Here is a 115,343-nt window from a genome sequence, read left to right as displayed (position 1 = left end):
CGCCAACGGCGTGGCGCCGCTGGAGACGGTCGGGCCGGTCCAGCGGCGGACGCGCGATCGGCTGGAGGGGCTGTCCGGCCCGGCGTTCGACCGGGAATACATCATGTCGCAGGTGATCCATCATTACGAATGGTTCTATCGCTACGAGCATGCGTCGATCCACGGACGCGATCCCGCGGTGCGCGAGCTGGCGGCGAAGGGTGCCAAGTCGGGGAAGGCCCATCACGACTCGGTCCTGGCGATCGTCTCGGACTGGGGAGACGGGGAAATCGGCGCCGCCGCCGGGCATGGGGACGCAGAGGCGCGCCGGTGACGGGGTATGCGCCGGTGCGGTCCACGGCTGTCCGGCACATTTGTTGCGTACTGCTCACAAGCCTGAACTCAAGGCAGAACCACCCCTTTTTCATCCTGGCCGGACTTGATCCGGCCATCGTCTCACAGGTCTCACCGGGGCTCCGTGGCTGGAGATGCCCGGATCAAGTCCGGGCATGATGATGAAGGGAAGATGAAGTGTCCCGAGCATCAGCTTGGGGTTGATGAGCAATCGCCGTGCCGGACAGCCGTGGATCAAGTCCGGGCATGAAGGCTGGCCTGTCCTGATGCGCTTGACTCCCGAGTGCTTCGAGGCGTTCGTCGCGGCTATCTCGGCTCCGAGCGAGCCGGTTCCGGCAATGGTCGAGGTGCTGTCGAGAAAGGCGCCGTAGGATGAAGCCGGCGGGTCCGATGATCCTGTCGGTTTCGGAGCGAGTCGTGGGATTCGGGAGCGTGCGCGTCCCGCGCACCTTGGGCGGCGGGACGCCGCCCCTCCGCAGGGGATTGCGGTTATCTGCCGTAGGCGACCAGTTCGTCGATCGCGCGGATGATCCGCCTGCTGTCGTGGTCGAGGCTGGCGATCGCGGAACCGAGATCCCGGACCGGGACGCTGGCGAGCGCGAGGGGGTCCATGACCACGTCGAGGCCCTCGACAATGAAGGCGGGGTTCAGGTCGCGGTCGGTGTGCCCTGCATACTCCCGCCGGACGAGCGGGACGACCACGCGGCGCGGCATCCCGTCGTAGCGGTCCCGCTGGATGACCAGCAGGTACGGCGTCGCCTCCCGGGAGCGGCCGGGATTGCGGTGGACGTCGAACTGCGGCATCAGGGGGTGGCGTCCCCGGGCCGGAAGTCGGCGTTGTACTCGTCCGCCACGCAGCCGTGCTTCTCGTGGAACTCGGCCCATGAGGCGCAGACCCGGTCCCAATGTTCCTGATCGGCCAGCCTCTTCCGCCGTTCCTCGGCGATGGCCGCCGCCAGCAGCTTCTCGACATAGTCGGACAGGTTGTCGGTGTAGCCGCGCGCGACGCGGACCAGATCCTCGTTGAGGGTCATGTTGATCCGCGATTTCGGCGCGGAGGGGTCGTAGATCTGCCCGGTTCCGATATGCATGGGAACGTCCCTCCGCCGCGTCCAAGAGTGTGTATTTTAGTGTGTATGCTCGGGAACGGCAAGCGGGCTTGACGCGGCGGGCCGGGTCGCGTACCTTCCGTTTACGTAAACGTCATATCCCGGTTCCGGGTTCTCCAGCGCGGTGTCCTCCTATGCTCAGCATGATCGATCCGCCGAACGGCTCCACCAACGCCCGGACCTTCTCGATCAGCGAGCTGGCGGAGGAGTTCAGGGTGACGCCGCGGACGATCCGGTTCTATGAGGACCAGGGGCTGCTGGCGCCGACGCGGGACGGGTTGAACCGGATCTACAGCCACCGCGACCGGGCGCGGCTGACGCTGATCTGCCGGGGCAAGCGGCTGGGCTTCAGCCTGGCGGAGATCAAGGACTTCCTGGACCTGTACGACACGGACGACAGGCAGATCGAGCAGATGCGCTACGCGCTGGGCCGCGGGCGGGAGCGGATCCGGTCGCTGGAGACCCAGCTGGAAGACGTCAAGCAGACGCTGCACGAGCTGCGCGCGCTGGAGCGCCAGATCCTGGACCATCTGGACGCCGCCGGCGTCGAGCCGGACAAGAAGCCTGAGAAATAAACGCCAAACCAGAATCCGAACAGTCGGTGAGGAGCTAGCACCATGAAGAACGTGGTCATTGCCGGATTTGCCCGGTCGCCGTTCCACTTCGCCAGCAAGGGCAAGCTGGCCCGCATCCGGCCGGACGATCTGGCGTCCCAGGTGGTCAACGGCCTGCTGAAGAAGACCGGCGTCGATCCGAACGAGATCGAGGACATCATCCTGGGCTGCGCCTTCCCGGAGGGCGAGCAGGGCTTCAACATCGCCAAGCTGGTCGGCATGCTGTCCGAACTGCCCCAGAGCGTCGCGGGCACCACGATCAACCGTTTCTGCGGCTCGTCCATGCAGGCGATCCACATGGCGGCCGGCGCCATCCAGATGGATGCCGGGCACGCCTTCATCGCCGGCGGCATCGAGAGCATGAGCCGGGTGCCCATGCTGGGCTTCAACCCGATGCCCAACCCGAAGCTGGCCGAGAGCAACCCTGGCGCCTTCATGCCCATGGGCATCACCGCCGAGAACCTGGCGATGAAGTTCCAGTTCACCCGCGAGGCCCAGGAGGCCTTCGCCGTGGAGAGCCACCGCAAGGCGGCGGCGGCGCAGGAGTCCGGCCGGTTCGACGACGAGATCGTGGCGATCGAGACGCCCGACGGCGTCGTGGACAAGGACGGCTGCATCCGCGCCGACACCAGCGCCGAGAGCCTGAAATCGCTGAAGGCCGCCTTCCTGGCGGAGGGGACGGTCACGGCGGGCACCGCGAGCCCGCTGACCGACGGCTCGTCCGCCACCCTGGTCACGTCGGAGGAATTCGCCCGCGCCCATGGGCTGCCGGTGCTGGCCCGGATCAAGTCGATCGCCGTGTCCGGCTGCGACCCGACCATCATGGGCTACGGCCCGGTGCCGTCCACCGAGAAGGCGCTGAAGCGGGCCGGGATCACCGTGAAGGACCTGGACATCGTGGAGAGCAACGAGGCCTTCGCGGTCCAGGCCATGTCGGTGGCGCAGGCGCTGGGCTTCGACGGGGCCAAGGTGAACCTGGACGGCGGCGCGCTGGCGCTGGGCCATCCGCTGGGCGCCACGGGGGCGCGGATCACCGGCAAGGCGGCGCAACTCCTGAAGCGCGAGGGCGGGCAGTTCGCGCTGTCCACCCAGTGCATCGGCGGCGGCCAGGGCATCGCCACCGTCCTGGAAGCGGTCTGAGTCCCGAGCGGAAACGGAGGAGAGCCCCATGGAAATCCGCAGCGCCGCCGTGATCGGCGCCGGCGTGATGGGCAGCGGCATCGCCGCGCACATCGCCAATGCCGGCATTCCGGTCTTCCTGCTCGACATCGTGCCGCAGGACGTGAAAGACGGGCGGGGTAACGACCGCAGCGTCGTCGCTCGCACCGCGATCGACAGGATGCTGAAGACCGAGCCGGCGCCCTTCATGCACAAGCGCAACGCCCGGCTGGTGACGCCCGGCAACATCGAGGACGACCTGGAGAAGCTGGCCGGGGTGGACTGGATCGTCGAGGCCGTGGTCGAGAACCCGGCGGTCAAGGCGGACCTCTATGCCCGGCTGGACGCGGTGCGGAAGCCGGGGTCGATCGTCTCCTCCAACACCTCGACCATCCCGCTGAAGAACCTGGTCGAGGGGCGGGGCGACGGGTTCGCCCGGGACTTCATGATCACCCACTTCTTCAACCCGCCGCGCTATATGCGGCTGCTGGAAGTGGTCGCCGGGCCGGACACGCGGCCCGGGGCGGTCGAGGCCCTGAGCCGCTTCGCCGACACGCGGCTGGGCAAGGGCGTGGTCCGGTGCAAGGACCGGCCGGGCTTCATCGCCAACCGGATCGGGACCTACTGGATCCAGGCCGCGATAAACCAGGCGATGGACCTGGGGCTGACCGTGGAGGAGGCCGACGCCGTCGTGGGGCGGCCCATGGGCATTCCCAAGACCGGCGTGTTCGGGCTGGTGGACCTGGTCGGGCTGGACCTGATGCCCTATGTCAGCCGGTCGCTGCTGAACACCCTGCCGGCGGACGACCCGTACCGGGCGATCCACCGGGAGCCGGAGCTGTTCACCCGCATGATCGCCGAAGGCTATACCGGGCGGAAGGGCAAGGGCGGCTTCTACCGGCTGAACAAATCGGGCGGCGGCCGGGTGAAGGAGGCGATCGACCTGGCGACGGGGCAGTACCGCCCGTCGGAGAAGGCTTCGCTGGAGAGCGTGGGTGCGGCGAAGCAGGGGCTTCGGGCGCTGGTCGAGCATCCGGACCGGGGCGGCATCTATGCCCGCCGGGTGCTGGTGGACCTGCTGGCCTACGCCGCGTCGCTGGTGCCGGAGATCGCGGACGACATGACGGCGGTCGATCAGGCGATGCGGCTGGGCTACAACTGGAGGTTCGGGCCGTTCGAGCTGATCGACCAGCTGGGGGCGGACTGGCTGGCCGGGGCGCTGAGGGACGAGGGCAAGCCGGTGCCGGCGCTGCTGGAGAAAGCGGCGGGGAAAGGATTCTACCGGACCGAGGGCGGCCGGCTGGAGTTCCTGACGGTGGACGGGAGCTATGCCGAGGTGGCGCGGCCCGAGGGCGTGCTGCTGCTGTCCGACATCAAGCGCGGGTCGAAGCCGATCAAGCGGAACGGCTCGGCCGCCCTGTGGGACATCGGCGACGGGGTCGCGTGCCTGGAGTTCACCGGCAAGATGAACGCCCTGGACGGCGACGTGATGGCGCTGATCCAGAAGGCGATCGGCATGATCGGCGACGGCAAGGGCGAGTGGAAGGCGCTGGTCGTCCATAACGAGGGCGACAATTTCTCGGTCGGCGTCAATCTCGGGCTGGCGCTGTTCGCGGTCAACATCGCCCTGTGGCCCCAGGTGGAGCAGTCGGTCCAGGAGGGACAGGAGACCTACAAGGCGCTGAAATACGCCCCCTTCCCCGTGGTCGCGGCGCCGTCGGGGATGGCGCTGGGCGGCGGCTGCGAGATCCTGCTGCATTGCGACGCGGTCCAGGCCCATGCCGAGACCTACATGGGGCTGGTCGAGGTCGGCGTCGGGGTGATCCCCGGCTGGGGCGGCTGCAAGGAGATGCTGACCCGGGCGACCCTGAACAGGAAGCGGCCGGGCGGGCCGATGCCGCCGATCGCCCAGGTGTTCGAGACGATCAGCCTGGCCAAGGTGGCGAAGTCGGCGGACGAGGCGCGCGACCTGATGTTCCTGCGCCCGACCGACGGCATCACCATGAACCGCGACCGGCTGCTGGCCGACGCCAAGGCGAAGGCGCTGGAACTGGCGGAGAACTATGTTCCGCCGGAGCCGGCGACGCTGCGGCTGCCGGGGCCGACGGCGCGGGCGGCCTTGCGGATGGCGGTGGACGGGTTCCACCAGCAGGGCAAGGCGACCGACCACGACGTGGTGGTATCGGGCGCGCTGGCCGAGGTGCTGAGCGGCGGCGACACCGACATCACGGCTGAGATGGACGAGGACCGGCTGCTGGAGCTGGAGCGCGAGAGCTTCATGAAGCTGGTCCGCAGCCGCGCCACGGTCGCCCGCATCGAACACATGCTGACCACCGGCAAGCCGCTGCGGAATTGAGGGAAACCGGGGTCAGACCACCATCGAGATACCAAGGGACTTGAACCATGCCGACCTACAAGGCGCCTCTGGACGATGTCCGTTTCGTGCTCAACGAAGTCTTCGCGGTCGGCAGGCTCGCCGAGCTGCCGGGCCACGAGGAACACACGCCCGACCTGATCGAGGCGGTGCTGGAGGAAGGGGCGAAGTTCGCCGAGAACGAGCTCCAGCCGCTCAACCGCTCCGGCGACGAGGAGGGCTGCCACTACGAGAACGGCGTGGTGCGCACGCCCAAGGGCTTCAAGGAAGCCTACGCCAAGTTCATCGAGGGCGGCTGGACGGGGGTTTCCTGCGACCCGGACTATGGCGGCCAGGGGCTGCCGCACGTGGTGAACTTCGTGCTGGAGGAGTTCCTCTGCTCGGCCAACCTGTCCTTCGGCATGTATCCCGGCCTCAGCCACGGCGCCTACAACGCGCTGTCGCTGCACGGGACGGACGAGCTGAAGCGGGCCTACCTGCCGAAGCTGGTGGACGGCACCTGGTCGGGCACCATGTGCCTGACGGAGCCCCATTGCGGCACCGACTTAGGCATGATCCGCACCCGGGCGGTGCCGGACGGGTCGGGCGACGGCAGCTATGCGGTGACAGGGACGAAGATCTTCATCTCGGCCGGTGAGCATGACCTGACCGAGAACATCCTGCACCTGGTGCTGGCCAAGCTGCCGGACGCGCCGGCCGGGACGCGCGGCATCAGCCTGTTCCTGGTGCCCAAGTTCCTGCCGCGCGAGGACGGGACGCCGGGCATGCGGAACGGCGTGATGTGCGGCTCGATCGAGCACAAGATGGGCATCAAGGCGTCCAGCACCTGCGTGATGAATTTCGAGGGCGCCAAGGGCTGGCTGGTCGGGCAGCCGCACAAGGGCATGCGCGCCATGTTCACCATGATGAACGCGGCCCGGCTGGGCGTCGGCATCCAGGGGCTGGGACTGGCCGAGGTCAGCTACCAGAACGCCGTGACCTATGCCCGCGAACGGCTCCAGGGGCGATCGCTGACGGGGGCCAAGGCGCCGGACAAGCCGGCGGACCCGATCATCGTCCATCCCGACGTGCGCAAGACCCTGCTGACCATGCGGGCCCACACCGAGGGATGCAGGGCGCTGGCCGCCTGGGTCGGCATGAACATCGACGTGTCCCTCAAGCATCCCGACCCGGAGGTTCGGCGCGAGGCCGACGACCTGGTGGCGCTGATGACCCCGATCGTGAAGGCCTTCTTCACCGACCACGGGTTCGACGCGACCAACATGGGCATGCAGCTCTATGGCGGGCATGGCTATATCCGGGAATACGGGATGGAGCAGTTCGTCCGGGACGCCCGGATCGCCCAGATCTACGAGGGAACCAACGCGATCCAGGCGCTGGACCTGGTCGGGCGCAAGCTGCCCCAGGACATGGGACGGCTGCTGCGCCGCTTCTTCCACCCCGTCTCGGAATTCCTGGAGGAGACCCAGGAGGACCCGGAGCTGCTGGAATTCGTGATCCCCCTGGCCAAGGCGTTCGGCAAGCTCCAGCAGGCGACCGCGCTGGTGGCCCAGAGGGGCATGAGGAACGCGGACGAGGCGGGGGCGGCCTCCACCGACTATCTGCGGATGTTCGCCCTGGTGGCGCTGGGCTACATGTGGCTTCGCATGGTCAAGGCGGCGAAGGAGAGGCTGCCCGAGGCGGACGGCCGGGCCGGATTCTACGACAGCAAGGTCAAGACCGGCCGGTTCTACATGACCAAGCTGCTGCCCCAGGTCAACGGCCTGTTCCTGACCATCATGGCCGGCTCCCAGGTGCTGATGGACATGGACGCCGACGCTTTCTGAGGGCGGCGCCGAGATGAACCTGGTCTTCCGCATGGTCAAGGTCCTGCTGGCCGCCCTGTTCGGGCGGCGGCTGGACCTGATGGACGAGTCGGTCCTGACGTTCCGGGTGTGGCCCAACGACCTGGACGTCAACCTGCACATGAACAACGGCCGCTACCTGACGGTCATGGACCTCGGCCGGACCGACCTGATGATCCGCTGCGGGCTGGCGCGGCCGATCCTGAGGAACCGCTGGATGCCGGTGCTGGGCGAGGCCAGCGTCCGGTTCCGGCGGTCGCTGAAGCCGTTCCAGCGGTTCAGGCTGCATACCCGCGTCCTGGGCTGGGACGCCAAGTGGGTCTACATGGAGCACCGCATCGAGTCGATGGACGGCCGAGTCGCGGCGGCCGCGACGGTGCGCGGGCTGTTCAAGAGCCCGGCCGGAACCGTGGAACCGGCCGAAATACTGCGACTCCTGGGCCGGGACACCGAGTCGCCGCCTATTCCCCTGCCCGTCCCCCTGCATCCTCATATGACAGAAGAGATATGATGGTCGGAAAAATTTAGCTTTTTCCGATCCTCCCCTGACTACGGACATATGAGGTTGGACCCATGAAGCTGTGATCAATCGGCAACATTAACCAACCCTCCTATGAGCAAATTGCACCACGGCCGTTAACAGGGTTTATTAACGAACAAAATAGTATGCTTGCGAATGAGCATACCCCATAATTGCGTATGCGATGAGTGGGCCATAAAGGGAAAGGGGCAAGAGATGCGTATTCTGATCGGTGACGACCACGCGCTGTTCCGCGAAGGCATCAATAGGCTGCTGGAGCAGATTTTTTCCGATGCCGACTATGTCCAGGCGGCGACCTACCAGGAAGTCATGGCGCAGTGCTCCGGGAGCGAGCCGCCCGACCTGATCCTGACCGACCTCCAGATGCCGGGCTGGCCCGGTTTCGAAGGCATCCGCCAGATCAAGGCGCTGCTGCCCAAGACCGCGCTGGTGGTGGTGTCCGCGTCGGAGAACGGCACCGACGCCCGTCAGGCGATCGAGCACGGCGCCGGCGGCTTCATTCCCAAGTCGTCGAGCGTGCAGATCATGGTCAGCGCGCTGCGGCTGGTGCTGGCCGGCGGCGTCTACATGCCGCACGCCCTGATGAACTCCTCCGGGACCAGCGGCCTGACCAGCGTGCCGCGCGACCATGCCGTGGTGGCCGAGCCCGCCTCCGGCGTCAGCCTGACCCAGCGCCAGCGCGATGTCCTGGCCTGCCTGCGCGAGGGCAAGTCGAACAAGCAGATCGCCTACGAGCTGGGCCTGTCCGAAGGCACGGTGAAGATCCACGTGACGGCGATCTTCAAGTCGCTGGGCGTCAAGAACCGCACCCAGGCGGTGATCAGCGCGTCCCGCTACGCGATGCGCTGACCCCCGTCCCCGCCCCTTTCCGGTCCGGCCGTCAGTCCTGGGTGGACTGGCGGCCGGAGCGGCGGGCTTCCTCCTCCTCCAGCAGCGCCTTGCGGGACAGCTTGCCGATCATGGTCTTCGGCAGCTCGTCGCGGAGTTCCAGGTGCTTGGGGATCTCGATGGGCGACAGCTTGTCGCGCAAGAACTCCGCCAGGTCCTCCCGCGTCAGCCCGTGACCCTCGGCCAGCTTGACATAGGCCTTGACGGTCTGCCCCCGGTACGGGTCCGGCACGCCAGCGACCACGCATTCCGCCACGGCGGGATGCAGGTAGATCGCCTCCTCCACGTTGCGCGGATAGACGTTGTAGCCGCCGCACAGGATCATGTCCTTGATCCGGTCGACGATGAAGGTATAGCCGTCCTCGTCCATGTACCCGACGTCGCCGGTATGCAGGCGGCCGTCGGCCAGCGCCTCCGCGGTCTCGCCCGGGCGCTTCCAGTACCCTTTCATCACCTGCGGGCCGCGGATGCAGACCTCGCCCTTCTCGCCCGGGGGAACCAGGCGGGAACGGTCGTCCAGGCTGACGATCTCGATCACGGTGCCGGGCAGCGGGATTCCGATCGAGCCGGCCTTGTTGACCCCGTACATGGGGTTGGCCGTGGCGACCGGCGAGCTTTCCGACAGGCCGTATCCCTCGACTAGCTTGCAGCCGGTCTTGGTCTCGAACGCGTGCTTCACCTCGACCGGCAGGGGCGCCCCGCCCGACAGGCAGAAGCGGATCGACGACAGGTCGTAGGAGCCGATGTCCTTGTGGTTGACGATCGCGGTGTAGATCGTCGGCACCGCGGGGAACAGCGTCGGCTTCTTGGACTGGATCAGCCGGATCACGTTGTCCAGCTCGAAGCGGGGGACCAGTACCATCTCGGCGCCGAGCACCAGCGGCAGGTTCATCACGCCGGTCATGGCGAAGACGTGGAACAGCGGCAGCACGCCCAGCATGCGCTCGTGCCCCGGCCTGGCGTCGGTGCACCACAGGCGCGACTGGATGGCATTGGCGTAGATGTTGGCGTGGGTCAGCATGGCGCCCTTGGGCACGCCCGTGGTCCCGCCGGTGTACTGGAGCACGGCCACATCCTCGTCCGGGTCGATCTCCACCGGGGCCGGCCGGCCGGCATTGGCGACCAGCCGGGAGAAGGCCAGGTGCCGGTCGTCTGACGGGATGCGGGCGACGTCCTTGCGCTTGACGATCGGGAACAGCCAGTTCTTCGGGAAGGGCAGGATGTCGGCCATGCGGGCGACGACGATCCGCTTCAGCCGCGTCTGGCTGAGCATCTTGGCGATCTTGCCGTAGAGCACCGCCAGGTCGAGGGTGACCATGATGTCGGTGTCGCTGTCCTCGATCTGCTTGGCGATCTCCCGCTCGGCGTAGAGCGGGTTGAAGTTGACCACGGTGCCGCCGGCCTTCAGCACGCCGTAATAGCAGATCACGAAATAGGGCGTGTTGGGCAGGAACAGCCCGACCTTGCTGCCCTTGCCCACGCCCATGTCCTGGAAGCCCCGGGCCGCCTTGTCGACCAGGGCGCCGATCTGGGCGTAGGTGTAGCGCTTGTCCATGAAGTCGATGCACGGCCTGTCGCCGAATCGGGCGACCGCATCGTCCATGAGGCGGTGGAGCGGCGCCGTCGGGATGTCGGCGTGCCAGTCGATATCGGTGGGATAGGAACGCGCCCACGGGAATTCTGCGAGATTCGCTGCCGGATCGGCCATTGCATCTGTCTCCCTGCTGCCCATCGTCGCCGCGGCCTTATATATGCGCTCTCGCGATCGCTGCCGCTTGCCGTTCCCGGCCCGGAAGCGGGCTCGCCGCCGTCCGCACCGGATGAGGTAGAGGCAGGCTACTTGCCGTTTACGTAAAGGTCAAGACCGACCCGACCTGTCGATTTTTCGCGGAATTCGGCCAAAATGATACGCACCGGTCTGTCTAAAGAAGAAAAGATCCGGTCGATAGAGTAGGGTGAACAAAAAATTACACTGGAGACTCAAATTTTTCTGTGCATAAAATCATCACGGGGGCAAGCGAGGGGGAACAACCGGTGCTGCCCTCGAAGGTGTTAACCGCGCGCGGCGCTGGATTCGAAGGTTCTGCACACTTGTCTCGCTTCAGTCAGCACAACGCCATGTCGTTCGACGATGGCGCCCAGGCTCGGGCCCTGGTGAAATGGTTCAATGTAACCAAGGGCTTTGGTTTCGTCGCTCCGGTTGACGGATCTCCGGACGCATTCCTCCACATCTCGGTATTGAACAGGGCGGGCCTGCAGGAGCTGAGCGACGGCACCGAAATCCTGTGCACGATCAGCCAGGGGCCGAAGGGTCCCCAGGTCACGCGCATCGTCGAGGTGGTCGGCGGCGCGCCGGCCTCCGCCCGGCCCGCCGGCGGCGACCGTTACGGCGATCGCGGCGGCTACGGCGGCGGCGACCGCTACGGCGACCGTGACAGCTATGGCGGCGGCGACCGCTACGGCAGCGACCGCGGCGGCTATGGCGGCGGTTACGGCGGCGACCGCTACGGCGACAGCGACTACGGCGCGTCCTCGGGCGGCCCCGAGGTCGAGATGTCGGGCACGGTCAAGTGGTTCAAGCCGGACAAGGGCTTCGGCTTCGTCACCGCCGACGACGCGAGCAAGGACGTCTTCGTCCACAAGAGCGTGCTGCGCCGCTGCGGCCTGATGCAGCTGGAAGCCGGCCAGCGCGTGCAGATGCGCGTGCAGGACGCCGCCAAGGGCCGCGAAGCGACCTGGATCATGCCGCTCTGATGCAGTCCGCCCGTGACCGCGGCCGGACCTGCCGAGGTCCGGCCGCGGTCACGGGATTCGGGACGGTACCCGTACGCGGGCCTCGGTGAAGCCGTCGGCCTCGTAGCTCAAGCTTCCCCCGACCTGATCCACCAGCGCGGCGACGATCCTCAGACCGGCCCTGCCGGACGCCCGCGGGTCGAAATCCGCCGGCAGCCCTCCCCCCGAATCCCGCACCGACAGGGAGAGGCCGCCGTCCGTTCCCGCGTCCAGCCGGATCGCGACGTCGCAGCCGGCATCCTTCCGGCAGCCGTGGAGCACGGCGTTGGTCGTCAGTTCGGTCATGATGATGGCCATGGCGATGGCCACCTCGACCGGAACGACGGCCGGATCGGCGGTGACCGAGACCCGCTCCTCGGCCCCCAGGCTCCGCGCGAGTTCGTCGGCGAGGCCGGGCAGCAGGGTCGAAAGGTCCAGGGCCGTGACGGCTTCCGCCTGGAGCAGCCGGCGATGGACCTGGCCCAGCGCCATGATGCGGTTCTGGGCCTCCCGGAATGTCCCGAGCAGCCGGGGATCGCTGATCTGCGCCGCCTGGAGCTGGAGGAACGCGACGGCGGTCGCCAGGCTGTTGCCGACCCTGTGGTTCAGTTCCCGCAGCAGGACCGCCCGCTCCCCGACCATGTCCGCCTCCCGCCGAGCCATGCGGGCCGCCTGCCCGAGCAGCACGCCCAGGATCAGGACCTTCGCGCAGCCGAGCGCCCCTCCCCCGTACAGGGCGCAGTCGCCCAGGCGGTCGATCCAGGCGATCCGCTCCTTCAGGTCAGCCTCCTGGCCGGCCTGGAGCGCCTCGATCCGCCGGTCGACCTCGGCGGCGTCGCCGGGACCGTCGGGCTCGTCCAGCCTCTCCCGGACGAAGCCGACGAGCCGCTCCAGTTCCGCGCGGTTCGCACCGTCCCCGGCTGCCACCCGGGAGAGGGTCGAAAGCGCCTCCCCGACCTCGGCGATGCGCTCGCGGAGGAGGTCGGGCCGCTCCGCTCCGGGAGCCGCCGCCCGGTCGAAGGCGCCCCGCAGGGTCTCCAGGGCAAAGCGCGTCTCGTAAGTGGTGCGGACCGCCTGTTCCCGGGATTCGACCTCGCGGAACAGCAGCAGGAAGACCGCCGTGAGCCCGGCGACGAAGACCACCGTCAGGACGGCCACGAACCGCAGCCGCCGGGTCAGGGAGCGCGCCAGCAACAGGGACCGGTCCGGCTCCCGGGATGCCGCGCCCAGGACGAACGGGTCCAGTCCTACCGCCACCGGACACCTTCAACTTTATTGAAAAACCCGAGCAAAAAGACGTCCCGCCGTACCAGTAAAACCTGTATCGAACGGGACATAGATCATGAAGGACCGAAAAACCCTTCCCCGAATGGATAATCCTCGGAAATTCGGCAAGGAAATCTCGTCCCGCCGCACAGGGGATCATGCCGAAGGTTCGAGATTTCCTTGGTATTCCGGGACCGAACGCTTGGGAATTCCTGTCATCAGGTCGCATGCAGCGGCACCGGCCCTTGGCCTTCCGGCCGGCGGGCGCCGCTGCGTCTTGCAAGCGGCCCGGGCCGCCTATTCGGCCGCTTCGGCCGGCTCCGTCTTCTGGTGCGGAAATCCGGTCAGCGGACCCATGGCGTGGCGGTCGCGCTCGAAGGTGACATCGCTCTGCATGTAGAGCGCCACCAGTTCGGCCAGGGAGCGCAGCGCATGGACATGGGTACGCTCGTAGCCGTGGGAGCTGTCCACGCCGAAGCAGACCAGGGCCGTGCGGATGTCGTTGCCGGCCTCGATCGCGGCGGCGCTGTCGCACCGGTAGAAGCGGAAGATGTCGCGCTGGTGCCGGATGTCGTAGTCCGAGCACAGGTCCAGCAGCTTGTGGGTCAGGTGGTAGTCGAACGGCCCGGTGCTGTCGGCCATCGCGATGGTGACGCCCGATTCGCGGCTGTTCTGTCCCGGCGCCGGGGTCGCGTTGTCGATGGAGACCATCTCCGCCACGTCGCCGTGCAGGACCGACGAGGCTCCCGAGCCGACCTCTTCCGAGATGGTTAGCAGCAGATGGCAGTCGACCGGAAGTTCCACGCCGGAGTCGAGCACCGCCTTGGCCGCGCCGAACAGCACGGCGACGCCCGCCTTGTCGTCCAGGTGGCGGGAATTGATGAAGCCGTTGGGCTGGAACTCGGGCTGCGGGTCGATCGCCACGAAGTCGCCGACGTTGAAGCCGTGCCGGATCAGGTCGGCCGTGTTGGAGCAGACCGCGTCCACCCGGACCTCCAGGTTGGTCCAGGCGACGGGCTGGGAGTCGATCTCCTCGTTGTAGGTGTGGCCCGACGCCTTCAGCGGCAGGATCGTGCCGCGGTAGGAGCCGTGGTCGGTGAAGATGGTGCAGCGGGCGCCCTCGGCGAACCGGGCGGACCAGGTGCCGATGGCGACCACTTCCAGCCGGCCGTTGGGCTTCAGGCCCTTCACCTGGGCGCCGAGCGTGTCGACATGGGCGACGATCGCCCGGTCCGGGCTGTTGAGCCGGCCCTTGATGTCGGCGCGGATCGCGCCGCGCCGGGTCAGCTCGAACGGGATCCCCAGCCGTTTCAGCTCGCGCCCGCAGAAATGCACGATCTCGTCGGTATAGCCGGTCGGGCTCGGGATCTTCAGCAGGCTCTCCAGCATGGACAGGACATAATCCATGTCGATCGCCGGCCGGGCCGGGGGGGCGAGCGCCTGGCCGTCCGGCGCGTTCGAAGTCGCCTGCGATCTTTCGGTAGGTAGGCCTTGCATCAGATTGAGCTTCTCGCTTCGTTATCTCTATCCATTGGACAATAGCTTGGTATTGGGGAAGAGAAGGTCAACAAAACGTTCGGCCGTGGGCTGAGGTTCATGATTGGCAAGGCCGGGGCGTTCATTAGCCTCAATGATGACATAGTCGGGCTCCGTCACCGACGGCACGAGGAAATCGAAACCGACGACGGGTATATCCAATGCCTTGGCGCCGGCGATGGCGGCATCCACCAACGTCCTGTGCAGCCGGTCCGTGACATCGTGAATAGTGCCGCCGGTGTGAAGGTTGGCGGTCTTGCGGACCGGCAGGACCTGCCCCTCCGGCAGCTTGTCGGTCATGGAGTAGCCGTTGGCGGCGACGCATCGTTCCGTCTCGGCATCCATGGGAATGCGGCTCTCGCCGCCGGTCGCGGCGGCGCGGCGCCGGCTCTGCGCCTCGATCAGCTCCCGGACGGTGTGCTCGCCGGTCCCCGTCACCTCGGCCGGCCGGCGGATCGCCGCGGCCACGACGCGGTAGTCGATCACGATGATCCGCAGGTCGTCACCCTGGAAGAACTGCTCCAGCAGCACGGTCTCCGCGTGGTTGCGCGCCTCGGCCACCGCCTTGGCGACCGCCTCGGGCGTGCGGACATCGACCGTGATGCCCTTGCCCTGTTCGCCCCGCGCCGGCTTGACCACGATCGAGCCGTGCTTCTCCAGGAAGGCGGCGTCGTCCTCCGGCTTGGCCGCGGCCTGCTGGGCTGGGACCTTCAGCCCCGCCTTGACCATCAGCCGGCGGGTGACCGCCTTGTCGTCGCAGCGGCTCATGGCGACCGCGGTGGTCAGCTCGCTGAGGCTTTCCCGGCAGGTGATCGACCGGCCGCCGTAGCTGAGGGTGAAATAGCCGCCCTCGGCGTCCACCACGTCGACCCCGATGCCGCGGCGCCGGGCCTCGTTGATGATGATCATCGCGTAGGGGTTCAGCGTCTCGTCGGGCGGCGGCCCGACATAGAGCTTCTCGTTGATCGAGTTCTTCGTCTTCAAGGCGAACACCGGCACCCGCTGGAACCCCAGCTTCTCGTAGAGGGCTATGGCATTGACGTTGTCGTGCATCACGGACAGGTCCATGAAGCTGCGGCCGCGGGCCTGGAAATGCTCCGCCAGCGTCCGCACCAGGTTCTCGCCGATCCCGGGGAACGGAGCCTGCGGATCGACCGCCAGGCACCACAGGGACGAGCCGTTCTCCGGGTCGTTGAAGGCCCGCCCGTGGTCCACGCCGGTGACCGAGCCGATCACGTTGCCGGTCGCCGCATCGACCGCGACGAAATAGGTGAGGACCCGGCTGTTGCGCTTGTCGTGGAAGAAGTGGGGCGGGACCTGCACCATGTTGCGGCTGGCATAGATGCGGTTGATCGCCTCGGCGTCCTCCACCGTCCGCAGCCGGCGCACCGTGAAGCCGCGCGGCCGGCGCCGGCTCGGCCGGTAGTTCTCCAGCCACAGCCGGTATGTATGCGACGGGTCGAGGAACAGCTCCTGCGGCGCCAGCGACAGCGCCACGTGCGGGTCGCGCAGGTACAGCGCGATGTCGCGCCGGCCCGGCGTCTCCTCCCGCAGCGCCCCGGCCAGTTCGGGCAGGGCGGGGAAGGTATGGGCGAACAGCAGCCGGCCCCAGCCGCAATCGACCGTCGCGTTCTCCTCGTAGCCGGTCTGGTCGGGATGGTGCTGGTCGCGCGAGTACCAGTTGCGGAGCGACGGCGCGTTGCGCCGCTCCAGACGATGCTGGGACCTTGGGTTGGAAGGCTGGGTCATGCTCAGATGCCGTGTGTCTGGAGCCAGAATTCCAAGAGGGCCACCTGCCAGAGCTTGGAGCCGCGGAGCGGCGTGATGTGGCTGTCCGGCTCGGCCAGAAGTCGATCGACGTAGTCGCGCTGGAACAGCCCGCGCTCGCGCGCCCTGGGCTCGTTCAGCACGTCGCGGACGAGGTCCAGGTAGGGTCCGCGCAGGTACTTCAGCGCGGGCATCGGGAAATAGCCCTTGGGCCGGTCGATCACCTCGGACGGGACGACGCGGCGCCCGGCCTCCTTCAGGACGTATTTGCCGCCCTCGGCGATCTTCAGCTCGGGCGGGACCCGCGCCGCCAGCTCGACCAGGTCGTGGTCGAGGAAGGGGACGCGGCCTTCCAGCCCCCAGGCCATGGTCATGTTGTCCACCCGCTTGACCGGGTCGTCCACCAGCATGACGGTGGTGTCGAGTCGCATGGCCTTGTCGATCGGCCGGTCGGCGCCGGGCTGGGCGAAATGGCGCTCGACGAAGGCGCGACTGTGGTCGTCGCCCACCATGCGCGGGTCGAGCACCCGGGCCATCTCGGCCTGGTCGCGGTCGAAGAAGACGCGCGCGTAGTCCGACACGGGGTCGCGGCTCTCCATCATCGGCGGATACCAATGGTAGCCGCCGAAGATCTCGTCGGCCCCCTGCCCGCTCTGCACGACCTTGACGTGCTTCGCCACCTCCTGCGACAGCAGGTAGAAGCCGATCGCGTCGTGGCTGACCATCGGCTCCGCCATGGCGCGGACGCAGTTCTGCAGTTCCGGCAGGGTCCGGCTGCTGTCCACGAACAGCTTGTGGTGGTCGGTCTCGAACCGCTGGGCGATGATGTCGGAATATTGGAACTCGTCGCCGCGCTCGTTGCCGACGGTCTCGAACCCGATCGAGAAGGTCTGGAGCCCGTGCTGCCCGGCCTCGGCCAGCAGCGCCACGATGATCGAGCTGTCGAGGCCGCCCGACAGCAGCACGCCGACCGGCACGTCGGACACCAGCCGCCGCTCCACCGCCTTGCGCAGGGTCTCCAGGACGAGGTCCTGCCAGTCGCTCTCGGAGAGGCTTCCGTCACCGGCCTGCGGGCCGAACTTGACGGTCCAGTAGACCTCCTCGCGCTTCGTCCCGTCGGGTTCGATGGTGAGCAGCGTCGCGGGCGGCAGCTTGCGCACGCCCTTGAGGATGGTCATGGGAGCCGGCACGACCGCGTGGAAGCTCATGTAGTGGTGCAGCGCCACCGGATCGATGTCGGTATCGATGCCGCCGGCCGCGACGAGGGCCGGCAGGGTCGAGGCGAACCGGATCATGCCCGGCGTCTCGGCCAGGTACAGCGGCTTGATGCCGAGCCGGTCGCGGCCCATCACGACCCGGCCGCTCTCGCGCTCCCAGATCGCGAAGGCGAACATGCCGTACAGCTTCTCGACGAAGCGCGGCCCCCAGGCATGGTAGGCCTTCAGCATCACCTCGGTGTCGCCGTGGGAGAAGAACCGGTAGCCCTCCTCCTCGAGCCGGGCGCGCAGTTCCGGGTAATTGTAGATGCAGCCGTTGAACACGATGGTCAGGCCCAGGGCCGGGTCGACCATGGGCTGCTGGGCGGCGTCGGACAGGTCGATGATCTTGAGGCGGCGGTGGCCGAACGCCACGCGGCCCTGCGCGAAGGCACCCGCGCTGTCGGGGCCGCGCGGCGCCAGCACGTCGGCCATGGCATTGACCGCCCTGCCGTCGGCGGCGCTTCGATCGAGCCTTATCTCACCGCAAATGCCACACATGGGTTGTCTGATCTCCTGCTTGTTGGTCGGCCCGCGACGTCGTCGAAAGCACCTCTGGTCAAGGGGAGCGTCACCCTGTCGCGGGCAACACCGGGGCAGCGGAAGCACGCTGAAGTGCTCGGTCACAGCATAAACACATTCCGGGCGAATAAGTTCGGAAGGATCACGCTCAGTAGGCACGCCACCTTCCGATAGTAAAAACTACCGAATCCGATGCGCTTTCCAAGTCCATAAAGTTATCGGCTGGGCGAGAATGAGCCGTTTACTGCCCCAGTTTCCAGAACCTTACTGCACAAAATTTGTACACTTTAAGATCGCCGCAACGCGATCGGCCATTTCCGTGAAATCCGGCAGGGTGGGCAGGTTTTCCCCTCTACCGCAGTGAAAGCTCATGACACAAACTGTATGCGTGCCAAACAATTACGCCTTTCTAGGCAAGGTATTGCGGTTGTGATAGAGACCCATTGCTACGAGAGAGCTTTCGTACGAAGAGATTCTAAGAACAACGGAGTACTGAGAATGTTTCGTTCCTGGCGTGTCGCCTGTGCCGTTTCTGCCCTGACTGCAGCCCTGTTCGCCGCCGGCACCCCGGCCCCGGCCAGCGCCCAGGAAGCTGCCGCCTTCAAGCCGAAGGCCGCCGGCGACTTCAATGTCCGCCTGCGCGGCATCGGCGTGGTGCCGACCGAGCGCGGCGGCATCAAGTTCAACGACGGGACGCCGACCGGCCTGGACGCCAAACTCGGCAACGACTACGTCCCGGAAGTCGACTTCTCCTACTTCGTGACCGACAACATCGCCCTGGAGCTGATTGCTGCCACCACGAAGCATGAAGTGGACGCGGGCACCGCCATCGGCCTGGGCAGCGTGTGGCTTCTGCCGCCGACCCTGACCCTGCAGTACCATTTCGCTCCCAAGGAGCGGTTCAGCCCCTATGTCGGTGCCGGCGTCAACTACACCATCTTCTACAACGAGAAGAGGGGTGAGGCTCAGTCGATCAAGTATGACGACAGCTTCGGCGTCGCGCTGCAGGCCGGCTTCGACTACGCGATCTCCGGCCCGTGGTCGCTGAACGTGGACGTCAAGAAGCTGTGGCTGAGCACCGACGTCAAGGCAAGCGTCCTTGGCGGCGTCCCGGTGAAGGCCGACGTGGACATCAACCCCTGGATCTTCGGCGTCGGCATCGGCTACCGCTTCTAAGCCGGGCCGCACCGTCGGATCGCGGGAAATGCGGGCTTCGGCCCGCATTTTTCGTTTGGGCTGCCGGCGGAGGCGGATCGGCCGATGCCGGTCGGCGACCATTTCGGCAGGGCAGGCGCCGATCTTTCCACGGATGAACACGGATAGGCAGGGATGGACGCGGATCAGCAGGCGTGGTGATGCCGGGTGCCGCTTCGCTCTGTCCGACCTACATGGAACTGGTTTCGCCACGGATAAGGGAAACCGGGGTCAGACCACCATTTCGCACCGAGCCTTCCGAATGCCTATCTTCCGGCGAAATGGTGGTCTGACCCCGGTTTCCCGCCGCCGCGAACACCTCGCCACAATACGGTTGCGCTACAGGGCGCCCCTTTTTCGCTCATGCGCCAACCGGCATGAGGGAGTTTGCACGCGGATGATCGGATCAAGTCCGGGCATGACGAAAAGGGAGCGTCGCGGCCCGTGACGATCGCTTTTGCGGTCCTAGCGAAACTGTGCCGGACAGCCGGGGGTGTTCCCTTCCTTCATGCGCGGGCTTGAGCCGCGCATCCACGTGCAAGCTCCCTCACTGGTTCTCGGGATAGGCCTTCGGGCGGACGGCGGCGTGGCCCTCGTATTCCCCGCGCAGTTCGTCCACCACGGTGCCCGACCACAGCTTGACGCCTGTGATGTAGGCGGCCCGGCCGATCATGTGGGAGGCGACCGGCACGGTCAGGAGCAGGAAGAAGATCGCGGCGATGGCGCGGGCGACGATCTCGTCGGTGCCGTACAGGACCGCCACCGCCGCCAGGATCATGCCGGCGCCCAGGGTGCCGGCCTTGCTGGAGGCATGCATGCGGATCAGCACGTCCGGCAGGCGCAGGACGCCGAGCGCGCTGACCAAGGAGAAGGCGGCGCCGCCGAGCAGCAGCACGCCGGCCAGGATCTCCAGGATAGTGCCGATCATGGGCCGGGCTCCTCGATCTTGCGTTCGTGGCGTCCGCGCCGCTCCAGGAAGCGGGCGTAGGCGACCGTGCCCAGGAAAGCCACCAGGGCCAGCGCGATGGCGGCGTCCAGGAAGACGGGCTTGTCCTCCCGGATCGCGAACAGGGCGATGACGCCGACCGCCAGCAGGGTCAGCAGGTCCAGCGCCACGATCCGGTCGGGCAGCGAGGGCCCGCGGACCAGCCGGACGAAGGCGATCAGGATCGAGACCAGCAGGACGATGAAGGTGATCTCGATCGACCAGTTCAGGAAGGGCGACAGGTCGCTTCTCATCGCGTCAGCTCCAGAAGGCGGCGCTCCATGCCGTTCTTGATCTCGGCCCGCACCTTCTCCGGGTCGTCGATGAACATGGCGTGGACGTACAGGGACTTGCGGTCGGGCGCCACGTCGAGCGTCAGGGTGCCCGGCGTCAGCGTGATCAGGTTGGCGAGAAGCGTGATCTCCAGGTCGGTCCGGGCATCGATCGGCACCCGCACCACGCCCGGCTTGGCATAGATCGGCGGGGTCACCACGTCCCAGGCGACCTTCAGGCTGGATACCACCAGTTCCTTCAGGAAGTAGATGAAGAAGCCGATGATGTGCCACAGCTTCCAGAAATACGGATCGTTTCCGAACACCGGCCGCGCGATCCACAGCACGGCGTAGCCGACGGCGAACCCGATCATCAGGCCGCCCATGCTGAAGGTGCCCGTGACCACCTGCCAAACGATCGCCAGGGCCAGGTTGAACATGAACATCGTCATGGCTGCGCTCCCGCGTGCTCCGCGCCCGGCACCCCCGCCTGGGGACCCAGCACGGCCTCGATATAGGGTGCGGGCGCCAGCAGTTCGGCCGACGCGCGGGTCGCCAGGTCCAGGAACGGCTGGGTCCACAGGCCTATCGCGACGGTCAGCGCCGCGAATACGACGATCGGCCCGATCAGCAGCGTCCTCTCGGTCGCGGTCAGGTCCGAAATGGACAGCACCCGGGCATCGCCGCCGGGGTGGGGCTTCCAGAAGGCCTCGCCCCAGATCTTGGTCATGGAGAACATGGTCAGCAGTCCGACCAGGATCGCGGTCGCGGCGATCGCGTAGGACCCGATCTCCAGGCTGGCCCGGATCAGCACCAGCTTGGCCCAGAAGCCCGACAGCGGCGGGATGCCGCCGAGGCTGAGCGCCGGGATCAGGAACAGCACCGCCAGCAGGGGCGACGCCTTGTAGAGCCCGCCGATCTTCTTCAGCTCCATCGACCCGGTCAGCCGCTTCGCGACGCCGGCCACCAGGAACAGGTTGGTTTTGACGATGATGTGGTGGACCAGGTAGAAGACCGCGCCGATCAGGCCCAGCGGCGTGTAGAGCGCCAGCCCCATGACCATGTAGCCGATCTGGCTGATGATGTGGAACGACAGGATGCGGCGGATCTCGTTCTGGGCCGCGGCCCCGAGAACCCCGGTCACCATGGTGAGGCCCGCCACCACCAGCAGGGCCGTATGGGTGTAGGCCACGTCGCCGGTGAAGATCAGGGTGAAGGTGCGGACCAGGGCATAGACGCCGACCTTGGTCAGCAGCCCGGCGAAGATCGCGGAAACCGCCACCGCGGGCGTGTGGTACGAGGCCGGCAGCCAGAAGAACAGCGGGAACACCGCGGATTTTATGCCGAACGCGATCATGAAGAGGACGGCGACCGTGGTGACCAGCCCCTGCTGCTCGACCTGCGGCAGACGTACGGCCAGGTCTGCCATGTTCAGCGTCCCGGTCAGCCCGTAGAGGATGCCGACCGCGATCAGGAACATGACCGTGGAGACCAGGTTGATCGCGGCATACTTGATGGCGCCGTCGAGCTGCTCCTTCTCCGCTCCCAGCGCCAGCAGCGCGAAGGAGGCGATCAGCATCACCTCGAACCAGACATAGAGGTTGAACAGGTCGCCGGTGATGAACGACCCGGTCACGCCGGTCAGGAGCACGTGGTAGAGGGGGTGGAAGCCGTTTCGCTCCCGGTCCTCGTTGATGTCGGACAGGCTGTAGAGGCCGACCCCCAGCCCCATGATGCCGGTGATCAGCACCATGACGGCGCTGAGATGGTCGGCCACCAGGGTGATGCCGAACGGCGCCGGCCATTCGCCCATCTGCCCGGCCAGGATGCCGCCCTGCCAGACCTGCGCCATGAGCAGGATGGCCGTGACGAGATGGAGGCCCGCGCCGGCGGCGCTGACGGCGCGCTGGGCGGCGCGGTTGTTCCACAGCAGGATGGCGAGCACCGCGGTCGTCATGGGGACCACGATGGGAGCGATCAGGTACCAGCTCACGATGCGTCGCTCCCGGCAGGTTCGCGTCCCGCGGGCTCGCGCCCGGCGGGTTCGCCTATGTTCCCGACCCGGCGGGCGGCATCCCGGACATGGATCCGCCGGGGCTCCTCGGGTTCGGGGATGTCCTGGTCGGGGTGCGGCGGTTCGGCCAGGCGCATGCGGTCGCTGTCCACCGTGCCCAGTTCCTGGTAGCCGCGATAGACCAGCACCAGCGCGAAGGCCAGGAGGCCGAAGCTGATGACGATGGCGGTCAGGATCAGCGCCTGGGGCAGCGGGTTGGAATAGACGCCGGTCAGCTCCTTGGCGCCCGGGGCGATCAGGGGCGGCAGCCCCTCGGTCATGCCGCCGGCCGCGAAGATGACGAAGTTGGCCGCGTTGCTCAGCAGGATGAGGCCGAACAGGACGCGCACGAGGTTGTGGCTCAGCAGCAGGTAGACGCTGCCGGCGGCCATGAAGCCCAGCGTGAAGGCCATGAGGGTTTCCACCTACACGTCCTCCTCTTCCAGGGACAGCACGATGGTCAGCACCGCGCCGATCACCACCAGGAAGACTCCGACGTCGAACACCAGCGGCGTGCCGACATGGAAGGCGGCGTCGCCCTCGCCCCAGTGGAGCCATTGGCCGGTCAGGAAGGCGTCGCCCGGGAACGCCGACAGGAGGCCTGCGACGATGGCGAAGAGCATCCCCACGCCCGCGATCGTCTTAGGGTCGAAGCCGAGGACCTGGCGCAGCGCCGCCGGACCGTAGGCGATGGAGTGCAGCGCGAAGGCGCTGGCGGCGATCAGGCCGCCGATGAAGCCGCCGCCGGGCTCGTTGTGCCCGCGCAAGAGGATGAAGAAGGAGAACAGGAGCATCAGGCTGAGCAGGAGCCGGGTCGCCGTCCTCAGGATCAGGCTGTCCATCATGGCCGGTCTCCGGTCTTTACGGTTTCGACGGGGGTCGGTTCGGGCGCCCTGCGCCGGGGCCGGGCCTTCAGCAGGGCGAAGGCGCCCAGCCCCGCGGTCGCGACCACCAGGATCTCGCCCAGAGTGTCGACCGCCCGGAAATCGACCAGGATCACGTTGACGACGTTGCGGCCGAAGCCCTCGGTGTAGCTGCGGGTCGCGAAATACTCGCTGAGGTCCAGCGGGATCGGCAGGTCGATGACCGCCAGCATCACCGCCGTGACGACCGCGCCGAACGCGATCGAGATGGCGGCGTCCCGAAGGGCGCTGCGCCGGCTGGGCCGGGCGAACGCGGTCAGGCGCGGCAACCGGGCGAGGACCAGGGCCACGATGATGACGACGAGCGTCTCGACCATGAACTGGGTGATCGCGACGTCGGGCGCGCCGTAGAGCAGGAAGATCAGCGCGATGACGACGCCGACCACGCCGAGCGACAGGATCGCGACCAGGCGCGACCTGGCGACGACGGCGGCGGAGGTCGCCGCGATCACTGTCAGGGCCAGGGCCCAGGCGGTGTAGGGCGCCTCCAGCACGGAGGTGGAGGGCATGGTGAAAGCCTGCTGGACCGCCATCGTGGCGCCGATCGCCACCGTCGTGAAGACGACCGTGAACATCACGTAATGGCGCAGATAGCCGGACTGGATCACCCGCGTCTGCCACCAGGCGACGCCGACCAGGCCCTTCAGGATGCGGTCCCATCCGCCGTCGGAGTCGTAGCCCAGGGCCCGCGCGACCCCGTCGAGGGCGGCCTTGACCCGCGGCCAGGAGACATAGAGCACCGCGCCGAGCGCCACGGTCACGAGGCTGAGCCCCAGCGGCGTGGTGAAGCCGCCCCAGAGATAGATGTGGACCTCGACCGCCTCCCCCGCCAGCGAGGCGGCGACGGGCACCACGAACAGGCGCTCCAGCACCCCGTAGAACACGCCCAGCCCGAGGCCGACCGCGGCCAGGACGACGGGGCCGAGCCAAAGGCTGACCGGCGCCTCGTGGGCGTGCTTCGGCGTCTCGACCTTGGGGCCGAGGAAGGGCTTGAGGAAGACGAGGCCGGCGGTGACCAGCATCAGGGCGTTGGAAACCAGCATGGCCAGGGTGGCGATCCAGCCGAGCAGCGGCATGCCCTCGCCGGCCATCCCGACCGTGCTGGAATACATGAATTCCTTGCCGAGGAAGCCCAGGAACGGCGGCAGGCCGGCATTGGACATGGCCGCCAGGCCGACCGCGGCCGCGGTGACCGGCATCAGCCTCAACAGGCCGCCGAGCTGGCCGACCTCGCGCGTGCCGGTCTCGTGGTCGATCGCCCCCACGCCCATGAAGAGCGCGCCCTTGTAGCAGGCATGGGCGAGCAGGTAGACGGCGAAGGTCTCGACGGCGTAGACGCTGCCGATGCCGATCAGCATGGTCAGCTGGCCCAGCGCCGTGATCGTGGTATAGGCCAGGATCCTCTTCAGATCGGTCTGCCGGACCGCCAGGATCGCGCCCAGCAGCGACGTGAAGGCGCCGAATCCCACCAGGGTGTAGATCCAGACATCCGTCCCGCCCAAGGTCGGGGAGAGCCGCGCCATCAGGTAGACGCCCGCCTTGACCATGGTGGCCGAGTGCAGGTAGGCGCTGACCGGGGTCGGCGCGTCCATGGCGTTGGGCAACCAGAAATGGAACGGGAACTGCGCCGACTTGGTGAAGGTGCCGACCAGGATCAGGATCAGGATCGCGAGATAGAGCGGATGCTCGCGCAGCAGGTCGCTCTGCCCGGCCAGCTCGCTCAGCTCGAAGCTGCCGCCCACGATCCCGAGCAGGATCAGCCCCGCCATCATGACCAGACCGCCCAGCGAGGTCACCAGCAGCGCCTGGAGCGCGGACCGGCGGGACTTCGGGCTGTCATGCAGGTAGCCGATCAGCAGGAACGACGTGACGCTGGTCAGCTCCCAGAAGACGATCAGCGAGATCACGTTGTCGGCCAGCACCACGCCGAGCATCGAGGCCATGAAGGCCAGGATGTACAGGAAGAACCGGGGCAGCATGGGATCGCCATGCAGGTAGCCGCCGCAATAGATGACGATCAGGGTGCCGATGCCGCAGACCATCAGCGCGAAGGTCAGGCTGAGCCCGTCGAGATAGAACGACAGGTTGACATCGAGACCGGGGATCCAGGGCACCACCTCGCGGACCACGCCGCCCGCGGCGATTTCCGGGAGGAACCCCGCGAACCAGACGGTCAGCGCCGCCGGAACGACGGCCAGGACCCATCCGCCCAGTTTGGGCAACCTGCCTGCGACAATTGGCGCAACCAGCGCCCATGCAAAGATGCCGAGAATAGCACTCAGCATCGGCGGAATTCCTCCGCGGGTTCCATGCTTCCCCCTGCCCACCGGGTGACTGTATGATTTCATTCAAAAAGACTGGGGCTATATGGGGTTCGGCCGGCTTGTTTCAACAGAGGGGTTTTTATTTGTATTTTAAGAAGCGTCCGTTTGCCGCGAGCCAGCGACAGCTTGCCACGCGCAGCCCGAAATCCATGCGCCTATAGTCGGGGCAAGAGAGACAGAGTTGCAGGGGTGTTAGATGTCCGACCGCGCTATCGTGGCGCTGGGAGTGTGGCTCCTATTGCTCGTACTCATGGGCACCGCCACGATCGGGATCGCCATCGCCTTTTACATCGGCCTCGGCTCGGTGATGGCGGTGATGGCGGCTATCCTTTTCATCGCCTCCCGCCGACGGGCCGGCGGACGGCACGCCGGCGCCGGCCCGAGGGGGGCCTAGTCCCGGCGGCAATCCCGGCGCCAAATCCTGCGGCGCGCCCTACTCCTCCCCCACCACCATCCGCCCGGCGGGGCCGCGGGCGAACAGGTTGGGGCTGTACATGTCCTCCACATAGGCTCCGGGCAGGGCGTAGTCGCCCGGGACCACGGCCCGCGCCAGATAGACCAGCCGGAAGGCGGGCCGGTCGGGCGTGAGGTCCAGTTCGGCGACGAAACGGTCGTCGCGGAACTCCACGTGGTTTGCGGCGCTGAGATCGCCCAGCCAGGACAGGTCGCCGAGCTGCCCGCTGTCGGCCAGCCGGACATTCTCGATCTCCAGCCCGGCCGGCAGCATGTCCACGACCAGCGCCTGGTGCTCCTCCTCGCGCAGGCTCTCGCCCTCCAGGATCACCACCAGCACCTTGCCTTTCGCCACCCCGGCGGGATCGACCGGGGCGCCGTCGGTGCCGAGGATGGTGCGCCGGATGGCGAAACCCTCGGCATCGGCCGGCAGCGGGCTCGCCGGAACCCCCGCCAGGGTGACCGACCGGTAGAGCGGCACGGCGCCGGCGTTCTCCACCGGGATCGCCGGGGCATCGGGCCGGAGCCGGCGGTACAGCGCGCCGGGCACGGTCACGGGCTGGCCGTCCAGCACCATCTTCGTCTCCCCCGCCTTGGACGCCAGGGCGGCGGCCGCGTTCAGGACCCAGGCCCGCTCCTGGGCGCTGGTCGCCTCGGCGTCGGCCAGCAGGGTAGCGAGCTGCTGGGCGAGCCCGGCCAGCCGGTCCCGGCCGCCGCCGGCCTCGGCCAGAAGCGCGATCAATGCTGCCTGGTCGCGCAGTTCCGAGCCGAAATCGCGCATGCCGGCAGGCTCCGCGCGGGCGCGGTCGAGCCGGCCGAAGGCTTCCGCCGCGCGGTCGGCGTCGCCCAGCCGGGCGAGCGCCCCCGCGACCTGGGCGCGGGCCAGCCGGGTCGGCAGGGCGTTCCAGTGGGTTTCCTGGAAATAGCGCGCCTCCGCCGGATCGACCGCCTTGCTGCCCGCCAGGGTGTAGAGGGCGTAGGCCCGGGCCGCCAGTTCCGCCTCGTCGAACCAGGCATTGTCGAGCACGCCGTTCAGCCACTCGACGCCCTTGCGCCAGGGCATCTCGGGCACCCGGTAGCCGGCCTGGCGCGCGCGGCCGAGGAAGTCGAGCGCGTAGGAGGTCAGCCAGAGCTCCCCGGGTCCCTGGGGCGACCACATGGCGAAGGCGCCGTCGGACCGCTGGACGGAAACCAGCCGGTCGATGGCGCGCTGGACGCGCTGGCGGACCTCGGCCTCGGAGGCGATCTCCAGCGCCGCCATCACGGGGCCGAGCTGGAGCAGCGGCATCGCCCGGCTGGTGATCTGCTCGGCGCTGCCATAGGGGTAGCGGTCGAGCGACAGCAGCAGTCCGGGAAGGTCCAGGTCGGGCATGGTCCCGACCGCCAGCATGACGCCGACCGTCTCGCGGCGGAGCGCCACCGGCTCGGGAACCGCGTCGGGCGAGACGGCCGACTTCCGGCCGGGCTCGATCAGCTCGACCCGGCGGCGCGAGACGGCGGGCTGGAGACGGCGCACGCCGACCGCCCATTCCCGGGTCACGGCGAGCCCGTCGGGGCCGGTGATCTCCACCCGCACCAGTCCGGCGCCGACTCCGGTGCCGGCGATGGTCAGCGGCACCGTCACCGGCTTGCCGGGCCGGACCCCGCGGAGCGCGACCTCGCCGCCGGAGCGCAGCTCGACCATCCCTCCGGTGGCGAAGCGCAGCGCATAGTCGCCGCCCTTCTGCCCCCGGTCGGTCAGGGTCAGGGAGACCTGCGCCACGTCGTCGGGCGCCAGGAAGCGGGGAAGCCCCGGCTCGACCAGGAGGGAGTCGCGGACGGCGGCGGTCGCGGTGGCGCTGCCGACCTTGCCCGGCGTCCAGGCGACCGCCATCAGCCGCAGCCGGCCGTCGAAGTCGGGGATTTCCAGCGGGACCTCCGCCGTGCCGTCGGGGCCGACCGTCACGATTCCGGAATGGAGGGCCGTCATCTCCCTCCGGAGCGGCGGCGGCGGGTCGCCCGGCCGGCGCCGGACCGGCGGGACCATGGCCGGCCGCGCGCCCGTCGCGGCCATGGCGCCGTTCCGGTCCGCCAGCGGTCCCCCGACGTCCCGCAGGTCGACCTCCAGCGGTCGCCGGCCGAGATAGTGCATCGCCGGATCGGGAGCGGCGAAGTCGGTCAGCCGGAGCATGGCGTCGTCCACGGCCGACAGGGTCAGGCGGACCTGCGCGCCCTCCTCCGCCCCGCGCACCGTGACCGGGACGCGGACCCGGCCCCGGGGAGCCAGGTCGGCCGGGGCGGCGATCGAGACGTCGAGACGCCGCGGCGCCGGATCGACCGCGAGCCACGCGCTGCCGACCGCCCGGCGCGACGCGGCGCCGTGGGCCGGCTCCGCCGGGGCGAAGGCGGTGGCGACCACATGGACCCCGGCGGTCCAGGACGGATCCACGGGGACATCGAGGAAGGCGCCCTCCGGCCCGATCCGGCGCAGCACCGTCTGGTGGACCGCCCGCCCGGCGACGGCGACCAGCACCTGGGCCTGGTAGGGCGGCTTGACGAAGACCTTGGCCGTTTCGCCGCCGGAATATTTCGGCAGCATGACCGCCACGTCCACCTGGTCCGGGCGCTCGCCCGCGGTCGGCGTGACCCACCAGCCGGCCGAGAACCGCAGGCTGGTCGCGACGCCCGTTCCGGTATCGAAAACCTCCAGCCGGTAGCGGCCGGAGCCGACCGGCTGCTCGATCGCGGCGCGGCCGTCGGCGGGCGGTTCCGCCGCGACCGCGAGCGTGCCGCCGGTCACCCGCTTGTCCTTGACCTGCGCCCGGTAATCCCAATGGCCGTCCGCCTCGAACCAGGCGTAGTCGTATTCCTCCTCGTACAGCTCGTAGGACAGGGAGGGCCGGTCGAGCGGCGCGCCGTCCGGCCCGACCGCGACCACGTCGAAGGTGGCGGTGGCCCCCTCCGGCACGGCGTCCCCGCCGAAGCGGGGCCTGATCCCGATCGCGAAAGGCTGGTGCCGGACCGGGAGGGCGATCTCGCGCACCGCCGGACGGCCGCCTATGTCGTAGAGGGTGCCCTGGATCACGGCTTCCAGCGCCTGGCTGGTGTCCGGCGGCTCGGGGAGGCGGAGCTCGACCCGCGCCACCCCGTCGGGACCCGTGACGAAGCCCGGCGCGTCGGTCCGCAGCGGCTCGAACGGCTGCTGGACCAGGCCGAAACGGTAGCCGGCGAAGCGGGGATACGGCTCGGCCGCGCGGCGCAGCGTCACCGCCAGCTCGCCCGGCAGCTTCGCCGCCGGCCCCGCCCGGCGGTACCGGCCGTCGATCCGGAGCGCGAGAGTGCCGCCGGCATCCGCATGGTCGCGGTCGGCGGCGAGGCCGACGTCGAGGCGCGGCGGCACGAAGTCCTCCACCGCGAAATCGACGCGGCCGACCGGCGCGCCGTCCGGCTCCAGGTGGGCGGTGACGGACCATTGCCCGGCCGCGGCGGGGCGCGGCAGCTCCAGGCCGAGGCGGTAGCTGCCGGCCCCGGCGTCGGCCGCCTGCCGCCGGTCGACCTCGAACCCGTCGGGGCGGAGGATCCTCAGGGTCAGGGCGCGCCCCTCGACCGCGGCGGCGCCGGAATCGCGCAGCAGGGCGTTGAGGAACACCGTCTCCCCCGGCTGGTAGAAGCCGCGGTCGGTGTAGAGCCAGGCGTCCAGGGGCGACGCGTCGGCGCCGGGGCCGGCGCGTTCCGACGGGTCGGTCGCGGCGGCCACGTCCAGGAACGCCATGTCGCCGGACGCGCCATAGGCGAAGACCGCCTGCGGCGCGCCGCCGCCGGTGCCGCGCAGGGTCTCGCGCGGGAAGCGGGCGATGCCGTCCGGCCCGGTCGCGAGCTTGCCCAGCTCGGCGTTGCTGCGCGCCAGCAGGCGGAGCTCGACCCCCGGCACGGGCTCGGCGGTGGTCAGGCTGCGGGCGAACACCAGCAGCCCGTCCTCCCCCGCGAAGGTGGTCAGCCCCAGGTCGGAGACGACGAACCACTGGGTGGCCTTGGCCTCCCACGACTCGCCCTCCCGGTCGGCGTTGCCCGCGACGGCGAGATAGACGCCCGGCTTCAGCGCGCCGACCGAGGCGCCGACGACAGCCTCCACCGGGAAGGGCGTGACGACGGCCTGGTTCCGCCGGTCGCCGGTCGCCATCTCGCCCTGCCAGACCTGGGTGCCGCTCCGCTCCACGATGCCGCCGACGTCCAGCTCGGTCAGGGCCTGGCTGATCCGGCCGTAATGGATCTGCTCGACCAGGGACCGGTCCTCGATGCGCAGCACCTGGAGCCGGGCGCGCGCGACGTTGACGGTGCGCAGCGGCAGCCCCTCGGCGCCGACCTGGGGCAGGACGTAGCCGGCGCCCCGGAAGGCCAGCATGGGCTTGCGGTCCGGCACCGCCACGTCGAAGCGCGCGGCTTCCCCCAGCGCCGCCCCGTCGGCTCCCGGCAGCCCCTGCTTCAGCGTCACGCCGTATACGGCGCCGTGCTCCAGTCCTTCCAGGCAGAGGGTGGCGCCGCGGGCGACCGCGGCGACGTGCACGGGCGGCTCGACCTCGACCTGCGCGGCGTAGTCGGTCCGGGAGGATTTCCCCAGCGGGCGGGTGAAGGTGAAGCAGGCCTGGGGAACGTCGCGCTCCGCCAGGATCTCGACCCCGGCGACACCGAAGGCAGCAGGTTCCGGGACCGGGTCCGGTGCGGGTTGCTGTGCCGGAGCGGCCGCCGGACACCCAAGGGCCATGGCGAGAGCGAGCCCGAACGGACGCAGTATGCGCATGAAACGACAAACCCCGAAGCCGACAAAAATAACCAGCAGGCGCCGTGCGGCACCTGCTGGATCATGGCGCCGGATTATGGCGCAAATCATTCAAATGCGCCTCAGAAATAGCGCTTGAGCCGGGCGACGGCCTCGTCGAGCAGCGCATCCTGCTTGCAGAAGCAGAACCGGATGAAATTGCGCACCGGGCTTTCGGCGAAGAAGGCGCTGACCGGGATCGCGGTGACGCCGGCCTCTTCCGTCAGCTTCAGGCAGAAGGCCACGTCGTCGCCGTCGAATCCGGTGGAGGAGATGTCGGCGATCAGGAAATAGGTGCCGCCGCTGTGCAGCACCGACAGCCCGGCCTCGCGCAGGCCGGCGGCCAGCCGGTCGCGCTTGGCCTGCATCGACGCGGCGAGTCCGGTGAAATAAGCCTCCTCCTTGGCCAAGCCATAGGCGACCCCGGCCTGGAGGTTGGGCGCGGTCGTGAAGGTCATGAACTGGTGGGCCTTGGCGACGGGCTGGAGCAGCTCCGGCACCCCCGTCACGTAGCCGATCTTCCACCCGGTCAGCGAGAAGGTCTTGCCGGCGGAGCCGACCCGCAGGCAGCGGTCGCGCAGCCCCGGGATCGTGATCAGCGGGATGTGGCGGGCGCCGTCGAAGACCAGGTGCTCGTACACCTCGTCGCAGACCGCGTAGGCGTCGAAGCGCCGCATGAACTCGCCGATCAGCTCCAGCTCGGCGCGGGAATAGACCTTGCCGACGGGGTTCAGCGGGTTGTTGAGCACCAGCGCCTTGGTCTTCGGGCCGAACACCCGCTCCAGGTCCTCGCGGGTGAAGCTCCAGTCCGGCGCCTTGAGCGTCACGATGCGGGGAATGCCGCCGGCCAGCCGGACGATGGGCAGGTAGCTGTCGTACATCGGCTCGAACAGGACGACCTCGTCGCCCGGCTCGATCAGCCCCAGCAGGCAGGCGCCCAGCGCCTCGGTGGCGCCGGAGGTCACCAGGACCTCGCGCGCCCAGTCCACCTCCAGCCCGTAGAACCGGCGGGCGTGGGCGGCGACGGCCTGGCGAAGCTCCGGCGTTCCCATCATGGAGGGGTACTGGTTGTAGCCGTCCAGCAGCGCGTCGGCCGCCGCCCGGAGCACGTCGGCCGGGCCGCGGTCGTCGGGAAACCCCTGCCCCAGATTGATAGCCCGATGCTTGAGGGCCAGTTGCGACATCACCTCGAACACGGTGGTGGGCATGTCGCGGAAGAGAGGGTTGCCGACTTTGGCGGTCATGATGGGATCGGGCGCTTCTGTGGACACGGGAGGCGGGAACTTAGCCGATCGGACCCGGCGGGTCGATGGGCTATGCCGCCCGGACGCCCTTCTCCCATACAGGGATTATGGCGCTTCGGCCCCGCAGATCGCGGCGCGGAACTTCGGTTCGAGAGCCTGCGCGTGCTCTTCCCGGTAGCCCTTGTGCTTCGTCAGATAATCGATGACCGACAGGTCGCCTTCGCGGATCCTGTTCCTCAAGGCGCGCTCCGCCTCCTCCCGGCTGAAGGTCACACGCTCGGTCAGCTCGGTCCTGGCATCGCTGTATCGCGCGTTGATGCCCATCGTGATCTCCTACAAACCAAGAGCACCTTGTGCGGATGAAACGCCGTATCCTACAGCAGGTCCCGCAGCATCGCGACCAGGGGCTTGTCGGCCGGGGGCATGGGGTATTTGCCCATGTCGTTGGGCCGCACCCAGGCCAGGGACTGGCCTTCCAGCGGGGCGACCGTGCCCTGCCAGACGCGGCAGACATAGAGCGGCATCAGCAGGTGGAAGCTCTCGTAGCGGTGCGAGGCGAAGGTGAAGGGGGCGAGGCAGCTTCCCGCCGTCTCGATCCCCAGCTCTTCCCGCAATTCGCGGACCAGCGCGTATTCCGGGCTCTCCCCCTCATGGACCTTGCCCCCGGGGAACTCCCACAGGCCGGCGAGCGACTTGCCCTCCGGCCGCTGGGCCAGGAGGACGCGGCCGTCCGGATCGACCAGGGCCACCGCGACCACCAGAAGCACCGGCTTGCCGGGCTCCGGAGTCGAGTCGGGGTCGAAGCAGTTCATGGGGATCCACCCGGAAGAAGCGTCACCTTCGGCTCAGCTCCGGTAGCTGCCGTTGATGTCGATGTAGCCGTGGGTCAGGTCGCAGGTCCAGACCGTCGCGGCGCCCGACCCGATGCCCAGCTCGACCAGGAAGTCGATGTAGCGGCCCTTCATGTGCTCGACGACGGGCGTCTCGTCGTAGCCGGGCACCTCCATGCCGTCGGCCGCGATCAGCACGCCGCCGGCGGAGATCCGCAGCTTGTCGCGGTCGGCCTTCTCGCCCGCCTTGCCGACCGCCATGACGATGCGGCCCCAGTTGGCGTCCTCGCCGGCGATGGCGGTCTTGACCAGGGGGGAATTGGCGATGCTCAGCGCGATCCGCTTGGCCGCCTTGTCCGACGCGGCACCCTCGACCCGGACGGTGACGAATTTGGTCGCCCCCTCGCCGTCGCGGACGATCTGCTGGGCGAGGTCGACCATCAGCGCGTTGAGCTGGGCCTTGAAGTCGGCCAGCGACTTGTCGCCGGCCTTGGTGACCGGCTTGTTGCCGGCCCGGCCGGTGGCGCACAGCAGCACGGTGTCGCTGGTCGAGGTGTCGCCGTCCACCGTGATGCAGTTGAACGACTGCTCGTTGGCCTCCGCCAGCAGCTTCTGGAGGACCGGGGCGGCGATCGCCGCGTCGGTGAAGACGAAGCCCAGCATGGTCGCCATGTCGGGCGCGATCATCCCGGAGCCCTTGGCGAAGCCGTTGAGGGTCACCGTGGTATCGCCGATCCTGGCCGTGCGGGTGACGCCCTTGGCGAAGGTGTCGGTCGTCATGATCGCCTTGGCGGCCGGGAACCAGCCGTTGGCGTCGAAGGAATTGGCCAGCCCCGGCAGGTGCCGGGCGATGGCGTCGGCCGGGATCGGCTGGCCGATCACGCCGGTGGAGGCGACGAACACCTCGCCGGGCTCGCAGCCCGCGAGCGCGGCCGCCGCATCCACCGTGGCCTGGACGAACGCCTCGCCGGCCTTGCCGGTGAAGGCGTTGGAATTGCCCGAATTCACCACGATCGCCCGGGCGCTGCCACCCGCCAGGTTCTTCTTGCACCAGTGGACCGGCGCCGAGGCGGTCAGCGACCGCGTGACCACGCCGGCCACCGTCGTGCCGGCGTCGAGCAGGGCGACCATCAGGTCGTCGCGGCCCTTGTAGCGGATGCCGCAATTGGTCGTGGCCAGCCGGACACCGGATATTGCCGGCATCCAAGGGAAGTCGCCGGGTGCAAGGGGAGAGATGGTCGGTGCCATGGTGGTCGTGGCTTTCGGGTCGTGGAAGTGTCGGTAAGTTACGGCCTGGGCGCCGGGGCGGCGCCCGGGGCGGCGGAACCGGGCGTGGCGGCGGGCTGCTCGGGCATCGGCGAGCCGTCCATCTGGAAGCGCTCGACCCTGGCGTCGCTGCGCAGGTCCTCGACCAGCTCGCCGATCACCTGTTCCGAAACCTGGCTGCGGAGCTGCTCCTGAACTTCCTCGAAGGTCGGCGGGGTGCTCTGGCGGCGCTCGACGACCTTGATGACGTGCCAGCCGAACTGGGTCTGGACGGGGGTCTCGCTGACGTCGCCCGGCTTCATGGCGAAGGCGGCGTTGGCGAACGGCTCGACCATCTGGTCCTTGGTGAAGAAGCCGAGGTCGCCCCCCTGCTGGGCCGCGGCCTTGTCGGTCGACTTCTCGCCCGCGATCTTGGCGAAATCGCCGCCCTTCTTGAGGTCGGCGATGATCGCCTTGGCGGCGTCCTCGGACTCGACCAGGATGTGGCTGGCCTTGACCTCGTCCTGCGGCGGGTTCTCCTGCTTGAACTGGTTGTAGGCTTCCTGGAGGCGCTCCGCGGTGATGCGCTTCTGGACTTCCTGGGTCAGATAGAGCTCCTGGACGATGCGCTCCTCGGCGCGCTTCATCCGCTCCGCCACTTCCGGATCGTTCTGCACGTTGTTCTTGTAGCCGGCCTCGGCCACCAGCTTGCCGTTGATGATCTGGTCGATCACGGCGGGGAAGATCATCTGCACCGGCATCTGCTGCACCTGCGGCGGCAGCGACGCGATCGTGCGCATGACCTCGGAGCGCTTGATCTCGGCCCCGTTGACCTTGGCAACCACCGGATCCTCGCCGGCGCCGGTGCCGGCATCCGCCGGAGGAGTCGTGCCGGTCTGGGCCAGGGCGGCGAAGCCGGCACCGCCGAGCGCCAGCGAGACGGCGGCTACGCGGAGGACTCGTGCGAGCATGAGAAGTTCCTTATTCAGCGGAATGACGGGCGCGGCGACATGCGCCAGCAATCCGCAGTCGCACGCACTTTTTCCCTTTCGCAGCGATTAAGCACGGCTTGGGGCGGCTTGCAAGGCGGGACTGCCGGGGTCCGGCAATTGCCCGAACCCCGCCACAGCGCCGCCATGGATCGTCCGGACGGCCGCCTTATTTGCCTGCGCCGGGGGCGTCCAGGCCGAGTCCGGTCACCTTGACGACCGCGGTGCGCTTGCCTTCGATGCCGAAATCGTCGTCGTTGATCAGCATCAGCGCGCCGTCGCCGAAAAGGGCCATGCCCTCGACCTTGGGCGGGATCCCGGGATGGGCCGCGGTGTCGAGCACCAGGGCCTTGGCGGCCGGCACGATGCCTTCCCTGGCGAGGTCGGCCTGCTCCAGCGAGGGGGCCGTGGCCGCGTCGTCCCACTTGCCGCCCTTGATGTCGGTGGCGCCGGCCAGGGCGATGCGGAAGATCTTGGTGGTCCGCTCCGTCCGCTCCAGGATCAGCAGGTCGTCGCCGGAGAGGTGCATCAGCTCGCTGATGCGCACGGTGTTCTGCTTCTTCTTCTCCTCGCCCCGATAGGCCGAGGTCGGCTCCATCACGTAGACATACTCCCCCGCGACCTGCATGGTCGCGCGGTCCAGCTTGAACAGCCGGGCGTTGGCGGCGTCGGCGTAGGTATCGTTGTCCGGATTGGCCAGCGGGTTCTGCAGGACGAAATACAGGAACTTCTCGTCCTCGGAGACCGCCATGGACTCGATGCCGCGGTTCAGCGCCCGCCTGGCCAGGAGGGCCGGCAGCGTGCCCTTCACCTCGTACCCGGCGCCGGCATAATCCTTCTCGGTCCCGGCCGGGACGTGGCGGACCTGGATGCGGCCGTCGGGAGCGGCGTGCAGGATGGAAGGCCCGTTCTCGTCGCCGATCCAGAAGCTGCCGTCGGACAGTCGGACGATGCCTTCCGCGTCCACGGCGTCCGGGTTCTGCTTCAGCCTGGCGCCCTTGGCGTCCAGCGGCTGCTCGGTCGAGGCGACGGTCAGCGGGTTGAGCATGCCGTCCACCGGGTTGCCCCGGGCATCCTTGAGCGAGATGCTGTCGAGCACGCGGAAGGTCCCGTCGCCCAGGACCTGGATGCGGTAGATCGAGGGGCTGTACTCCGGCACCGGGTAGATGCGGCCCCGCTTCACGTCGCCGCAGATCAGCTCGCCCTTGACCCCGGCGATGCCTTCGGCGTCGCCGCAGGTGAAGTTGGGACCGCGGTCGCTGACCGTGTGGAAGATGTCGGCGGGATCCCCCTTGCCGCGGAACGCGCCGCTGCCGATCCCGACGGAGAGGTCCAGGGTCTTGCCGCCCTCGAAGGCGACCTTGCGCAGGGTCAGGATCGGATCGCTGCTCGAATATGCCCGGACGGTCACGGAGGGCGCCTGGGCGGCGGCGGGAAGGGGGACGGCGGCCAGCGCGCCGATCATGAGGGCCGATATCGGGAGCAGGCTTGCGCGCATTCCGGTGGATCTCCGCATTCAGAAAAGTTCGCGGACGTTAGGCGCACCGGATTGCAGGAGGATGACAGCCGCATGACACATTTGCATGCGGCTGCGCCGGGCTCCGGATCAGATCTTCACGTCGAGCAGCAGGTCGCCGAGCATGCCCCGGCGGCCGTCGACCCGGCCGAACTCGCTCTGGCCGACCAGGGTGCCGCCGGTCAGGCGCTGATCGACCCGGATGGCGAGGTCCAGCCGGATCTCGGAGATGCCCTCGTCCTTCAGGCGCGACATGCTGCCGTCGCCGCGCAGCAGGATCAGCGAGTTGAACACGGCGTCGCGTGCATCGATGACGCCGTTGCCGTCCTGGTCGAAGCGGGCAAGCTCGGCGAACCCGCTGGAGGCGCCGTTCTGCTCCCCGAACAGCTCGCGGCCGTCGTCTATCCTGCCGTTGCCGTTGCGGTCGAGCGCCAGGAACGCGTCCTTGCCCGCGACCCAGGCGGTCCGGTCGCGCGCGCCGTCGCCGTCGATGTCGAACAGGACGCCGGTCTCCGCCGTGGTCAAGTCGATGCCGTTGCCGTCCAGGTCCAGCACCAGCGGATCGACCTGCCGGATGCCGCCGCCGCCCCCGCCGCCGCCACCACCGCCTGCGCCGGCGTCGCCCTGGCCGCCGCCCAGCAGCCCGACGGCGAGGGCGGCCCCGGTCGTCATGCCGGCGTCCAGGCGGACCATCTCGATCGACGCCTCGACCTTGCCGGACTCGCTGGAGATCTTCAGGTTGACCGACTGGAAGACCAGCGAGACGCTGGTCGAAGCCTGCCCCGGCTCGGGCGAGCGCGCGGGCGCCGGGCCGCGGGCCGCCGCCTCCCGCGCCTTGCCGGCGACCGCCTCGGCCGCCTTCTGGCTTTCCTCCGCGGAATGGCCGAACATGCGGAACACCTTGATCAGGTCCTCGCGCACCTTGTCCAGGATGGCGTCCAGCGGCCGCTCGGGATCGCGGGCGCGTCCGACCGACAGGGGGGTCCGCGCGAGGCGGGAATTCTCGCTGACGACCTGGGAGAGCCGCATGGCCGTCGCGGAGAGCTCGACCTTGACGCTTCCGGAATTCGTCCTGGCTTCGGCGCCGGCCTCGGGTGCGGCGCCCGGGACATCGTCGCTCCGGGACGCCCTGGAAGCCGCCTCCGGAACGGCATCCCGGCGCGCGGGAGCGTCCGACCTGGCGGGAACCGGGGGCTGGGCCGGCCCGGGAACGGTGCGCTTGAGGCCCGCGGGCAGAGCTTGGGCCAGGACTTCCATCATGCCGACCATCGGCTGCCTCCTTCTAAGGGCCAATAACGACGGGGGAGCGGCTGCCTGCGCCTACTGCGCGGTTGGAAAAGCCTCTCCGCGGGCTTATCTTTGTCCCACACGGCTTAACGATCGCTTAAGACGCTTGCCGCACCTGCCGAAGGCCGCGGGTGCCGCCGGGCGCATGGCTCCGGGCGCAAGGGTGGTGCAGCCGCAGGCTTGTTGACAGGCATTGCGCGCACTCTTATGTCAAGGCCGTGCCATGCCCGGGCCGATGCCGAGCGGGCGCCCTGGATCGTGCGCCAGCCGTTTCTTGCTCAAACCGTTCTTTGCTCTAACCCGAGGTTTCAATGTTCGGTGCTATTGCCCGTAAACTTTTCGGCACCGCGAATGATCGCACCGTGAAGGCGCTGCTGCGGCAGGTCGAGGTCATCAACGCCCTGGAGCCGAAGGTAGCCGGCCTGTCGGACGACGAACTCCGGATGCGCACCGACTGGCTGCGCGAGCGCCTCGAAAAGGGCGAGACGCTGGACGACATCCTGCCCGACGCCTTCGCCACCGTGCGCGAGGCGGCCAAGCGCGTCCTGGGGCAGCGCCATTTCGACGTCCAGCTGATGGGCGGCATCGTCCTGCACCAGGGCAAGATCGCGGAGATGCGGACCGGCGAAGGCAAGACGCTGGTCGCCACGCTCCCGGTCTATCTCAACGCGATCGCCGGCAAGGGCGTCCACGTCGTCACCGTCAACGACTACCTGGCCCGGCGCGACAGCGGCTGGATGGGCAAGATCTACGGCTTCCTGGGACTTTCGGTCGGCTGCATCGTCCACGGGCTGGACGATTTCGAGCGCAAGATGGCCTACGCCGCCGACATCACCTACGGCACCAACAACGAGTTCGGCTTCGACTACCTGCGCGACAACATGAAGTTCCGGCTGGAGGACATGGTCCAGCGGCCGTTCAACTTCGCGATCGTCGACGAGGTCGACAGCATCCTGATCGACGAGGCGCGCACGCCGCTGATCATCTCCGGCCCCTCGACCGACAGCTCCGAGCTCTATATCGCGGTCAACCGGGTGATCCCGCACCTGTCCGCGGAGGACTACGAGAAGGACGAGAAGGTGCGGGCCGTCAGCCTGACCGAGGCCGGCACGGAGAAGGTCGAGCAGACCCTGCGCGAGATGGGGCTGCTGACGGAAGGCAACCTCTACGACATACAGAACGTCAGCCTGGTCCACCACGCCAACCAAGCCCTGCGGGCGCACACCCTGTTCCAGCGGGACAAGGACTATATCGTCAAGGATGACAAGGTCATCATCATCGACGAGTTCACCGGCCGCATGATGGAGGGCCGGCGCTATTCCGAGGGCCTTCACCAGGCGCTGGAGGCCAAGGAGGGCGTGACGATCCAGCGCGAGAACCAGACGCTGGCCTCGATCACCTTCCAGAACTATTTCCGCCTCTATCCGCGCCTGTCCGGCATGACCGGCACCGCCATGACCGAGGCGAACGAGTTCGCCGAGATCTACGGCCTGGAAGTGGTCGAGATGCCGACCAACGTCGCGGTCCAGCGCAAGGATTTCGACGACGAGGTCTACCGCACCGGCCGCGAGAAGTTCGACGCCATCGCGATCCTGGTCGAGGAATGCCGGGAGCGCAGGCAGCCGATCCTGGTCGGCACCGTGTCGATCGAGAAGTCGGAGGTGCTGTCCGACCTTCTGAAGAAGAAGAAGATCCCGCATGCGGTGCTGAACGCCCGCTACCACGAGCAGGAAGCCCAGATCATCGCCCAGGCCGGCCGGCCCGGCGCCGTGACGATCGCCACCAACATGGCGGGCCGCGGCACCGACATCCAGCTCGGCGGCAACCTGGAAATGCGCCTGGCGGTGGAGCTGGCCGACATCCAGGATCCGGCCGAGCGCGAGCGCCGCGCGGCCGCGATCCAGGCCGAGATCGCGCGCGACAAGGAGATCGTGAAGGAGGCCGGCGGCCTGTTCGTGATCGGCACCGAGCGGCACGAGAGCCGGCGCATCGACAACCAGCTGCGCGGCCGGTCGGGCCGCCAGGGCGACCCCGGCGCCTCCAAGTTCTTCCTCAGCCTGGACGACGACCTGATGCGGATCTTCGGGTCCGAGCGCATGGACGGCATGCTCCAGCGCCTGGGCCTGAAGGAAGGCGAGGCGATCGTCCACAGCTGGATCAACAAGGCCCTGGAGAAGGCGCAGCAGAAGGTCGAGGCGCACAACTTCGAGATCCGCAAGAACCTGCTCAAGTACGACAACGTGATGAACGACCAGCGGAAGGTCGTCTACGAGCAGCGCCGCGAGATCATGGACGCGCCGGAGATCGGCGGCACCATCGAGGACATGCGCCACGAGGTGATCGAGGAGATGGTCAAGAAGGCCATCCCGGCGAACGCCTATGCCGAGCAATGGAACATCGACGGCCTGCACGAGGAGATCCGCCGGGTCCTGAACCTGGACCTGCCGGTCCATGACTGGGCCAAGGAAGAAGGCATCGCGGAGGCGGAGATCGAGGACCGGGTGCGCCGCGCCTCCGACGAGAAGATGGCGCAGAAGGCGGCCAATTACGGTCCCGAACTGATGCGGGCGGCCGAGAAGAGCCTGCTGCTCCAGCTGCTCGACCAGGCCTGGAAGGAGCACCTGCTGCACCTGGACCATCTGCGCCAGGGCATCAACCTGCGGGCATATGCCCAGCGCGACCCGCTGAACGAGTACAAGCGGGAAGCCTTCGAGCTGTTCGAGGGGATGCTGTCGCACCTGCGCGAGACGGTCACCACCGTGCTGTCGTACGTCGAGATGCGGGTGAACCACCCCGAGGACATGGAGCCGCCGCCGTTCGAGGGCGTCGAGTCACGCCAGGATCCCGCGCTTGCCGCCGCCGAGGCCCTTCCGGCCGACGCGGCCCTGCCGGACGGGATGGTACGGCGCGTGGCGCCCGCGTCGGTCGGCTCCGAAGCCGAGATCGACCCGCGTACGCCGCGCAATTCCCTGTGCCCCTGCGGGTCCGGCAAGAAGTACAAGCACTGCCACGGGCGGGTCGCCTGAACAGCCGGATATTACCGGGGCGCTTCAAGCGGTGCGCCCCGGCGGTCTGGACATACAGTCTAAAATGTAACTGAAGACCCCTGCGACGATTTTCCAAAAACTTGACATGGATCAACGTCGCACCGGTCTGTGCGCCGCACAATCTCCGCCATAGGTCATATGCACCCAAGCGGAGGTCAGGTTCATGCGCGCGTTCTTCCCGTGTGTTTCCGGAGTTTCCCGTCAGTCCGAAGACGTCATCGGCAAGCTCCTCGCCCACCGGATCGGTAACTCCCGCGTCACGAACCGGCCTGTCACGCTGCGCTCCGCCCTGGAGGCCTGCGGCCGCGAGCCCGTCTCGACCGCCCGCCGGCTGATGACCCTGCCCGGCGAGGCCGCCGTCCAGGACCTCTCCGACATGCTGACCAAGTTCCGGATCGACGGCGTACGCTGCCCGGAGCCGGAGAAGTACGCCCGGCAGGCGCTGAAGCGGGCCGGCGTCGAGTTCACATTGCCGCCCCTGGCGGGCGATTACGGCCACTGCGCCACCGCCCTGCTGGGGATCGCGGCGCTGGGCGTGCTGCTGGCGTTCCCCACGCTGATGCTCTGATCCGCCGCCGCATGGCGCATGGCGCATGTCGGGAACACCGCGGCTCTCCTCCTGTTGAAGTGCGATACTCAATTGGAACGGAGAGAGCCACGATGGCTACCAGCGCCCAGAATTCAGACGACATCAAGAAGCTCTGGGGGATGATCAAGGACATCCGCTTCACGATGATGACCACCATCGATGATGACGGTACCCTCCGCAGCCGTCCGATGGTCGCCCAGCAATCCGAATTCGATGGCGACCTCTGGTTCTTCACCGGTGCCGACACCCACAAGGTGGATGAAGTCAACCAGCACCATGAAGTCAATCTGAGCTACGCCGATCCCGACGACCAGAACTACGTCTCGATCTCCGGCACCGCCCAGCTCGTCCGCGACCGGCAGAAGATCGAAGAGCTCTGGAGCGAGCCCCTCGCCACCTGGTTCCCCAAGGGCAAGGACGATCCCAACATCGCCCTGCTTCGAGTCCATGTGACGAAGGCGGAATATTGGGACAGCCCGTCCAGCGCGATGGTCCATGCCTATGGCTACGTGAAGGCCAAGCTCACCGGCGAGCCGCCCCATCCCGGCGACAACAAGAAGATCAACATGTAGGCCGGGTGGCCGCGGATCGGCCCTGGCCGCCGCACGCGATGACTCTTTTTCTTCATGCGCGGGCTTGACCCGCGCATCCACGTGCAAGCCGGCTTGATGGAGATCGCGCGTGGGTGACCGGGTCAAGCCCACGGCTGTCCGGCACGGTTGTCGCGTACTGCTCACAAGCCTCAACTCAAGGTAGAACTATCCCTTTTTCGTCATGGCCGGACTTGATCCACGGCTGTCCGGCACAGCGATTGCTCGCGATGCGAAAGGGTTAGTCACAGGTAAGATTACTCCATTTTCGTCATGGCCGGACTTGATCCGGCCATCGTTCACGGGAAGCATCGGAGCCTCCGTGCCTTGAGATCCGCGGGTCAAGCCCGCGGATGACGAACTGAAGGAGAAAACAGTCGCTAGAAATGTTCTTAATGGTTGATCAGCAAGTACCGTGCCGGACAGCCCTGGACTTGATCCGGCCATCGTCTCACAGGTCTCACCGGGGCTCCGTGGCTGGAGATGCCCGGATCAAGTCCGGGCATGACGATAAAGGGAAGATGAAATATCCTGAGCATCAGCTTGAGGTTGATCAGCAATCATCGTGCCGGACAGCCGTGGGTCAAGCCCGGTCATGACGATAAAGGGAAGCAGAGTTCTGCCGGGAAAGCCCCCGTGATTGAACGGGCGGAACCCTTGCCGGACGGCCGCGGATCAGTTCTGGCCGCCGCTGCTCCGGACGATCCTGGCTTCGGCGGCGGGCGGATTGCGCAGCGTCTGGTAGATCACGCAATACCGCTCCGTCAGCTTGAGCAGGCTGGCGAGCTTTTCGTCGTCCGCGTCGGTATCCAGGTCGAAGGTCATGCGGATGGAGCGGAAGCCCACCGGCGCCTCCTTCGAAACGCCGAGGGTGCCGCGCATGTCCAGGTCGCCTTCGGCCCGCACCGTGCCGCCGCGCAGATCGATGTTCAGCGCGGTGGCGACCGCCCGCAGGGTCACGCCCGCGCAGGCGACCAGCGCCTCCAGCAGCATGTCGCCCGAGCAGGCCGCGATACCGTCGCCGCCCGCGGCGGGATGAAGACCAGCCTCGACCAGCGCCCGACCGGTATCGACCTTGCAGGTCACGCCCTCGGCTCCGACGGTGCCTTCGGCCTTCAGGGTGATGACGGCGCTGTCCGGCGCGTCGCGGTACCGCTGCTTCAAGGGTGCCTGGACGGCCTTGAGGGTTTCGGCATCCATGGGACGTTTCCTCCGGTTCGTTGCTTATGTTCGCCTTGCCTGCGGGGTCCCGCTTATCCCAGGACCTGATAGAGCGCATAGCCGACGATAGCGGCATTGACGTTGAGCGTCATGATCATTCCCGGTGCCCGCAGATAGGGATGGATCAGGTATCCGACCCAGAACAACAGGCGGGACACGCAGAAGAGTCCGGTCACGACGCCGGCGAGGCGGATATCGCCGGGAGCGGCCAGCGCCGCGGCGGAAAGCATCGCCGGCACGAAGATCGCGGTTTGCTCGACCGAGTTGGACAGGGCCCGCTGGGCGCGCCGCTGGAACCGGCTTTCCGGGTCCTTCAGAGGATCGAACGCGGCGGTGGCGAACCGGGCCAGGGCGACCGTGAGAACCATCAGGAGCAGCAGGAGCGCCGGCCAGACCAGCAAGCCGGCGGCAATGGCCAACCCGTCGGCCGCAGGGGCGGGGCCGGCCGCGGGTCCGGGCCGGAAGAGCGCGAGGCCGCCCCAGGCCAGAGCCGTCCCGAAGACGACCCCGGCTACCGAGATCAGGTGGCGACGGTCGAGCACCAGCCCGGGCATCGCGTCAGGAGAGGCCCTTCTGGCCCATTTCCAGGAACTTGTCGCGCCGCTTCAGGCGCAGGGCGCCGCCGTCCAGGCCGCGGAGCTCGTCCAGGCAGTCCTCTATGGCGTTGCCGACGGCGGTCATGATCTCGTCCCGGTCGCGGTGGGCGCCGCCGATCGGCTCCGCGATCACGCGGTCGATCACGCCGAGGTCCTTCAGGTCCTGGGCGGTCAGCCTGAGCGCCGCCGCGGCTTCCGCCGCCGCCGTGTTGGTCCGCCACAGGATCGAGGCGCAGCCTTCCGGCGAGATGACCGAATAGATTGCGTGCTCAAGCATCATGACCCGGTCGGCGGCGGCCAGCGCGATGGCCCCGCCGGAGCCGCCCTCGCCGATCACCGTGGCGACCATCGGCACCTTCAGCCTCAGGCAGGTGTCGATCGACTTGGCGATGGCCTCGGCCTGGCCCCGCTCCTCGGCGCCGACGCCGGGATAGGCCCCCGCGGTATCGACCAGGGTGATGACCGGCAGCTTGAAGCGGTCGGCAAGCTCCATCAGGCGGATCGCCTTGCGGTAGCCTTCGGGCTTCGCCATGCCGAAATTGTGCCGGACGCGGCTTTCGGTATCGTGGCCCTTCTCCTGGCCGATCACCATGACGGAACGGCCCCGGAACCGCCCGATGCCGCCGATGACGGCGCGGTCCTCGGCGAAGCCGCGGTCGCCCGCGAGCGGCGTGAAGTCCTCCACCAAGCCGTCGATATAGTCCATGCAGTGCGGCCGGTTGGGGTGGCGTGCAACCTGGACCTTCTGCGCCGGCGCGAGCTTGGCGTAGGTCTGGCGCAGCAGCTTGTCGACCTTGGACTGGAGCTTGGAGACTTCCTCGGCGATGTTGATGTCGCCGGTATCGGTCAGGTGCCGCAGCTCCTCGATCTTGCCTTCGAGTTCCGCGATCGGCTTTTCAAATTCAAGAAAGGTCTGCATGAAGGTATTTCACGACGGGCTGGGAAAATGACCGGGTTCCCTACCACACGCCCCAAAGGCTAGCCAGCGCTAATAGGACGCAGAAAGGTTAGTTCGCTACCAAGTGGATGATCCTTGCCACGTGCGCCTAATAGGCGTACATTTCTCCAGCGGCACTTTTCGGAGAAGCCTTCATGCCACGCGTCGCCCAGCGCCAGGATCGCGTCAGTCTGCGTCTCAGTCCCCAATCCAAGCAGAAATTGGAGCGCGCCGCCGCTTATCTTGACAAGACGTTGACGGATTTCGTCATCGACGTGGCCTTGCAGAAAGCGGAAACCGTCGTGCGTGAGCACGAGATGATCGCCCTTACCGCCGAAGAATGGGCGCGCTTCCAGAACTTGCTGCTCGATCCCCCCGATCCGAACGAGCGGCTGCGGCGTGCGCTTGCCGAGCATGGGCGGATTCTTCGCCCGTGAACCCGGTCGCCCCCTGGCCGGCAGGATCATTGCGAATCGAAGCGCTGGGACAGGGTCACGACCGCGGGGCCTTCGCCTGCGGCGTGGATCCGCTGGACCGCTACATCCGGCAGCAAGCATCGCAGGACATGCGGCGGGTCACGGCGCGCGTCTTCGTGGCGGTGTCCGCCGAGCATCCGGACCGCATTCTCGGCTATTATACCTTGAGCGCGGCGACCATAGCGGCCGGCGATCTACCGTCCGACGTGACGAAACGCCTGCCAAGGTATCCCGTCCCCGCAGCCCTGGTCGGACGGCTGGCCGTCGATCGAACCGCCGCACGGCGGGGTCTCGGCAGCCTGTTGCTCGCCGATGCGGTGAAGAAGACCATGCTGGCCGCGCAGACCGTGGCCATGACGGTCATAGCCGTCGATCCCATCGATGACGCGGCCCGTCGTTTCTACGAGGCGTTCGGCTTTCGATCCCTGCTGGGACCGGAACGGCGGATGTTCCTCGCTCTCCCGCCCTCGAACAATCCGGGACCCGAGGGCTGAAGATTTCGCCGGGAGCTGCGTGCCGGCGGCACCCGGATGGGCGCCGCCGGCATGCGCTTACGAGCCGGCGATCTGCTCGGCCTTCTTGACCATCACCTCCGCCTGCCGGATCGAGGCGATGTCGATCAGGCGGCCGTCCAGGGCCACGGCGCCCCGGCCTTCCTTCTGGGCCTGCTCCATCGCTTCCAGGATGCGCTTGGCCTTGGTGATCTCGGCCTCGGACGGGCTGAACACCTCGTTGGCCAGACCGATCTGGGAGGGGTGGATCGCCCACTTGCCCTCGCAGCCGAGCACGGCGGCGCGCCGGCCCTGGGCCTTGTAGCCGTCGGCATCGGAGAAGTCGCCGAACGGGCCGTCGACCGGGCGCAGGCCGGCGGCGCGGGCCGCGACCACCATGCGCGCGGTGGCATAGTGCCACATGTCGCCCCAGTGATAGTCGCGCGGCTTGTCGCCGTCCTTGTCGGTCAGCACGCCGTAGGACGGGTTGGGGCCGCCGATGCCGGTGGTCTGCGCCTTGGTCGAGGCGGCATAGTCGGCGACGCCGAAATGCAGGCTCTCGTTGCGACTGGAGGCGGTCGCGATCTCGTCGATGTTCGCCATGCCGAGCGCGGTCTCGATGATCAGCTCGAAGCCGATCCGCTTCCGGCGGCCCTTGGCGGCCTCGATCTGGGTGACCAGCATGTCGACCGCGTAGACGTCGGCGGCGGTGCCGACCTTGGGGATCATGATCAGATCGAGCCGGTCGCCGCACTGCTCCAGCACTTCGACCACGTCGCGGTACATGTAATGGGTGTCGAGGCCGTTGATGCGGACCGACAGGGTCTTGTCGCCCCAATCGATGTCGTTGATCGCCTCGACGATGTTCTTGCGGGCCTGCGGCTTGTCGTCCGGCGCCACGGCATCCTCCAGGTCCAGGAAGATGACGTCGGCTGCCGACCTGGCGGCCTTCTCGAACAGCTTCGGGCTGCTCCCGGGAACCGCCAGTTCGCTGCGGTTGAGTCGGGCCGGAGCCTGTTCGACGATCTTGAAGCTCATTGCTGTTCCCCCATCACGGTGTCGCCGCGCCGTCGGGCGACCGGGTCGCCGCGCCGTCGCGGTATCGAAGCCGCCTTCCCGATCCGGAAAGCGGCAGGTATGGCGTGCGATCCGAAAGGCGTCGATATTCCGCCGGGCACGCTGCCGATGGATACTACGTTTCTTCGCAGCCGCACCATAATGGCGGAAAGTACCATGCCAAGCGATTTCGACGACATGTTCGCCGCGCGCATCGCGCCGCACCTGATGCCGCTGGAGGATGCCCGGCGTCTTCACCATGTCCGCCTGCGGCGGCGCGCCCTGGCGTTCGGAGCCCTCTGCGTGGGCTGGCTTGGCCTCGCCGCCTGGATCGGGCATCCGCTGCTCTGGTCCGCCGCTCCCGTCCTCGCCGCGGCCGGGCTGTTCATCGGGCTTCAGCTCCGGTCGGGGCCGGGCCTCGACTACGCCGAGGCGCTGCGGACCATCGTGCTTCCGCCGCTGTGCGAGGCGGCCGGCGGCTGGCGGCACGAGCGGGCGGGCGGGCGCGACGTCTTTTCCCAGGACGGCATCCGGGTCGAGCCGGACCGGCCGCTGTTCGCCCTGCCCGGCTGGTCCGCGCCGATCCCGCCGATCGCCAGGGCCGACGCCGGCCGCCTGTTCACGATGCTTGCCAGCGCCCGGGCGCCTGCCTACGCTGCCCGGACAGGGAAAACGGAACCGGAAGCGCAGGTGACTTCGTGACCTCCAGGGCGCCAGGCGGCAAAGCGACATGCGGCGAATCGGCGATACGCCTGCTCGAATCCTACGGCATCGACACGGTGTTCGGCATACCGGGGGTCCACACGCTGGAGCTCTACCGGGGATTGCCCAACAGCCGCATCCGCCACGTCACGCCGCGGCACGAGCAGGGCGCCGGCTTCATGGCCGACGGCTATGCCCGGGCGTCGGGCCGACCTGCCGCCTGCCTTCTGACGACGGGACCCGGCCTGACCAACGCCGCGACGCCGATCGCGCAGGCCTACTCGGACAGCATCCCCATGCTGGTGCTGAGCAGCGTCAACGACCGGCGCGACCTGGGCATGGGCCGCGGGCGGCTGCACGAGCTTCGCAGCCAGCAGGCGGCGATCGCCCCGCTGTGCGCCTTCAGCCATACCGTAATGGACGCGGGCGAGTTGCCGGAGGTGATGGCCCGCGCCTTCGGCGTGTTCCAGTCCGCCCGTCCCCGCCCGGTCCATATCGAGATCCCGCTGGACGTGCTCGCTGCACCCGCCGACTTCCGCACGGATGCCCGCGCCGTCATCGGCCGCCCCGCGGCGTGCGATTCCGCCCTGGTCCGCGCCGCGGACCTGATCGCCATGGCGGAGCGGCCCGCCATGATCGTCGGGGGCGGTGCCCGCGACTGCCCCAAGGCGGTCCGCGAGTTCGCGGAGGGCGTCGGGGCCGCGGTCCTGCTGACCGGCGCCGCCAAGGGGGTCCTGCCGGACGGCCATCCGCTGAACCTGGGTTCGTCCTGCGACCATCCGGCCATCGTGGAATTCATCGAGCGCGCCGACGCGGTGGTGGTCGCCGGCTCCGAGCTGGCGGAGACGGATTTCTGGAGCGGCGTGCCGAAGTTCGGCGGGACGCTGATCCGGATCGACATCGACCCGGCCGCGCTGACCCGCGACACGGCGCCGGACGTAGCCTTGCTGGGCGACGCGGGTTCCATCCTGTGCGACCTGGTGGACCGCCTGGCGACGCCGAACCCGGCCCGCCAGCACGCCGCGATCGGCGCCGCGCGGGCCGCCGCCACCGCCGACCTGCCGCCCCTGCGCCGGCTGCATCGGGAAGTGCTGTCGGCGATCCGGGCGGGCCTGCCGGCCGACGGCATCGTCATGACCGACATGACCCAGATCGCCTATGCCGGCAACAGCCTGTGGCCGGCCGACCTGCCCCGGACGTGGCACCACCCGCACGGATACGGCACCCTGGGCTTCGCCCTGCCGGCCTCGATCGGGGCCAAGCTGGCGATGCCGGACCGCGACGTGGTCTGCCTGATCGGGGACGGCGGGTTGATGTTCACGGTGCAGGACCTGATGACGGCGGTCGAGCTCGACATGCCGCTGGCGGTCGTGATGTGGAACAACGACGGCTATGGCCAGATCCGCGACGGCATGATCCAGCGCGGCATCCCGGAGATCGGCGTCACCCTGAGGAACCCCGACCACCACATGCTGGCGAAGGCGATGGGCTGCCCCAGCCTCCGCGCGGAAGATCCGGCGATGCTGGCGGCAGCCCTGAAGGAGGCTTTCAAGCGGCGGGGACCGACCCTGATCGAGGTGAGGCAGGACCGGTTCGCCGCCTGATCGACCCTCCTCGGAGGGGCGGCGTCCCGCCGCCCGTGGTGCGCGGGACGCGCACCCTCCCAGGGATGTCGGCGTTACTCCGCCGGCGCTCGGTGACCGACGGCGGGGGCCTGCGGCGCGCGGCCCTTGCGGGCTTCCTCCTCCAGCCAGAGGCTGTGGTGCTCCCGCGCCCAGTTGACGTCCACCTGGCCGCTGCCCATGGCGTCGAAGGCGCCTTCCATGCCGACCGAGCCGATATAGATGTGGCCGATGATGCCGGCGATCAGCAGCACCGACAGCACGGCGTGGACCAGATGGGCGAGCTGCATGCCGGCCACGTCGGTGACGTAGAACGGGAACAGCAGCACGTAGCCGCTGGCCGCCACCACGCCGCCGCCCGCCACCACCATCCAGAAGATCACCTTCTGGCCGGCGTTGAACTTCTTCGCCGCGGGGTGCTTGCCCTTGGCGAACAGGCCCCCGGCCGCCTTGATCCAGGCGATGTCGGTGCGGTCCGGGATGTTGTGGCGGACCCAGACCAGCAGCATCAGGACGATGCCGAGGACGAACGGGAAGCTGAGGAAGTTATGCGCCAGCTTGCCGTAGATGGTGAGGGTGGTGAACGCCTCCGGCCCCAGCAGCGGGATCAGGATGTAGCGGCCGAACACCAGGTTGAGGCCGGTCAGCGCCAGCACCAGGAAGCTGACGGCCGTGATCCAGTGAGCGAACCGCTCGAACCCGTTGAACCGCTGCACCCGGAAGCGGGACGGCCCGGCGTCGATCCGGATCTTGCCTCGGACCATGTAGAAGACCACCAGCCCGGCGAGGCTGCCCAGCAGCAGCACCGCCGCGACGGTCTTCAGCGCGCCCTGGCGGAACTCCCGCCACTCGCGGCCTTCCGGCTGGATCAGCGTGGCCGACTTCCGGTCCGGGATGCTGACGCGGCCCTGGAAGCCACCCTGGAGTTGCTGGAACAGCAGCTGCTCGTTGCTGATGTCGGGGCCGGTCAGGGCGTTCGGCCCCGGCGGGATCGGTGCCGCGGTTTGATTGGCCGTCGTTTGGGCGCCCGCCCCGGCCGCCGGAACCAGCAGCAGGAGCGTCAGCGCGGCAAGGCGCAGGGCGCGCCCGAACCCGAGAGTCATCATGGACATGATCATTCCTCCAGCCGGTCCTAGGCGCTCGCCTTGTCCTTGTACGCGGTCGACCAGCCCCAGGCACCGGAGCCGTAACCGCGCCGGACGACGCGTTCCTTGTAGATGTCGGCGATGATGTCGCCGTCGCCGGCCAGCAGCGCCTTGGTCGAGCACATCTCGGCGCAGAGCGGCAGCTTGCCCTCGGCCAGGCGGTTGGAGCCGTACTTCCGGTACTCCACCGGGGTGACGTCGTCCTCCGGCCCGCCGGCGCAGAAGGTGCACTTGTCCATCTTGCCGCGGCTGCCGAAGTTGCCGACCTGCGGGTACTGGGGCGCGCCGAACGGGCATGCGTAGAAGCAGTAGCCGCAGCCGATGCACAGGTCCTTGGAGTGCAGAACCACGCCGTCGGCGGTCTTGTAGAAGCAGTCCACCGGGCACACCGCCATGCAGGGCGCGTCGGTGCAGTGCATGCAGGCCATGGAGATCGACCGCTCGCCCGGCTTGCCGTCGTTGAGGGTGACGACGCGCCGGCGGTTGATGCCCCAGGGCACCTCGTGCTCGTTCTTGCAGGCCGTGACGCAGGCGTTGCATTCGATGCAGCGTTCGGCGTCGCACAGGAATTTCATTCTTGCCATTGTCTTGATCCCCGCCTTACGCCGCGCTCAAGCCGCAACAATCCGACACAGGGTACATTTGGTCTCCTGCATGTAGGTGACCGGGTCGTACCCGTAGGTCGTCAGCGCATTCACCGAGTGGCCGAGCACGATCGGGTCGGTCCCCGGCGGATAGGCCCCGCGCTGGCTCTCGCCGTCCCAGAAGCCCGCGAAGTGGAAGGGCATGAAGGCGACTCCCGGGCCGACGCGGTCGGTGACCAGCGCCTTGACCTTGGCCTTGCCGTTGCCTTCCGGACCGTGGACCCAGACCATGGCGCCGTCCTTGACGCCCAGACGCGCCGCGTCCTGGGTATTGACCTCGACGAACATCTCCTGCTGAAGCTCGGCCAGCCACTTGTTGGACCGGGTCTCCTCGCCGCCGCCCTCGTACTCGACCAGGCGGCCGGAGGTCAGGATGATCGGGAAGTCCTTGGTGACGTCGCGGGCCTGCACCGTCTTGCCCAGGTGGGCCAGGCGGAAGTCGCGGCGGTCGTCCAGGGTCGGGTATTTCTCGACCAGGTCGCGCCGGGAGGTGTAGATCGGCTCGCGGTGGACCGGCACGGGGTCCGGCAGGTTCCAGGCGACCGCCCGGGCCTTGGCATTGCCGAACGGCGAGCAGCCATGCTTCAGCGCCACCCGGATGATGCCGCAGGACAGGTCGGTCGCCCAGCTCACCCCGTCGGGGTTGGCGCCACCGATCTTCTCGATGGTCGCCCGCTCCGCGTCGGCCAGGTCGGCGTCCCAGCCCAGCTTCTTCAGCATCCCGTAGGTGAACTCGGGATAGCCGTCCTCGATCTCCGACCCCTTGGACCAGGAGCCCTCGGCCAGCAGGGTGGCGCCGTCCTTCTCCACCCCGAAGCGGGCGCGGAAGGTGCCGCCGCCCTCCAGCACGTGCTTGGAGGTGTCGTACAGGACGTGGGTGCCGGGGTGCTTCATCTCCGGTGTGCCCCAGCACGGCCAGGGCAGGCCGTAATACTCGCCGGCGCACGGGCCGGACGACGCCTTCAGCGTGGTCCGGTCGAAGTCGGCCTGGTGCTGCATATGGAGCTTCAGACGCTCCGGCGACTGGCCGGAATAACCCGTCGACAGCGAGCCGGAGTTGATCTCCCGCAGGATGTCCTCCGGGTCGGGCACGCCGTTGACGACCTTGATGCGCTTGAACATCTCGTCGGCGAAGCCGAGCCGGGCCGCCAGCGCGTACATCACGTCGTAGTCGTTCTTCGACTCGAAGATCGGATCGACGACGCGGTCGCCCCACTGGATCGAGCGGTTGGACGCGGTGCGCGAGCCCTCGGCCTCGAACTGGGTGCAGATCGGCAGCAGGTATGTCCCGTCCTTGCGTCCGCTGACGGAGGCGAAGGTGGTCGGGTGCGGATCGGCGACGACCAGCAGGTCCAGCGCCTCAAGCCCTTTCCGCATCTCCGGCATGCGGGTCACGGTGTTGCCGCCGTGGCCGAACACCATCATGGCCTTGACGGGCGCGGGCTGCTCGATCTCGTCCGGCTTGGCCAGCACGGCGTCGAACCAGCGGGTGGTCGGGATGCCCTTCGTTTCCATGAACTTCTGGGAGACGAAGCGGCCCTTCATCCACTCGTAATCGACGCCCCAGACCCGGCACCAGTGCTTCCAGGCGCCTTCGGTCAGGCCGTAATAGGCCGGCAGCGAGGTGACGTCGAGGCCGAAGTCGGTGGCGCCCTGCACGTTGCAGTGGCCGCGGAAGATGTTGGCCCCTCCCCCCTCGACGCCGATGTTGCCCAATGCCAGCTGGAGGATGCTGAGCGCGCGGACGTTGGCGGTGCCGACGGTGTGCTGGGTCACGCCCATGCACCAGATCAGCGTGGACGGCCGGTTCTTCGCCATGATCTCGGCGACCTTGCGGACCTGCGCGCCGGGCACGCCGGTGACGCGCTCGACCTCCGCCGGGTCCCACTTCGCGACCTCGGCGCGGATCTTGTCCATGCCGAAGACGCGCTTGGCGATGTAGTCCTTGTCCTCCCAGCCGTTCTCGAAGATGTGCCAGAGCATGCCCCAGACCAGCGGGATATCCGTGCCGGGGCGCAGCCGCACATATTCGGTCGCGTGGGCCGCCGTGCGCGTGAAGCGCGGATCGACCACGATCATGTGGGCCCGGTTGACCTCCTTCCCGCGCAGCACGTGCTGCAGCGACACGGGATGGGCCTCCGCCGGGTTGCCGCCGATGATCAGGATCGCCTTGGCGTTGTGGATGTCGTTGTAGCTGTTGGTCATGGCGCCGTAGCCCCACGTGTTCGCGACGCCCGCGACCGTGGTGCTGTGGCAGATGCGCGCCTGGTGGTCGACCGTGTTGGTGCCCCAGAACGCCGCCATCTTGCGGAACAGGTAGGCGCCCTCGTTGGAGAACTTGGCCGAGCCCAGCCAGAACACCGATTCCGGCCCCGACTTCTCGCGGATCTCCAGCAGCCTGGCCCCGATCTCGTCGATCGCCTGGGTCCAGGAGAGGCGCTTCCACTCCCCGTTCTCCAGCTTCATCGGGTATTTCAGGCGGCGGTCGCCGTGGACCAGCTCGCGCACCGAGGCGCCCTTGGCGCAGTGGGTGCCGTTGTTGATGGGGCTGTCCCAGGCCGGCTCCTGGCCGACCCAGACGCCGTTCTGCACCTCGGCGGTGACCGAGCAGCCGACCGAGCAGTGGGTGCAGATGCTCTTCTTGCGGACGATCTCGACGCCCGGCGTGGTCGGGCCGGCCTCGGCCCTGCGGACCGTGCCGAACGTCAGGGTGCCCGCCGCCGCGAGCCCGCCGGCCGCCAGGCCGGAGCGCTTGAGGAAGGTGCGGCGGTCGACCGGCGCCTGCGCCGACGCCGCCGCTGCCGACAGGATGCCGGACCGGCGCGTTCCGGCCGACTGCGGACCCGGCGCCTTCGCTGAACCTCTCTTGACCAACATGGCGTGGCTCCCGTCAGAACCGATTGGTTTCGTAGTATTTCTTGACGTGGTCGGTCTCGCGGTAGCGCTGCTTGACGCGCTGCTCCGGCGTTTCCGCGGCTTCGGCCGTCCCGGCGGCGAGGAGCGGAGCGGCGGCGGCACCGGCGGCGCCCACTCCCATCACCCGCAGGAACTCGCGGCGTTCCAATCCATCCGCCTTGCCCTTGGCGCTCATCCCCGTGCTCCTTCGTGTCGAATGTTCAGCGTCATGCTTCAACTGCCCATCATTTTCTTTTTATTTGTGACTAACTGGCTGCATCTGACCGGTACTTTGACTTGATCGGCCTGTACTTCGAAAAAATCAGGCGGACATGCTGAAGGCTTCGGCCTCGATCGCGACGAAGAGCCGCCCGACCTCCCCCACGGGCCGGTATAGCACCGCCGACCGGGCCTTCTCCACGTCCTCGAAGAAGCGGGCGGCCCAGGGAGCGATGTGCCGGTCGTGGAAGCGGCGCTGGGTGGCCAGATCGGCCGGCGCGCCGAAGCTGCCCAGGATCAGGCCGGCCATCATCTCGCAGATGGAGGCGATATGGTCCTCCGGCTCCGACATGTCGGCCCGGCGTGCGATGCCGAAGCCCTGCATGTCGGCTCGCAGGCGGGCCAGCGGCTTCTCGTTGAGGAAGCCCGTCAGGTAGTAGGAGGCATAGGGCACCAGTTCACCCCGCGCGACGCCGATGAAGAGCGCGAAATACTCCCGCTCGGCGGTGACCGCATCGCTTTCGGCGGCGGCCGAGGCCAGCCGGGACAGGGCCTTGCCGAAGGCCGTGTCGTCCCCCCGGAGCGCCGCCACGCGCGTCAGGAGGTCCTGCGCCGGAGGGCGGACCAGAAGTTGGGCGAGCAGGCCGTAGCACTGCGCCCGCAGCAGGTCACCTTCGTCGATGTCAGCGCTCAAGTCATCACCAGAGTCAGTTACCAGTCATATTGAGGAGAAAAGATTAAAAAATCTTTCCGCCCGCTTCCCGAACGAATATACCGCGACGCAACGAAAGTTGCCCCGCCTCATCCTTTCGAGACTGCGCTAAATGTATAAAAATTGTGAAGGTTCGGCAATAGTGCTGAAGGAAGGGGTGGACCCCGATCCGGCAGGGCGGCGCCGACGCCCTGCCGGGGCTTCGACGCCGGCTCAGGTCGGGACGGCGCCGCCATGGCGGCGCCGACGGGACGGCGAGGGTTCAGGCTCCGGCACCGGCGGGGGCTCGGGCACCGACGCGGGCATCGGCTGCGGTTCGGGCGCGGCCTCGGCGATCAGGACGGGGTTCGCTTCCGGTTCGGGTTCCGGTCGGCGCTCCGGGGCGATGTCCGGGGCGGCCTCCGGCCCGGACTTCGGGTCTTCAGGCTGCGGTTCGGAAGCGGGCTTCTCCTCCGGGTCGAGCAGGCCGAAGGCGCGCCGCGCCAGGTCGGCGACATCGTCGGTCACCCTCAGCGCGCCGTAGCCCGGCGCGTTGAAGTCCCAATCGTAGTCGGCCAGCGTCTTGTAGCCGGTGATCGCCGGGTCGGTCACCCAGGCGCGCCGGAGCGCCAGGGTCCGCAGCTCGCGCGGGACGCCGGGCTTCAGGAAGGCGGTGTAGTCGCTGGCCTGGTCCAGGGTGTCGAGGGCGGGCAGCGACGCCGGATCGAACGGCTCCTCCGGCGCGGCCGGCTGGACGGCGTTCTCCGCCGGCACGGATTCGGGGGCCGGCTCGGCCTCCGGCACCGCCGACCGCTTCTTCAGCCGCGCCCAGCGGCCGAGGAAGCCTTCGTCGCGATCACTCGTCATCGTCGTCCTCTTCCGAGCTTTCGAAGCGCCCCTGCCCCGGCACCCGGATCGCCATGGCCTCGGGATCGACGCGGTCGCGCTTGCGCTTCCACTTCGTGCGCGGGACATGGTGGACCGCGACGAACGCCGCCATCCAGTCGCGGACGATGCCGGGCAGCGGCAGGGCTTCCACCAGGTCGTCGCCGGTGTCGGCGTGGGCATGGGCCTCGCCGGGGTCGACCGTGGCGCCGAGCAGCCTGACGCCGCGCTCGTCGTCGCTCTTGCGCAGCACGACGTAGATCGCGGGCTCGGGGCTTTCCAGGTTGTAGACGTAGGTTTCGGTCTCGCCGGGATAAAGGGCGAGCTCGGCCGTGCCGGCCAGGTAGCGCACCCATCCCTCCCCCTGGCCGAGGACGGTCCAGGCGGGCGCCGCCGGCGCGCCGGGCAGCACGGCGACCGGCTGCCAGCGGTGGGACTGCCAGGGATGGTCGATCCTTCGGTGCTCCACGACCACACCGACCGTCATCCGGTCGCTCGGCAGGGGGGTTCCGGACTCCGTCCCGGTGCTCATGGTCTCCGCCCTCCTTCGGCCAGCGGGAGATTGACCAGCAGGTTCTGCGGCTTCAGGCGGAGCTTGCGGTCGCCGGTCATCGCCATCGCCATGTAGACCGGCCGGCCGGCGACGCGGGGCAGCATGGCGGCGGGATCGTCGAACTCCAGCCGGAACAGGGCCAGCACGCGGGCCATGTCCGCCTCGTCCACCTCCTCCCCGCCGTACAGCGCGTTCATGATCGCGGTCGCCTCCCCGTCCAGGCCGACATGCCAGACCCAGCGCTCGTCCCGGATCCGCTGGACCGGGTGGATGCGCACGCCGACGCCCAGCATGTGGCGGACCCACTGCTCCAGCACGCGGCACAGGGCGTCCAGTCCGGGCTTCGGGAAACCCACCTCAAGCACCATGTCGAAGCGGTCGCTGCGCTCCCAGTAGAGGCCGGCGTTGGCCTCGGTCATGACGTCGAGGTCGACGCCGCGCACGGCGGTGCCGTTCTCCGACAGCAGGCGGCCGAGCGAGCCGAAGCCGCCGTCGCGGGTGCGCTGGTCCACGGTCTCCTCGTCGGCCACCAGGACCGCGCCGTCCTGGATGTTGACCCGCTGCGGCCGGAACAGCAGCTCGGCCGCCCGCACCCGCGTCGGGTCCGCGCAGCCGTCCAGCATGGTGCGCAGGATCAGGTGGACGAGCTGGTCGATGAACAGCGCGGGCACCCGCCCGGTGCCGCTGCGGACCAGGGCCAGGTAGCCCTCCTCCAGGGTGGAATGCGCGGCGAGGGTGTCGCGGAAGCCCAGCCATACCTCGTAGTTCTCGCGCGCGTCGGGATCGCCCAGGGCAGCCAGCCGCTCGGGCGGCACCTCCGCCCGGGGATCGGCGATCAGGGAACGGTGCAGCGCCAGCTCGGCGGCGCAGGATTCCTCCACCGGGCGGATCTCCGGCCGTGCGAGATATGCCCGCAGGAAGTCGTCGGTGACCTCCAGCCGGCCCTCGGGCGTGCGGTCGAGCAGGTGATGGCCGGAACTCAGCCAGAAATCGGCGGTCAAGTCAGTTTCCCTCTTCCTGATCCGGTGTGCCGTCCGGAACGATGGTCCAGATCGGCGCATGGTGTTTCTCCGCCCTGGGCTCGATCACCCGGAAGCTCTCCCGGATGTCGCCGTCGGGTCCGAACTCCCGGCTGACCGCCAGCAGCGTGTTGACCGGGTGCCCGCACAGCCCGGCGGCGAACTCCACCTCCTCCCGCGCGGCGGCCAGGGCGGATGCCCTGTCGGGCGCCCCGAACTCCGCGACGAAGCGGTCGGCCAGCGCCTCGACCACGACCGCCGTCTCGGACTCGCCCGCCTCGCCCACCGCCACCAGGGTGGACCAGCCGAAGCTGGACGTTCCCAGGAAGCCGTTGGCGAAGGCCTGCCGGGCCTTGCCCTTCAGCGCGGCCGGATCGGCATGGACGAACATGAAGGCGCCGGGCACCGCCCATTCGCCCGGTTCGGCCGCGCGCTCGAAGATCGCCGCGTCCGAGGCGTCGAGCCGGATGGTCCGCGGCAACCGGGTCATGACCATGTCGGTTCCCGCAGGACCCGGTCCAGCGCCACGCGGCGGATGCCGTCCTCCCGCCCCAGCAGCAGCCCGCCGGAGTCGTCGAGGCCGCTGAAGCCGCCGGACAGGCGGACGCCGTCCACCTCCAGCGAGATCACGTCGTCGAAGCCGGTGGCGCGGCTCAACCAGGCCTGCCGCACTTGATCGAACCCATCCTCCTGCCAACTGTTCATCCAGGCAAGGAAGTGCCTGCTGAAGCTCTCCAGCAACGGCAGCGCCTCGACCTCGCCGAACCCCTCCTCGTGGAGGGCGGTGCGGTCCGGGTGCAGGCCGGGGCTGTCGTCGGGAAAACCATGGACCTGGATCGAGATACCCAGTACCAGCCAGTCGGGAATGGCCTCCGCGCTTCGGGTCTCCGCGGCGGCCAGGCGGACGCCGCCGACCGTGGCGCCGTTCACCTCGATCCGGTCGGGCCAGCCGAAGGTGACCGGGATGTTGGGCGGCCCCAGGGCGCCCAGCGCGTCGCCCAGGCCGAGCAGCGCCACGTAGGAGACCGGCAGCGAGCGCGCCAGCGGCTCGTTCGGCTCCAGCACGACGGCGGCGTCCAGCCGGTCCTCCCGCCGGGTCCAGACCAGCGTGCCGGCCTCCGCCCCCGCCGCGGCGTCCGCCAGGGCACGGGCGAAGGCGCTGCCCCGTTGTATGGTTACCGAATGATAAATCGGAGGAAGCTCGGGATCCGGTGCGGAGTTTGAGATAATATCGGACACCAAGGCGGCACTCTCATGAAGATGGCAAGCTATCGCAAATATCGGGGCATTCCCCTAGGATCGCAATGAAACCTCTCTCCTTTGATCGCGTGACCGGCCCGATGGACGTAAACGGCCGCACCGTCCTCGTATGCAATTGCGAGGGCACGATGCCCCTGGACGGCGAGAAACTGGCCAGGGCGTGCGGCGCGGCAACCCCCGGCGCGGCATCCCACGTCGCCACCCAGCTGTGCCGCGCCGAGCTGGACCGCTTCACCGCGGCGCTGGACGAGGCTTCCGGCCCCGTGCTGGTCGCCTGCACCCAGGAAGCGCCCCTGTTCGACGAGCGGCGCGAGGACGCCCGGCCCGACGCGCGGGTCGGGTTCTTCAATATCCGCGAGCGCGCCGGCTGGTCGGACGAGGCCGCCGACGCCCACCCGAAGATCGCGGCGCTGATCGCCGAGGCGGCGCTCGACCTGCCCCCCGCCGGATCGGTCGAGCTGAAGTCGGAAGGCGTCGCCCTGATCTACGGCCGCGACGAGCAGGCGATCGAGGTCGCCCGGCAGCTGTCGGACCGGCTGGACATCACGGTGCTGCTGACCCGGCCGGGCGGCGTGATCCCGCCGCGCACCGCCGAATTCCCGATCCTGAAGGGCACCATCACGCGGGCGACGGGGCATCTCGGCGCATTCGAGATCGAGGTGGACGACTACGCGGTCCCGCTGCCGTCGTCGCGCCAGGCGCTGGCGTTCGGCCCGGCGCGGCGGGGCGCCAAGTCCACCTGCGACATCATCATCGACCTGACCGGCGGCACGCCGCTGTTCCCGGCCCACGGCAAGCGCGACGGCTACCTGAGGCCCGATCCCGGCAGCCCGGCGGAGGTCCAGAAGGCGGTGTTCAAGGCCGCCGACCTGGTGGGCGAGTTCGACAAGCCGCGCTACGTGAACTACCGGGCGGAGCTGTGCGCCCATTCCCGCTCGCGCAAGACCGGCTGCACCCGCTGCCTGGAGGTCTGCCCGACCGGGGCCATCGCGCCGGCCGGCGAGCACGTGGCGATCGACCCCTATGTCTGCGCCGGCTGCGGCTCCTGCGCGGCGGTCTGCCCGACCGGGGCCGCGACATACGCCCTGCCCGCGCCGGAGCCGCTCCTGGAACGGCTGCGCACCCTGCTGCTGACATATCACCGCGCGGGCGGGCGCGACGCGGTCGTGCTGGTCCATGACGGCGACCACGGCGACCCGCTGATCGACTTGGCGGCCCGCTTCGGCGCCGGCCTGCCGGCGCGGGTGATCCCCTTCGCGGTCAATTCGGTCACCCAGCTCGGCATCGAGGCGCTGGCGGCGAGCTTCGCCTACGGTGCCGCCGAGCTGCGGGTGCTGGTCTCCGCCCGCCCGCGCGAGGACCTGCTGCCGCTGGCCCGCAACCTGGGCCTGGCGGAGACGGTGCTGTCCGGCCTGGGCTTCGGCTCCGGCCGGGTCGGGCTGATCGAGGCCGACGATCCCGACCTGCTCACCGCCGAGCTGTACGGCATGGCGCGGCGGCCCGGGGCGGAGCCCGAGAACTTCCTGGCGCTGGGCGACAAGAAGGGCCTGTCGCGGCTGGCGCTGCGCAAGCTCCACGCCGTCGCCCCGGAACCGGTGCCGGTCCTGCCGCTGGCGGCGGGGGCGCCGTTCGGCACCCTCGACATCGACGTGGAGGGCTGCACGCTCTGCCTCGCCTGCGTCTCCGCCTGCCCGACCGGCGCCCTGTCGGACAACGCGGACCGGCCGATGCTGAGCTTCACCGAGGATGCCTGCGTCCAGTGCGGGCTGTGCCGGAACACCTGCCCCGAGAAGGTGATCCGGCTGAACCCGCGGATCGACTTCACCGACGCGGCGCGGTCCCCCGTGATGGTCAAGCAGGAGGAGCCCTGCCACTGCATCCGCTGCGGCACCGCGTTCGGCACCAAGGCGTCGATCGACCGGATCGCCGAGAAGCTGGCCGGCAAGCACTGGATGTTCGGCAACAAGGCCTTGATAGACCGCATCTACATGTGCGGCGACTGCCGGGTGATCGCCCAGACGGAAACCGCGCTCGACCCCTATGCCGGCCCCGAGCGCCCGCCGACCATCACGACGGAGGACTACAAGGCCTGACCGGGCGGGCGCGCGGCACGCAGCAGGGAGGCGATCTCCTCGTCCGGGCGGGCATTGTCCGTCCGAACGAGGACATACAGCTTGTCCGCGTCCAGGGTGACGTCCGGCGGCGGGTTGATCACGACCTTTTGGTCCTCGGCGCGCCGAAAGGCGATCGGCACGCCGATGTCCCGCCTGACCAGGAGCGCCACCAGGTCGGCCCAGCACCAGTCCGCGACATCGATGTCATAACGCCAGCACTCGTCGCCCCGGCTGGTGAACAGATCTTCGAGGATAGCCTCCGTCCCCGGAGCGGCGAGGGCGCGGACGATCATTTCGGGATATCCGCGTAGGGGCCTCACGACCAGATCGGCTCCGAACCGGCGCATCCTCGTTCGGTTGGCATCGTCGACGCATTCGGCCAGGATCCGGCCGCGCGCGCCGATCCCGCGCAGCCGGTCAACCATGTCCAGCGTGCGGCTGTCCGACCCGGGATCGCTGTCGCTCTCCGCCAGGATGATGATCGTGTCGGCCTCGGCGGCGTTCGAGGCCGCGAGCGCCTCGGCCCCCCACGGGTCGCCGGCATAGTGGATTACGCCGAGCCTGTGGATCGGCTCGGGCAGGCCCGCCCCGAAACAGGGCGTCACGATCTGGACGACCCGCTCCCGGAAGCGTCGGCTGTCGCGAAGCTCGCATACCAGCCTGGTGAGGTAGGCCAAGGCATTCTCGGCCGGAGCGTTGAGTATCAGGATATGGTCGCTCATGTTCCATCTCCAGCGGCCGCATCGCATGCGCTCCCGCCGTTCCGTACGGTGGTCGAAATACGTGGCGGCCGTCTGGAAGGCGATCCAGATGCCGCCGGCGAACACGAGGATCATGGTCGAGAGACGCCCGGGCAAGGTCTCGGCGCTGTAATCGCCGTAGCCCACCGTGGTCATGGTCGTCATGGTGAGCCAGAGCGCCTCGAAGGGAGTCAAACCTTCGAACGCCATCATGGCGATCACGTGCAGAAGGATGAGCGCCATCAGCCGGATCAGCATGCGCCTGAAAGCCCGGATCGGACTCGTGTTCGGAATCAAGGTCGTCAGGTCGGCCCTGCGTTTCCGGCGCAGCCGGGTGAACAGGTTCATCATGGGTTCCAGATGTCCCGCGCATCCCGGATTTCCAGCCTTGACCGCATCGCCCGGGCGGCGCGAATTCCGGCCCGATCCAAGAGCTATCGCCGGGCGTCGCGCTCCCTTTCGGGACCCACGTCGTCCCATGACCAGCCGGCATCCAGGACGACCGCTTGCATCTGGCATCTGCGCGGCGCGCGGGTTCCCATCGAACGGCGGAACTCGTCCATGCCGACGACCGGGATTCCGTGCCGGCGCAGCCGCTCCAGGTCCGGCAGGACGGGCGGCTCGGAAGTTGCCTCGATCGCCGCGTCCCGCATCCTTTCCAGCAGTGACGTGATGCCGACCTCGAGCGGCCGCGTGGCGGCGGTCACCGGCCGGACATCCGGTGCCACGCCGAAATGAAGCAGGTGAAGCGCCTCGTCCAGCACCGCGATCTTCATGTCGAACGCAGCTTCCCGCCTGGTGTTATGGAACGCGTAAAGCACGGGATAGACGAGATGCTGATGGCCGACTTCCATGACCATCGGGGCCAGCGCCGCTAGATGCTGCTCGAGCGCCGTGAAGCCCTTGCCGTCCCATCCCGACAGGACGACATCGGCCGGCGTGTCGCCGAGCCCGTGGATGTAGACCGCCAGCTGACGCTGCCGGGCTGCGGCCATGACCACCGGCAGCAGATACGTGGCCGCCAGCGAAACGGTCAGGAAGCCGTTGATCGAAGCCAGCGCCGTCGCAAGGCGCCATCCCGGACCGTCCGGCCGTATGTCCCCCAGCCCGAGCGTCGAGAGCGTGTAGCCGACGAAATAGGCTTTGCCCAGCCAGTCCGCCGGCTCGTCGGTGCTGTCGATCAGGACGTTGCCGGTCCCGGCGACGAACACGAGGGTCCAGCCGATCCAGAGAAGAAGCAACCAGTTGATCACGGTCGCCGCGGCGATGAGCGGCCCGACGAGCGCCAGGGAGGAGCGCAACCCTCGGTTCTTCAGAAAGAATGCTCTGGCGATCCGCCACAGCGTCGAGGTCAGGCGCCTGGTCACCGGGCCGGCGCCCCGAAGCGTCAGGCTCGTCACGAAAATGTCGCTCAGTGCCAATGCGATGACCGCGAGTCCGGCCACGGCGAAAACCAGGCTCATGTCCGGCCGCCGGACATCGTCGTTTCCATCGCCTGCCGTCAGTCCCGGATGAAATGCGGGATGAAGCGGCTGGTGTTGCGGGTCACGGGGGAGGTGTCCTCCCGGATGCCCATGCCGGCGGGCTGGCCGGCGACCACCCAGGAACCGATCACGGGGTAGTTCCCGTCGAAGCGGGGCAGCGGGGCGTATTGCTGGACCACGTGACCCTCGGCGCCGTAGGGTCCGCCCTCGGCGCCGAGCAGGCCGACGATCTCGACGTTGGCGCCCTCGCGGGACAGCAGCGGCTTGCGGACGTAGGGCTGCGCCAAGCCGTGTCCGCTCCCGTCGAAGAAGGCGGGAAGCAGGTTCGGATGGCCGGGGAACATCTCCCACAGCAGCGCCAGCAGGCCCTTGTTGGAGAGCACCATCTTCCAGGCCGGCTCGATGATCCGGGTGGTCCTGCGCAGCAGGCTGGTGCCGTACTGTTCCCGGACCATGAATTCCCAGGGGTAGAGCTTGAACAGCGTCGTGATCGGGCGGTCCCGCAGATCGACGAAATCTCCCGCGGCGGTCACCCCGATCTCCGCGACGTCGATCATCTCCGCGGCGAAGCCGGCCTGCTGCGCGCAGTCGGCGAGATAGGCCACGGTGACCCGGTCCTCCTCGGCGTCCATCACGCCGGCCAGGTGCAGCCGGCCGCCGGCCACGCCCACGCCCTTCCAGGCCTCGACCAGCCGTTCGTGGAGGGAGTTGAACTGGTCCGAGCCCCCGGGCAGGGCGCCGCGGCCGACCATCTGCTCCAGCCAGACCCACTGGAACACGGCGGCCTCGTAGAGCGAAGTCGGCGTGTCGGCATTGTATTCGAGCAGCTTCGGCGGTGTCGCGCCGTCATAGCTGAAATCGAACCGGCCGTAGAGGTTGCGCTCCCGGTCCGTCCAGCTCCGCCGGACCAGGTCGTGGAACCCGCGCGGTATGGCGAGGCGGTCCAGCACCGCCGGATCGCCGACGGCCCGGTCGACGACCTGGTAGCACAAGGCCTCCAGCGATCCGGTGGCCTCCTCGATCTCCTCGACCTGCGCCAGGGTGAAGCGGTAAGCCGCGGTCTCGTCCCAGTAGGGGCCGTTCTCGGAGTGGAAGGTGAAGCCGGCCTCGGCGGCCGTGTCCCGCCAGTCGGGCCGGGGGGCGAGGCTGATCCGGTCCACGGGATCAGCCGCCCGCCGTGCCCGTGGCGGCACCCCGGGCGCCGAAGCCGCCGCGGCTGACCGCCTGCCCGGCATTGGCGACGGGGGCGTTGACCGCCGCCGGCCGGACGCTGGTCCGCCCCACGGAGGACCCGACATCGACGTTGCCCGGCGTCCGGAACGATCCCGGCGTCCCGTTGACCAGCGGGCGGTAGAGCGGCTGGGCCGCCACGCCGGTCCGGCCCAGGGCGTTGCCCAGCATGTAGCCCATCATGACCGGCATGAAGAAGGATCCGCCCTGGCCGGCCTCGGCCTGCTGGCCGGTGGGACCCGCCTCGCACCTGCCGTCGCCGAACTCGGCCTCGCAGTCGGCCCGCGACGCGTAGCGCGGCGCGGCTTCGGCGTGGGCCGCCCTGGCGCTTTCGAAGTCGCGGCGGCAGTCGTCCGGATGTTCCTCGACGTTCGCCAGGCATTGCTCGACCGTCTCGTAGACCTGCGTTTCGACGCGTTCTTCGCAGGCGGTCAGCACGATGGCCGAGGCGCCGAGCATCGTAAGCTTTATTCTTCGCGATCTCTTCATCCCGTCCTCCTCGTGTTCCTGCCTTCAGAAGGTGGCCCGCCGGGATCGGATGCCAAGGTGTCCATTGGAGTGCGGTCGCCCGGACGGCCGACTCGGAACCCTTTGGCGCCGAGGCCATTTGACAAGGCATGGTTCCCGAACGCCGCGAGGACGACGCGATGACTGCCGCCAAGGAAGCCGCAGACCTGCCGACCGCCTCCCCCTCCGGCCGGCATGACGGCCATCGGGCGGGACGCCCGCACGTGGTCATCATCGGGGCCGGCTTCGCGGGGCTGGCCGCCGCCAACGAGCTGGGCGGGAAGGACATCGACGTCACCCTGATCGACCGGCGCAACTATCACCTGTTCGTCCCGCTGCTCTACCAGGTCGCCAGCGCCGCCCTGTCGCCGGCCGACATCGCGGAGCCGATCCGCCGGATCGTCAGCCACCATCCCAACATCGAGGTGATGCTGGGCGAGGTCGTCGGGATCGACAAGGAGTCGAAGAAGGTGGCGCTGGCCGACGGCTCCGCCGTTCCCTACGACCGGCTGATCGTCGCGACCGGGTCGACCCACAGCTATTTCGGCCACGACGAGTGGGAAAAGTACGCCACCGGCCTGAAGACGATCGAGGATGCCCGGCAGATCCGCGGCCGGGTGCTGATGGCGTTCGAGCAGGCGGAGATCTGCCCCGACCCGGCCAAGCAGCAGAGCCTGATGACCACCGTGATCGTCGGCGCCGGCCCGACCGGGGTCGAGATGGCCGGGGCGATCGCCGAGCTGTCGCGCCACACGCTGGCCCGCGACTTCCGCAACATCAACCCCGAGACGGCGCGCGTGATCCTGGTCGAGGCGGGTCCCCGCGTGCTTCCGGCGTTCCCGCCCGAGCTGTCCGAATACGCCCACCGGGCGCTGACGCAACTGGGCGTCACCGTCATGGTGGATACGCCGGTCGAGGACGTCATCGCCGAGGGAGTCACCGTCGGCGGGCGGTTCGTGCCGGCCGGCACCATCGTCTGGGGCGCCGGCGTCAGGGCCTCCCCCGCCGGGACGTGGCTGGGCGTGGAGACGGACAAGGCCGGCCGCGTCAAGGTGGAGGACGACCTCGGCGTCCCAGGGCATCCCGACATCTTCGTGCTGGGCGACACCGCCCTGGCGATGCACGACGACGGCCAGCCGCTGCCCGGTCTGGCGCAGGTGGCCAAGCAGCAGGGCGAGCATGTCGGCGGGAACCTGAACGCCCACCTGACCCGGGGCGCGCCGATGCCGCCCTTCAGGTTCAAGAACCGGGGCAACCTGGCGACCATCGGACGCAACTCGGCGGTCGCCGACTTCGGCAAGACGAAGCTGAAGGGCTTCACCGCCTGGCTGCTGTGGGGGATCGTCCACGTCTACCTGCTGATCGGCTTCCGCAACCGGCTGCTCGTCACGATGCAGTGGCTGGTCGCCTACGTCACATATCAGCGGGGCGCCCGGCTGATCACCGGGGAACGAAAGGCCCCGATCCGGGAAAACCACCGGCGGACGAGCGCCGCGGAGTAACGCCCCGGCCGTTTCCGCCGGTCAGGTCCCCAGCGCGTCGCGCAGGCGCAGCACCAGGGAATTCAGGTCGGCCGGGTCGTAGGGTTCGGCGATGCCGCTGCCCCATACCGGGTTCGGCCAGGCGGGATCGTCGCGCCGCCGCGCCACCACATGGACATGCAATTGCGGCACGACGTTGCCGATCCCGGCGACGTTCAGCTTGTCCGGCCGGAACATCCGGTCGAGCAGCGCAGACGCCTGGGCGATCTCCTCCATCAGGACGGCGCGGTCGCCGGGCGGCAGGTGGTGCAGCTCCGTCACGTCGGGCCGCGCCGGCACCAGGATCAGCCAGGGCCAGACCCGGTTGTTCATGCAGAGCAGCTGGCACAGGGTCAGCGGATGCACCAGCACGGTGTCGGCGGCCAGCCTGTCGTGAAGCTTGAACATGATCGGATCTTTCCTTCCCCCTCGTCGTCGAACGGAATAACGGGCGCCGGCCCATGTTTGTCCCATGGCATCGGCGACGGGGCATGTTTACGGGCTTATGGGGAGCATTGTAGCTTAAGTTAGCCATTAAGCAGATAAAATGCCGCATCGCACTCGCGGGGCGGGTTGTGGAATCTATCATTTCGCGATGGTTGAGGAATGCCGGGGACGACTCCCGCAGGGAGAGTCCTCTCCGGTAGACGGCACCAGGGTCCCGACCGGGCTCCGGCGCCATGGGTTTCGTGCGTTCTGGTGCAATAGGTCACAGGTCCTGTCCTATGGCGGCGCCGCGCCACGTGTCGGCGAGCAAGAAGAATAACGGAAAGCCGGCGACACATGCGCACATCAGCGATCCTCGTACTCATGCTCGTCATGCTGGGCAATCTCGGCGCCTGGGCGGTGGCCAACCGGCCCGAGGACGGGCGGCCCTGGGCCGGCCTGATCAACGGCGTGGCGCTCAGCCCCTATCAGGTGGACCAGAACCCGATCGAGGGCCGCCACCCCGGCCCCGCCGACATCGAGCGCGACATCTCGGCGCTGTCGGGCCACGTCAAGAGCGTGCGCAGCTACAGCTCGCTCAACGGCGCCGACCTGATCCCCCAGGCGGCCCGCCGCCACGGCCTGACCGTGACCCAGGGCGCCTGGATCCAGGGCATACCGGAAGTGGACGAGGCGGAGATCGCCAACCTGGTCCGCCTGACCCGTCACCATGACAATGTCCGCCGCGTGCTGGTCGGCAACGAGGCGATCCTTCGCACCGACGTGACGGTGCCCGAGCAGATCGCCAACATCGAGCGCGTCAAGCGGCAGGTCAACGTGCCGGTCTCGACGGCCGAGCCGTGGCACGTCTGGCTGGACCATCCCGAACTGGTCGCCGCCGTGGACTACATCACCGTCCATATCCTGCCCTACTGGGAAGGCGTGCCGGCGGAGGGCGCCGTCGAATACGCCCTGTTCCGCTACGACGAGCTGAAGGCGAAGTATCCCGGCAAGCACATCCTGATCGGCGAGATCGGCTGGCCCAGCGACGGCCCCTGGCGGCGCGGCGCCGAGGCGTCGCTGGTCAACCAGGCCAAGTTCCTGCGCACCTTCTTCAATGTCGCCGCGCGCGAGCGGCTGGACTATTACGTGATGGAGGCGTTCGACCAGCCGTGGAAGCGGACTCTGGAGGGCACCGCCGGCGCCAACTGGGGAATGTGGGACGCGATGCGGCAACCCAAGTTCCCGCTGTCGGGCGGGATCCTGGAAGTGCCGGACTGGCCGGTGCTGTGCGCCGTCGCGCTCGCCATGGCGTTCCTGCCGACCCTGTGGTTCGTGTTCCGCCGATCCGACCTGAAGCCGAGCGGCCAGTTCTTCTACGCCGCACTGATCCAGGCCAGCGCCTCGATCCTGGTCTGGACCGGCGCCTCGGCCCTGTCGTACGGCATGGCGGTGACCACCGAGATCGCCTGGGCGGTGCTGCTCGCCTGCCAGGTGGTGCTGCTGGCGGTGATGCTGTTCGACGGGCTGGAGCTGACCGAGGTGGTCTGGACGGACCGGTGGCGCCGCCGGTTCGAGCCGGCCCGGGGAACGCCCGGTCCGGACGCGCCCAAGGTGTCGATCCACGTGCCCTGCTACAACGAGCCGCCGCACATGGTCATGCAGACGCTGAACGCGCTGGCGAAGCTGGACTACCCGAACTTCGAAGTGCTGATCATCGACAACAACACGCGCGACGAGGCCGTGTGGCGGCCGGTCGAGGCCTTCTGCCACCAGCTCGGCGACCGTTTCCGCTTCTTCCACCTGCCGAAATGGCCGGGCTACAAGGCGGGCGCCCTGAACTTCGGGCTGGACCACACGGCGCCCGACGCCGAGATCGTCGCGGTGATCGACAGCGACTACCAGGTGGCGCCGGACTGGCTGTCGGCGACCGTGCCCTATTTCCAGCGCGCCGAGGTCGGGTTCGTGCAGTCGCCGCAGGACTATCGCGACTGGGGCCACGACACCTTCCAGGCCATGTGCAACTGGGAATACCAGGGCTTCTTCAAGATCGGCATGATCCAGCGCAACGAGCGCAACGCGATCATCCAGCACGGCACCATGACGCTGATCCGCAAGTCGGCCCTGGTCGAGGTCGGCCGCTGGGGCGAGTGGTGCATCACCGAGGACGCGGAGCTGGGATTGCGCCTGTTCGAGGCCGGGTACGAGGCGGTCTACATGCCGGACAGCTTCGGCCGGGGGCTCGTGCCCGACAGCTTCGCCGCCTACAAGACCCAGCGGTTCCGCTGGGCCTACGGCGCGGTGCAGATCCTGAAGCGGCACTGGCGGGAGATGATGCCGGGCAGCCGCACCCTGACGCCGGCCCAGCGCTACCATTTCCTGACCGGCTGGCTGCCCTGGTTCGCCGACGCGGCGCACATGGCGTTCGCCGCGGCCGCGGTGTTCTGGTCGCTCGGGCTGCTGGCCTTCCCGAAATATTTCGAGTTCCCGCCGACCGTCTTCATGGTGCCGACCCTGTCGGTGTTCGGGTTCAAGATCGTGTGCAGCCTGTGGCTCTACGAGGAGCGGGTCCGCTGCACCTGGCCGCAGAAGATCGGCGCCGCGGTGGCGGGCATGGCGCTGACCCATACGGTCGGGCGGGCGATCTGGCAGGGGATGTTCACCTCCGGCCGGCCGTTCGTCCGGACGCCCAAGTGCGAGAACCAGCCGGCGATCGTGCAGGGGCTGCTGCACGCGCGGGAGGAGATCGGGCTGATGCTGGGCCTGTGGCTGGCCGCGGCGGCGATCGTGGCGGCGTTCGGCCACGAGAACCGGGACGCCTTCCTGTGGGCCGGCCTGCTGGCCGTGCAGTCGCTGCCCTACCTGGCGGCCCTGGCGACGTCGATGATCAACGTCCTGCCGGCGCTGCGCCTGCGCCGCCGCAACGCCCCGCCGCAGGTCGCCGAGGCCGAAGCGGGGGATTGAAGGAAGGTTCTCCCGGAGGGGCGGCGTCCCGCCGCCCAGGACGCGCGGAACGCGCGCTTTCCGGACACGGTCAGGCGGCCACTTCCATCCGGGCCTCGCACAGGCGGGCGACGCAGGTTTCCAGGCTGGAGCGGAGCGGCGGGCTGACGATGCCGTAGGCCGCCGCCAGGCGGGAGCAGTCGAGCACGGAATTGGCCGGGCGCACCGCCGGGGTGGGATAGTCCTGCGACGCGATCGGCCGCAGCCCCGGGGTGCCGCGCCCGTGGCGGGCGGCAAGCGAGAAGACCTCGCGGGCGAAGCGGTACCAGGTCATGCGCGCCGCCCCGGCGAAATGGAAGGTGCCGAACAGCCCCGCCTCCGCGGGGGCCGGCTCCGCCAGGATGCGGGCCGACATGGCGATCAGGGCGTCGGCGATGTCGGCGGCCGCGGTCGGGCAGCCGACCTGGTCGTCCACGATGCCCAGTTCCGGCCGCTCGTCGCCCAGGCGCAGCATGGTCCGGACGAAGTTGTGGCCGTGCGGGCCGTAGACCCAGGACGTCCGGACGATCGCGTGGCGGGCGCCGACCGCCCGCACCGCCTGCTCGCCGGCGGCCTTGCTGACGCCGTAGGCGCTGAGCGGGTTCACCGGGTCGGTCTCGCGGTAGGCGTGGCCGGCCGCCTTGCCGTCGAAGACATAGTCGGTCGAGAGATGGATCAGCGGCAGGCCGGCCCGGGCGCAGGCCAGCGCGACATGGGCCGCGCCGTCGCGGTTGACCGCGAAGGCCTGGTCGGGCTCGATCTCGGCGCGGTCGACGGCGGTATAGGCGGCGGCATTGATCACCAGCGCGGCGCCGCTCTCCCGGACGACCCGCTCGACGCCCGCGCGGTCGACGATGTCGACGCCGTCGCGGCCGATCGTCCGGATGCTCCAGCCGTCGGGCGGAACCGCTTCGCGAAGCGCCGTCGCGACCTGCCCGTGGTGGCCGAACACCAGCAGCGTCCTGGGAGATGCGGAATTTTCGATGGTCTTCGTCACGAGGCGACAACCTCCAGCGTGCGGGTGGTTTCGAGGGCGCCGAGACCGAGGCGCTGCCCGCCATAGACGGCGGAGCGGAGCGGCTGCCACCAGGACCGGTTGTCCAGGTACCATTCGATGGTCCGGCGCAGGCCGGCCTCGAAGGTCACCGACGGTTCCCATCCCAGTTCGCGGCGGATCTTCGTCGCGTCGATCGCGTAGCGGAGATCATGGCCCGGCCGGTCGGCCACATGGGTGATCAGGTCGCGGCGGGGCCGCTCGCGCGGCAGCATCGCGTCGAGCGTGTCGCAGATGGCGTGCACGACATCGAGATTGCTGCGCTCGGCATCGCCGCCGACATTGTATTTCTGCCCTACCCGTCCCGCGGTGAGGATCCGCACCAGCGCCGCCGCGTGGTCCTCGACGTACAGCCAGTCGCGGACATTGGCCCCGGCGCCGTAGACCGGCAGCGGCTTGCCCTCCAGCGCGTTGAGGATCATCAGCGGGATCAGCTTCTCGGGAAACTGGTAGGGGCCGTAGTTGTTCGAGCAGTTGCTCATGACGACCGGAAGGCCGTGGGTATGGTGCCAGGCCTGGACGATATGGTCGGCCGAGGCCTTGCTCGCCGAATAGGGCGAACTGGGCGCGTAGGGCGTCTCCTCGGTGAACTTGCCGGTCGGCCCCAGCGAGCCGTAGACCTCGTCGGTGGAGACATGGTGGAACCGGAAGCCGTCGCGCCGCTCCCCCGTCAGGTCCGACCAGTGGCGGCGCGCCGCCTCGAGCAGCACGTAGGTGCCGACCACGTTGGTCTCGATGAAGACGCCGGGGATCTCGATCGACCGGTCGACATGGCTTTCGGCCGCCAGGTGCATGACCGCGTCGGGCCGGTGTTCCCGGAACACGCGCTCGACCTCGGCCCGGTCGCAGATGTCCACCGGCTCGAAAACCGCGCGCGCCCCGTCGATGATCGGCGCCAGGGTATCGGGATGGGCCGCGTAGGTCATCTTGTCCAGGCACACGATCGACGCGTTCGTGTCCCGCAGGAGATGCCGCGCGACGGCCGAACCGATGAAGCCTGCGGCACCGGTGATGATGATCTTCATGGCTCTGTTCCGGATCCTGGTTGGTGAAGCTTCCCCATGATTGTCATGACGGGATTAAGAACCGGTCACGCGGTGCGGCAAGAATACCGGGATCGTCGCTGGCATCGCCCTGTCCCCAACGTTCGGCGGAGGACGCTCCGCCGGAAGGCATAGACTGGTTACCACTAAAGTGTGAACCGTTCGTTAACTACGATTTGCCACCCTCGCGGGAGCGGGCACATCCGGTGCGGGAGCCTCTTTTCATACCGGGGTAATTTTACCACCGACGCGGGACGCCGGCCGACGCCCCATCCGCGCCGGCTGGAAGATGTCCCGGCGATATGCGGATTTTGGTGTTGTTATAGCGCCTATTACCCCTTTAGAATAAATCTTCCGTAGTAACTCTTCCCGCGACCAGCAAAACGGCGGAAGCGAGGCCCCTTCACCGTGACGACCGAAGCTCCCGTCTGCGTCATCGTCGTCAACCACAACGGCGGCGCCCTGCTGAGCCGCTGCATCGACAGCCTCGCGGCCCAGACCGTGCTGCCGCGCGACGTGGTCGTCGTGGACAATCTCTCGACCGACGGCTCCGCCGCCTTCCTGGAGACCCTGTCCGGCCCGCTCGCGGGGCGGGTCCGGCTGATCGCGCCGGGAGCCAATCTCGGCTTCGCGGCGGCCAACAACCTGGCGGCCGGCCTGACGCGGGAGCCCTGGATCGCGCTGCTCAACCCCGACGCCTTCCCCGAGCCGCGGTGGCTGGAGGCCCTGGCGGACGCGACCGTCCGGCATCCCGACGTCGCGATGTTCGGGTCGACGCAGATCGACGCCGAGTCCCCCGGCCGGCTCGACGGCGCCGGCGACGTCTATCATGCCAGCGGCCTGGTCTGGCGCGGACATCACGGCGCGCCGGTGTCGGAGCTGCCCCCGGAAGGCGAAGTCTTCGCGCCTTGCGCCGCCGCGGCCCTGTACCGCCGCGACGCCTTCCTGGCGGCGGGAGGGTTCGACGAGGGGTTCTTCTGCTATTGCGAGGACGTGGACCTGGGATTCCGGCTGCGCCTGGCGGGCGAGCGCTGCGTCCAGGTCGCCTCCGCGCGGGTCCTCCATGTCGGCTCGGCGATCACCGGCCGGCGCAGCGGCTTCGCCACGTACCACGGCACCCGCAACCGGGTCTGGATGTTCGTCAAGAACATGCCGGCCCCGCTGCTGATCGGGCTGCTTCCCGTCCACCTCGCGGTGAACGGCCTGATGCTGGCCAGGGGCGCGGTCCTGGGCCAGGGCGGGCCGATGCTGCGCGGCCTGCGCGACGCGGTCCGCCATATCGGACCGGTCCTGGCCGAGCGGCGCGCGATCCAGGCCCGGCGCCGGCTGTCCGCCGCCGGCGTGGCGCGCGCGGTCGATTGGTCCGTCACGGGGCTCCTGGCCCGGCGCGCCCGTCCCCTGGACGGCCCGTCCCGCCGGGCCGCCGGCCCGCTGCCGGATGCCCCGATGAAGTGATTTCCACCGGAATTTCCCGGATCCCGGCACGCTATTGATACATGAAGGTCCATTTGAATGAACAAGATCGTTTATCTCGATTCGAAGCGGCGGCGGCCGGCGGGGCCTGACGACAATCCCGACGCGGCGGGGCCCGAAAAGGATGCTCCGCGCCCGGCGCGGCAGGGCCGGCCGGGCGTCACGATCGTCATGGTCAGCTATCACACCGGCCCGGTCCTGGACGAGGCGATCGCGGCCGTCCTGTCGCAGGACGTCGGGATCGAACTGGTCCTGGTGGACAACGGCAATCCCGCGGCCGTGACCGCCGCGCTGGTGGCCCGCGCCGCGCAGGACCCGCGGCTCCGGGTGGTCACCGGCCACGGCAACATCGGCTATGCCGCCGCCTGCAACCTGGGAGCCCGCGGGGCCCGCGGCGAGTACCTGCTGCTGCTGAACCCCGACTGCGTGCTCCAGCCCGGGGCGCTCGGCGAGCTGATCCGCCTGACGGGGACGGCGCCCCGGCCCTGGGTCGCGGGATGCCGGATCGTCAATCCCGACGGAACCGACCAGCGCGGCTCCCGGCGCGAGTTGCCGACGCCCTGGCTGACCCTCGTGGAAGCCTTGCGGCTGGACCGGATGGCCCCCAACCATCCGTATTTCCGGCGGCTGAACCAGCACGACCAGCCGCTGCCGGAGAAGGTCACCGCGGTTCCCGCGGTCAGCGGCGCCTGCATGCTGATGCTCCTGGAGGACTTCCTGGCGCTGGGCGGCATGGACGAGCGCTACTTCCTCCACGTGGAGGACCTGGACCTGTGCTTCGCGATGTCCCGCAGGGGAGGCGCGGTCCTGTTCGTCCCGCAAGTCAGCCTGATGCATTACAAGAGCACGAGCGACGCCTCCGTCGTCCGGATCGAGTGGTGCAAGGCGCGCGGCTTCACCCGGTATTTCCGCAAGAACTTCACCGGGCTGTATCCCGGCTTCTTCCTGGGGTTCGTCAATCTCCTGGTCTGGGGATATTTCCTGCTGCGCCTGTCCAGCCTGGCCCGGAGGAGCGCCGTCCGCGGGATCGCCGGGCTGCTGCGGTTCGGGCGGCCGGCTCAGCGGGCGGCCGAGTCCGGCGGCGAGGCCGAGAAGCGGGGTCGGAAAGGCTGGGCGGCATAGCCCAGCAGCCGCGCCGCGTCGCCCCCGTCGAACGCCAGATCCTGGTTCATCCGCGCGAACAGCGCCGGGCTGTAGGCCACCCCGGTCACCCGGCGGGCCACGGAGATGCCCCGGGCGAGCAGGCCGGCGGGCAGCGGCACGATGCGGACCGGCCGGTCGAGCGCCACGAAGATGCGCCGGACCATCTCGCGATAGGTCAGGGTCTCGCCGCCCGGCAGGTCGATCGACCGTCCCGCCACGAGCCCGTTGCCGAGCGCCGCCACGAGGGCGCCGGCGACGTCGTCGGCATGGATCGGCTGGCGCAGGCCGCGGGCCGGCATGCCGACGGGAAAAAAGCCGAACCGCAGGACGAAGCGCGCGATGGCGGTCACGTTGGCGTCGCGGAGCCCGTCATGGATCAGCGTCGGGCGCAGGATGGTCCAGGGAATGCCGGCCCGGGCGCAGAACGCCGCGATCCCGCTCTCGGCCTCGGCGAGGCGCTGCGCCACCGCGCGCTCCTCCGGGTCGGCGCTGCCGGACTTGGCCAGCACGCTGGTCGAGCCGAGCGCCACGATCTGCGCCGCGCCGGCGAGGCGGGGCAGGAGCGGCGGCAGGAGCCACATCGGCATCAGCGATAGCACGGCGGCGCCCGGCTCCGCCGCCCAGCCGGCAGGATCGGCCACGTCCAGCCGGAGCCAGGGGAAACCCGGGGCAGCCATGGTTCCGCCCGGCGGAGGGCGCCTCCCGGCGCATGTGCCGGTGCGCCCGCGGGCGGCGAGCCGGTCGAGCAGGTACGGCCCGACGAGGCTGCTCGCGCCGAGCACCAGAACCGGCGGGGCGGCGGGGGAAATCTCCGGATCATCCATGGCGGCGTCTCCTCAGCATAGGCGGCAGATGAAGGCGACCTCGTTGTTGACCGACAGGGGCAGGAACCGGAACGGTATGCCGAACCGCCGCTCGACCCGGAACCGCCGCGCCAGTTCGGCTTCCACCCGCCGATGGTCGAAGCCGATATGGGAGTAGATATAGCGCCCGTCGGGCGTCTCGCTGACCACACGGGACGGCGGCCGCCCCGCCAGCACGGAGCGAACGGTTCCGGAATCGACCCGTTCCGTTCCCGCCATGGCCCGGAAGAGGCATTTGACCGCGCCCGCCGGCCCCAGTTCCGACGGGACCGTCACGATGACCCGGGTCGCGGGGCCGGCGAGCGCGGCGATCCGGTCGAGCGCCTCCGCCAGGTCAGGATCGTCCAGATGCTCCAGCACCTCCATGCAGAAGATATGGGAGAACCGCTCCCCCGCCAGGCCGTCGAGTCCCGACGCGTGTTCCACCAGCCGGGGACGCCCCTCCACTCCGATCCGGGCGGCCCCGAACTGGGTGGCCCTAAACTGGGCGGCCATGGACGCGAAGGGCTCGTAGCCGGTCAGACGGTCCGGCCCGACTCCCCGCTCCTGGAGCAGGCTGAGGAAGAAGCCGTCGCCGCATCCGTAGTCCAGCACGCGGATGTCGCCGCCCGGTGCCACCTGCCCGAGCATCGCATGGTAGCGATGGCTCTGGACGAGGCGCTTCAGCGGATTGTGCGAACGATAGGTCAGTTCGGCATAGGACATGGAAATCGGTATATCGTCATGGACGGACGCCCGCAAATCGTCACAAAGATCCTGTTGAGTGCCGGGCGGCTGGACTTTAAACCATCCGGCATTGCTTTGGGCAGTTACCCCTGTTTTCATGAACGAGGGGTTAATTGATTTCGGTCTTGTCGAATACTCGGATATGACAACTGACTCTCCCCGGACGGTCCCGGCAGGGCGGCACCTTTACCCCGCCGCCGCGCTGCTCGTCGTCCTCTATGTCAATACCTTCGAAATCTGGGGAATGCTGGTCGGCTTCCTCGGCGGCGAGCGTGCCGGCCTGGTCCCCTTCGCGGCGCTTCTGGGCGCCCTGGGCTGCGTCCCGTGGCTGGTCCGCGGGCGCGGCCGGATCGGGCTGCGGCCCGGCGCCCTCATCGCCGCCGCGGCCCTGATCGCCTTCGGGCTGCTGATCACCGACCCCGCCTTTCCGGCCAAGCGCATCCATGTGCCGCAATATCTGCTGCTGGCGCTGGTCCTGCGCAGGGCGCTGTCCGACCATGTCGGCGGCGGCGCCCTGACCGGCACCGCCGTGCTGTTCACCCTGCTTTTCGGCATCCATGACGAGATGCTCCAGGGTCTCCATCCGAACCGGACCTACGGTTTGCGCGACATGGCGGTGAACGGCGTGTCGGGGGCGGCCGGAGCCCTGCTGGCCGCCGGCATCGGGCTGTGGACGGGGCCGGCGGTGCCGTTCCGCCCGGACCGCCGGACCGGGGCGGCGGCCGCGGCGCTGGCCTGCGCCGTCCTGTTCCTGGTGCTGCACCTGGTCGATCATCGCGGGACTCCGCCGCCGGTCTGGCTCGGGCTGCCCGTCGTGGCAACCGGCCTGGCCCTGCTGGCGGCGGGCCGCGCTGCGGCGGCGAGCCCGGCGGTCCGGCACGCCGCCACGGCGTTCGCCTGGATCACCCTTCCCCTGGCCCTTTACCCGGTGATGCCCCATGTCGCGCCGCTCGTTTTCAATTAGCCTCGCCGTCGCCGTCCTCGCCCTGGCGCTGGGGGCGGCCGGCTATGCCGCGTGGCTTCGGCATGGACAGCCGAAGCGGCTGAACGTCGTGATCCTGACCGTGGAGAGCTTCCGCGCCGACTTCGTGCGGCCGGACGTCACGCCGAACCTGCTCGCGGCCGCCGAATCGGGCATCCGGTTCACCGGCCACCGGACCATCTCGGCCTGGACGGCGCCCAACGTGATCTCGGTGCTGACCGGGACCGACCCGTTCGCGCAGGGGGTCCACGCCCAGCGCCAGGCCGTGCCGCCGGAGTGGAAAGTGCCGCTGGAGACGCTGTCGGACGCCGGATGGCGGGTGACCGGGCTGCAGAGCTTCATGCAGATCGACACCTTCCGGGGCCTGGGACTGGCGATCGAACCGGGCGAGGAGCCGGTGCCCTGGCTGGAACGCCAGGCCGGCGCCGCGACGCCGTTCGTCCTGTGGTACCATTACCTGCCGACCCACCTGCCCTACCGGCCGTCCGCCGCCTTCATGCCGGACCTGGAGGCCCTGCTGCCCGCCGGCGACCAGGCCGCCCGGGAGCGCATGGACGCCGTGATGACCCGGCCGACCATCCGGACCGGCACGGTCGCCTTCGAGCCGGCCGACCGCCCCGCGATCGCCGCCCTCCACGCGGGGGCCTACCGGGAATTCGATGCCTGGTTCGGCCGGTTCTGGAGCTTCTTCAAGGCCAGCGGGCTAGACCGGGACACCATCCTGGTGGTGACCGCCGACCATGGCGACGAGCACCTGGAACGCGGCCATGTCGGCCACGCCTCGACCACCCATGACGGGCACCTCCATGAGGAGGTGACCCGGATCCCCCTGTTCCTCTGGGTGCCCGGGAGCGGCGGGCGGAGCGACCCGGGCGGGCGTGTCGTCGAGGCGGCGACCGACCATCTGGACATCATGCCGACGGTTATGGGGCGGCTGGGAGTCGCGGCGGAGCTGCCGCTGGCGGGGCGCGACCTCCTGGCCGGCCCGATCGCCCCCGGCCGGCCCTGGATGGCGCTGACCAGCAGGGCCGGTTTCCAGGAACCCGACCCGGACGCGGTCCGCGACTATCGCACGGCCATCGCCGAGGGCGGATGGAAGCTGCACCTCGACCACCGCGACGGCGCGGTGGTTTCCCGCCGGCTCTACGACCTCCGCTCGGACCCCGGGGAACTGGACGACGTCGCCTCCCTGCACCCCGATACGGTGGCGCGGCTGTCGGCGCCGCTCGAATCGGCCTTCGCGGCCCGCCGGATCGTCAGGCCGTCGGCCGCCAGCCCCGCCGGCGACGGCGCGGCGCCGGTCTGGCGGGTGCCGGCGGCCAGCGGCACCGTGGCCCACCAGCAGGTGTCCGGGGGCTTCCGCATGGAATGGACCGGCGAGCCGTCGTCAGACTATGTCATCCAGTACGAGGCCGGCGAGGGCCTGCTCAGCCTGAAGGGGGAACTGGAGGTCAAGGGAGTCCTGCGGGAGTTCGGGCCGGTCGACGCCGCCTATTGGAAGACCTTCATCCTGCCCTACGGCAAGGTCCGGATGCGCGTCGGCCCGGCGGGCCGCGGCGACCGGTGGAGCGACTGGCTGGTCATGACCCCCGTTCCATAGGCGCCTCCTCAGGGCGGCGGCCGGAGGGAGGCGCGGATCGCGGAATCGGCCAGGAAGGGCGGCAGGACCGCGGCCAGATCCGCGGCCCGTTCCTTGAGGGCGGGATCGCCGATCCGGTCGGCGAGGCGCAGGATCGCGGCGGCGAGGCGCAGGCAGCGGGATTCGGCGGGACGCTCGCGAAGGTCGCGGAGCATGGCGGAAAGCAGATCCGCCAGCCACGCCGGCACCGCCTTCTCCGCCGCGACGGTGCCGCCTGCCAGCTCCACGGCGCCGACCTGGGCCGAGCAGGCGGGATGCGCCGCCAGCCGTTCGGCTCCCGCCCGGACCGATTCGCCATCCGCCGGCCTTGCGAGCCCGGCGAGGCGGGCGTGAAGCCAGGGCTGGCTGACGGGACGGCGGGCATCCAGGTCCTCCAGCACCCCGGCCCAGACCGCCGCCCGGTACTCCGGGCCGGCATCCAGCAGATGGCAGCGGACCGCCTGCAGGAGGGCGAAGCCGGTCGCGAAGTCCCGGTCGGGCACCGCCCGGAGCAGGGCCGGCAGTCCGCCGGGAAGCAGCCCGCCGAGGGCGGCCCACGCCGCCAGCGCCTCGTCCCCGTCGCCCCGCATCGGGGCGCTGCGCCGGATCAGCGCCGTCAGGTCCTCCCCCTCGCCGGGGGCCGGGGCGGGCGGCGCGGCCGCGGGACAAGCATAGTCGCCGGGAGGGTCGACCCGGTAGGGCGGACCGCCGGCCGGCCCGTCGGCACGGCCGAGGTCGGCCGCCACGGCCTCACCGTTCCGCAGGAAGCGGTCCTCCGGGCCGGCACCGACCAGGAAAGAGACCCCCGGCAGGCCGCGCGCGGCATGGTCGCGCCCCCAGCCTTCGGCAGCGAGGGAGAAGCGGTCGGCGCCCCCGCCGTCCAGCAGGACCCCGGTGCCGTTCGCCGTGCCGGCCCCCTGGGCCAGGCTGCCGGCCTCGTAGGCGTCGTCGCCGGCGCCGTCCACCAGGGCGCCCAGCGCCATGTCCAGGCCCATGCCCTGCCCGACGCCGTGGCGGGCGGCATAGGCGTCGTTCCCGCCCCGGTCCGCCAGCAGTCCGATCCCGCCATGGACCCCGGCGCCCTGGACGTAGCGGACCCCCTGGTAGCGGTCGTTCCCCGCCCCGTCCGCCAGCACGCCGATCCCGGTGAAGTAGCCGGCACCCTGGCCGAACATCTCCAGCTCGTAGCCGTCGTCCCCCGAATCGTCCCGCAGGATGCCGATGCCGCCCCCGTGGCTGGCCCTGATCCCGGTCCCCATGCCCTGGGCCTGGCTGAGCCGCCCGTCGCGGCCGACGGTGTCGGGCGGCCCGGCCGCGCGGTTGAGATCGTTGCCGCCGAGGTCCCACAGGAGCGCCGTTCCCCCGACCTGCCCGAATGCCTGCCCGCGGTCGCCGATCCCGCGCGAGTCGTCCCCGGCCCCGTCGATCAGCACGGCTGCTCCCAGGGCCGCGGCTGCCTGCCCGAAGCCTTCCGCGACGTAGCGGTCGTTGCCGGCGCGGTCGATCAGGAGGGCGACACCCCCGAGGGCGGCGGCCTGGGTGCCGACGCCGCCCTCGTGGATGTCGTCCCCGTCGAGGTCCGCGAGGGCGACGAACGACCGGATCGCGAGGGGGTCGCCCAGATAGCGGTCGTCGCCCTCGAGGTCGATGATCGTCAAGTGGCTGCCCGTCACGGGAGCGATAAAGTCGTAAGTGTCGTTGCCGCCGGTATCGACGACCAGGATCGTGCCGGGCTCGATCCGGTGGCGGTCGTCGCCGGTCCCGCCGACCAGGATGCGCCCTTCGGCGCCGTCCAGGACGAAGCCGCCGCCGGCCGCTTCGGCCGGCAGCCCGGCCACGTCGCCGACCAGCGTCGCCAGGGCGGCGGCGAGTCGCGGGGCGAGTCGCCGGGCGGCCTCGCCGGTCGCGGCGCCTCCCACGGCCGCCAGGGTGGCGGCCCCCGGCCCGCCGGCGTGGAGATCGGCGAGGATGGCAGGGACGTCGCAGCAGGCGGGCGCTTCGGGAAGCTCCGCCAGCAGGTCCGTCACGGTCCGTCCATAGTCCGCGAGTCGCTCCCGGAGTCCGGATCGCCCGGGTCCGGCGGCGTCGCGGCGGCCCCACGATCCCAGCATGTCCGCGGCATTCTCCAGTCCCAGCCGCCGGATGACCCGGTCGGCGAGATCGGCGCCGCCGGTCGCCGTCTCGATCGGCCTTCGAAGCAGGTCCGCCAGCAGGGGCTGGACACCGTCCGGAACGTCGAACGCTTCGGTTTCAAGAAGGTTGGCCGGGACAAGGAGCGCGTCGATGCCGGCGGCTTTCGCGAGCGCGGCCCGCTCCAGGCGCTCCCGCGAGGCAGCCTCGTCCCAGGGTTGCGCGAGGGCCGGGAGGGACAGCAGGACGGCGGCGGCCAGCGCTCCGAGCCGCAGCGCGCCGGAGAGCAGGACGAGCGCTCCGGTCCCATCGGACCTGATGCCGGTCATGGGCACATCACCTCGATGCTGGGCTTACAAAGCAACAGGGGCTCCATCCCGGAGGATGGAGCCCCTGCCGCTGCTCAGATGAGCGTCCGCATCAGAACTTGTAGCGGAGGCGCAGGTAGCCGACGTGGCCGTCGCTCGAGTCGGTGCCCTGGTAGTCGTAGTTGCCGGAGATGGTCAGCTTGTCGTTCGACAGGAAGGTCAGGCCGACGCCGACATTGTAGATGTCCTGGCTCGGCTTGGCGCCCTTGATCGTCGAGGCGAGCTCGGGAAGGTTGACCATGGTGAAGTTGTTGGACGGAGCGTCGTCGTTGAACTCACGCGTGTAGCCGATGCGCAGTTCGGGGATCAGGCGCCCGCCTTCGATCGCCACGGGATAGGCGATCCGCAAGCCGATGCCGGCCTGGAACGACGTGTTGTCCGAGGAGGCCATCGACACGCCGTTGTTACCCGTCTCCTTGTAGGAGTCGGTATCGGAGTAGGTGTACTGCAGGAACAGGTTGGGCGTCAGTTCGAAGCCGTTGAAGCTCTTCGTCAGACCGCCGCCGACGCGGGCCCGGTAGGCGGAGGAGTCGAAGTCCGCCGTCAGGTTCTCGATCGAGGAGAAGCCGCTGGAGGGCTGGGTGACGCTGAACCTGCGGGTCTGGTCGTTCTTGTTGAAGCCGTAGCCCAACTGGACGTCCATGTACCACGGGGCCGGGTTGTAGCTGGCGTACAGGGTCGCCTGGTAGCTGTCGATTTCCGACGTGTCGCCGACGGAAGCGTTCTTGCCGTCGATGTCGATGTTCGCATAGCCGACCGCCAAGCCGACGCGCAGGTTGTCGGCGACCACCGTGTCCGCACCGATCGTCAGGCCGCGGCTGTCGGCCTGGAAGCCGGAAACGCCGTCCTTCAGGTCCTGCGTGAAAGTGGACAGGTAGGGCTGGGCCCACATCTCGATGCCGCGGCCGACCATGTCACCGGCGGCCATGCCGGTCTGGCTGTCCGCTCCGCGCATGGACGCGAGACGGGTGTTGACCGTGGTCGTGGACGCCGCCCCGATCGCGTTGGTGACGGTGGCGCCCGTCGCGGAGATGCTGAAATCGGGCGTGATCTCCCTGACGAACTGGTTGACGATGTCGGTGATTTGGGGCTGGGACAGCTGGACCGGCCTGCCGTTGATCGTGGCCGTCGAGCTCTGGAAGACGGACAGGATTCTGCCGAGCTGATTCGTCGTGCCGATGGTGGCGATCCGCTGGGACAAGCCGCCGGGCAGGTCCACGATCCTGGTGAGCGCCCTTTCGAGAGCGACGGTGGTCGAAGTGACCGAGGCGTTGCCGCCGGTCGAGACGGCGCCGGACTTGATCGCGTCGATCGCCTTCTGGACCGGCGCGTTGGGAGAGATGCCGGCTTCGCGGGTGATCCGGAGCTGGTTGCCCGACTGGGACAGTACGAACTTTTCGATCGCATTGGTGTTGTCGACGCCGGCCGTCGACGCGAGGGTCAGCGTACCGGTCGATTCGAGGACCGTCAGGGACGTGCCGGGAGCGACCGCGGTAGTCCGCGAACCGGTGTTCGGCGCGATCTTGCCATCCACGCTGGCCGTTCCGCTGACCGAGAGCTGGCCCTGGGCGGCGTCGGTGATCGTGACGGCCAGGGTGCCGGTCGAGGTCTGGACGTAGTTGCCGGTGATGGTGCGCGTGGCGCTGCCGACGTCCAGGGTGCCGGAGTTGGTCACCGTCGTCGCGGTGATCGAACCGTTCTGGTTGACCTTGGCGCCCGAGGCGATGTTGAAGGCGCTGAAGCCCGTGACGCTGCCGTTGAGCGTGGAGGTCCCGCTCAGCGCGTTCACAACGTTGGTGCCGGCGCCGCCGATGACGTTGCCGGTGATGCTGCCGCCGAGCAGGCGCAGCTCGTCGTTGCCCGACCCGAACACGACCTTGCCGACGATCGTGCCGGAGTTGGCGACGACCAGGCGGGCCGAGCTGAGCGAGGCGTCGATCGCCATGCCGGAGCCGTCGTTCGGGCCGCCCTGGATCGTGCCGCTGTTGGTGATCCCGTCGGAGATCGAGCCGTTCGCGCCGAGATAGATGGCGGTGCCGGTCTGGGAGATGATCGTGCCGCTGTTGGTGATGCTGCGCATCGCCCCGTAGACGGAGATCGCGTTGCCGCTGTCGCTGGAGATCAGCCCTTCGTTGGTGATCGTCGATCCGCCCACGTTCCCGTTGGCGACGTCGGTCGCGACGATGATGCCGTCGGCGCCGCCCGTGCCCCGGATCACGCCCGTCGGACGGTTGATGATGTCGGCCCGGCTGGCGAGATAAATAGCGGCGACGTCGCGCGCCGTGTTGCCGGGGGTCTTGCTCGCCTCGATCGTCCCGTAGTTGTCGATCTTGGTCGCGGCGGAGGCGACGCCGGTGACGACGATGGCGGAGCTGTTCGCGAAGCCGCGGATGGTGCCCCTGTTCTCGACCGAGCCGCCGCCGATCAGTTCGATCGCCACGGGCTTGTCCGCCGTTCCGACGATCGTCTCGTTGGCGGCGACGTTGGTGGCCGTCCTGACCGTCGCGACCGGCGTGGCCGAACGGACTTGAGCATAGGCGCTGCCGACGCCCGAGAATACGGCGCTGAACGCGAACACCGATGTGGTTGCAAGCAGTACCGCCTGCTGCCTATGACGTCTATTGATCAACATAAATGTGCCCCCTGCGGCGAATGCGGCAAAGTTCTGCAAATTTCGAACTGCGTGCTGCCATGAGTAAACAATCTTCGGAGAAGGATCAAGTACCGATAATCGTATCACGTGCGTCGTAATGCGCTTGTTCGGATTTATGGCGCCGGGGACACACCGGCTGTCGATTATCGGGATATGCGCCGCCCCGCATACCGTATGGGCGATGCCGCCTGTTGCCCCAATTCGACCTTATCAGCGTTAAGGCAACATTAAATACTCGCCCTGATAGTGGCGCTCGGCCAAGCAGCCCTCGCGGAATCCCGCCGGGTCCGATCGCGCCCCGTCCGTGACGGCGGCCGGGCAGGGTCCGGGCACCGCCCCGCGTCGGCGGCATGGCCCGCGTCATGAAAGGCCCCGCAGGGGCCGCTGAGAGGATAATCCGGGTGCCAGCCAATTCCCCCGTATCGGACGGGCCTTCGACCGTGAGCCCCGCCGCGGTACCGGCGGAACGATCCGCCGGCGCGGCGCCGTCCTGGCTGACGGCCACGGGCGGAGCGATCGTGTCGGCGTCGTTCTTCATCTTCGTGCCCGCGCTGAAGCCCTTCGCGTTCGGCGTGTGGTACCAGTCGGAGCCGGTGATCGCGGCGCTGTTCGCCTGCGCGGCCGCCGCGACACTGTGCCTCGCTCTCATGGCCGCCCTGCGTTACCCGGTGACGGCCGCCCTCACCCACCCCCTGACCCTGGCGATCTCCGCCCTGGCACTCTGGTCGGCCGCGGCGTCGCTGGCGGCGCCGCTCCCGGTGCGGTCGGCGATGGGACCGCCGCAGACCGGCGAAGGGGTCCTGTGGTACGCGTCCCTCGCCGTCCTGACGGCGCTGACCCTGGCGGTGTGGCAGCGCCGGCGGGTCCGTCAGGCCATCGTCGGCTCGGCGGCGGTCTCCGGCGTCATCCTGCTGGCCCTCAATGTCAGCGAGCCGATCGGCTCGCCCTGGCGCCCCGTGGTCTGGCCGGAGTTCGCGGCGCTGCTGGGACTGTCCGTGATAGTTATCGTGGCGAGCGACAAGAGCCTCCGGTGGCCGGCGCCGCTGGCCCGCCGACTCGGGCGGCTCGCCGGCCCCGCGCTGTCCGGCCCCGACCCCCTCCGGATGGCGGCCGCCCTGGCGCTCGGCGGCGCGATCGTCGCGACGTCGCAGAACAAGACCGCGATCGGCATCGCGGCGGCGGCGATCCCCGCCATGCTGATCCTGGCCCGGGCGATCGGGACCGGGCGTTCCTGGCGCGTCCTCGCCGCCGTGGCGGCTCTCGCCCTGACCGTGGCGGTCCCGGCGGGAATGTACTGGCTCGGCACCGCGCAGGGGCTCGAGTCGCCGCTGTCGCGCACCGAGATGATCCTGGTGGCGTTCGAGGCGCTCCGGTCCGACCCGATGCTGCTGGTGCACGGGGCCGGCTGGGGCTCGTTCAACGACGTCCTCTACAGCTTCCTGAACCGGGTGCGCGACGTCCGCGCGGTCACCGAGACCTGGCAGCAGTCCCTGGGGAATACCGGCGGCGGCGCCTTCCACACCCACAATACCTATCTGGAGGCGACCCTGTCGGCGGGACTGCCCGGCGGCGTCCTGATGGCGGCCCTGCCGGTCATGGCGATCCTGTGCGCCCGCCGCCGTTCCCGCGCGCTGCTGTGCGCCGTGTGGGTGGCGATCGCCGGACTCCTGGCGGCTTGGTTCACCCTGCCGGTCGCGGTTCCCTTCCAGGCGGTCGCCTTCGCCGCGACCGCCGGCGGCGTGAGGCGGCGGAGCCCGTCCGGCACCGCGATGACGCGCCGCCTGGCCGCCGGCATCGCCCTGATCGTCGCCGTGACCCTCGCCGCCGGATCGGCCCTCGCGATCCGGGTCGCCGCCGACTCGGACCGGCTGCTCGCCGTGATCAGGTCCGGCCGGCCGCCGGCGTCCGACGCCCCGCCGTTCCTGCTGTGGGACCGCGGCCAGGGCGGCTCGCACCTGTGGTGGATCGCGCTGGACCTTACGCACGAACTGGCCGCAAAGGGCCAGAACGGCCAGCCGCTGACGGAAAGCGAGGTCTTCTGGTTCGAGACCCTGCTCCGGGCGGTGGACCGCCACGTCGCCGACCTGCCGTCGAGCACCCGGCTGAAGTCGCTGACTCTGATCATGCGGGACGAGCTGGCGACCAAGATGGGCGATCCCCGGCTCGACCGCCTGCGCGAGTGGGAGGTCCCCGCCTGGAGCCAGAAGCTGTTCGCCCTGCTCGACCAGCTGCCCGGCCGGGTCGACCTGTCCGTCCCCTTCCTCGACCTGCTGGTGACGTCGAACAACGGCCCGGTCGCGATCCGCGTCGGCAACGAGCTGCTGCTGCGCAACCCCGACGATCCCGTCGCCCTGTGGTTCACCGGCGTCGCCATGGCGCCGACCGCCGAGTGGGGAAACCTGGGACAGGCCCGGCTGCTGCGCGCGGTGGACGCGGGCGTCGAGCGGGTCATTCCCCTGACACCCGAGATCCGGGACAGGCTCCATGAACTGCGCCGCGACTGAGCGCGCCGCCGGCGCGCCCGGCCGGCCGCCGCGGATGCCGCTGGGGCGCCGCGGGCTGGCGCTCCTCCTGGCGTCGCTTCTCGCCGCCGGCTGCACGGCCAGCCCGGCCGAGCGCGGATCGGCCGCGGCCGGAATCGCCGCGGAAGGCCGGCTGGCCCGGTCCACCCTGCGTTCCGGCGGGTTCGACATCGCCGCCTGGTCGCGCTTCGACGACCCGGGCGGCCCCGTCCACGTCTATGTGGAGGGCGACGGCTATGCCTGGTCGTCGCCCTCCGACCCGTCGTCGGATCCGACTCCGCTCAATCCCGTGGCGTTGCGGCTCGCCGCGCGGGACGGCGGACCCAACGTCCTGTACCTCGGGCGGCCATGCCAGTTCCGGCCGGCGGGCTCCCGCGACTCGTGCGAACCGGCGTTCTGGACCTCGCGCCGCCTCGCCGAGCCGGTGATAGCGGCGCTGGACGGCGCCATCGACCGGGCGGTTCCGGCGTCTCCCCGCCGGCTCGTGCTGATCGGCTATTCGGGCGGCGGCGGCGCCGTCGTCCTGCTGGCGGCCCGGCGGTCCGACGTGGCCGCCGTGGTCAGCGTCGCGGGTAACCTCGCCACGGCGGCGTGGACCGCCCACCATCGGATCTCGCCGCTGTCCGGGTCGCTCGATCCGTCCGACTCGGCGCGCGGCCTGGGCGCCTTGCCGCAGCTGCACCTGGTCGGCGCGCGGGACGGCGTCGTGCCCCGGCTGGTCGCCGACAGCTACGCCCGGCGCGCGGCGCCCGACGCCTGCCTGCGCATCCTGCAGGTCGCCGGCGCCAGCCACGACAAGGGATGGCTGGAGGAGTGGCCGGCGGCGCTCCGGGAGATTCCGGACTGTACGGCCGCGCCGCCCCGGCCGGCCCCGATTCGATGACATGTGAACAGCGATGACATCTGGGAAAATCGTCATGAACCACTGGATGCTGTGGACCGTCGGCCTGGGACTGGCGCTCGGCCCCGCCCTGCCGGCGGGTTCCGCGCGAGCCGTCGAGAAGGCGGCGGCCGAGAAGGCTGCCGAAAAATCCGCCGCGAAAAGGACCGCCGCGGTCTCGCTCCCGGCCGAGGACTGGGCGGTCACCGCCGTGTCCCGGGAAGGCGGCGAGTTCGATTATTGCGCGGCGGGCACCCGGTACGACAACGGGCATGCCCTACTGATCGCGAAGAACAAGGCCGACGAGGTCGTCGTGATCATCGGCCTGCCCGAATCCAGGCTGAGCCCGAAATCCCTGCTGCCGACGAAGCTGACGATCGACCAGCGCGGCACGCGGCAGGGATCGGGACTGGTCACCAGACCGTCCGCCCTGGCGGTCTCGCTCGGCAAGGACGCCTCCTTCTTCGAGGCGATCCGCCGCGGGAACACGCTGACCATCGACAATCCGGACGTGAAGCTGTCGCTCAGCCTGCGCGGCAGCGGCACCGCGCTGTCCAACCTGAACGCCTGCGTCCAGTCGGACGGCAGGACGGCGGCGAAACCTCTGACGATCGCCGAGGCACCGCCGGCCCCGCCTTCCGGCCCGGCCGCCGGCGCGCCCGAGGTTCCCGTCCCGGCGGAAGCGGCGCCCCCGATACACGAGCCCGCACCGGCCGCGGCCCAGGCGGAGCCGCCCGCCGAGCCGCCCGGGACCGCCGCGACGGCCACGCCGCCGACGCCCGGCGACGGCAGGGCTTCGGAAGCGGTGCCCCAGCCGGTTCCGTCCCCCGTCGGCGAACCCACCATCGGCCAGCCCACCATCGGCCAGCCCACCATCGGCCAGCCCACCATCGGCCAGCCCACTGCGGCGAACGTCGCCTCCATGCCGGCGCCGTCCGCGGGGACCGCTCCGGACCCCGCCCCCGCGCCGGCCGCCGCTCCGCCGCTCCTGGGTCCCGCCCTGCCCGACGCGCTGGTCAACCTGCTTTCCGCCGCCGGCATGGCCGGGATCGTCCCGGTTTCTCTGGAACGGGTCGCGCCCGACCAGAGGCCGGCGACGTTCGCCTGGAAGTACGGCCAGGTGTTCGGCGGAATCCGCGAAGTCAGCATCATCGACAACCGCGGCCTTGCGGAATTGACCGAGTCCTATGTCGAGGTGCTGAAGAACAGCTGTTCAGGAGAATTCAGGTCGTCGCTGGGACCGGTCGAGCAGCTTCGCGAGATCACCCTGCGGGTCGGCGAGGCCGCCTGCGCCCTGCCGGAGCGGACGACGGAGTTCCGCCATGTCTATTACATGAACAGGGCACGGATCTTCACGACCTTCATCCATGAGAGCGACACGGCCGGGAAGGCCATGGCGGAGAAGGCCCGCGACCAGCTGGCGTCCGTGATCCGCCAGGTCGCCACCGCGGCCCGCTGAAGGCTGGGGCCGGGTCGGCCAGCTTGCGGCTGGGGCCGGGTCGGCCCGCTTGCGGCTGGGGCCGGGTCGGCCCCGGGGGCTGCAAGGGCCGGTCCGGTCAGTCCTTCCGGCCCAGGTGCGCCCGCCAGTAATCCAGAACCGAACGCAGGGTATCGTCCATGTCGCGCTTCGGTTCCCAGCCCAGCAGTTCCCGGGCCCGGCTGCTGTCGCCGACGACCATCGGCGTATCGCTGGCGCGTAACCGGGCGGGATCCTGTACCAGCTCGATCGGCACCGCCGACATGGACACGAGCCTGTCCAGCAGATCGCCGATCCGCCTGCCGGTTCCCGAGGCAAGGTTGATGATGCATCCGGGCGGCAGCCGGTCGGCCGACCGGATGATCCGGACATAGCCGTCGACCACGTCGCCGACATCGAGGAAGTCCCGGACGGCGTCCAGCCAACCGACGCGGATGACGGGCTCCTGCAGCCCAAGCTCGATCCGCGCGATCTGGGCGGCGAAGGACGGGATGGCGAACTGCTCGCCCTGGCCGGGGCCGGTATGGTTGAACGGCCGGACCCGGGTGACGGCGACTCCCTGCAGCGCCATCTGCCCGAGCATCAGGTCGGCCGCCGCCTTGCTGGCGGCATAGGGGTTGGCCGGCTGCAGCAGCGCCCCCTCGTCAAGGGGTACGCCGGCCTTGAAGCTGGCACCGTAGATTTCCGAACTGCCGCTGAACAGGATGCGGCACGACGGGCATTCGTCGGCGACCGCCAGCGCGACGTTCAACGTGCCGCCCAGATTGACGCTCCAGGCGAAACGGGGGTCCCGGGTGGCCGCCGTCACGGCCGCGATCGCCGCGAGATGCACCAGATGGGTCGGCTGTTCGGCACGGACGACGGCGCTTACCTGCGCCGCGTCGGTGACGTCCATCCCTGTCAGGCGGACCGGAACGCGGCCGAACGGAAACGCCGCGCCTGCCGGATCGCCGTCCCGCCGCCCCGTGTCCGGCCGGGAGGTGCCGACGACGATCTCGCTCCCTTCGGCCAGCGTCCTGTCCAGCGCGGCGACCAGGTGACGGCCTACGAAACCGGTCCCCCCCGTCACCAGCACCTTGAGCGGCGTTTCCTCCGAAGACACGGCGCGTCCTACTTCATGTTCCGGCGGACACGCTCAAGATCGACATCCACCATTTCGCGGATCATTTCCTCGAGCCCGATTTCCGGGACCCAGCCGAACTTTTCCCGAGCCTTCCTCGAGTCGCCCAGGAGGACGTCGACCTCGGCCGGACGGAAAAGATCGGGGCAGATCACGATGTGATCCTCGGCCTTCAGGCCGACATGGTCGAACGCGATCGTGCACATGTCGCGGACCGTCGTCGTGCGGCCGGTGGCGATGACGTAATCGTCGGGCTCGTCCTGCTGGAGCATCATCCACATGGCCCGGACATAGTCCTTGGAATGGCCCCAGTCGCGCTTCGCGTCGATGTTGCCCAGGCGCAGCTCCTTCTCCAGGCCGAGCTTGATCCGGGCGACGCCGTCGGTGACCTTGCGGGTCACGAACTCGATCCCGCGCAGCGGCGATTCATGGTTGAACAGGATGCCGCTGCTGGCATGCAGGTTGAAGCTCTCCCGGTAATTGACCGTCATCCAGTGGGCGTAGAGCTTGGCGGCCGCGTAGGGCGAACGCGGATAGAAAGGGGTGGTCTCCGTCTGGACGGGTTCCTGGATGAGCCCGTACATCTCGGACGACGAGGCCTGGTAGAAGCGGGCCGTCGGGCACTCCAGGCGAACCGCCTCCAGCACGTTGGCCGTGCCCAGGCCGGTGACGGTGCCGGTCAGGAGGGGCTGCTGCCAGGACGACTTGACGAAGGACTGGGCGGCGAGGTTGTAGACCTCGTCGGGCTGGACGTCCTTGAAGGTCCGCATCAGCCCTGAAAGGTCGGTGAGGTTGCCGTCGACGAACCTGATGTGCTTTTCGATCCCGAGCCACCGCAGGCGCGCGTCCACCACATCCGCCGAGCTGCTCCGCCGCAGCATGCCGTACACTTCATACCCTTTGCCGAGCAGAAGTTCAGACAGATAGGCTCCGTCCTGTCCAGTAACACCAGTAATCAACGCGCGCTTCATTACTTTTCCCCTTGATCACAAAAGGCATCGTCCACAGGAGGCGTCCAAACAATCCACATCGCTGAAATCAGCAAGATCATCTTCCCGCGCCAGGCCGGATATCGTCTAAGTCGGTCAATGTCATACCATGGGCACGATATCAAGGTGCCTGGTACGTCATGCTTCCACCGGATGGATGCGACGCATCAGGCCGACCGGGGCACCCGCACCGGCCAGACAGCCGAACGCTGCGGGATTCGCCCCGGCGGCATCGCATCGGGGAAGAGGCGACGCCGACTGACCTTCGATCGATCCATCATAGTCAATCCGACGGGCGCGCAACAAGGGGCGCGACGGCGGTCGCGACGAATCACGGCCGGCGATCAGGCGCGCCGCGCCAGGCGGGACGGCTCCCGCTCGCCGCCGTGCGGCGCGGCCGTTCCGCCGTCGGTGTCGGCGGACGAACGTCCATGCTCCTCGCCATCGGCCCGCCGCCGGGGATCGGCCGGACGCGGTCGCCAGGTGGCATCCCACCGGCCGTGGAGAATGGCTTCCACGAGCTGTTCCGCCGAACGCGCCCAGGTCAGCCAGGGCATGTTCCCGGTATCCGGCACGTCGCCACGACGGTGGCGTTCGATCCAGGCGGACAGCGCCTCCGCGAAATCATGCCCCTCCGTCCCGGAAAAATAGGTCGCATGATCGCCGGCGATCTCCCGGAACACCGGGATGTCCCGCGCGATGATCGCCTGGCCGTGCTTGGCGGCCTCGATCAGCGGCAGGCCGAAGCCCTCGTCCTGCGACATGCCGAGCAGCGCGGTGCATTGCGCGTAGAGCGCGTTCAGATCGGCGTCCGAGGCCTTGTCGAGCCAGTGGAGCCGCCTGCCGGCCTCGACATGGCCGCGCATCCTGGCCGCCAGGTCATCGACCATCCAGCCCTGCTTGCCGACCAGCACGAGATCGATGTCGGCGCCGGCGGCCCACAGCTCCTCGAAGGCGGCGAGGCACTGGGCGTGCCCCTTCCTGGGCTCGACCGTGCCGACCACCAGGAACTTGAGCGTCGGGCGCTCCAGGAGGGACGCCACCTGGTCCGAAACCGCACCCGTCCCGGTGTCGATATCCGCGCCGAGATGGAAATGGCCGATCCTCAGCGGGGTCGGCCGCTCGACATCCAGTTCCGGCAGGTGGTCCAGCAGCTGCTGCGCCACCGCTCGCGAGATGCAGACCAGCCCGTCCGCTTCGCGGCAGATCGTCCGCAGCCAGGTGCGGAACAGCGGGAACGGCGGGAACCATTGCGGGCGCAGGACCGGAAGCAGGTCGTAGACGACGTAGAAGACGCGGACGCCCCGGTGGCGCAGGCGGCGGTTAACCTCCCGCCGGCCGGCGATCTGGTGCGCCACCAGGTCCAGGCCCAGCAGAACGTCGCCCGGCCGGGTATCGATCAGGTCGTCCCCGAGACCCTTGCCGGGCATGCCGATCAGCTTCGCGGTCAGCGCGCGGGCATAGCGGAAGACCCCGGAGCCGTCGTCGAAGACCGGCTCGACCCGGAAGCCGGCCGGCGGGTTCTCCAGGAGCTTCAGGGTGATGTTCTTCGTGACGCGCTGGATGCCGGTGCCGGCGTCGCGCTGCACGAGTTCCGACACGTCGATCAGGAACTGGCGGACCGGCGCCGCCGAAGGCAGGTTCTCGGCGGCGCAGGCCAGCACCTTTTCCCAGTCCTCCGGGCCGGGGGCGTCGGGAGCGGAGATCGCCATGACGTCGTCGGCCAGCCGGTCCAGGCGCGCCATGCGGGAATTCCCGGCATGCTCCTCCAGCGCATCGCGATACAGCTCGGCCATGCGGGCCGGGCTGCGGTCCGGATCGGGCCGGACGATCCCGGCCGCGCTCTCCACGATCGCTCCGAGGCACGGGTACTTCGCCACGACGGCTTCGGGGTCCTCCGCCCGCAGGCGCTCGACCACCGCCGTCCAGCCGTGGGAGCGGTAAAGCTCGGCCGTCCAGGGATCGGGCCGCCCTTCCGCGGGCGGCAGGAGCGACAGCGCGTCGCCCAGGCGGTCGTCATGGAGTGCTACGGTGCCGGGCCACTGGCGGAGCAGGTCCGAGACCCAGGGATAAAGGTCGGCATCGTTCCCCAGCTGGTAGAGCACGCGGTCGAACCGCGCCCCGTTCCCGGCGAACCACGAGGCGGACCGGATCGGCAGGTTCGACCGGGCGAAGCCGTCCTCGACCAGGTCCTGGCGAACGACGCACTCGATGTCGTAGTAGCGGGCCAGTTCCGGCAGGATCGCGCCGCCATGGCGGGAGAACCGGTTCGTTTCCGGCTTCAGCGGACAGACGAAGGCCAGCCGGGGCCGCCGCGGCAGCGGTGCCCGCACCGCGACGCGGGAGCTTTCGCGGCGCCGGTCGTGCATCTCCTCGAAGGCGTCGAGCGCCTTGCGCGCCGTGCTCTCCCAGCTGAACAGGCGCGCACGGGCGAGGCCGTGCCGGCGCAGGTCCGCGAGGAAGCCTTCGTCGCCCAGGGCCCGCTCCATGGCGCCCGCGATGGCCTCGGGCGATCCGGCGTCGAACAGGGCATCCGGGCGGCCGACCACCTCGGGCAGGCTCGTCGAGTCCGACGCGATCACGGGAGCGCCGCAGGCCATCGCCTCCAGGGCCGGCAGGCCGAAGCCCTCGTGGAGCGACGGGAAGACGTAGAGCCGGCAGATGCCATAGAGCGCCAGCAGATCCTCGTCGGGGACATAGCCGGTGATGACGTAGTCGTCCTCGCGCAGGCCGGCCCGGCGGGCGGCGGCGTTCAGCCGCGACAGGTTGTGGTCGTCGATCCGGCAGACGATGGCCAGCCGATGGGACCGGCGCAGCTGCGGCGACAGTTTCCCGTAGGCCGTGAACAGCCCTTCCACGTTCTTGTGCGGCTCGATGGTCGCCGTATACAGGACGAAAGGCTTCTCCAGGCCGTAGCGCCGCCGCAGCGCCGCCTCGTCCGCCGGCTCGACCGGGCGGAACATCGGGTCGACCGCGGACGAGATCGACCGCACCCGGTCCTCCGGCAGGCCCAGCAGCTCGATCCCCTCCCGCCGCGTATGCTCGGAGATCGCCAGCCACAGGTCGGCCCGCCGCAGCGACGCCAGCTTGCGCTCGTACCAGTCGGCGACCGCGGGATTTGCCAGGTAGACGTCGCGCCGGACCAGCGGGATCAGGTCGTACAGGGTGACCGCCGTCGGCAGGTCGGCGGCGACCTCCCCGATGGAGGTGGTGACATCGTCGCCCAGCCCCTCGAACAGGCTGGACACGTGCAGGACGTCGGGCCGCAGCGACTCGAGGAACCGCTCGCGCAGCCGCTCCGCGGCCCGGGCGCGCCAGCGGCTGTCCCCCGTCACGGACCCGACGCCGCCGGGCTGGGACCAGGTGACGATCCGCTCCGCGGGGACGTAACCGTCCAGGTCGGCGCGGACCGCGTCGACCGTGTCGGGCAGCGCCCCGTTCAGCGCGACGATGACCTCGTGGCCGGTGGCCAGCGTCGCCAGGTGGCGCGCCAGGGCCAGGGAATAGCGCCCGATGCCGCGGACGCGGCTCGGCGATTGGCGGGACTGCAGGTCGAGGACGATACGCATGGTGGCTTCTTCCGGTCAGCGCGCGCGCGCAAGCGCGCGGCGGAAAGCGGTTTCGACGATGGCTTCCGCCGGGGACGGGCTGCGGGAGACGATGGCGGGTCCGGAACCGTCCGGCCGGCGGGGCTGCGGGATGTCGGCCACGGCGGTCGCCGGCACTCCCGGCGGCGGCGCCACGAGGGAGCGGACCTTGCGTTCAAGCGCGGGGCTCCTCGCCAGGACGGCCACCGCGGCCCGCTTGAGCACGGGCTGGCGCGCCGACCAGTGGGCCGCGCGGCTGACCAGGGAGGGACCCGGCCGGGAGTCCCCGGCGCCGCCCAGGGATTTGGCGAGGGCCGCGGCGGCCAGCTTGACCCCCCGCATCGGCGCCGTGATGCGCCAGGAGGAGCTGGCCAGGACGGTGTCCAGTTCCAGCTTGGCCACCATCGAGGCGTGCTCCAGCTCGGCCAGCCGGTGCCTCAGCGCGGCCGTCTCAGCCTGCGCCGAATTGTCCATTCCCTTGCGCAGGGCCGCGATGCCGGCCCTCAGGGCGGCGGCCTGGGCTGACAGGTCCGCCATCTGGTCGAGCAGCCTCGCCTCCCGCTCGGACGCCCGGGCAGCGGACGCGGCGGCCGCCTCGAAGGCGCGCATCATCTCGCCCAGCCGCGTTTCCAGTTCCAGACGCCGGGCCTCGTCCTCGGCCCGGCGGGCGATCTCGGCGGCCTGGGCCGCCTCGGCCCGGGTCTTCCATTCCTCGACCTGGGCCCGCAGGATCTCCAGCTCGCCCCCGTGCGCCTCCCGCTCCTCCTCCAGCTTGGCGGTGAGCACGTTCGCCCTGTCGTGCGCCTGGCGGTCGCCGACCCGCATCCAGTCGTCGAAGACGTTGGGCGGGCTCCGGAAGGAAGGGGCGAGGTCGGCATGCTCGTCCGCCACGTAGAAGCGGTTGAGACCGTCGAAATAGACGAAGGAGTAGCCCCGGTCCTTCAGCCGGGGCTCCCAGGATGCATGGTTCTGCACCTGGCTGAGCACTTCCGTCGCCTCGACGAGGATGATCCAGGGCCGGATCTCCTCCAGGGAGAGCCCCCGCAGGACCGAATCCTCCAGTCCCTCGACGTCGATCTTCAGGAAATGGACGTCACCCTCGACATATTTCCGGAGCACCTCGTCGAGCGTCTCGACGACGACGCTGCGCCGGGTGACCTGATACCCGGCGGCACGGTGGGTCTCGGCGATTTCCGGGCTGATCGTGGAAAGGCCGGTGCCGGCCACGTCATGGAAGTCGATGAACCCGGTCCGGTCCGCGACGGCGATCGGCAGGTTGACGTCGCGCGGACGCGCCTCCAGCAACTGCCGGTGGAATTCCAGGACCGGCTCGATGTTGATGCCCCGCCACCCCCGCTCGTAGAAGGCGCGGGTCACGGAATGCTCGTCCGGGCTGTTGGCTCCGACATCGACGTAGAATCCCTGCCCCACGTCGCGCAGGGCGCGGAACAGCATGATGTCTTCGTAGTTCTGGGCGTAGGAGATAAAGGTCATCGGCTCGGGGTCTCGATATCGGATTGGTCACGGACGGCGGGGATCCGGGCGCTTCGCCCTCGCCGGGGCTCTCGGGCTTGAGCGCCGGGGCGTTCAGTCTCCCGCTTCCACCCGGTCGGCACCGAGCTGCTCGCCCGCGGCCACCGGTTCGGTCCCGGTCTCGATCCCGGGGCCCCTTCCGTAGGAAAGGCGGGCCGGCAGCGGCGTCAGGCCCGCGTAGTCGGGCACGCCGTCGGGCATGACCTGGAAGACGACGGCCTGGTCGATCCAGTCCAGATGGCTGCTGTGCAGCGCGTCGTCGACCACGGCGACGGAGACGTTGTACGACCCGGCTCCCAGCCGGAGCTCGACGTCGAAATCCACGTGGAACCGGGTCCCGACCTCGAAGCGGTCGTCGATCGCGACCTTCTTCAGGTGGGTGTTGGTGCCGTAGATGTGGTTGCCCAGCCGGTCGCGGATCATGATGCCGACATTGGGCCGGACGCCGGGATCGTTGCAGGTGATGGTCTGCCGGATGCGGGCGGTCTCCCCCGTCTTGAAGACCCGGCCGGGCTTTCCGTCCATGTCCAGGATCTGGATGGCGGAGATCTCCATGCGGGCGTCGCCGCTGCGGGTGACGACGACGCCGTCGTTGCTGAACTGGCGGATCTCCTCGTCCTTCTTCCGCCGGTTGACCATGGCCTGGTAGTAGTCCAGGACCTCGTCCGGCCGGCCGTCGCGGATCACCACCCCCTCCTCGAGGATCAGGGCCCGGTCGCACAGGTTCTTGATCGCGGTCGGATCGTGGGAGACGAGGAACAGGGTCGTTCCCGCCTCGCGGAAGCGCCGGATCCGCGCCATCGACTTGTGCTGGAAATAGGCGTCGCCGACCGCCAGCGCCTCGTCGACCACCAGGATCTCCGGGCGGACCGCGGTCGACGCGCTGAAGGCGAGGCGCATCTGCATGCCGGTGGAATATGTCCGCATCGGCTCGTCGAAATAGTCCTCCAGCTCCGAGAACCGCTTGATCTCCTCGACCAGCGGCGGGATCTCCGCCGGGTCGAGGCCGAGGAGCTGGCAGCTGATCGTCGCGTTCTCCCGGCCGGTGAACTCGGGATGGAAGCCCACGCCCAGCTCCAGCAGCCCGGCGACCCGGCCGTCGATCGCGACGGTGCCGCTGTCGGGCGTCGAGACGCCCAGCACGATCTTCAGCAGCGTGCTCTTGCCGGCGCCGTTGTAGCCGATGATGCCGATCGATTCCCCGGGCTCGGCTTCCAGCGAGACCCCCTTCAGGATCCAGTGCTCGTGGCGGCGCCGGATCCTGCCGTTGGTGATCGCCTCGACGAAGCGGTCCCAGTCGCTGGCGAAGGTATGGTACTTCTTGGTGATGTTCCGGATGCTGATCAGGGGCATCAAAGATAGTCCTGGACCGCGCTGTACAGACGCTTGAAGCAGAAATAGGCCAGCGCGAACAGCACCGCCGCCAGCACCGCGTGGCCGACATAGGCGGCCGGGTCCGGCAGGGCGTTGTTGAGCGCGATGTCGTGGTATCCGGTGATGATCCGGGTCATCGGGTTCCAGTTCGTGACGAACGAGGCGACCGCCGGCGGCAGGATCGACAGCGGGTAGACGATGGGGGTCAGCCAGAACCAGAAGGTCAGCACGATCCCGATCGCCTGCCCGACGTCCCGGAAGAAGACGTTGAGCGTGCCGAGCAGCATGCCGAGCGAGATCGCGATGGCCTGTTGCAGGATCAGCAGCGGGATCATGCCCAGCAGGGCCCATCCCGGGATCCGCCCGGTCACGATCAGCAGGACGGCGAAGACCCCCAGCATGATCGCGAACTGGACGCCCTGGGACACCACCACGATGATCGGCAGCGTGATCTTCGGGAACCCGGCCTTCTTCAGCAGCATGGCGTTCTCGCCGAAGATGTTCAGCGAGCGCAGGATGGTGTTGGAGAAATAGGTCCAGGTGATGATGCCGACGCACAGGTAGATCGCATAGGACATGCTGTCGTCGGAACCCGGCAGCCTGCTTTTCAGCACCTCCACGAACAGCGTCATGTACAGCAGGATGAGGGCCGCCGCGTTCAGCACCGGCCACAGCCAGCCGAGCACCGAGTTCATCGACTGCAAGCGCATCTCGCGGGTGGCGGCGCTCCAGATGAAGGCACGATAACGCCACAGCGGTTCCGCAAAGGGAATTTTCGTGATCACTGCATTCATGAGAGAGTCCGCATTGTAGTCTGCCCGCTTCCGCTAAATGACAGGTCCATCATGAATCCAGCCTCACACGTTCCGGCAACTTGCCTGGCACTCGAAATCTCTCTCTAGGTTTCCACTTAAACATGTTTAACAACATATCAACTAATATTTACTGTAATCCTTGCCGCAGATAGGAGCGGAACGCTTTCGCGTTGTCAAGCGCGCTGCCCCATAGGGGGCCGTAACTAGACCTCTGCGCCGGCCAGCAGCAGGGCGCCCAGGGTTTCGGCATAGGCCTCGGACGAACAGCGCCGGCGGATCGTCGCGGTGGCGGCATTTCCCAGCCGGGCGCGCACGTCCGGGCATTCCTCCAGCAGGCGCAGCTGCCGGGCGGCGTACTCGACGGAGGGCTCGGCCCAGACCTGGTCGGCGTAGTGGTAGCTTCCCTGGGGGTCGACGGCCGGCACAAGCCAGTAGGAGACCGGGCAGGAATTGTCGAAATCCATGAAGTCCGTGTTGCCCGACCAGTTCGTGGCGACGACCGGCACGCCGCGTCCCATCGCTTCCGCCAGCGGAAGGCCGAACCCCTCGGACCGGTGCAGCAGCATCACGGCGTCGCTGCCGGCGATCAGCGCGTCCAGCTCCGCCCGGTCCAGCGTGCCGTCCAGGACGCTGATGCGCGGATCGCCGTCGATCGCTTCGGCCAGCTGGTCGCGGCCGGCCGGATAGGCCGAGACATGGTGCGTCTTCAGGATCAGCCGCGCCTCGTCGGCCGGCCCGAAGGCCAGCTTGAACGCCTGGACCGCCGCCACCGGGTTCTTCCGGGTGAAGCCGGACGCCATGTTGAACGGGGTGAGCACCGTGAAGGGCGCGCCGGCCCGATCGGCGGCCGGCCGGAGGCGGCCCGGCGCCGCGACCGGATGGGCCACGATCCGCACCGGGCGGTCGGTGTGCCGCCGGAACGCGTCGGCGGTGAACCGGCTGGGAACCCAGATCTCGTGGACATGCGGCAGGGCGGCGATCCAGTCGGCCGGCAGGTCGGGCAGCTCCCAGGCGAAATAGCCGATGATCCGCTTGGCCTTGACCGCCGCCCTTCCCAGCATCAGCAGGGCCAGCGGCGCCAGCGGCGCGTTGACGTGCAGGATCACGGTGCCCGGCCCGGGTGCGACCGCGGCGCCGGGGTCGATCGGCTCCGCCGGGTCGCCGCCGAGCATGACCTGGCTGACGTCGAAACCCCGCACGTCCAGCCCCTGGGCGCGGAGCGCGCGCATGCAGAGCCGCGCTCCCTCCCCCAGGCCGGTGGCGCTGGAGATCGGTCCCACGACGACGACCGGTTCGGCCGGCGGCGGGCCGGGCAGCCGCGCGGCGGGAGCCGCCAGCCGGGTGGTGCCGAACAGCAGCGACCGGCGCAGGCCCGGCGGCATGCTCCGCCACAGCGAGCGCACGGTCTTCCGGGGGGATACCGTCATCACGGCGGTGCCGCTCCGGTGGTCAGCGCGCCTGCCGGCGGAGCGGCAGGCGGCTTGCCGTCCCGGAGGCCGGGACGGTGCCGTAGCGGGGCCCCGGAGGCGCCGACGGGCCGGCCCCCAGCAGGAAGCGGGAGATGCGATCGCCGGCTTCCGACCAGCGGTCCTCGGCGTTCCGGGAGATGCCCTGGACGCAGCGGTGATAGAGGGCGGGATCGTCCAGCAGACGGCCGATCGACGCCGCCAGTTCCTCCCCGCTGATGCCGGCCGCGATCAGGCCGTTGACGCCGGGGACGATCTGCTCGACCAGCGCGCCGGCCGGCGTGCCGACCACCGGAAGGCCGGCGGCCTCGGCCAGGACGAGGACGCCGGACTGGCTGGCCTCCCGGTAGGGCAGGACGACGAGGTCGGCCTCCTCCAGGACGCCGCGCAACTCCTCCTCCCCGATGTAACGGTTCTCCACGGTCACGTCCGCCAGCCCGTCCAGGGCGGCCCGGTACGGCGAGATGTCGCCGTCGCCGTAGATGGCCAGGCTGAGGTCGGGATAGTCGGCCTTCAGCCGGCCGTAGGCGTCGAGCAGCAGGTCGAGGCCCTTGTAGGCGATGATCCGGCCGAAGAAGAGCAGCCGCCGGGGCGCCCGGGCCTCGCCCGCCGGCCGGCAGGTCCGCCCGGCGTCGATGAACTGGTTGAACGGGCCGCAGGGAGCCACCGCGATCCGGTCGGGCGCGGTGCGGTGACGGGTGCGCAGGACGCCGCCGACATGGTCGCTCAGCACCACGTACCCGTCGGCCTTGCGGATCTCCCAGTCCAGCCACCACTGGTACGGCAGGAACCGCTCGCCCGGATGGAGTGCGGCGTCGTGGATCGTCACGACGTAGCGCGCGCCGGCCCGGCGGATCGCCGGCAGCATGAAGGGGTTCCACAGGTGCTGCATGGTGCACAGGACGACGTCGATCTCGTGCCTTTCCAGGTATTCCCTGAACTGCCGCCTGACCTGCGGCAGGCGCGACAGCGCCATGACCGCGGATCCGACATCGCGATAGGTGTCCACGTCGAACCCCGGGATGCCGAGCTCCTTGATCTCGCGGTAGAGATCGCAATCGCGGGAAACCGACAAGTGCAGGTTGAACTCGTCACGCCGAGACAGTTCACGGGCAACTTCCAAGCAATAATGGGCTCCACCGCCTCGCCTGCCCCAATACCAAAGCAGGAGATTCTGCTTCCGGCCGTCGGGCATGTGTCGCTTGTCAGTGCCGACCACTCAATCAGGCCCTCTTCTCGTCGCTTACGGGCTGGCCACGCACATCAGACCTGCTGGATGCCTGCCACTCCGGAGCAGGCCTGTCTCACAAACAAAACATCCGAGCAGTTGGCATCACCGCCATAGCTAACGAGCGTACCCCACCCCGTCAATAATCAAAGGGGCTTAATCTAAGTGCCCTGAACGGTCATGACGGCAGAAACAAAGGCAATATGCCTTTTCGGCTAGACCGGAACATCATGTGCAGCAGTCCGTTGGGGCTAGGGAGTCGCGGTTGAATATTTCCGATCCTTTACTCCATATCTCCCACTCCATGTCTCCCTACGCCGGATCACCCGACTGCCGCCGCCGGGCGCGACGGGATCTCCGGACCGGCGTCCCGGGTCCCGGCCCGGTCGGAGCCGGGATCGAGCCAGCGCCGCCGCCACGCCTGGAACATGAGCACGCCCCACAGCCTGTCGCCGTGGTCGCGCGCGCCCGACAGGTGCTCCGCCCAGCGGCGGCGGACCGGCCCGGGATCGAGCACGCCATCCTCCTCCAGCCGCCGCCCGTCCAGCAGGTCCTCGGCCCAGTCGCGCAGGGGGCCGCGCAGCCAGCCGCCGAGCGGCACGCTGAAGCCCATCTTCGGCCGCTCCACCAATTCCCGGGGGACGTGGCGATGGAGCACCTGGCGGAGCAGCCACTTGCCCTGTCCGTCCCGTACCTTGAGCGAGGCCGGCAGCCCGGCGGCGAACTCGACCACGCGGTGGTCGAGCAGCGGCACCCGCGCCTCCAGCCCGACCGCCATGCTGGCCCGGTCCACCTTCGCCAGGATGTCGTCCGGAAGATAGGTCACCGTGTCGAGGAACTGCATGCGCCGGAGAAAGTCGGGAATCTCGCCGGCGACCGAGCCGTCCCACAGGATGCCGTGCGGCTCGTCCGCCCCCCTGACGATCTCCGCCGGGTTCCAGTGGGACAGCAGGCCGCGATAGACCTCGTCAGGTCCCGACGCCGCGAGCAGCGCCGCCAGCTTGTGCAGGCGATCGCCCGCGCGGTCCGGCCGGAACGCGCGCGGAAGCAGGCCAAACCCGCGGTCCCAGGCACCTTCGGACGGCCCCGACAGCGCCGCCGCCGCGATGCCGCGCAGGCTCCGGGGAAGACGGTCCAGCCGCCGGCGCGCCGCGTCCGCCCAGAAATAGCGGTGGTAGCCCGCGAACAGCTCGTCGCCGCCGTCGCCCGACAGCGCCACGGTGACATGGCGGCGGGTCATTTCCGAGACCAGGTACGTGGGGATCTGGGAGCTGTCCGCGAAAGGCTCGTCGAACAGGTCGGGCAGCCGGGGAATCACGTCGCGGGCGTGGTCGCGGCCGACATAGAGCTCGGTGTGGTCGGTGCCCAGGTGGCCGGCGACCGCCTTGGCGTGGACCGCCTCGTCATAGCCCGCCACGTCGAACCCGATCGAGAAGGTCCGCACCGGCCGGCCGCTTCGGGCCTGCATCAGCGCCGCCACGGTCGAACTGTCGATCCCGCCGGAGAGGAAGGCGCCGAGCGGCACGTCGGCGACCATCTGCCGGCCGACGGCGTCGCCCAGCAGCGCCTCCAGCGCGTCGATGGCCGACGCGGGGTCGCGTTCGCGCGGCGGAACCCGAGCCACCGCCCGCATGTCCCAGTAGCGTTCGGTCCGGGGCTCGGTCCCCGGCTCCCAGGTCAGCATCGAGCCGGCGGGAAGCTTGGCGACGTCCCGGTAGATCGTGTGCGGCGCTGGAACGTAGGCGAAGCGCAGGTAGGAGGCCAGCGCGCCGCGGTCCAGGCCCGGCGACCAGCCCGGATGCACCCGCAGCGCCTTCAGTTCGGACGCGAACATCACGCCTTCCCCGGCCCTTGCCTTGCTCCCGGCCCCGTTCCCGTTCCCGGTCCGACCCCAGTAGAGCGGCTTGACGCCGAGCTGGTCTCGGACCAGCGTCAGGCGCCGGGCGGCCTTGTCCCACAGGGCGAAGGCGAAGATGCCGATCAGCCGCCGCACCGTCGGGCCGACGCCCCAGGCGGCGCAGGCCTCGACCAGCACCTCGGTGTCGGACTGGCCGCGCAGGCGGATCCCGCCGGCCTCCAGCTCGGCGCGCAGGTCACGGTAGTTGTAGATCTCGCCGTTGAAGGTCAGTACCAGCCGGCCGTCGGCCGACTCCATCGGCTGGCGCCCGAGGGGCGACAGGTCGACGATCGCGAGCCGCCGATGGCCGAACGCGACGCCCGCCGCCTCGTCGGTCCAGACGCCGTCGCCGTCCGGGCCGCGGTGGGCCAGGGCGTCCGCCATCGCGCGTACCAGGGTTGCCGGCGCCCGGCGGCCGGAAGGTTCGACGAAACCGCAGATGCCACACACCGGAACCGATCTCCCCGCCTGATTGTCCGTGACAGCGATGGTTCAAGAAGAACCATGAGTTCCCGAATAGAAGCCCGCGCCCGCTCCGGGCAAGCGCAATCATCGGTAAGCGGGACCACCTTATGGGTGACGATCGAAAAGGCGCCCAGCCGCATTGACTTCCCCCTAAGCGCGACAGCATTCTCCGCCGGCCAAGCTTCCGGCAGCGGCGCGCGTCCCGGTTTTCGCAGGTTTCGGTTATCGCGGTGGTATCCAGACTTCCTCTCCTGATCACGCGGAACCCGGCGTTCATGCGGCTGGCCCGGGGCGGCGGCGGCGTCATGGCGCTGAACGTCGCGGGCATGGCCCAGGCGCTGCTGCTCCAGATCCTGCTCGCCCGCCTGCTGGGACACGAAGGCTACGGGCATTTCGCCTACGTCATGGCCTGGGTAAACATCCTGGTCTACCTGGCCGTCATGGGCCACGACATGCTGATGATGCGCAACGTCGCGGCGCACCGGGCCCGGCAGGAATGGGCCCTGCTCGCCGGCGTGCTCCGCCATGCCGCCGGCCTGGTCGGCGGCCTCAGCATCGCGATCTCTGCGCTCGGCGCGTTCCTGATATCCCGGCAGCCGGGAATCCCGGCGGAGCTCGGCGCCACCTTCCTGGCCGGCTTCGTGGTGCTGCCCCTGCTCGCCATGCTGAGGCTCAATGCCGCCGTGCTGTACGGACAGGGCCAGGTGGTGCTGGGCACCGCGCCGGAACGACTCGGGCGCGACGCCGTCGTGCTGCTCCTGGTCGGAGCCGCGACCGGCCTGTCGCTGGCGCTGACGCCGCCGGCCGTGATGGGGTTCGTGGCGGTGGGCGGGGCGAGCGCGCTGGCCCTGATCCTGTACCTGCGCCGGCGCCGCGCGGTGCTGCCCGTCCCGGCGCCGCGCGCGGTCTTCCGGCGGCGCGACTGGATCGCCTCGGCCTTCGTCCTGGGGCTTACCGGCGGCAGCCAGCTCCTGCTCCAGCGCAGCGACGTGCTGATGATCGGCTGGCTGATGACCGCCGCCGACGCCGGCGTCTACGTGGTCGCCTGCAACGTCGCGGAACTGGTGCTTTTCCCGTACCTGGCGGTGGGCGCGATCGTCGCCCCCTCGTTCGCCGCCCACTATGCCCGGGGAGAGCGGACCGAGCTGGCCGCCTTCATGCGGACGACGACCCTGATGACGCTCGCCGGGTCGCTGGTCATCGGGATCCCGCTGATCGTCCTCGCCCCCTGGATCCTCGGGCTGTTCGGGTCCGAGTTCGTGGACGGCGCCGGAGCCGCCCGCATCCTGATGGTCGGCATCTGCCTGCGCACGGTGATCGGCCCGAGCCACCTGATGCTGACCATGACCGGGCACGAGCAGCAGGCGATGCGGGCGCTGGGCTGCGCCGCCGCGGCCAACGTCGCCCTGAACCTGGTCATGATCCCGGCCTTCGGGATCGAGGGCGCCGCCGCCATGACCACCCTGTCGCTGCTGGGCAGCCAGATCGCCATGGCGGCCATGGCCTGGCAGCGGGTCGGCATCCCGCCGCCCCTGCTGCCGCGCCGCCTGCTGGCCGCCCTGGCGCCGCGCGACGGCGGGCCGCGTGACGCGGAAAGCGGCGGCTGAACCGATTCGGGGAAGCTCGACCCGCACGGTCCCGAATCGGAAGGGCTATGACCGAGTTGCGCTGGCACTGCCGGGTGGGCTGGGCCATAAAGCGGCCGTACCGAACTCGACCGAGGTCCTGGATGACGATCTTTCTCACCGGTGTCGCCGGCTTCATCGGCTCCCATGTCGCCGAGGCGCTGCTGGCCCGCGGCGATCAGGTGGTCGGCATCGACAATATGAACGACTATTACAGCGTGGACCTCAAGCGCGCGCGGCTCGGGCGGCTGGGCGGCCGCAGCGGCTTCACCTTCATCCAGGCCGACGTGGCCGACCGGGAGGCGGTCGGCGCGGCGCTGAAGCGGGCGGAGGCGTCCGGACCGGTCACCGGCATCGTCCATCTCGCCGCGCAGGCGGGCGTACGCTACTCGCTGGAGAACCCGTACGCCTATGCGGACGCCAATGTGGTCGGCCAGGTAATCATGCTGGAAGCCGCCCGGAAACTGGATTGCCTGGAACACTTCGTCTATGCCAGTTCCTCCTCCGTCTATGGCGCCAACACCAAGCTGCCCTTCTCGATCGACGATCCGGTGGACCATCCGGTCTCGCTGTACGCCGCGACCAAGCGCGCGGGCGAACTGATCGCCTACAGCTTCAGCCACATCCACAAGCTGCCGGCGACCGGGCTCCGCTTCTTCACGGTCTACGGCCCCTGGGGCCGGCCGGACATGGCGGCCTACCTGTTCTGCGACGCGATCATGGCCGGCAGGCCGATCCGGGTGTTCAACCAGGGCCGCATGGAGCGCGACTTCACCTATATCGACGACATCGTGGCCGGAGTCGTCGCGGCGCTGGGGCGCCCGCCCGCTCCGGACGCGCGCGGCGTACGCTCCATGCTCTACAACCTGGGAAATCACCGGTCGGAGAGTCTGGTCCGCTTCATCGAGGTGATCGAGCAGGCGCTGGGCCGCACCGCCCTGAAGAACCTGGAGCCGATGCAAGCCGGCGACGTGCCCGCGACCTACGCCGACATCGACGCGACCCGCCGCGACCTGGGATTCGAGCCTGCGATTCCGATAGAAGTGGGTATTCCCCGGTTCGTCGCGTGGTACAAGGACTATCACGGCATCGCATGATCGACTTTCCCAAGCCGGGACGTTCCGGCCGGACCAAGCTGGGGCCTTCCGCCCGGATATCCCGATGACCGATGCCCTTGGCCTGTTCGAGACCGCCCTGCTCGCCGGCACCGCCGCCCTGTCCTACATGGCGACCGGCATGGCGCTCCATTACCTGCGCCGGAACGCGATCCTGGACCTGCCCAACGAGCGCAGCAGCCACACGGTGCCGACGCCGCGCGGCGGCGGCTGGGGCATCGTGGCGACCCTGCTGCCCGCCTTCGCGCTGATCGGCTGGATCATCGGCTCATTCGACCGCATCGGCCCGGTCCTGGCGGGCGCCGCCGGGCTGGTCGCCGTCTCCTGGATGGACGACCGGCGCAGCCGCCCGGCCCTGTTCCGGCTGGCGGCGCAGATCGCGGCGGTGGCCCTGGGGCTGACGGCGCTGCCCGGCCACGACCTGGTCTTCCAGGGCTGGCTGCCGCTGTGGGCGGACCGGCTGGCGGCAGGCTTCTGCTGGCTCTGGTTCGTCAACCTGTTCAACTTCATGGACGGGATCGACGGGCTGGCGGGCAGCGAGGCCGCCTCGATCGGCGCCGGGCTGGCCCTGGTCTCGGTGATGGCGGGGCTGGGCCTCGTGCCGCTCTGGCTGGCGCTGGCGACGGTCGGGGCGGCGCTGGGATTCCTCGGCTGGAACTGGCATCCGGCCCGGGTCTTCATGGGCGACGTGGGCAGCGTCCCGCTGGGCTACCTGCTGGGCTGGCTTCTGCTCGGCGCCGCCGGGGCGGGCGCCTGGGCCGCGGCACTCCTGGTTCCGCTCTATTTCCTGGCGGACGCCACCTTCACGCTGCTGCGCCGCCTGGCGGCAGGCAAGCGCATCTGGCAACCTCACCGCGAGCATATCTACCAGCGCGCGGTCCAGGCCGGCCGAAGCCACTCCGACGTCGTGCTGTGGGTCCTGGCCGGCAATGCCTGCCTGGTGGCCCTGGCCGCCGCCTCGGTGACGGTCGGCTGGATGGCGCTGGTGCCGGGCGCGCTGGTCGTGCTTGCCCTGCTGGCCTTCCTGCCCCGTCCGGCCGGGAGGGCATGATGCGCGTCCTGGTGACCGGAGCGACCGGTTTCGTCGCCTCCGCCCTGATTCCGATGCTCGCATGCCGGGGCCACCATGTCCGCGCCGCGGTCCGCCGTCCTGGCGCCTTTCCCGTCCCCGACACGGCGGCGGTCGGCGACATCGGCCCGGAGACCGACTGGAGCCGCGCCCTGGAGGGGATCGACGCGGTCGTCCATCTCGCCGCCCGGGTCCACCAGGCGGAGGAGCCGGGCGATGCCGCCGCGGCGCTCGGCCTGCACCGCAGGGTCAACCGCGAGGGCACGCGTCGGCTGGCCGAGGCCGCCGCCGCCGCCGGGGTGCGCCGCATGGTGCTCGTCAGCACCATCAAGGCGGTGACCGAGAACGGCGCCGAGGACGCGGTGACCGACGAGACCCCGCCCCGGCCGAGTTCCCCCTACGGCATCTCCAAGCTGGAGGCCGAGCAGGCGCTGGAGGCCGTCGCCGCGCGGACCGGGCTGGAGCAGGTCGTGGTCAGGCCCCCGCTGGTCTACGGGCCGGGCGTCGGCGCCAATTTCCGGCAGCTGATGGAGCTGTGCCGGCGGGCTCCCCCGCTGCCGTTCGGGGCGATCCGCAACCGGCGCAGCCTGGTCTATGTCGGAAACCTGGCCGGCGCCATCGCGGCCTGCGTCGAACACCGCGACGCCCCGGGCCGCCGGTTCCTGGTCCATGACGGCCCGGTGCTGTCGACACCGGACCTGATCCGCGCGATCGCCCGCGCCCTGGGCCGGCCGGCGCGCCTGTTCGGCGTCCCGCCGCCCCTGCTGGGGGCAGCCTTCGGCCTGATCGGACGCGGCGACGCCTTCGACCGGCTGGCGGCGTCCCTGGAACTGGACGACCGGGCCATTCGAAAAACCCTGGGCTGGGAACCGCTTTGGTCTCAGGAAGACGCCTTGCGCACCACCGCGGAATGGTTCAATGCTGCGACCGGTCCATAGAGCAGCGCCCGTTGAGCTGATGAAATTCAATCGAGCCGGCCTCGCCTACCTCCACGACCTCCTGATGACGGGTCTCGCCTTCGTCGCGGCATTCTACCTGCGCGTAGGGGATCACCTGTTCGGATTCTATTTCGAAGGACTGCTGGAAGGCCTCGTGGTAGTGCTGCTGACCGCGGCCATCACCTACCGCCTCCTGGGGTTGTACCGGGGGATCTGGCGTTACGCATCGGCCCCGGACCTGATCCTGGTGACCAAGGCCGCCACGGTCGTCTCGGTCGTGTCCGTGCTGCTGCTGTTCCTGCTGACCCGGCTGGACACGATCCCGCGGTCGATCCCGGTGATCCAGTGGTTCGTGCTCCTGTTCCTGCTGGGCGGGCCGCGTTTCGGCTATCGCCTGTTCAAGGACCGGCGGCTGGCCCTGGCCGACTTCTCCGGCGGCGAGCACCGGGTGCCGGTGCTTCTGGTCGGCGCCGAGGACGGTTCCGACCAGCTGATCCGCGCGCTCTCCCACACGCCCCAGGCGGCGTACCGCGTGGTCGGCGTGGTCGACGACAAGGGCGGGCGGATCGGCCGGGAGATCCGCGGCGTGCCGGTCCTGGGCGGCGTGGAAGACCTGCCGACCGTGGTCGAAGCCTTGCAACGGCGCGGCGTGAAGGCCCAGAGGCTGATCGTCACCAAGCCGGAGGCGGACCATGACGGCGACCTGATCCGCCGGCTGCTCGACCTGGCCGAGCCGTTGGGGCTGTCGCTCAGCCGGCTGCCCAGCCTGACCGAGTTCAAGGACGCCCTGGGCGAGGGCAAGATCGAGCTTCGGCCGATCGCGGTGGAGGACCTGCTGGGCCGACCCCAGACGGTGCTGGACCGCAGCGCCATCGAGGGCCTGATCGCCGGGCGCCGGGTCCTGGTGACGGGTGCCGGCGGCACGATCGGCAGCGAACTGACCCGCCAGATCGCGGCCCTGGGCCCGGCCGAGCTGACCATGGTCGATGCGGGCGAGTTCAACCTGTACACGATCGACGGCGAGATCCGGGATCGCTACCCGGGCCTGGCCTGCCACAGCGTGATCGCCGACGTGCGCGAACGCGCCCGCGTGCTGCGGCTGTTCCAGGACGCGCGGCCCGACTTGGTGTTCCACGCCGCCGCCCTGAAGCACGTGCCGCTGGTCGAGGCCAACCCGGAGGAGGGCGTGCTGACCAACGCGATCGGCACGCGCAACGTCGCCGACGCGGCGCGGACCGTCGGCACCCGGGCCATGGTCCTGATCTCCACCGACAAGGCGATCAACCCGAGCAGCGTGATGGGCGCCACCAAGCGCGCGGCCGAATCCTATTGCCAGTCGCTGGACCTGCTGCCGGCGTCGGAGGGGGCCAGCACCCGGTTCATGACGGTCCGGTTCGGCAACGTGCTGGGCTCCAGCGGCTCGGTGGTCCCGCTGTTCCAGCGCCAGCTCGCGGCGGGCGGCCCGTTGACCGTCACCCATCCGGAGATGCGGCGCTACTTCATGACCGTGCGCGAGGCGGTCGAACTGGTGCTCCAGGCCTCCGCCTACGGCTCGGCCCATCCGCAGGGCCGTGGCCGGATCTTCGTGCTCGACATGGGCGAGCCGGTGAAGATCGTCGATCTGGCGCGCAACATGATCCGCTTGGTCGGGCTCCGCCCGGACAGGGACATCAGGATCGAGTTCACCGGGCTGCGGCCGGGCGAGAAGCTGTTCGAGGAACTGCTTTCCGAGGGCGAGGCGCCGACCCGCACCAGCGCCGACGGCGTGTTCCAGGCATCTCCCCGCGTGATCGACCACGCCGTGATCAACCGGCTGCTGAACGAGCTGGAGCACGCCGCCCGGTCGACCGACCGGTCCAGGACCCTGGCCACGCTGCGCACCCTCGTGCCGGATTACCGGGCCGAGGGTGCCGCGGCCGAGGATGCCGCGGCGGAGATCCCGCGCCAGGAACTCGGCTCCGACTGACATGAACCAGCAAGGATGAACGGCCCAGAATGAGCCAGCCGACATGAGCGGGCCGGCCGTGCCGGCGCGCTTCGCGACAGCCTGCCTGATCACCCTCCTGCTCGCCCCCCTGATCGCGGTCACCGTACCGCGCGGGCTTGCCCCGCTGATGATCGCCGGCTCGGTCATCGGCGTCCTGCTCCACCGCCTGGACACCGGCCGCTGGCCCGTCCCGCCGGTCCGCTGGCTGGTGATCCTGGGCGGCTTCCTGGCCTACGGCGCCCTGACCGCGCTCTGGAGCATCCGGCCGGGGCGGAGCCTGCATCAGGCGTGGGAACTGGGCTATGCGCTGCTGCCCGCCATGCTGCTGGCGACCGCCGCGGTGCGGACCCCGCCGCTGGACCGGCGGCGCGCCGGCCTGCTGGTGACGGCCTACGCCGCGGCGGTGATCCTGCTGATGCTGGACCTGCTGCACGGCCTGCCGGTCTACCGGCTGATGCGCGGCGGCGTGCCGCCCGACCCGGAACTCTACGGAGCGCTGATCAACCGCAACATGGTCGCGATGGCGGCGCTGTGCTGGCCGGTGTGCCAGGTGTTTTGGCTGCGTCGCCAGTGGGCAGCGGCCGCCCTGCTGCCGGCCGGCATGATCGTGCTGGTGACCGGGGGGGAGAGCGAGTCGGCGATGGTCGGGCTGCTGATCGGCCTGGTGATCCTGGCGGCCGCGACGGCGGCGCCGGTCGCCGTCCGGCATCTGCTGGGCGTCGGGGTCGTCGTCACCTTCCTCGCGACCATTCCGGCCATGGAGTATCTTTACGGCCTCGACCTGATCGATCGCGGTGACCTGCCCTTCTCGTTCCTCCACCGGATCGAGATCTGGCACTACGCGTCGAACCTCGTGTTCGAGCGGCCGCTGTTCGGGTGGGGGCTGGATTCGTCCCGTTCCTTGGCGGAGAACGTGATCGTCGACCGCGGCGGCTACAGCTTCCCGGTGCTGCCGCTCCACCCGCACAATGCGATTCTCCAGATCTGGCTGGAGCTGGGATTCGTCGGGGTCTGCTTCGGTATCGCCGCCGGGCTGACGATCCTGCGCGATATCGGCACCCTGCCGCGCGACAGCCAGCCGATCGCGCTCGCCGCCTTCGCCGGCATGCTCGCCATGATCTCGGTCGCTTACGGAATATGGCAGGTCTGGTGGCTGGGCGCGCTGTTCCTGTCGATGCTGGCGATCCACGTGCTTGCGCGCCAGCATCGAGTTGGATAGCTTCGACGGGGCTGATCGCGCCGGCCGCATCAGTTCCCCGAGACCCAGTGAATTTACCAGGTGGCTGATGCTGTCGAACAAGACAAACCCGCTTTCCAGGTGGGGCGCTTTGCTCTGTCTGCTGATGCTGCCCGCCTGCGGATACCAGCCGCTCCACGGCGCCAACACGCCGGCCGCGCAGCAACTGTCGCTCGTCCAGGTCAACAACATCCCGAACCGCCTGGGCCAGCAGCTCCGCAACAGCCTGATCGACCGGTTCTATATCGACGGCCGGCCGGTATCGCCGGAATACACCCTCGACGTCGCCTTGAACCCCTCCGTGATCAAGCTGGGCATCGCGGTGGACGACAGCGCCACCCGCGCCGAACTGAACGTCCTGGCGACCTATACGCTGCGGAACGCCCAGGGCGCCGCCGTGCTGTCCGGCACCACGACGTCCGTCAGCAACTTCAACATCCTGCGCAGCCAGTACGCGACCCTGATCGGGGAGCAGGACGCCTATGACCGCAGCGTGGCGCAGCTGAGCGAAGACATCACCCGCCGGTTGTCGCTGTTCTTCAACCGCGATCCGGTGACGGCGTCGGCGTCCTAGCAGGAGTTTCCAAGGAGGGTGCGCGTCCCGCGCACTCCGGTCGGCGGGACGCCGACCCTCCGCGAGGACAAGCGTCCCTGCCGGGCGTTCCCTCGCGGCGGACCTACTGGGACGCCGCCTGCGAGGAGGAGCTGATGAGCGGGGCTTCGACCTCGCCCAGATTGCGGAACACCAGGCGGAAATAGATCGTGTCGCCGCCCTCCTCGCCGGAGCGGACGGTATTGTCGCGCGATCCGATGACCTGGAAGGTGAAGCATTCGTCGCTGTAGGTCAGCGAGGCGCTGGTGCTGCGCAGCTTCTCCTCGGTCGCCTGGAGGTCGTAGCTCTGCGCCACGGCCGCGGACCAATATTGCGAAAAGGAAGAGCTGAGGGACGCGGACAGGAACTCGCGGCGCGGCGCGGTGTCGCCGCTGGTCGGCCGGTCGCGGTAGTAGTAGTTGACGCCGGCCCGCAGCAGGGGAACGCCGGCGCTGACGCGGAACTGCTGGACCTGGGCCTCCAGGTCCTCCTCCGAGAGCTGGAAATTGTATTGCAGGTCCAGGTAGGGGCCGGGCTGGACGCGGACGCTGCCGACGATGTCGGAATGACCCTCGCCCAGCCCCGATGCCTCGAGAGCCTGGTCGTTCCGGGAGATCTGGTAGCTCTGCCCCAGGAAGAATTCCGAGAAGCCGCCGCCGAAACCATAGAAGCCCGTCTTGGCGCCATAGGTGACCCGGGTTCCCGAATCGAGCCGGTCGACCCCGGGAAAGCGGTTGGGACGGAACAGGTTGTAGGCGGTCAGCTCGATATCCTGGCTGTCCTCGTTCGGGATGTCGTCCTGGTCGTCGACGTTGGGCGAGGTGGTGAACGAGACGATCGGCTCGATCACGTGCTGGACCGTGCCGATCTGGCGCGCCACCGGATACCGCATGGTGATCTGCCCCTGCGGGAACAGGCGGTAGTCGGTCGTGCTGTCCTCCCGCCCGGTCGGATCGTCCGGCCTGATATAGTCGGTGACGTAATAGGCGTCGCCCCGCAGGGTTCCGCTGACCGTGGTGATCAGGCCGGCGTCGGCGACGAACTGGCGCTGCCAGCCCGCCTCGATGGAGGCGCGCTGGGTGTCGCGCCCTTCCGGGCGCTGCAAGCCGACCAGGCCGAAATCCAGCGACCAGCGTCCGCCCAGCAGCGAGTCGGGTTCGCCGAGCATCTGTGCCTCGGCGAGCGGGATCACGTAGGGCTCGTTCTCGTAAAGCTCGCGCAGGTCGTCGAACCGATAGGCGTTCGCGACCGCGTAGTTGCGGCCCTGGAAGCCTTCGACGAAGGCGCGGCTGGTCAGGATGTCCTCGCCGCTGATCCGGTACCGCCGGAGATAGGACCGGTCCGACGTCTGCTGGAGGTTGAAGCCCGCCCGCCAGGTCTCGTCGAGATCGAACAGCCCTTCGCCGAACAGGTGGCCGCGCCAGCGGTCCTCCTTCACCTCGCCCGAGGTCGTCGTCCGGTCGGCGTTGACGATGCTGCCGTCGAGGAACAGGCGGCCCCGCTCGAACCGCTGGCGCCACTCGCCGCGGACCTGGAGCCCGTCCTCCGTGCTGAACATCGGCGTGATCGTCGCGTCCATGTCGGGCGCGATCGTCCAGTAGTAGGGGACCGCCGCGAAGGTCCCGAGATTGCCGCCATAGCCGAAGATCGGGCTCAGGAAGCCGCTCTTCCGGTCGACCGTCGGGTCGGGATGCTCGAAATAGGGCGTATAAAGCACCGGGATGCCGAACATCTCGAGCCGGGCGTCGCGATAGATGACCTCCTTCGCCTCCTTGTCGTGGACCACGCGGTTGGCCCGGAGCTGCCAGAGCGGCGCCCGGGTCGGGTCCTCGGCGCACAGGTCGCAGGGGGAATAGACCGCTCGGTTGATCCGCATGAAGCGGCCCCCGTCGGTCCGCTCCGCCTCGGTCCCGGCCAGCCGGGAATTGTCGGTCAGCAGGGCGCGGACCTGCTGCACGAAGCCCTGGGCCAGGTCGTCGGTCAGTTCGGCGTAGTCCGCGAACATCACGTCGCCGCTCGGCTCCAGCAGGCGGATGTTGCCGGTCGCGGTCACCACGCTGGTGCGTTCGTTGAAGGAAACGCGGTCGGCCAGCAGCAGGCGGTCGCCCTGGGCGAGCTCCACGTCGCCCGTGGCGGTCACGATGCCCAGTGTCTCGTCATAGGTGAGCTCGTCGGCGTTCAGCAGCACGGGCTGGCCGCCCCCGGCCTCCTGCGCCGATGCCGCGGGAACGCCAGCCGCCGCCGCGATCCCCAGGGCCACCAGGCCGCCGCGCAAGCTGTTGCGCAGTCCCCGTTCAGGACGCTTCGAACCCTTATCCCGGAAGGAAAAAGCACGCACAAGAATACCCTTCGGAGCGGCCCCGGCGGAGCGCTCCCCAGTGGAGGCGGATGGTTGGCGATGGGACTTGGTCCGCGGCCCTGTACCGGTTCCCTGATTAATCGAAGGCCGTCCGGGAGGCAAGCCGCATCGGACCGGCAGCCGGTACAAAGGTCACAGGTGCTGCACTCCGGCAACCCTCCGCCCCCATCCTCACCTTCCCCCGTCCCCGCGGCCCATGTTTAGTGCCGCACCGGCCATTCGCCCGTTCCGCTTCGGGTGCCGGGCGGGCATACTCCGCCGCGTCGCGCGAACGGAGGGTTGGGGGAATTCTGGTTGTGGAGTATCTGGCGGTTCTCCTGCGCGGCATCCTGCTGGGGATCGCCATCGCGGCGCCGGTGGGGCCGATCGGCCTGCTGTGCATCCGCCGCACGCTTCAGGGCGGGGTCCTCACGGGGTTCGCCACCGGCCTCGGCGCCGCGGTTGCCGACGGGATCTTCGGCGCGATCGCGGCTTTCGGCGTGCAGGCCATGACCGACTGGCTGGCCGGCCATCAGACAACCTTCCGGCTGGTCGGCGGCACCGTCATGCTGCTGATCGCGGCCAGGGCCTTCACCGCGGAGCCGCACCCGCGGGAGATCACGCGGGACATCCGCACCATGCTGGGCGGCTTCGCGGTCGGGCTCGGGCTCACCCTGACCAACCCGATCACCATCTTCGCCTTCGTCGCGATCTTCGCCGGCTTCGGGCTGGGCGGCGAGCTCGCGTCGGACTACGAGGCGGCGGTCCTGGTGCTGGGCGTCTTCCTGGGCTCCGCCCTGTGGTTCCTGACGCTCAGCGGCAGCGTGGCCATGATGCGGCACATGATCTCGGACGGCGTGTTCCGGCGGATCAACCAGACCGCGGCGGTGCTGCTGGCCTGCTTCGGGATCTATGCGCTGTACAGCGCGGTCCTCGGCTTCGCCGGGCCGGCCTCCGCGATGAACTGAACGGGGCGGCGCAGACGGAAAAGGCGCCGGCCGCTCTCGCGGGCCGGCGCCTTTTCCGGATCGTTCCCGGGCGGAAGGAGCGCTCAGGCGAGCGCGTCCTCGCCGTCGATCACCGCGGAGACGGCGTGGATCACGGAAGCGATCCGGATCACGTCCTGCACGGCTTCCTTGGAGACGCCCTTCTTGACGACCTCGTGCTCGTGGCTCTCGATGCACATGCCGCAGCCGTTGACGGCCGAGACGGCGAGCGACCACAATTCGAAATCGACCTTGTCCACCCCCGGATTGCCGATGACGTTCATGCGCAGGCGCGCCGGCATCTGCGCGTAGTCCTTGG

Annotated in this window: 93 protein-coding genes (2 of these 93 running past the window's edge); 35 read left to right on the top strand and 58 right to left on the bottom strand. The window is 69.2% G+C overall.

What is annotated here, in order from left to right; translation table 11 throughout:
* On the top strand, positions 1-313 hold the 3' end of the coding sequence (locus IGS68_RS03450; protein WP_201077341.1) for a DUF4142 domain-containing protein. It extends 746 nt beyond the left edge of the window; the window shows 313 of its 1,059 coding nt (coding positions 747-1,059); its start codon lies off the left edge, out of view; the stop codon is at positions 311-313.
* A 509-nt stretch (positions 314-822) separates the two neighbouring features.
* Here the strand turns inward: IGS68_RS03450 and IGS68_RS03445 are convergent.
* Positions 823-1,137 carry a CcdB family protein gene (locus IGS68_RS03445; protein ID WP_201077340.1) on the bottom strand — a complete coding sequence of 105 codons (315 nt, stop codon included), beginning with the start codon at positions 1,135-1,137 and terminating at the stop codon, positions 823-825.
* On the bottom strand, positions 1,137-1,424 hold the full coding sequence (locus IGS68_RS03440; RefSeq protein WP_201077338.1) for a type II toxin-antitoxin system CcdA family antitoxin: 288 nt from the start codon (positions 1,422-1,424) through the stop codon (positions 1,137-1,139). Before IGS68_RS03440 ends, IGS68_RS03445 begins: the two co-directional genes overlap by 1 nt.
* Positions 1,425-1,576: 152 nt before the next feature.
* On the opposite strand from IGS68_RS03440, the gene IGS68_RS03435 reads away from it, so the two are divergent.
* The 6 genes from IGS68_RS03435 to IGS68_RS03410 all read left to right on the top strand — a co-directional run bounded on the left by IGS68_RS03435 (position 1,577) and on the right by IGS68_RS03410 (position 8,822).
* Entirely contained in the window at positions 1,577-2,017 is a 441-nt protein-coding gene (locus IGS68_RS03435) for a MerR family transcriptional regulator (protein ID WP_201077336.1), read from the top strand.
* A 42-nt stretch (positions 2,018-2,059) separates the two neighbouring features.
* Positions 2,060-3,196: a thiolase family protein gene (locus IGS68_RS03430; protein WP_201077333.1), complete on the top strand. Its 1,137-nt coding sequence runs from the start codon at positions 2,060-2,062 to the stop codon at positions 3,194-3,196.
* Positions 3,197-3,224: 28 nt separating this feature from the next.
* The gene (locus tag IGS68_RS03425) at positions 3,225-5,570 is read left to right on the top strand and encodes a 3-hydroxyacyl-CoA dehydrogenase/enoyl-CoA hydratase family protein (RefSeq protein WP_201077331.1); all 2,346 of its coding nucleotides are present in this window, start codon (positions 3,225-3,227) and stop codon (positions 5,568-5,570) included.
* Positions 5,571-5,617: 47 nt separating this feature from the next.
* Positions 5,618-7,414 (top strand): acyl-CoA dehydrogenase C-terminal domain-containing protein, encoded by a 1,797-nt coding sequence (locus IGS68_RS03420; protein WP_201077329.1) that lies wholly within the window; start codon positions 5,618-5,620, stop codon positions 7,412-7,414.
* A 13-nt stretch (positions 7,415-7,427) separates the two neighbouring features.
* Positions 7,428-7,943, top strand: a complete 516-nt coding sequence (locus tag IGS68_RS03415; RefSeq protein WP_201077328.1) for a thioesterase family protein — start codon at positions 7,428-7,430, stop codon at positions 7,941-7,943.
* A gap of 225 nt (positions 7,944-8,168) precedes the next feature.
* On the top strand, positions 8,169-8,822 hold the full coding sequence (locus tag IGS68_RS03410; RefSeq protein ID WP_201077327.1) for a LuxR C-terminal-related transcriptional regulator: 654 nt from the start codon (positions 8,169-8,171) through the stop codon (positions 8,820-8,822).
* Positions 8,823-8,853: 31 nt separating this feature from the next.
* Here the strand turns inward: IGS68_RS03410 and IGS68_RS03405 are convergent, their stop codons facing one another.
* Positions 8,854-10,569 carry a long-chain-fatty-acid--CoA ligase gene (locus IGS68_RS03405; RefSeq protein ID WP_201077326.1) on the bottom strand — a complete coding sequence of 572 codons (1,716 nt, stop codon included), beginning with the start codon at positions 10,567-10,569 and terminating at the stop codon, positions 8,854-8,856.
* A 383-nt stretch (positions 10,570-10,952) separates the two neighbouring features.
* Here IGS68_RS03405 and IGS68_RS36135 point away from each other — a divergent pair, with 383 nt between their 5' ends.
* On the top strand, positions 10,953-11,615 hold the full coding sequence (locus tag IGS68_RS36135) for a cold-shock protein (protein ID WP_305800081.1): 663 nt from the start codon (positions 10,953-10,955) through the stop codon (positions 11,613-11,615).
* A 48-nt stretch (positions 11,616-11,663) separates the two neighbouring features.
* Here IGS68_RS36135 and IGS68_RS03395 read toward each other — a convergent pair whose 3' ends face one another.
* The 4 genes from IGS68_RS03395 to IGS68_RS03380 all read right to left on the bottom strand — a co-directional run bounded on the left by IGS68_RS03395 (position 11,664) and on the right by IGS68_RS03380 (position 17,959).
* Entirely contained in the window at positions 11,664-12,890 is a 1,227-nt protein-coding gene (locus IGS68_RS03395; RefSeq protein WP_201077325.1) for a sensor histidine kinase, read from the bottom strand.
* Between the two features lie 306 nt (positions 12,891-13,196).
* The gene (locus IGS68_RS03390; RefSeq protein ID WP_201077324.1) at positions 13,197-14,396 is read right to left on the bottom strand and encodes an osmoprotectant NAGGN system M42 family peptidase; all 1,200 of its coding nucleotides are present in this window, start codon (positions 14,394-14,396) and stop codon (positions 13,197-13,199) included.
* Between the two features lie 27 nt (positions 14,397-14,423).
* Positions 14,424-16,184 carry an N-acetylglutaminylglutamine synthetase gene (ngg, locus tag IGS68_RS03385; protein ID WP_201077323.1) on the bottom strand — a complete coding sequence of 587 codons (1,761 nt, stop codon included), beginning with the start codon at positions 16,182-16,184 and terminating at the stop codon, positions 14,424-14,426.
* A 2-nt stretch (positions 16,185-16,186) separates the two neighbouring features.
* Positions 16,187-17,959: an N-acetylglutaminylglutamine amidotransferase gene (locus IGS68_RS03380; RefSeq protein WP_201077322.1), complete on the bottom strand. Its 1,773-nt coding sequence runs from the start codon at positions 17,957-17,959 to the stop codon at positions 16,187-16,189.
* Between the two features lie 519 nt (positions 17,960-18,478).
* Here IGS68_RS03380 and IGS68_RS03375 point away from each other — a divergent pair.
* A complete protein-coding gene (locus IGS68_RS03375; protein ID WP_201077320.1) occupies positions 18,479-19,156 on the top strand; it encodes an OmpW/AlkL family protein in 678 nt (225 codons plus the stop codon).
* 565 nt (positions 19,157-19,721) lie between these two features.
* Here IGS68_RS03375 and mnhG read toward each other — a convergent pair.
* Genes mnhG through IGS68_RS03340 form a run of 7 tightly spaced genes read right to left on the bottom strand, consistent with a single transcriptional unit; the run spans position 19,722 to position 25,692 of the window.
* Positions 19,722-20,102 carry a monovalent cation/H(+) antiporter subunit G gene (mnhG, locus tag IGS68_RS03370; RefSeq protein WP_201077318.1) on the bottom strand — a complete coding sequence of 127 codons (381 nt, stop codon included), beginning with the start codon at positions 20,100-20,102 and terminating at the stop codon, positions 19,722-19,724.
* Positions 20,099-20,413: a monovalent cation/H+ antiporter complex subunit F gene (locus IGS68_RS03365; RefSeq protein WP_201077316.1), complete on the bottom strand. Its 315-nt coding sequence runs from the start codon at positions 20,411-20,413 to the stop codon at positions 20,099-20,101. The genes mnhG and IGS68_RS03365 overlap by 4 nt, the downstream gene beginning before the upstream one ends.
* Positions 20,410-20,883 (bottom strand): Na+/H+ antiporter subunit E, encoded by a 474-nt coding sequence (locus IGS68_RS03360; protein ID WP_201077314.1) that lies wholly within the window; start codon positions 20,881-20,883, stop codon positions 20,410-20,412. The genes IGS68_RS03365 and IGS68_RS03360 overlap by 4 nt, the downstream gene beginning before the upstream one ends.
* Positions 20,880-22,424 carry a Na+/H+ antiporter subunit D gene (locus IGS68_RS03355; RefSeq protein WP_247881159.1) on the bottom strand — a complete coding sequence of 515 codons (1,545 nt, stop codon included), beginning with the start codon at positions 22,422-22,424 and terminating at the stop codon, positions 20,880-20,882. Before IGS68_RS03355 ends, IGS68_RS03360 begins: the two co-directional genes overlap by 4 nt.
* On the bottom strand, positions 22,421-22,909 hold the full coding sequence (locus IGS68_RS03350) for a Na+/H+ antiporter subunit C (protein ID WP_201081047.1): 489 nt from the start codon (positions 22,907-22,909) through the stop codon (positions 22,421-22,423). The genes IGS68_RS03355 and IGS68_RS03350 overlap by 4 nt, the downstream gene beginning before the upstream one ends.
* Positions 22,910-23,329 (bottom strand): Na+/H+ antiporter subunit B, encoded by a 420-nt coding sequence (locus IGS68_RS03345; RefSeq protein WP_247881158.1) that lies wholly within the window; start codon positions 23,327-23,329, stop codon positions 22,910-22,912.
* Complete coding sequence (locus IGS68_RS03340; protein ID WP_201077312.1) at positions 23,326-25,692, bottom strand: putative monovalent cation/H+ antiporter subunit A; 2,367 nt, start codon at positions 25,690-25,692, stop codon at positions 23,326-23,328. The genes IGS68_RS03345 and IGS68_RS03340 overlap by 4 nt, the downstream gene beginning before the upstream one ends.
* Positions 25,693-25,927: 235 nt before the next feature.
* Here IGS68_RS03340 and IGS68_RS03335 point away from each other — a divergent pair, with 235 nt between their 5' ends.
* Entirely contained in the window at positions 25,928-26,125 is a 198-nt protein-coding gene (locus IGS68_RS03335; protein ID WP_201077310.1) for a hypothetical protein, read from the top strand.
* 39 nt (positions 26,126-26,164) lie between these two features.
* Here IGS68_RS03335 and IGS68_RS36130 read toward each other — a convergent pair whose 3' ends face one another.
* The 8 genes from IGS68_RS36130 to IGS68_RS03295 form a co-directional block, all read right to left on the bottom strand.
* The gene (locus IGS68_RS36130; protein WP_201077308.1) at positions 26,165-30,961 is read right to left on the bottom strand and encodes an alpha-2-macroglobulin family protein; all 4,797 of its coding nucleotides are present in this window, start codon (positions 30,959-30,961) and stop codon (positions 26,165-26,167) included.
* A gap of 101 nt (positions 30,962-31,062) precedes the next feature.
* Entirely contained in the window at positions 31,063-32,223 is a 1,161-nt protein-coding gene (locus tag IGS68_RS03325) for an aminotransferase (protein WP_201077306.1), read from the bottom strand.
* Positions 32,224-32,328: 105 nt separating this feature from the next.
* On the bottom strand, positions 32,329-32,547 hold the full coding sequence (locus tag IGS68_RS03320; protein WP_201077305.1) for a hypothetical protein: 219 nt from the start codon (positions 32,545-32,547) through the stop codon (positions 32,329-32,331).
* A gap of 50 nt (positions 32,548-32,597) precedes the next feature.
* Positions 32,598-33,035, bottom strand: a complete 438-nt coding sequence (locus tag IGS68_RS03315) for a (deoxy)nucleoside triphosphate pyrophosphohydrolase (RefSeq protein ID WP_201077304.1) — start codon at positions 33,033-33,035, stop codon at positions 32,598-32,600.
* A gap of 33 nt (positions 33,036-33,068) precedes the next feature.
* Positions 33,069-34,301: a bifunctional glutamate N-acetyltransferase/amino-acid acetyltransferase ArgJ gene (gene argJ, locus IGS68_RS03310; protein WP_201077303.1), complete on the bottom strand. Its 1,233-nt coding sequence runs from the start codon at positions 34,299-34,301 to the stop codon at positions 33,069-33,071.
* Between the two features lie 38 nt (positions 34,302-34,339).
* Positions 34,340-35,269, bottom strand: coding sequence for a peptidylprolyl isomerase (locus IGS68_RS03305; RefSeq protein ID WP_201077302.1), 930 nt, complete (start codon positions 35,267-35,269; stop codon positions 34,340-34,342).
* 187 nt (positions 35,270-35,456) lie between these two features.
* On the bottom strand, positions 35,457-36,785 hold the full coding sequence (locus IGS68_RS03300) for an esterase-like activity of phytase family protein (RefSeq protein WP_201077301.1): 1,329 nt from the start codon (positions 36,783-36,785) through the stop codon (positions 35,457-35,459).
* A gap of 108 nt (positions 36,786-36,893) precedes the next feature.
* The gene (locus tag IGS68_RS03295; protein WP_201077300.1) at positions 36,894-38,072 is read right to left on the bottom strand and encodes an EF-hand domain-containing protein; all 1,179 of its coding nucleotides are present in this window, start codon (positions 38,070-38,072) and stop codon (positions 36,894-36,896) included.
* A gap of 329 nt (positions 38,073-38,401) precedes the next feature.
* On the opposite strand from IGS68_RS03295, the gene secA reads away from it, so the two are divergent.
* The 3 genes from secA (at position 38,402) to IGS68_RS03280 (ending at position 42,298) form a co-directional block, all read left to right on the top strand.
* The gene (secA, locus tag IGS68_RS03290; protein WP_201077298.1) at positions 38,402-41,116 is read left to right on the top strand and encodes a preprotein translocase subunit SecA; all 2,715 of its coding nucleotides are present in this window, start codon (positions 38,402-38,404) and stop codon (positions 41,114-41,116) included.
* A gap of 184 nt (positions 41,117-41,300) precedes the next feature.
* A complete protein-coding gene (locus tag IGS68_RS03285) occupies positions 41,301-41,705 on the top strand; it encodes a hypothetical protein (RefSeq protein WP_201077295.1) in 405 nt (134 codons plus the stop codon).
* A gap of 92 nt (positions 41,706-41,797) precedes the next feature.
* Positions 41,798-42,298, top strand: coding sequence for a pyridoxamine 5'-phosphate oxidase family protein (locus IGS68_RS03280; protein ID WP_201077294.1), 501 nt, complete (start codon positions 41,798-41,800; stop codon positions 42,296-42,298).
* 693 nt (positions 42,299-42,991) lie between these two features.
* On the opposite strand, the gene IGS68_RS03275 is transcribed toward IGS68_RS03280, so the two are convergent.
* The 3 genes from IGS68_RS03275 to IGS68_RS03265 are packed head-to-tail and all read right to left on the bottom strand — an operon-like array spanning position 42,992 to position 45,052.
* Positions 42,992-43,516, bottom strand: coding sequence for an OsmC family protein (locus IGS68_RS03275; protein WP_201077293.1), 525 nt, complete (start codon positions 43,514-43,516; stop codon positions 42,992-42,994).
* Positions 43,517-43,569: 53 nt separating this feature from the next.
* On the bottom strand, positions 43,570-44,079 hold the full coding sequence (locus IGS68_RS03270; protein ID WP_201077291.1) for an MAPEG family protein: 510 nt from the start codon (positions 44,077-44,079) through the stop codon (positions 43,570-43,572).
* Positions 44,080-44,095: 16 nt separating this feature from the next.
* On the bottom strand, positions 44,096-45,052 hold the full coding sequence (locus tag IGS68_RS03265) for an acetyl-CoA carboxylase carboxyltransferase subunit alpha (RefSeq protein ID WP_201077289.1): 957 nt from the start codon (positions 45,050-45,052) through the stop codon (positions 44,096-44,098).
* A 173-nt stretch (positions 45,053-45,225) separates the two neighbouring features.
* Here IGS68_RS03265 and IGS68_RS03260 point away from each other — a divergent pair, with 173 nt between their 5' ends.
* Both IGS68_RS03260 and IGS68_RS03255 read left to right on the top strand, forming a co-directional pair.
* On the top strand, positions 45,226-45,507 hold the full coding sequence (locus IGS68_RS03260; protein WP_201077287.1) for a type II toxin-antitoxin system TacA family antitoxin: 282 nt from the start codon (positions 45,226-45,228) through the stop codon (positions 45,505-45,507).
* Positions 45,504-46,040: a GNAT family N-acetyltransferase gene (locus IGS68_RS03255; protein ID WP_201077285.1), complete on the top strand. Its 537-nt coding sequence runs from the start codon at positions 45,504-45,506 to the stop codon at positions 46,038-46,040. Before IGS68_RS03260 ends, IGS68_RS03255 begins: the two co-directional genes overlap by 4 nt.
* A gap of 57 nt (positions 46,041-46,097) precedes the next feature.
* Here IGS68_RS03255 and IGS68_RS03250 read toward each other — a convergent pair whose 3' ends face one another.
* Positions 46,098-47,075: an HpcH/HpaI aldolase/citrate lyase family protein gene (locus tag IGS68_RS03250; RefSeq protein ID WP_201077283.1), complete on the bottom strand. Its 978-nt coding sequence runs from the start codon at positions 47,073-47,075 to the stop codon at positions 46,098-46,100.
* A 195-nt stretch (positions 47,076-47,270) separates the two neighbouring features.
* On the opposite strand from IGS68_RS03250, the gene IGS68_RS03245 reads away from it, so the two are divergent.
* Positions 47,271-47,795, top strand: a complete 525-nt coding sequence (locus IGS68_RS03245) for a hypothetical protein (protein ID WP_201077281.1) — start codon at positions 47,271-47,273, stop codon at positions 47,793-47,795.
* Entirely contained in the window at positions 47,792-49,399 is a 1,608-nt protein-coding gene (locus IGS68_RS03240) for a 5-guanidino-2-oxopentanoate decarboxylase (RefSeq protein ID WP_201077279.1), read from the top strand. The genes IGS68_RS03245 and IGS68_RS03240 overlap by 4 nt, the downstream gene beginning before the upstream one ends.
* Positions 49,400-49,473: 74 nt before the next feature.
* Here the strand turns inward: IGS68_RS03240 and IGS68_RS03235 are convergent, their stop codons facing one another.
* The 10 genes from IGS68_RS03235 to IGS68_RS03190 form a co-directional block, all read right to left on the bottom strand.
* Complete coding sequence (locus IGS68_RS03235; protein ID WP_247881156.1) at positions 49,474-50,529, bottom strand: formate dehydrogenase subunit gamma; 1,056 nt, start codon at positions 50,527-50,529, stop codon at positions 49,474-49,476.
* Between the two features lie 20 nt (positions 50,530-50,549).
* On the bottom strand, positions 50,550-51,146 hold the full coding sequence (fdh3B, locus tag IGS68_RS03230; RefSeq protein WP_201077275.1) for a formate dehydrogenase FDH3 subunit beta: 597 nt from the start codon (positions 51,144-51,146) through the stop codon (positions 50,550-50,552).
* Between the two features lie 27 nt (positions 51,147-51,173).
* Positions 51,174-54,083: a formate dehydrogenase subunit alpha gene (locus IGS68_RS03225; protein ID WP_201077273.1), complete on the bottom strand. Its 2,910-nt coding sequence runs from the start codon at positions 54,081-54,083 to the stop codon at positions 51,174-51,176.
* Between the two features lie 13 nt (positions 54,084-54,096).
* Positions 54,097-54,297 (bottom strand): hypothetical protein, encoded by a 201-nt coding sequence (locus IGS68_RS03220; RefSeq protein ID WP_201077271.1) that lies wholly within the window; start codon positions 54,295-54,297, stop codon positions 54,097-54,099.
* Positions 54,298-54,423: 126 nt separating this feature from the next.
* Positions 54,424-55,014 (bottom strand): TorD/DmsD family molecular chaperone, encoded by a 591-nt coding sequence (locus tag IGS68_RS03215; RefSeq protein ID WP_247881155.1) that lies wholly within the window; start codon positions 55,012-55,014, stop codon positions 54,424-54,426.
* A gap of 231 nt (positions 55,015-55,245) precedes the next feature.
* Complete coding sequence (locus tag IGS68_RS03210; protein WP_201077269.1) at positions 55,246-55,878, bottom strand: DUF3306 domain-containing protein; 633 nt, start codon at positions 55,876-55,878, stop codon at positions 55,246-55,248.
* A complete protein-coding gene (locus IGS68_RS03205) occupies positions 55,868-56,428 on the bottom strand; it encodes a DUF3305 domain-containing protein (protein ID WP_201077267.1) in 561 nt (186 codons plus the stop codon). Before IGS68_RS03205 ends, IGS68_RS03210 begins: the two co-directional genes overlap by 11 nt.
* Entirely contained in the window at positions 56,425-57,450 is a 1,026-nt protein-coding gene (locus IGS68_RS03200; protein ID WP_201077266.1) for a DUF6352 family protein, read from the bottom strand. The genes IGS68_RS03205 and IGS68_RS03200 overlap by 4 nt, the downstream gene beginning before the upstream one ends.
* 1 nt (position 57,451) lies before the next feature.
* The gene (locus IGS68_RS03195; RefSeq protein ID WP_201077265.1) at positions 57,452-57,958 is read right to left on the bottom strand and encodes a DUF6505 family protein; all 507 of its coding nucleotides are present in this window, start codon (positions 57,956-57,958) and stop codon (positions 57,452-57,454) included.
* A complete protein-coding gene (locus tag IGS68_RS03190) occupies positions 57,955-58,707 on the bottom strand; it encodes a biotin/lipoate--protein ligase family protein (RefSeq protein WP_201077264.1) in 753 nt (250 codons plus the stop codon). Before IGS68_RS03190 ends, IGS68_RS03195 begins: the two co-directional genes overlap by 4 nt.
* A 149-nt stretch (positions 58,708-58,856) precedes the next feature.
* Here IGS68_RS03190 and IGS68_RS03185 point away from each other — a divergent pair, with 149 nt between their 5' ends.
* Entirely contained in the window at positions 58,857-60,821 is a 1,965-nt protein-coding gene (locus IGS68_RS03185; protein WP_247881154.1) for a 4Fe-4S binding protein, read from the top strand.
* Here IGS68_RS03185 and IGS68_RS03180 read toward each other — a convergent pair.
* The 4 genes from IGS68_RS03180 to IGS68_RS03165 form a co-directional block, all read right to left on the bottom strand.
* The gene (locus IGS68_RS03180) at positions 60,809-61,933 is read right to left on the bottom strand and encodes a potassium channel family protein (protein ID WP_201077262.1); all 1,125 of its coding nucleotides are present in this window, start codon (positions 61,931-61,933) and stop codon (positions 60,809-60,811) included. The genes IGS68_RS03185 and IGS68_RS03180 overlap by 13 nt on opposite strands.
* 83 nt (positions 61,934-62,016) lie before the next feature.
* Positions 62,017-63,045: a potassium channel family protein gene (locus IGS68_RS03175; protein WP_201077261.1), complete on the bottom strand. Its 1,029-nt coding sequence runs from the start codon at positions 63,043-63,045 to the stop codon at positions 62,017-62,019.
* A 38-nt stretch (positions 63,046-63,083) separates the two neighbouring features.
* On the bottom strand, positions 63,084-64,226 hold the full coding sequence (locus IGS68_RS03170) for a glutathionylspermidine synthase family protein (protein WP_201077260.1): 1,143 nt from the start codon (positions 64,224-64,226) through the stop codon (positions 63,084-63,086).
* Positions 64,227-64,230: 4 nt separating this feature from the next.
* Positions 64,231-64,785, bottom strand: coding sequence for a DUF1190 domain-containing protein (locus IGS68_RS03165; RefSeq protein ID WP_201077259.1), 555 nt, complete (start codon positions 64,783-64,785; stop codon positions 64,231-64,233).
* A 128-nt stretch (positions 64,786-64,913) separates the two neighbouring features.
* Between IGS68_RS03165 and IGS68_RS03160 the strand changes: the two genes are divergently transcribed.
* Positions 64,914-66,305 carry an NAD(P)/FAD-dependent oxidoreductase gene (locus IGS68_RS03160; RefSeq protein WP_247881153.1) on the top strand — a complete coding sequence of 464 codons (1,392 nt, stop codon included), beginning with the start codon at positions 64,914-64,916 and terminating at the stop codon, positions 66,303-66,305.
* A gap of 21 nt (positions 66,306-66,326) precedes the next feature.
* Here the strand turns inward: IGS68_RS03160 and IGS68_RS03155 are convergent, their stop codons facing one another.
* A complete protein-coding gene (locus IGS68_RS03155; RefSeq protein WP_201077257.1) occupies positions 66,327-66,731 on the bottom strand; it encodes an HIT domain-containing protein in 405 nt (134 codons plus the stop codon).
* 375 nt (positions 66,732-67,106) lie between these two features.
* Between IGS68_RS03155 and IGS68_RS03150 the strand changes: the two genes are divergently transcribed.
* Complete coding sequence (locus IGS68_RS03150; RefSeq protein WP_201077255.1) at positions 67,107-69,713, top strand: glycosyltransferase; 2,607 nt, start codon at positions 67,107-67,109, stop codon at positions 69,711-69,713.
* 70 nt (positions 69,714-69,783) lie between these two features.
* On the opposite strand, the gene rfbD is transcribed toward IGS68_RS03150, so the two are convergent.
* Positions 69,784-70,728 carry a dTDP-4-dehydrorhamnose reductase gene (rfbD, locus tag IGS68_RS03145; RefSeq protein WP_247881152.1) on the bottom strand — a complete coding sequence of 315 codons (945 nt, stop codon included), beginning with the start codon at positions 70,726-70,728 and terminating at the stop codon, positions 69,784-69,786.
* Positions 70,725-71,810, bottom strand: coding sequence for a dTDP-glucose 4,6-dehydratase (gene rfbB, locus IGS68_RS03140; RefSeq protein WP_201077253.1), 1,086 nt, complete (start codon positions 71,808-71,810; stop codon positions 70,725-70,727). The genes rfbD and rfbB overlap by 4 nt, the downstream gene beginning before the upstream one ends.
* A gap of 426 nt (positions 71,811-72,236) precedes the next feature.
* On the opposite strand from rfbB, the gene IGS68_RS03135 reads away from it, so the two are divergent.
* Complete coding sequence (locus IGS68_RS03135) at positions 72,237-73,283, top strand: glycosyltransferase family 2 protein (protein WP_201077252.1); 1,047 nt, start codon at positions 72,237-72,239, stop codon at positions 73,281-73,283.
* 57 nt (positions 73,284-73,340) lie between these two features.
* Positions 73,341-74,423 (top strand): glycosyltransferase family 2 protein, encoded by a 1,083-nt coding sequence (locus tag IGS68_RS03130; RefSeq protein ID WP_201077251.1) that lies wholly within the window; start codon positions 73,341-73,343, stop codon positions 74,421-74,423.
* Here the strand turns inward: IGS68_RS03130 and IGS68_RS03125 are convergent.
* Both IGS68_RS03125 and IGS68_RS03120 read right to left on the bottom strand, forming a co-directional pair.
* A complete protein-coding gene (locus IGS68_RS03125; protein WP_201077250.1) occupies positions 74,360-75,268 on the bottom strand; it encodes an NAD-dependent epimerase/dehydratase family protein in 909 nt (302 codons plus the stop codon). The two genes, IGS68_RS03130 and IGS68_RS03125, sit on opposite strands and share 64 nt — an antisense overlap.
* Positions 75,269-75,280: 12 nt before the next feature.
* Positions 75,281-76,012 (bottom strand): class I SAM-dependent methyltransferase, encoded by a 732-nt coding sequence (locus IGS68_RS03120; protein ID WP_201077249.1) that lies wholly within the window; start codon positions 76,010-76,012, stop codon positions 75,281-75,283.
* 163 nt (positions 76,013-76,175) lie between these two features.
* Between IGS68_RS03120 and IGS68_RS03115 the strand changes: the two genes are divergently transcribed.
* Complete coding sequence (locus tag IGS68_RS03115) at positions 76,176-76,997, top strand: VanZ family protein (RefSeq protein ID WP_201077247.1); 822 nt, start codon at positions 76,176-76,178, stop codon at positions 76,995-76,997.
* Positions 76,972-78,615, top strand: coding sequence for a sulfatase-like hydrolase/transferase (locus IGS68_RS03110; RefSeq protein ID WP_201077245.1), 1,644 nt, complete (start codon positions 76,972-76,974; stop codon positions 78,613-78,615). Before IGS68_RS03115 ends, IGS68_RS03110 begins: the two co-directional genes overlap by 26 nt.
* An 8-nt stretch (positions 78,616-78,623) precedes the next feature.
* Here IGS68_RS03110 and IGS68_RS03105 read toward each other — a convergent pair whose 3' ends face one another.
* Positions 78,624-81,092 carry a hypothetical protein gene (locus IGS68_RS03105; RefSeq protein WP_201077243.1) on the bottom strand — a complete coding sequence of 823 codons (2,469 nt, stop codon included), beginning with the start codon at positions 81,090-81,092 and terminating at the stop codon, positions 78,624-78,626.
* Positions 81,093-81,183: 91 nt separating this feature from the next.
* Positions 81,184-83,709, bottom strand: a complete 2,526-nt coding sequence (locus IGS68_RS03100; RefSeq protein ID WP_201077241.1) for an autotransporter family protein — start codon at positions 83,707-83,709, stop codon at positions 81,184-81,186.
* A 476-nt stretch (positions 83,710-84,185) separates the two neighbouring features.
* On the opposite strand from IGS68_RS03100, the gene IGS68_RS03095 reads away from it, so the two are divergent.
* The 3 genes from IGS68_RS03095 to IGS68_RS03085 are packed head-to-tail and all read left to right on the top strand — an operon-like array spanning position 84,186 to position 88,645.
* Complete coding sequence (locus IGS68_RS03095) at positions 84,186-86,288, top strand: hypothetical protein (RefSeq protein ID WP_201077239.1); 2,103 nt, start codon at positions 84,186-84,188, stop codon at positions 86,286-86,288.
* Positions 86,269-87,189 carry an alpha/beta fold hydrolase gene (locus IGS68_RS03090; protein WP_201077237.1) on the top strand — a complete coding sequence of 307 codons (921 nt, stop codon included), beginning with the start codon at positions 86,269-86,271 and terminating at the stop codon, positions 87,187-87,189. Before IGS68_RS03095 ends, IGS68_RS03090 begins: the two co-directional genes overlap by 20 nt.
* 34 nt (positions 87,190-87,223) lie before the next feature.
* The gene (locus IGS68_RS03085; protein ID WP_201077235.1) at positions 87,224-88,645 is read left to right on the top strand and encodes a hypothetical protein; all 1,422 of its coding nucleotides are present in this window, start codon (positions 87,224-87,226) and stop codon (positions 88,643-88,645) included.
* Positions 88,646-88,742: 97 nt separating this feature from the next.
* Here the strand turns inward: IGS68_RS03085 and IGS68_RS03080 are convergent, their stop codons facing one another.
* The 9 genes from IGS68_RS03080 to asnB all read right to left on the bottom strand — a co-directional run bounded on the left by IGS68_RS03080 (position 88,743) and on the right by asnB (position 103,122).
* Entirely contained in the window at positions 88,743-89,765 is a 1,023-nt protein-coding gene (locus tag IGS68_RS03080) for a GDP-mannose 4,6-dehydratase (protein ID WP_201077233.1), read from the bottom strand.
* An 8-nt stretch (positions 89,766-89,773) separates the two neighbouring features.
* On the bottom strand, positions 89,774-90,754 hold the full coding sequence (gmd, locus tag IGS68_RS03075) for a GDP-mannose 4,6-dehydratase (RefSeq protein ID WP_201077231.1): 981 nt from the start codon (positions 90,752-90,754) through the stop codon (positions 89,774-89,776).
* Positions 90,755-91,116: 362 nt separating this feature from the next.
* Entirely contained in the window at positions 91,117-94,341 is a 3,225-nt protein-coding gene (locus IGS68_RS03070) for a glycosyltransferase family 4 protein (RefSeq protein WP_201077229.1), read from the bottom strand.
* Positions 94,342-94,356: 15 nt separating this feature from the next.
* Positions 94,357-95,853: an FkbM family methyltransferase gene (locus tag IGS68_RS03065; RefSeq protein ID WP_201077227.1), complete on the bottom strand. Its 1,497-nt coding sequence runs from the start codon at positions 95,851-95,853 to the stop codon at positions 94,357-94,359.
* A 93-nt stretch (positions 95,854-95,946) separates the two neighbouring features.
* Positions 95,947-97,245: an ABC transporter ATP-binding protein gene (locus IGS68_RS03060; RefSeq protein ID WP_201077225.1), complete on the bottom strand. Its 1,299-nt coding sequence runs from the start codon at positions 97,243-97,245 to the stop codon at positions 95,947-95,949.
* Complete coding sequence (locus tag IGS68_RS03055; protein ID WP_201077223.1) at positions 97,245-98,060, bottom strand: ABC transporter permease; 816 nt, start codon at positions 98,058-98,060, stop codon at positions 97,245-97,247. Before IGS68_RS03055 ends, IGS68_RS03060 begins: the two co-directional genes overlap by 1 nt.
* 224 nt (positions 98,061-98,284) lie before the next feature.
* Positions 98,285-99,508, bottom strand: coding sequence for a glycosyltransferase family 4 protein (locus tag IGS68_RS03050; protein ID WP_201077221.1), 1,224 nt, complete (start codon positions 99,506-99,508; stop codon positions 98,285-98,287).
* Between the two features lie 22 nt (positions 99,509-99,530).
* A complete protein-coding gene (locus IGS68_RS03045) occupies positions 99,531-100,670 on the bottom strand; it encodes a glycosyltransferase family 4 protein (protein ID WP_247881151.1) in 1,140 nt (379 codons plus the stop codon).
* A 427-nt stretch (positions 100,671-101,097) separates the two neighbouring features.
* The gene (gene asnB, locus IGS68_RS03040) at positions 101,098-103,122 is read right to left on the bottom strand and encodes an asparagine synthase (glutamine-hydrolyzing) (RefSeq protein WP_201077218.1); all 2,025 of its coding nucleotides are present in this window, start codon (positions 103,120-103,122) and stop codon (positions 101,098-101,100) included.
* Between the two features lie 290 nt (positions 103,123-103,412).
* On the opposite strand from asnB, the gene IGS68_RS03035 reads away from it, so the two are divergent.
* From IGS68_RS03035 to lptE, 7 genes are all read left to right on the top strand, one after another.
* Entirely contained in the window at positions 103,413-104,744 is a 1,332-nt protein-coding gene (locus IGS68_RS03035) for an oligosaccharide flippase family protein (protein ID WP_201077216.1), read from the top strand.
* Positions 104,745-104,866: 122 nt separating this feature from the next.
* A complete protein-coding gene (locus IGS68_RS03030) occupies positions 104,867-105,859 on the top strand; it encodes an NAD-dependent epimerase/dehydratase family protein (protein ID WP_201077214.1) in 993 nt (330 codons plus the stop codon).
* Between the two features lie 64 nt (positions 105,860-105,923).
* A complete protein-coding gene (locus tag IGS68_RS03025) occupies positions 105,924-106,928 on the top strand; it encodes an MraY family glycosyltransferase (protein ID WP_201077213.1) in 1,005 nt (334 codons plus the stop codon).
* Entirely contained in the window at positions 106,925-107,884 is a 960-nt protein-coding gene (locus tag IGS68_RS03020) for an NAD-dependent epimerase/dehydratase family protein (protein ID WP_247881150.1), read from the top strand. The genes IGS68_RS03025 and IGS68_RS03020 overlap by 4 nt, the downstream gene beginning before the upstream one ends.
* A gap of 19 nt (positions 107,885-107,903) precedes the next feature.
* Entirely contained in the window at positions 107,904-109,850 is a 1,947-nt protein-coding gene (locus tag IGS68_RS03015; RefSeq protein ID WP_201077212.1) for a polysaccharide biosynthesis protein, read from the top strand.
* A gap of 43 nt (positions 109,851-109,893) precedes the next feature.
* A complete protein-coding gene (locus IGS68_RS03010; RefSeq protein ID WP_201077211.1) occupies positions 109,894-111,090 on the top strand; it encodes an O-antigen ligase family protein in 1,197 nt (398 codons plus the stop codon).
* Between the two features lie 109 nt (positions 111,091-111,199).
* Positions 111,200-111,682, top strand: a complete 483-nt coding sequence (gene lptE, locus IGS68_RS03005) for an LPS assembly lipoprotein LptE (RefSeq protein ID WP_201077210.1) — start codon at positions 111,200-111,202, stop codon at positions 111,680-111,682.
* Between the two features lie 103 nt (positions 111,683-111,785).
* Here lptE and IGS68_RS03000 read toward each other — a convergent pair whose 3' ends face one another.
* Positions 111,786-113,975: an LPS-assembly protein LptD gene (locus IGS68_RS03000; protein WP_247881149.1), complete on the bottom strand. Its 2,190-nt coding sequence runs from the start codon at positions 113,973-113,975 to the stop codon at positions 111,786-111,788.
* 380 nt (positions 113,976-114,355) lie between these two features.
* Between IGS68_RS03000 and IGS68_RS02995 the strand changes: the two genes are divergently transcribed.
* The gene (locus tag IGS68_RS02995) at positions 114,356-115,006 is read left to right on the top strand and encodes a LysE family translocator (protein WP_201077209.1); all 651 of its coding nucleotides are present in this window, start codon (positions 114,356-114,358) and stop codon (positions 115,004-115,006) included.
* Between the two features lie 83 nt (positions 115,007-115,089).
* Here IGS68_RS02995 and IGS68_RS02990 read toward each other — a convergent pair whose 3' ends face one another.
* On the bottom strand, positions 115,090-115,343 hold the final stretch of the coding sequence (locus IGS68_RS02990; protein WP_201077208.1) for a carboxymuconolactone decarboxylase family protein. It continues 277 nt past the right edge of the window; the window shows 254 of its 531 coding nt (coding positions 278-531); the start codon falls outside the window, past its right edge; it ends in the stop codon at positions 115,090-115,092.

The organism is Skermanella sp. TT6 (genome assembly GCF_016653635.2).
In the GTDB taxonomy this organism is placed as follows: Bacteria; Pseudomonadota; Alphaproteobacteria; order Azospirillales; family Azospirillaceae; genus Skermanella; species Skermanella cutis.
Note: the sequence above shows the minus strand (reverse complement) of the source record. Positions and strands in the feature narration are given on the sequence as shown.

Excerpts from the sequence above, each read along its gene's own strand:
- IGS68_RS03275 (WP_201077293.1), bottom strand. The coding sequence starts at position 43,516 with ATGGATGCCGAAACCCTCAAGGCCGTCCAGGCACCCTTGAAGCAGCGG.
- IGS68_RS03105 (WP_201077243.1), bottom strand. The coding sequence starts at position 81,092 with ATGACCGGCATCAGGTCCGATGGGACCGGAGCGCTCGTCCTGCTCTCC.
- IGS68_RS03440 (WP_201077338.1), bottom strand. The coding sequence starts at position 1,424 with ATGCATATCGGAACCGGGCAGATCTACGACCCCTCCGCGCCGAAATCG.
- IGS68_RS03090 (WP_201077237.1), top strand. The coding sequence starts at position 86,269 with ATGAACTGCGCCGCGACTGAGCGCGCCGCCGGCGCGCCCGGCCGGCCG.
- IGS68_RS03320 (WP_201077305.1), bottom strand. The coding sequence starts at position 32,547 with ATGGGCATCAACGCGCGATACAGCGATGCCAGGACCGAGCTGACCGAG.
- ngg (WP_201077323.1), bottom strand. The coding sequence starts at position 16,184 with ATGACCCAGCCTTCCAACCCAAGGTCCCAGCATCGTCTGGAGCGGCGC.
- fdh3B (WP_201077275.1), bottom strand. The coding sequence starts at position 51,146 with ATGGCAAGAATGAAATTCCTGTGCGACGCCGAACGCTGCATCGAATGC.
- IGS68_RS03205 (WP_201077267.1), bottom strand. The coding sequence starts at position 56,428 with ATGAGCACCGGGACGGAGTCCGGAACCCCCCTGCCGAGCGACCGGATG.
- IGS68_RS03365 (WP_201077316.1), bottom strand. The coding sequence starts at position 20,413 with ATGAGAAGCGACCTGTCGCCCTTCCTGAACTGGTCGATCGAGATCACC.
- IGS68_RS03125 (WP_201077250.1), bottom strand. The coding sequence starts at position 75,268 with ATGGATGATCCGGAGATTTCCCCCGCCGCCCCGCCGGTTCTGGTGCTC.
- IGS68_RS03120 (WP_201077249.1), bottom strand. The coding sequence starts at position 76,012 with ATGTCCTATGCCGAACTGACCTATCGTTCGCACAATCCGCTGAAGCGC.
- IGS68_RS03160 (WP_247881153.1), top strand. The coding sequence starts at position 64,914 with ATGGTTCCCGAACGCCGCGAGGACGACGCGATGACTGCCGCCAAGGAA.
- IGS68_RS03345 (WP_247881158.1), bottom strand. The coding sequence starts at position 23,329 with ATGATGGACAGCCTGATCCTGAGGACGGCGACCCGGCTCCTGCTCAGC.
- IGS68_RS03420 (WP_201077329.1), top strand. The coding sequence starts at position 5,618 with ATGCCGACCTACAAGGCGCCTCTGGACGATGTCCGTTTCGTGCTCAAC.
- IGS68_RS03150 (WP_201077255.1), top strand. The coding sequence starts at position 67,107 with ATGCGCACATCAGCGATCCTCGTACTCATGCTCGTCATGCTGGGCAAT.
- IGS68_RS03280 (WP_201077294.1), top strand. The coding sequence starts at position 41,798 with ATGGCTACCAGCGCCCAGAATTCAGACGACATCAAGAAGCTCTGGGGG.
- IGS68_RS03115 (WP_201077247.1), top strand. The coding sequence starts at position 76,176 with ATGACAACTGACTCTCCCCGGACGGTCCCGGCAGGGCGGCACCTTTAC.
- IGS68_RS03250 (WP_201077283.1), bottom strand. The coding sequence starts at position 47,075 with ATGAGCTTCAAGATCGTCGAACAGGCTCCGGCCCGACTCAACCGCAGC.
- IGS68_RS03445 (WP_201077340.1), bottom strand. The coding sequence starts at position 1,137 with ATGCCGCAGTTCGACGTCCACCGCAATCCCGGCCGCTCCCGGGAGGCG.
- IGS68_RS03425 (WP_201077331.1), top strand. The coding sequence starts at position 3,225 with ATGGAAATCCGCAGCGCCGCCGTGATCGGCGCCGGCGTGATGGGCAGC.
- IGS68_RS03030 (WP_201077214.1), top strand. The coding sequence starts at position 104,867 with ATGACGATCTTTCTCACCGGTGTCGCCGGCTTCATCGGCTCCCATGTC.
- IGS68_RS03260 (WP_201077287.1), top strand. The coding sequence starts at position 45,226 with ATGCCACGCGTCGCCCAGCGCCAGGATCGCGTCAGTCTGCGTCTCAGT.
- IGS68_RS03285 (WP_201077295.1), top strand. The coding sequence starts at position 41,301 with ATGCGCGCGTTCTTCCCGTGTGTTTCCGGAGTTTCCCGTCAGTCCGAA.
- gmd (WP_201077231.1), bottom strand. The coding sequence starts at position 90,754 with ATGAAGCGCGCGTTGATTACTGGTGTTACTGGACAGGACGGAGCCTAT.
- IGS68_RS03415 (WP_201077328.1), top strand. The coding sequence starts at position 7,428 with ATGAACCTGGTCTTCCGCATGGTCAAGGTCCTGCTGGCCGCCCTGTTC.
- argJ (WP_201077303.1), bottom strand. The coding sequence starts at position 34,301 with ATGGCACCGACCATCTCTCCCCTTGCACCCGGCGACTTCCCTTGGATG.
- rfbB (WP_201077253.1), bottom strand. The coding sequence starts at position 71,810 with ATGAAGATCATCATCACCGGTGCCGCAGGCTTCATCGGTTCGGCCGTC.
- IGS68_RS03130 (WP_201077251.1), top strand. The coding sequence starts at position 73,341 with ATGAACAAGATCGTTTATCTCGATTCGAAGCGGCGGCGGCCGGCGGGG.
- IGS68_RS03015 (WP_201077212.1), top strand. The coding sequence starts at position 107,904 with ATGAAATTCAATCGAGCCGGCCTCGCCTACCTCCACGACCTCCTGATG.
- IGS68_RS03295 (WP_201077300.1), bottom strand. The coding sequence starts at position 38,072 with ATGGTCGGCATGATGGAAGTCCTGGCCCAAGCTCTGCCCGCGGGCCTC.
- IGS68_RS03405 (WP_201077326.1), bottom strand. The coding sequence starts at position 10,569 with ATGGCCGATCCGGCAGCGAATCTCGCAGAATTCCCGTGGGCGCGTTCC.
- IGS68_RS03435 (WP_201077336.1), top strand. The coding sequence starts at position 1,577 with ATGCTCAGCATGATCGATCCGCCGAACGGCTCCACCAACGCCCGGACC.
- IGS68_RS03010 (WP_201077211.1), top strand. The coding sequence starts at position 109,894 with ATGAGCGGGCCGGCCGTGCCGGCGCGCTTCGCGACAGCCTGCCTGATC.
- IGS68_RS03235 (WP_247881156.1), bottom strand. The coding sequence starts at position 50,529 with ATGTCCATGATGACTCTCGGGTTCGGGCGCGCCCTGCGCCTTGCCGCG.
- IGS68_RS03305 (WP_201077302.1), bottom strand. The coding sequence starts at position 35,269 with ATGCTCGCACGAGTCCTCCGCGTAGCCGCCGTCTCGCTGGCGCTCGGC.
- mnhG (WP_201077318.1), bottom strand. The coding sequence starts at position 20,102 with ATGATCGGCACTATCCTGGAGATCCTGGCCGGCGTGCTGCTGCTCGGC.
- IGS68_RS03155 (WP_201077257.1), bottom strand. The coding sequence starts at position 66,731 with ATGTTCAAGCTTCACGACAGGCTGGCCGCCGACACCGTGCTGGTGCAT.
- secA (WP_201077298.1), top strand. The coding sequence starts at position 38,402 with ATGTTCGGTGCTATTGCCCGTAAACTTTTCGGCACCGCGAATGATCGC.
- IGS68_RS03070 (WP_201077229.1), bottom strand. The coding sequence starts at position 94,341 with ATGCGTATCGTCCTCGACCTGCAGTCCCGCCAATCGCCGAGCCGCGTC.
- IGS68_RS03180 (WP_201077262.1), bottom strand. The coding sequence starts at position 61,933 with ATGATGAACCTGTTCACCCGGCTGCGCCGGAAACGCAGGGCCGACCTG.
- IGS68_RS03055 (WP_201077223.1), bottom strand. The coding sequence starts at position 98,060 with ATGAATGCAGTGATCACGAAAATTCCCTTTGCGGAACCGCTGTGGCGT.
- IGS68_RS03410 (WP_201077327.1), top strand. The coding sequence starts at position 8,169 with ATGCGTATTCTGATCGGTGACGACCACGCGCTGTTCCGCGAAGGCATC.
- IGS68_RS03175 (WP_201077261.1), bottom strand. The coding sequence starts at position 63,045 with ATGAGCCTGGTTTTCGCCGTGGCCGGACTCGCGGTCATCGCATTGGCA.
- IGS68_RS03185 (WP_247881154.1), top strand. The coding sequence starts at position 58,857 with ATGCCCCTGGACGGCGAGAAACTGGCCAGGGCGTGCGGCGCGGCAACC.
- IGS68_RS03245 (WP_201077281.1), top strand. The coding sequence starts at position 47,271 with ATGCCAAGCGATTTCGACGACATGTTCGCCGCGCGCATCGCGCCGCAC.
- IGS68_RS03340 (WP_201077312.1), bottom strand. The coding sequence starts at position 25,692 with ATGCTGAGTGCTATTCTCGGCATCTTTGCATGGGCGCTGGTTGCGCCA.
- IGS68_RS03065 (WP_201077227.1), bottom strand. The coding sequence starts at position 95,853 with ATGACCTTTATCTCCTACGCCCAGAACTACGAAGACATCATGCTGTTC.
- IGS68_RS03375 (WP_201077320.1), top strand. The coding sequence starts at position 18,479 with ATGTTTCGTTCCTGGCGTGTCGCCTGTGCCGTTTCTGCCCTGACTGCA.
- IGS68_RS03360 (WP_201077314.1), bottom strand. The coding sequence starts at position 20,883 with ATGACGATGTTCATGTTCAACCTGGCCCTGGCGATCGTTTGGCAGGTG.
- IGS68_RS03300 (WP_201077301.1), bottom strand. The coding sequence starts at position 36,785 with ATGCGCGCAAGCCTGCTCCCGATATCGGCCCTCATGATCGGCGCGCTG.
- IGS68_RS03110 (WP_201077245.1), top strand. The coding sequence starts at position 76,972 with ATGTCGCGCCGCTCGTTTTCAATTAGCCTCGCCGTCGCCGTCCTCGCC.
- IGS68_RS03325 (WP_201077306.1), bottom strand. The coding sequence starts at position 32,223 with ATGACCGCCAAAGTCGGCAACCCTCTCTTCCGCGACATGCCCACCACC.
- IGS68_RS03430 (WP_201077333.1), top strand. The coding sequence starts at position 2,060 with ATGAAGAACGTGGTCATTGCCGGATTTGCCCGGTCGCCGTTCCACTTC.
- IGS68_RS03025 (WP_201077213.1), top strand. The coding sequence starts at position 105,924 with ATGACCGATGCCCTTGGCCTGTTCGAGACCGCCCTGCTCGCCGGCACC.
- IGS68_RS03165 (WP_201077259.1), bottom strand. The coding sequence starts at position 64,785 with ATGAAGAGATCGCGAAGAATAAAGCTTACGATGCTCGGCGCCTCGGCC.
- IGS68_RS03210 (WP_201077269.1), bottom strand. The coding sequence starts at position 55,878 with ATGACGAGTGATCGCGACGAAGGCTTCCTCGGCCGCTGGGCGCGGCTG.
- IGS68_RS03390 (WP_201077324.1), bottom strand. The coding sequence starts at position 14,396 with ATGCAAGGCCTACCTACCGAAAGATCGCAGGCGACTTCGAACGCGCCG.
- IGS68_RS03085 (WP_201077235.1), top strand. The coding sequence starts at position 87,224 with ATGAACCACTGGATGCTGTGGACCGTCGGCCTGGGACTGGCGCTCGGC.
- IGS68_RS03225 (WP_201077273.1), bottom strand. The coding sequence starts at position 54,083 with ATGTTGGTCAAGAGAGGTTCAGCGAAGGCGCCGGGTCCGCAGTCGGCC.
- IGS68_RS03265 (WP_201077289.1), bottom strand. The coding sequence starts at position 45,052 with ATGCAGACCTTTCTTGAATTTGAAAAGCCGATCGCGGAACTCGAAGGC.
- IGS68_RS03220 (WP_201077271.1), bottom strand. The coding sequence starts at position 54,297 with ATGAGCGCCAAGGGCAAGGCGGATGGATTGGAACGCCGCGAGTTCCTG.
- IGS68_RS03380 (WP_201077322.1), bottom strand. The coding sequence starts at position 17,959 with ATGTGTGGCATTTGCGGTGAGATAAGGCTCGATCGAAGCGCCGCCGAC.
- IGS68_RS03050 (WP_201077221.1), bottom strand. The coding sequence starts at position 99,508 with ATGACGGTATCCCCCCGGAAGACCGTGCGCTCGCTGTGGCGGAGCATG.
- IGS68_RS03195 (WP_201077265.1), bottom strand. The coding sequence starts at position 57,958 with ATGACCCGGTTGCCGCGGACCATCCGGCTCGACGCCTCGGACGCGGCG.
- IGS68_RS03035 (WP_201077216.1), top strand. The coding sequence starts at position 103,413 with ATGCGGCTGGCCCGGGGCGGCGGCGGCGTCATGGCGCTGAACGTCGCG.
- IGS68_RS03060 (WP_201077225.1), bottom strand. The coding sequence starts at position 97,245 with ATGCCCCTGATCAGCATCCGGAACATCACCAAGAAGTACCATACCTTC.
- IGS68_RS03335 (WP_201077310.1), top strand. The coding sequence starts at position 25,928 with ATGTCCGACCGCGCTATCGTGGCGCTGGGAGTGTGGCTCCTATTGCTC.
- IGS68_RS36130 (WP_201077308.1), bottom strand. The coding sequence starts at position 30,961 with ATGCGCATACTGCGTCCGTTCGGGCTCGCTCTCGCCATGGCCCTTGGG.
- IGS68_RS03315 (WP_201077304.1), bottom strand. The coding sequence starts at position 33,035 with ATGAACTGCTTCGACCCCGACTCGACTCCGGAGCCCGGCAAGCCGGTG.
- IGS68_RS03020 (WP_247881150.1), top strand. The coding sequence starts at position 106,925 with ATGATGCGCGTCCTGGTGACCGGAGCGACCGGTTTCGTCGCCTCCGCC.